Origin of the sequence: Streptococcus suis (assembly GCF_002960625.1) — a bacterium.
Taxonomy (GTDB): Bacteria; Bacillota; Bacilli; order Lactobacillales; family Streptococcaceae; genus Streptococcus; species Streptococcus suis_T.
In genome coordinates, this window is the sequence record NZ_POJH01000031.1 from 1 (window position 1) to 115,343 (window position 115,343).

Sequence of the window (115,343 nt, forward strand, 5' to 3'; positions counted from 1 at the left end):
ACAATTAGATTATAACAGGAAAAAGAAATGGAAGCTCAAAGCCTTGTCAGCCACCAGCATAGCTGGTGGTTTTCTTGTTTTTCTCTACGAGAAAAACTGGCTCGAAGCCATAATGAAAAACCCACTCTTAAGAGTGGGCAATGACTAATCTCTATTCATCATTCCAAAAATGCGAAGCAAGTTGAGGAAGAGGTTAACAAAGTCAAGGTAGAGTTGAAGAGCCATAGACACTACCCAACCATTCTGGACATTGCCACCCGTCTGCTCGAAAACGTCACGGATACGTTGGTTGTCATAGGCAATCAAACCTGAGAACACAAGGACAGAAACGATAGACATGGCAAAGCTGATACCTGAACTGCGAAGGAAGATGTTGATGACACTGGCAATCATAATTCCCCAGAGGGCAGCACGCAAGGCTTGGGCCATACCTGAAAGGTTTTTCTTAGTCGTCATACCAACCACTGCCATAATGGCAAACATCAGAGCAGCAGATAGGAAGGCCAAGGCAACTGTTTCAGTCGTATAGAACATCAAGACCATACTGATGGTCAAGCCGTTTGTTACCGAATAGGCTAAAAACATTGGTAGAGCCATTGGACTATTTTTAGCAGCCATGGTAGAAGCCGCAACCACCAAGGCAATTTGTCCCAACATGACCAACATCATAACAATAGAACCTGCGCTAAGCAAGGCATAAAGAAACTGCTGGAAAACAGTAACTGCTAGGAAGGAAACAAGGGCTGACAATCCAATTCCCATAGCAACTACAGCATAAATCTTCCCAAAGAAACGGTTAAGAGCGGTGTTATCCACCTGATTGATGATAAATGAATCGTTGTTCATATAGTTCTCCTTTTATATCCTACTCAAAGCGCAGGACCTTTCGATTTTTCCATTTGTATTGCAAGGGCAGGGTAAACTCACGAACTGCCCAATATTTATCTACACAGGTCACAATCCATGATTCCTTATAACGGGGCGGAGCCAAGGTTGCACCAAACATATGCTTAACAATAATATCTTCTTCCACCTTGTTGAGCTTGGTCAACTTCTGGGCATTGCGCTTGGCAATCCGCGGATGGACCCAGACATGGCTCCTGTTAAATTTAGTTTCACGCCAGTCATAGAAGAAGAGATCATGCAGAAGACCACCTCGTGCAGTCGACTTGGCATCCCAGCCAAATTTCTTAGCGATTTTGTAACTGGTATAGGAAACATTGATAGAATGTTCCAAGCGGGTCGAATGGTAGTGGTGGGGAATATCTGCTAACTTTTGCACCTTTTTAGTGTCAATTAAGTGACCGACATAGGCCATATATTCTTTATCTTTTTTATAAGCACCCATAGATGTAAACCTCGTTTTGTTATTATAACACAGTTTAGACTTCTTGGCTTAAATAAAGCTAAAGACTAAAATACCAGCTGCAATAGCCACATTCAAACTCTCTGCCTGACCAGGCATGGTGATATGAACCAATTGATCTGCCTCTGCGGATACAAAATCAGAAATGCCCTGACCTTCATTGCCCATAACAAGTGCAAAGCTCGCCTTTGGCAAGACCTGTCGATAATCCACCGACTGACTGGACAAGGTTGTCGCCAAGACTTCCACCTGATTATTTTTTAAAGTAGAGAAAACATCCTCAATTGGCAAGCGATAAATAGGCAGATGAAAATGACTACCCTGCATAGAACGAAGGACCTTCATATTGTAAATATCAGCCGACTTATCTGTCAAAAAGACGCCATCAAAACCAGCCGCATCAGCCGTACGTATGATGGTGCCAACATTCCCTGGGTCCTGAACATCTTCCAAGACTAGAAACCTACCATCCAGTCGCTCAGGCAAATCCTGACTAGGTAGAGCAAGTTGGGCAAGAACCCCTTGCGGTGACTTAGAATCAGTCAAATCTTGCATGATTTCTGGGCTGACCACTGTCACTTGCTCCATATGAGCAACCCTGTCCACATGCTCTTCCACCACCAAAATATGTTGAATAGTCGCTCCAGCCTTGACTGCTTCTTCTAACAAATGCCAGCCCTCAATCAAGTAAGATGAAGTACGGTATTTTTTCTGTTGTAATTTCTTAATTTGTTTGACCAGATTATTGGATTTCGAACGGATAATTTCCATAGTTTCCTCATTTTCTTTCTTACCCAACAATGATATAATAAAGTAAAGTTCTTGTCAAAAGGAGAAGCTTATGAGAAAGGTTAAAATGATTGCATCTGGTCGGGTGCAAGGAGTTGGTTTTCGTTGGGCTGTCCAATTTTTAGCAGTGGAAATTGGTGATATTTACGGCAGGGTCTGGAACAATGATGATGGAACAGTGACCATCTTGGCTCAGTCCGAAAACGCTGAGAAGCTCAGCCATTTTATCCATGAAATCCGAAAAGGCCCCTCTCGCATGGCAAAGGTTAGCTATCTGGATGTGACCCTTGCTAACTTTGACGACTACCATGATTTTCAGGTCAGTCATAGATAAAACTTGAAAATTGACCGTAAAAACAGTAAAATAGAATGTATCATGTAAAAAGGAATGTAGCAATTTGAAAAAGAATAAACGTCTACTCTTAGCCAGCATGGCTCTTGCCAGTCTTGTATTTTTGGCTGGATGTGTCAAAACTGATAAAAAAGGTGTTCCAACCGGTGAAGGCTGGGTTTATAACTATCTGGTAGAACCAATGGGAAACCTGATTACCTTCTTTGCTGAAAACCAAGGACTTGGTTTTGGTCTTGCCATTATCGTGGTAACCCTCATCGTTCGCTTCGTGATTATGCCGCTCGGTATCTATCAGTCTTGGAAAGCAACCTACCAATCGGAAAAGATGAACTACCTCAAGCCAATCTTGGGTCCTATCCAAGAACGGATGAAAAATGCAAGCTCTCAAGAGGAACAATTAGCTGCCCAGCAAGAATTCTTTGCGGCTCAAAAGCAGTATGGAGTAAGTGTATTTGGCGGCATGGGCTGTCTTCCACTCCTTATCCAAATGCCATTCTTCACGGCTCTCTTCTACGCAGCCCGTCACACACCTGGTATCTCTGAAGCCTCATTCTTAGGCATTCCTCTTGGTCAGCCAAGTATGATTCTGACTGCTGTAGCAGGTATTCTCTACTATGCCCAATCCATGTTAATGCAGGTTGGTATGGATGAGGAACAAAAAAAGCAAATGCAAACCGTGACCTACATGAACCCTATCATGATTGTCATTTTCTCTTGGACTTCACCAGCTGGTGTCACCCTCTACTGGGTAGTCGGCGGTATTGTCGGGCTCATTCAGCAAGCCTTAACCAACTTCATCCTCAAACCAAAAGTTCGCGCCAAGGTAGAGGAAGAATTTAAAAACAATCCACCAAAACCCTACAAATCTACCGTAAAAGATGTCACTCCCAAAGCATCTGCTATCATTGAAGAAAAGACTTCTAAAAAATCAAATCGCAACGCTGGTAAACAACGGTCTAGATAAAACATAACAACCATCTCCTAGGATGGTTGTTTTCTTTTGCAAAAAAATGCTAGGCTAAGCCCAGCATCTCCACATCTTATTTTGTTTTTTCTACTTTCAAGATTTTTACTTCGTAGCTTCCTGCAGGGGTTTCAATGGTCGCAACATCTCCTGTTTTCTTACCAATCAAAGCATGACCGATTGGACTTTCATTAGAAATCTTACTCGCAAAAGCATCCGCGCCTGCTGCACCAACGATATGGTAAATTTCCTCTTCCGTTTCGCCCACTTCTTGAACCGTTACAGTCTTACCAATTGCTACTTCATCTGCAGCTACTGCGTCGCTGTTAACAATCTCAGCATAACGAATTTTTGTTTCAATTGTTGAGATTTGACCTTCTACAAAGGCTTGTTCATCCTTTGCCGCCTCATACTCAGAGTTTTCTGAAAGGTCCCCGTAAGAGCGTGCAATCTTAATACGCTCTACAATTTCTGGACGACGGACTAGTTTTAACTCTTCCAATTCTCTTTCTAATTTTTCCTTCTCTTCCAAGGTCATTGGATAGGTTTTTTCTGCCATGATATTTCCTTTTCTTTCTATATTTTCATGAAAACAAAATTATGTGGAAAACCACATAATTTTGTTATAAATTACTAATTTACTAATTTACTCTAAGTGAGCATTGACATACTTGGCAACGTTTTGATCGTGTTCCTCAATAGTTTTAGCATAGTAAACCGTACCTGTTGTAACATCTGCTACAAAGTAGAGATAATCCGTTGTATTGGCATTGATGACGGCTTCAATCGCTGAAACACTTGGGCTATCCACTGGCCCAGGCATTAACCCTGGCGTCCAATAGATATTGTATGGTGACTCAATATTTGTATCAATTCCAGCATCCTCTGCCAAGGTTGTTTCTTGACCAAGCTTGCCTTGGGCATAAAGAATTGCGATATTAGACTGTAAAGGCATCCCACTATTGATACGATTGAAGAATACACTTGCAATATTACGACGGTCCTCATCTGTAGAACCTTCTTTTTCAACAAGTGAAGCCAAGGTCAGCACTTCGTTAACCGTCAAGTTTTTGCTAGCAATCGTTTCATAGTATGGTTGCAAGCGAGCATCCATGGCTGCAATCATTTGTTCAACCAACTCTTCCATGGTGGTTTCTTCTGTATATTCATAGACAGCTGGGAAGAGATAGCCTTCCAATTGGTAAATAACGCCACTATCTTTCGCTGGTAGGCTAGCAAATAACTGTGGATAAGCAGTAACCATACGATTGATGAAATCTGTATTGGTCACTGTAGCCATAAAGGCTTCCGATGTAAACGGAGTCTTGTCATTCTTATCTTCCGTCTGAGTATTGTTAGTGATTGCCTGAGAAATCTGAGTCAGTGTATAACCTTCTACAATGAGAACCTTACCTGCCGGTTCCTTTTGGGCAGTTGGAGTGCCACTCTCCTGAAGCGCCTTAGCAATATCATCTACTGACATGGTCTGCTTCAAATTATAAAAACCGCTTTGGAAGTTGTTATAACTCTTAATCTTAGAATAATAGTTAAAGACAGTTGCGTTTTTAATCAACTTATTCTCAACCAAAATCTTACCAATATCAAGGGTTGTTGAACCCTCAGGGATTTCGACGTGAACAGATTCGGTCGCCTTTGTATCAACTGGGGCCAAGCTAGATTTAATCCAAATAAAGCCGGTAATCCCTGTAATCAATACAGCCAAGACAACAATAGACATGATGACTGAAACAATTCGTTTCGCAGCCTTATCTTGTTCCTGACGGCGTTGCTTGCTTGTTTTCTGGAGTGAAGTCTTTCTAGATTGGACAGGTTGTACACTCTCTTCTTCCACAGCCTCAGCTGTAGTTGGCAGAGCCGCAGACGCAAGAACTGCTTCATCTAATGTAAGGATTTCTGTATCCCCAGTTACTGCTGATACATCTTCTGTCGGAAAATCTAGGAAAGTATCTTCCAAAGAAGTTGCTTCTTCCGTTGAGAATTGTTCCTCCTGGACGGTCCTAGTTGTTTCTTCTTTGAAATCCACCGTATTAGCGGCAACTAAGTTTCTCAGTTCTTCAAGATTACGTTCTACAGTATCTTGGGGAACGGTTGTCACAGTTTCTTCAACTTCTTCAACCAGGTTTGAAGTTACTTCCTCAACCTTTGTGTCCTCTTGCTGTTCAGTTTCTTCTACAAGATAGGAATTTGGAAAGACAACTCCACCAATCTTCACCGTTTCATGCTTATCATCCACGGTCTGACTATCTTGTACAAGAGTCTGAAGTTCCTCAACGACTTCTTCGTGCTTATCAAGCTCAACTTCTTCTGTTTGGGCTGCCAATCGCTTGGTCTTTAGCTCTTCGAGTTCCCGCAAAATCTGATCACGAAAACTTGAAGACTGCGTGTTATTTTCGTTCGTATCCTTTGTCACGCTATTGCTCCTTTCACACAGTTACTATACATTATATCTCAAAGAACTAGGAAATGCAAGAAATTCCCTTTATATCAAGCTTTCCAATACATGTCATACCACTCTTTTCCTCCAAACTGAGATTGGGAAGGGCCTGCATCCTCAAATTGATTGAGTTGGTAATACTTGATCAGGCTCTCCTTACAGGTCAGGGCAATTCCTTGATAGTTTCCTTGAACGGCTACTTCTTTTAGACCTGCAAGCAAGAGGGTGCCTACTCCCTGTCCTTGATAACTGGGAGCTACCGACAAACTAGCGATGGCTAGATAGTTACCTTCAGGGACTACTGGTTCTTCCAGATAAAAGATATCATCTGTAACCCTATTGGCTAGCGACGGACAAGCTAGTATAAAACCTGCCAGTTCACCTTCATTTCCCATCACTAAGCAAGTTTGTGAGAAAAGCTGCACATATCTTTCCAAAACAGTTCTTGCAATCTGTTCATCTTCAGAAAAATTTTCCCTCTCAAGAGCAGCTACAGCCTCCAAATCTTCCTGCCTGATATTGCGAATTTCCATAAAATCCCCCTATATAGCGGAAAAACAGGGGCCAAGGGCCTCCGTCTTTCTGCATTTATTGAACGTTATTTGTTAAATTAGATAGCAATCTCTCAAAGGAATACTCATAAGACTGAATATCTCCAGCCCCCATAAATACATAGACTGCATTGTCGTGATTTAAGAGCGGTGAAGTGTTTTCCACAGTAACCAGACCACCTTTTTTGTTGATTTTAGCAGCCAAGTCTTCCACCTTAACCTGACCATTGTCTGTTTCACGCGCAGAACCATAAATTTGCGCCAAGTAAACGGCATCTGCTCCATTCAAGGCTTCCGCAAACTCATCCAAAAGGGCAATTGTCCGCGTAAAGGTATGAGGTTGGAAAATAGCCACCAACTCCTTGCTTGGATACTTCTGACGAGCAGCATCAATCGTTGCAATGATTTCTGTTGGATGGTGGGCAAAATCGTCAATAATAACTGTATCATTGACAACCTTTTCTGTAAAGCGGCGTTTAACACCTGCAAAGGTCTTCAAATGTTCAGCAACCAAGCTCAAATCAAAGCCAGCAATGTAAAGATTTGCAATCACTGCTGTAGCATTCATGACATTGTGTTTACCAAAGGTTGGAATTTGGAATTCTCCCAATTCTTGTTCCTTGTAACGCACCTTGAACTGTGAACCAGTCGTCGATGGTTTCAAATCATAGGCTACAAAGTCATTATCTGAACCTGTACCATAGTAGTAGATTGGGGCATTGGCTGTAATCTGGTGTAGTTGTTCATCCTCACCATAGACGAAGAGGCCTTTTTTGACTTGTTTGGCATAATCATTGAAGGCGTTAAAAACATCTTCTAGGCTAGTAAAATAATCTGGATGATCAAAGTCAATGTTGGTGATAATGCTGTACTCAGGATAATAAGGAGCAAAATGGCGCTCATACTCATCAGACTCAAAGACAAAATACTGGGCATTGGCTGAGCCACGACCTGTTCCATCCCCAATCAAGAAAGAAGTGTCTGTAATATTACGCATCACATGAGCCAAAAGACCTGTCGTTGATGTCTTACCATGAGCTCCTGCTACACCAAGGCTAGTAAAACCTTTCATGAATTCACCCAAGAACTCATGGTAGCGTTTGTAGCTAAAGCCTTGTGTATCAGCAAATGCAATCTCCACATTATTATCTGGACGAAAGGCATTCCCTGCAATCAATTCCACATCAGCAGTAATATTTTTCTCATCGAAAGGCAAGATGTCAATACCAGCTTGCTCCAAGCCACGTTGGGTGAAGTAGTACTTCTCTACATCACTTCCTTGAACCTTATAGCCCATTTGGTGTAGCATGAGAGCCAATGCACTCATTCCTGACCCTTTAATTCCGATAAAATGATAGGTTTTTGTCATGTTATTCCTCTTCTATATTTGTTAAATTTAATTCCTGGGCAACCTGACGCTCTCGGTGTTGCTGGCGCTCAGGATAATTATAGACCTGACTTCTCTTCAAGAAGTCATACGAATTTTTCTTAATCGGTTGCTCTTGCTCCCTATCTTCTTTCTTCAAAGAATAGACAGCTGGAACATCGGCCAAAATATAGTCTGTCTGGCGCAGTCTGTCGGCCAACCGCGTGAGATTTCCCACTTTTTCCTCAGGACTTGGCGTGACTGGTGGCTTGACAAAAACTTTGGCTGGTGCAGGCTTATCATCTCTCAGGTAAGGCGCTGTCCGTTTCTTCTTCAAATCCTCACGGGCCTGTTCACGAGCTACTTGACCCTGAGTTTTATGAGAAGAAGGTTTGGTTTGAGCCAGGTGTTGATGACGTTCTCTACGAGAATAAGAGCTAGATTTAGCCTCAAAGAGAGGAGGCAAGAGGTCGTCGTCCATCACTACACGGCCGGTCCCGCTTACTGCTTGCTGACTAGCAGATGCCCCAGCAAATTCTTTTTCTTTATACGGCCCCTTGATATTGCTAATCAAGTCACTTTCGTCATATAAACTCATAATTGGATTTTCTCCTACTAGTACCTCATTATCAGCTACTAGCGGAAATCTTTTTTCTTGTCTAATCATAAGTCATCCTTTCGAACCCTTATTATACCATACTTGGCTTAGATTTGCCTAATACCACGCTAAGACCTTGTCTAGACTAACTATTCTATCCCCAAAATAGCACGAATATCTTCAACCGTCAAGTTTGCACGGCTTTCACTACCGTCAAGAACCGTTTTGACCAGATTCTTCTTATTTTCCTGAAGGGCTTGGATTTTTTCTTCAATGGTTCCTCTGGTAATCAGGCGGTAGCATTCTACTTTTTCAGTCTGCCCCATTCGGTGGGCACGACTAATGGCCTGGGCTTCCACAGCTGGATTCCACCAGAGGTCAACCAGAATAACCGTGTCTGCACCTGTCAAATTCAGACCAACCCCACCTGCTTTCAAGGAAATGAGAAAGGCATCCCGGCTACCCGCATTGAAGGCCTGGGTCATTTCCTGGCGTTGATTGGCAGGGGTTGAGCCTGTTAAGGTATAAGAAGTTAAACCAAGCTCTCTTAATTGCTCTTCAATCTGCTCCAGCATCTGTCTGAATTGGGAGAAAATCAAGACCCTATGCTCTCCTTCTTTCAGTTGCAGGAGCAGTTCTTTCAGGCTATTGAGCTTGCCACTCTCTCCCCTGAAATCATCCATGAACAAACTAGGTGTGTCACATATTTGGCGTAATCGCGTAATCCCTGATAGAATTTCAATCTTGCTTCGGTTGATCTGGGCATCATCAGCGCCGGCAATTTTAGACTGCATTTGTTGGAGCTGGGCCAGATAGATGGTTTTCTGCTCATCAGTCAATTCATTAAGAACATTGACTTCTGTCAAATCCGGCAGTTCCTGCAGAACATCTTCCTTATGGCGTCTGAGGACAAAGGGCTGGATGGTTCGAGCAACCTCTTTGGCACTTAACTTGCTAAAGGCCTGTTTACTGGGCAATAAACCTGGAAGTACAATCCAAAAAATAGACCACAATTCCGTCAAATGATTTTCAATCGGTGTACCTGAAAGAGCGAAACAGTTCCCAACCTCAAACTCCCGTAATAGTTGAGCAATTTTGGACTGGGCATTTTTCATGACCTGAGCCTCATCTAAAATCAGGTAGTCAAACTTTTCTTGTTTGTAGAGATCAATATCCTGTCTAAAGGAAGGATAGGAAGTCACCAAGATTTGTTGTCCCTGAGCGATCAGATTTTCCCTTTGTTCCTTGTTTCCGTGGACAACAGCTACATCCAAGTTTGGAGCAAAACGCTGGCATTCGTCTGACCAGTTATAGATTAAACTCGATGGTGCCAAAATCAAAACCCGGCTATCCTCGGTCATCCGACTGGATAGAAAGGCGATGGTTTGCAGGGTCTTTCCAAGTCCCATATCATCCGCCAAAATACCACCAAAACCATAATGGTCCAACATCGACAGCCATTTGATACCAGTCTGCTGGTAATCTCTCAATTCCGTTTTCACATCCAAAACAGGCAAGGGAAAGCGGTCAGGCTTGGCTAGATAGCCAGCCATTTCTTGAAAATCCTTTGAAAAACGAACTTGATCAAAACCAGACAGAGATTGGGCTAATTGAAAACCTGCCAAGGCATGAACCTGCACCTGTCCTCCCTTGCCATGCTTGGCTCTTAGTTGAAGCAAGGTCTGACTGATTTTCCGGGTTTCCTCATCGAAAACAAGGACTTTCCCGGTCGGGCTGGTATAATGGTCCTCTTGATTGAGCAAGGCTTCAATTGCCAGATCAATTTCAGACTGATCAATTCCAGATAAATCGAATGAAATATCCAAAAGCGAGCCATTTCGAATAATTTCCAGCTGTGGTTTGACTTCAACCAAGAGGGACCGAAGATTTTCTGTTAGATGAACTGGTCCCATTTTTTCTAGCAAGGGCAGCTGTTGACGGAAGAAGGAATAAACTTCCTGCTGGCTGAGGGCAGGTCTTTGAGCCAGGTATTTACCACGAAAACCAGCCAAACTGATTGCCTGAAAGACAGCTTCTAGGTGCTGAAAATGACTGGCAAATGGAAGGAGACTCAATTCTTCCTCACTTCTGACCCTGCGACCATCAAAATCTAAAACCAACTGCAAGGACAGACTTCCATTTTCCTCCATATCGATATGGAAATGTGGTGTGAAATCATGAATTTTAAATCGTTTGGGTGCCTTGACCCTTCCAATGGTCTGCAAATCTAGTAAACTCAAAGCCAAGCGGTCCTGGTCTTGAAAATCGACCTGGACTTTTCTCAGACCAGACTCAGTAGGCACTAGATTAGAAATATGACCAATCAGCTGTTCCTGCATCCGATTGACGCCATAAATGACCCCATCAAGCAAGAGATAACGACCCTGAAGTAGAGGACGAACAGCTTTTTCATGAATAACCATCTCAATCATATGCGTATGGACGGTCACATCAAAGTGATAAAGTCCAGTTTCCTCTGTCAAAGGCAGTACCATCAAGGACGAATAGGAGCGCTGTTCATAGGTAAAGACAAACTCATCCAGCTGGTTCAACAAGTCCAGACCTTCTTCAAAATAGGCTTGGGGCAAACGGAAATGCCTCCCAAAATGGATGAGAATATCCGAATCTAAACCTACCTTCTCCGGAATCAAGCTCCAAAGGAAATCCAAAAGTGCCTGACTGGCTCCATCAAAGTTTTCATAGGCTAGCTGCTCATAGTAATTTTTCCCGATTTGGTAATGCCCATTGGTCTTGAGTAAGCGCAAAAAAGCACCAATGTCCCTTACAATATAGGCGCGCGTGTCTGGTAGACGGCTAATTTTCAAGGTCCAGTCAATCTGACGATCATAAGGCAACAAGCTCCCCTCAACAGAGAGGCGATACTTGATGCCCATTTCTGGTTTGGGACGCAAAATCTCATCTAAAAAGAGGCCACCAAAATAGGTCCGACGGACCGTTTCCTTGTGTTGATTTCCCTCTTCTTTCCGCTCCTGCTCCAGGTTTTTACCAGCCCCATCATTTTTTAAATAATACTCCGTGGCTGCCAAATGCTGACAGTAGCCCTTGCTTTGAAACAAGTGACAACTACACTGCAGATCACTGTCCTCATCGCTGTAAACAAAACGTTCCCCAGCAATATCCAGCTCCAACTTCCCATTCTCGCTCTGAAGAACGGTCAGTTTCCCAGCCTCATACAAATCAATTCCTTCTTGGCGAACCCGCCCCGGCATCATGCGACCCATAGCAATACCTCTTTTGACCTAGCACAATCTCTAAAATATTATCTTTTCATTATAGCATATTTCAAGAGATAATTCCTTGCCTAGGCATCAAAAAAACACCAGTCAGTCACTGATGTTCCTTGAAATCATTTTATAATATATTGTCACTTGCCACATTTTCTTCACAAAACCAAGTGTTTTTAAGAGCCAAAATAGGAGAATTGGTATGAAAAGGATTGCTAAAATGAGGTTAACCCAGCCCTTTCCATCCAGAAACATTAGGAGAAATATTGTTGGTACAAAAGTAAGCAGACCAAGCATCAAGAAGTTGATTAGAAGCCCCAACCAGCCCAGCCAGTAGCGAAGTCCAAAAGGAGCATACTTTCTTTCATCGAAATCTGCCAAACCCGCCAAAAATTCAAATACTAGTTCGCCTAAAAATTCCATACTAGACTTCCTTTCTGACCTGTCGGTAATACTTGGTTCGTCGGACGAGGGTTTTCATCGCATGTAGGGATAGGAGGCTGAGTGCTATAGCACACACCAAAAAGAGGAGGAAAATCAAAACCGTAGGCTGTTCAAATCGATGATAGACCATGGTTGAACCACCTGTAAAAGCGATAAAATAGGATGCCAAAGTCACCAAATTGAGCCAAATGCAAGCCACCAGTCCCAGCCAATACCGAAGACCGAAAGGTTTGTACTGACTGTCTTCATAAAATACAAGAAAAAATGATGAAAAAGAAAGCAATATCAAAAAAGAACGCCAAATTGGAATCGCTACCATAAGAACCACCTCTTAATCCTATTCTAGCATATTTGTGAACGTCTGCAAAGAAAAAAGAGGTTTGACCTCTCTTTCTTATTTCCGTTTTCGTGCAATCAGATGAATCGGTGTTCCTTCAAAGACAAAGGCCTTACGGATTTGATTTTCCAAGAAACGCATATAGGAGAAGTGCATGAGCTCTTCTTCGTTGACAAAGACCACAAATGTTGGTGGCTTGGTCGCAACCTGGGTCGCGTAGAAAATTTTCAAGCGTTTGCCCTTGTCAGTCGGCGTCGGGTTGATAGCAATGGCATCCATGATGACATCGTTGAGCACAGCCGACGGAATGCGGGTATTCTGACTTTCACTGATGGCCTTAATCATCTCAGGCAACTTGTGCAAGCGTTGCTTGGTCAGAGCTGATACAAAGATAATCGGTGCGTATGACAAGTACTGGAATTGGTCGCGGATATCATCTTCCCATTTCTTCATGGTGTGGTTGTCTTTTTCAAGCGTGTCCCACTTGTTGACCACGATAATCATTCCCTTACCAGCTTCATGGGCAAAACCTGCGATGCGTTTGTCATACTCACGAATACCTTCTTCTGCATTGATGACCATGAGTATAACATCCGAGCGTTCAATGGCACGCATGGCACGCATAACAGAGTATTTCTCGGTATTTTCATAGACCTTACCAGACTTGCGCATGCCTGCGGTATCAATCATGGTAAATTCCTGACCCTCTGGGTCTGTAAAGTGCGTATCAATGGCATCTCGAGTCGTTCCAGCAACAGGCGACGCAATCACGCGCTCTTCACCCAAAATAGCGTTAATCAAACTTGATTTTCCAACGTTTGGACGACCAATCAAGCTGAACTTGATAATATCTGGATTTTCTTCTGCTTCTTGGACTGGCAGATTTTCAATGATCGCATCCAAGACATCCCCTGTACCGATACCATGCACAGATGATACTGGGTAGGGATCCCCAAGACCAAGCGAGTAGAAATCGTAGATGTCGTTCCGCATTTCAGGGTTATCGACTTTATTGACAACCAAAATAACTGGTTTATTTGTCTTATAAAGGATACGCGATACATACTCGTCAGCATCCGTCACACCTTCTTTGCCTGATACGACAAAGACAATAACGTCCGATTCATCCATGGCAATCTCAGCCTGATGCTTGATTTGTTCCATGAACGGTGCGTCCACATCATCAATTCCCCCTGTATCAATCAAGGAAAACTTACGGTTGAGCCACTCACCAGTAGCATAAATACGGTCACGGGTCACACCTTCAACGTCTTCTACGATAGAAATGCGTTCCCCCGCAATACGGTTAAATAGTGTTGATTTACCAACGTTGGGACGGCCAACGATGGCGATAGTTGGTTGAGCCATGGCTCCTCCTCTTCTAATATAGTCGTTTTCGTTTATCTTTTATTACGTCGTTAACTCGCTTTGCCGTACTCCAGTACTGTCTGCAGCTCGTTGCCTAGTACTAAAAGCAAACAAAAAGACTATAACTTACAATAGTTTATTTTTTTCTAATACAGCCCTCGTTTCAGGCTGCTCTGGCTGACCAAACTGGGCAACCATACGCTCCGACCAGGTTTCCGTTTGACGAGCACCTGCATAGTCTGTCTGAACTTGGTCGTAGGCTTCAATCACATCTACACCTTGCTCCACATATTCTTCCTGAAAGACAATGGCTTCGCTTGCCAAACGTGGTTTGACAGGATGGTTTTGGGCTGGTCTACCAAGTGCAATGCAGAAAATTGGATAGGTATAATCAGGCAAGTTGAACAGCTCTGCTATTGCCAAGGCCTTATGGCGAATCATACCGATAAAGACACCACCGTAACCCAAGCTTTCAGCTGCTAAAAGGGCATTTTGCCCTGCTAGGCTCGCATCAACAGAAGAAATCAGGAGATTCTCTGTTCCCTTGGCATCAAAGTCTGAACCATGGAGTTGAGCCGCCTTGCTGGCACGATTATGGTCGCCCACAAAAACCAGAATGGCCTGAGCCTGTAAAATAGCTGGCTGGGGCACCAAATCATAGAGAGCCTGTTTTTTCTCCTCTGACTGCACCACAATGATGGAATAGGACTGGAAATTCTTCCAGCTAGACGCTGCCCGCCCCGCTGTGATAATGGCTTCTAAATGCTCCGCCTCAATGGGCTCTTCCGTAAAACGACGGACGGAAGTATGGCTCAGCATCAAATCAATGGTTTCATTCGGCGGTTCTTTCCTTTCAAATGCAAATCACGAGCCAGATAGCGAATCCGCTCCATAACCCGTTTGGCCTGCCAGGTTTCATCACCAGACTTACCAGATGCAAAATGCCGCTCCAAATCATCAAAGGAGAAATTGGAGGTAAAGAAGGTCGGCAGATTTTCCTGCATACGGTATTGAAGAATGACCTGTAAAACATCGTCGCGCACCCACGGACTATGTTGCTCCGCTCCAATGTCATCTAGTACCAAGACCTGAGCCATCTTGATTTCATCAATCCGCTCCTTGACAGAGCCATCTTTGATAGCATTTTTTATGTCTACCACAAAGGTTGGATAATGGAGCATGGTGGTAGAGAGGTGGCGATTAGTTGATAAGCGATGGGCCATATAAGCCATCAAAAAACTCTTCCCAATTCCAAAATCACCATATAGATACAAGCCTTTGTAGTATTCGCCCACCTGTTCTACAAATGCATCAATAGCCTCATACACCTCAACACGATTGCTGTCTGTGAAATCCAAATCTGCAATAGTAACTTTTTTGAGTGCTTGGGGCATATTGATAAGCTGGATACGGTTCTTGATAGCTTCCAGACGACGGTATTCGACCAATTCCTCTGTTTCAAGATAAGAAACATCCGCATACCCCTCATTCATAACCAAAACAGGTTGATACCCCTTAGCAATATAGGCTTCATCCTGTTTGACAAAGAGGTCACGCTGACTGATATATTCCAAAAACTTAGAAATGGACAAAGTGATTTCCTGCTGGGTCAAACCTTCTTTTTTGATAAAAGCAGCAACTTCAGTATCGCTGACAATCTCTTGAAAGAGTTGCTGATAAGATTTAGGGCTTGGGTTGGTTGCCTGCGACAACCTGTCTTGGACTGATTTCATCAGCTACCTCCCTTGCTTTCGTTTTCTAACATTCGTTTTCTGAGCGCTTCCATTCTAGCCTGAGCTTCTGGGCTTGTGTCCATAACCACCTCTTCCTTACTCCACTCAGGTACATTGGTCTTAGGTGTTTGACTTGATTTGATAGGAGCCGAACCTGCCTTCAAATCTCTTAGGTAAAGAACAGCTGCTTCTGCACTGCCAATTCCCTTGTAGGAAAAATCATTACCCAGCTTCATGGCATATTTTTCATTTAGATTGGCCGAATCCACCTTGTTAAAAGTGTAGAGGACCAAGACATTGATGACTTCGTCAAGCAGGCCTAGATTAGCCAAATCCGTCAAACACTTTTTCTCTGCCGCAGTGACAACCGCCTTGAGGCGATCCTTGATAAACTGCAAATAATCCTTACTGGATAGAGCCTTGGCTTCACGAACAATTGCCTCTTCCTGAGGAGTTAAATTTCCTGAAGCTAATGGTCTTGCCTGGCGTGACTGCTGCAAGCGCTTGGTTGAAATTGTCTGTCCAATGGCTGTTGCTTTGGCCTGACGATAGGTTTCCAACCAGGTCCAACCTGCCTGCTCTGCTATGTGACTAAGGGCAATAATATCCTCAGCTTCATCTTGAAAAAGAAGCTTGTCCTTAGCCATCAAGGCTTTAAAGGCCGACCAATCAAAATCATGCTTGGGTTCAAAAGCTATTGGAACTTGACCATCAATGGTAAAGACTTGGGAGAAGGTTTTGGATACCTTCTTCTCCTTATTTGGTCCAGATACTTGTAAACTTTCTACACTGGCTTCGCCAATCCTTTGGGCCAATAAATTCTTATAAAGCGGTTTGCCCAAAAATTGTTTGACCGTCAGTGGTGGCAACAAGACCAAGCCTGTCAACTCATCTGCCCGATAGACTTGTAGCAATTCCATGGCAGATAAGAGATCCAAGGCCTGCTCCAAGCGCTTCATACCGAAATCCATATGATTGAGGATTGTCGCCCACTTGTAACGCCCCTGCCCCTGATCCGAGAAACTATAGAGGTAGTAGTAAAGGGCTAGGGCATCAAAACTAATGATAGGTTGATAGCACTGGCTTAAACTGATAATGTCTGGTGTAAAAGGACTGGTCTTGATGTAGGTAAATAAATCACTTGGTTTCATTGGCAGCACCTGACTTTACTTTACTACCCTTAGAAATCATCTGCTTGAGCAGATTTTCCAACTCTTCCACATCCTTAAAGGAACGATAGACAGAGGCAAAACGCACATAGGTGATTTCATCCAACTCCACCAATTCATCCATGACAAAGTTACCAATGACATCACTTTCGACCTCGCCATCACTCTGAGAACGAACCTTCTGCTCAATCCGGTTGACAACTTCGTCTATATCACTAGTTGAAACTGGACGTTTTTGTGCTGAACGAATGATGCCATTGAAAATCTTTTCACGGGAAAATTGCTCCCTAGTCCCGTCCTTCTTCACAACGACGAGGGTTTTTTCTTCAACACGTTCATAGGTGGTAAAACGTTGACCACATTGATCGCAAGAACGACGGCGACGGATGGTGTTGCCATCTTCAGCCTGACGACTATCAATAACACTTGATTTCAAACTTTGACATTTTGGACAACGCATACTCTCACTCCTACAACTTCTTTATCACTTCAGTATAGCATAAAAACAGCAAAAATAAAAGAAAGCGAGAAAACCCACTTTCTATTTTTAACCATTGTTAACCGACTGTTGCATCCTCTTGCTTCTTCAAGCGACTATCCACCCATTCACGAACCAGACGGTAAATAACCGCAAAGATAGGTGTAAAGAAGACCATACCAAGCAAGCCAAACAAATTTCCACCAATCAAGGCTGCAGCAAGGGTAAAGAGAGTCGGAAGTCCAACCGATTGTCCAACCACGCGTGGATAGATAACATTCCCCTCAATCAACTGAATAATCTGGAAGAGTGCAATGGACCAGAGCGCCAAGAGGGGATTTTGCACCGCCACAAAGAGGGCACTAATCAGACAGGCGGTAAAGGGACCAATGTAAGGCACAAAGGATAAAACACCTGCCAAAATTCCTGCCATGCTGGCATAAGGAATTCCTGAGAGAGAATAACTCACAAATACGAGAGTACCGATAATACAGGCTTCTACGATTTGGCTCATTAGGAATTTATCATAAGTATCAACAATGACCTCTCCAATATAACTAATCACTCGAACAGTTTTTGTCGGCAGTATCGCTTGTAGGAATTTACCTGTCATAGCTTGCAGATGTTCCTTGCTTCCAAGTATTGCCAAGGTAAAGAAGAAGGCCATCACAAGCGTCATGGTATTGGAAAAAATACCAGTGACATTTGATACTAAACCTGATAAGACTGGCGTTACCAAATTGGAAATAAAGGTTAGATTTTTCAATTGGTCCAGCATACCTGCAATTTGCTCACCCAACTGACCAGCCAAAAGTCCATTTTTTTCCAGGAAGCTTGTGAGGGCATTGACCGATTTAGGAATGGCTGTGCTACTCACCGTCACTAATTGCGACACCGTTGACATCAAGGTAGGAAGTACAATCAACACCAACCCAGTAACAATTAAAGCAAAACCAATCAACACTCCAACAATAGCCAAGGAACGTTTGGATTTATTCAAAAAAGAAATCTTCTCTATCTGATCCTCTATTTTTTTCATAGGCACATTTAAAATAAAGGCAATGATACTCCCTATAAAGAGAGAATTCATGCTTCCCAACAAAATCTGAACTGCCTTGTATATCGTATCCCAATTCAATACAGCTAAGAGGGTAGCTCCAGCCAACAAAATCAATAAAGCTTTTTCTTTAAACGACGAATTCATAATATCTCCAATTTTGTATGATTAGCATTCAGTTTATCATAGGAAGCAAAAAAAAGAAAGAGTTTCCCCTTCCTTAATCTCGCATGGCATAGCCAACACCACGAACAGTCTTGATGTAAGATGGTTTACCAGTAACATCTAATTTTCCACGTAAATAACGAATATATACATCTACTACATTAGTTTCCGATGTCGTTTCATATTTCCAAACTCGCTCTAGCAATTGTTCTCGGCTGACAGGTTCGGGGCTGTTCATCAGAGTTGCAAGCAAATCATATTCGCGTCTGGTCAGGTTAATCAACTCATCCCCACGAGTAACGGTTCGATTTTGAAAATCGACCTTTAGGTCACGATAGGCTGCTTGCAAAGGAACGTGCTTACAATTCTTATCAATAAAATCTCGCCCACGGAAGATGGCTGCAATTTGCTCAACCAAATCACTGATGACAAAGGGCTTGACGACATAAGAAACTGCGTATGAAAGCACTTCTTCTCCATATTTGGCAACATCAGCTGAATCAATAGCCACAATCAAGACACTAGCAGGCTTGATTGCGAGCAACTCTCTGGACAAGTCTTTACTGGACATGTCCGACAGCTGAAAACTCATCAAAATCAAGTCAAAATCTGTTTCATGAGCTAAAGATAGGGCTTCTTTCCCTGTTGAAGCGTAGTCTACCAAATACTCTTTCTTCTGTAATTCCATGGAAACAAAGTGCGATAGATTGCGCTCTCTTCCTGCAATTAAAATTTTCTTAGCCATTATCTCTTTCATTGTTCTCTCTATCAATCAAATCAGCTAGCGATAAATTAGAAAGAAGAGGCTGGGCATAAAGTCCAAAGACACTTCTCAGAGTTCGTGTCAACATCTCAGCGCAGTGGTTGATTGGCAGATTTATTCGTGTTTCACCCTCCAAATCTGACCTAATCAACTGTGCGGGGGTGGGAAGACGAACTCTTTTTTGACTAGTCGAGTTCTTTCCCACTCCCATTCTTTTTATTTTGTTTCGCTATACCAATCGTAGTGGAAGACACCTTCTTTGTCTTTACGGTTGTAAGTGTGAGCACCGAAGTAGTCACGCTGGGCTTGGATCAAGTTAGCTGGCAAGTTTTCTGCACGGTAGCTGTCAAAGTAAGTAATGGCAGCTGAGAAGGTTGGCACAGGCACTCCTGCTTGAACAGCCAAGGTTACCACATCGCGAACAGCCTGTTGGTATTTAGCTGTTACATCAAGGAAGTACTCATCCAAGAGCAAGTTTGCCAAATCTTCATCACGTCCGTATGCATCTGTAATCTTTTGCAAGAAACGAGCACGGATGATACAACCTGCACGCCAGATTTTTGCAATTTCCCCAAATGGCAGGTTCCAGTTGTTTTCTTTTGATGCTACGCGCAACTGTGCAAAACCTTGTGCATAAGACATGATTTTTGAGAAGTAAAGAGCTTGACGGATCTTTTCAACCAATTCAGCCTTGTCACCTTCGTAGGCAAATGGAGCTGGTTTTGGAAGAACTTTGCTTGCTGCCACGCGCTCATCCTTGTAAGTTGAGATATAACGAGCAAAAACGGATTCTGTAATCAATGACAATGGGACACCCAAATCAAGAGATGATTGGCTAGTCCATTTACCAGTACCCTTGTTACCAGCAGCGTCCATGATATAGTCAACGATTGGACCATCTTGACCTTGGTCATCCTTACGCTTCAAGATGTCAGCCGTGATTTCAATCAAGTAGCTGTCTAGTTCACCCTTGTTCCACTCAGTAAAGATATCAGCCATTTCATCTACTGACAAACCGAGCAAGTGTTGCATGAGGTCATAAGATTCCGCAATCAACTGCATGTCGCCATACTCGATACCGTTGTGGACCATTTTTACGTAGTGACCAGCTCCATCTGGACCGATATAAGTCACACATGGTGCTCCATCTTCTGGTGCTTTTGCTGAAATTTCTTCCAAGACATCTGCTACCAATTCATAGGCTTCTTTTTGACCACCAGGCATGATAGATGGACCTTCAAGGGCGCCTTTTTCACCACCAGATACACCTGTACCGATGAAGTTGATACCTGAGTTAGCCAATTCTTTGGAACGACGGATGGTGTCTTCATAGAAGGTATTACCACCGTCAATCAAGATGTCGCCTTCATCCAAGTGTGGCAAGAGGGCTTGAATAGTTGCATCTGTACCCGGACCAGCTTGAACCATAAGCATGATACGACGTGGCTTTTCGATAGATGCTACAAAGCTTTCCACATCGTAACTTGGTACCAAATTTTTCCCTGGGTTGCTTGCAACAACGTCTTCTGTCTTGTCAGCAGAACGGTTGTAAATGGCTACTGAATAACCTCGTGATTCTACGTTAAGTGCCAGGTTGCGGCCCATAACGGCCATTCCTACAACACCAAAATTTGCTTTTGTCATTTGTTTACTCCTCTAATTTCTATCTCTTTTATTATACACTGAAAGCTTAAAATTGACAAGAATTTTCAGATAATTTAACCATCCAAACTATTCTTCGCTATCAAACAAGCCCTGTAATTGTGCAAAAGGACTGTTGGCTTCTTTTTTCTCTTGAGTTTTTTGTTGAAAATCTTCCTCGGTCATCAAAGCCCAAGCTTGACCAGATGGTAAGTCTGTTCCCGCCTCTTCCTCAGGTGTCAAGACCTTGATTGGAATGGCTAAAAGAATATTATCCGCCACGCTTTCCTCTAGGACAATGTGGTCGTCTTCTACTACCAGAACCATATCCTCGTCAATCAAGTCCTGCTCCTTAAGAACAGCCTCATTGGCAACAAAGAGTTCATTGACTTCTTGCACTTCATGTAAAAGGACAGGTTGCAGGGAACGGCTGGAAGCCAGGGTAATGTCGTAAGTCATCTGATAGTCCAAGAAAAAGAAACCTGATTCAAAGCGAACATTTCCACTTACTTGTACAGGCGACAAACCTAAAACTTCACTATTGCGAACCTGCAAATCTTCCTGCAAGTCCAAGGTCTTCTCAAAGGAAATTCCATCTGGATTTTTCTGAATATCGTAAATATGAAACATTGTATTCCCCTATTCAGCTAGTTCTGTGATGTAATTATAGACTTCCTGACCGGCAACTGCACCATTTCCAACAGCAGTCGCAATCTGGCGCAGCTGATTTTGGCGGATGTCACCGATGGCGTAAATACCAGATTTGCTGGTTGCCATCTTTTCATCCGTGATAATCCAGCCAGCCTCGTCTGTAATACCCAAATCGACAACCGAATCCGTCATCGGATCCAAACCGACATAGATAAAGACACCACCGAAGTCCAGCTCGCTGACTTCCTCTGTTTTCACATTTTTGATAACAACGCTTTGTACACGTAAGTCGTCGCCCTTGATTTCTTCCACGACACTATCCCAGATGAAGTTAATTTTTTCATTGGCAAAGGCGCGGTCTTGAATGACCTTTTGAGCGCGCAGTTGGTCACGGCGGTGAACAATGGTCACAGATTCCGCAAATTGTGTCAAGAAGAGGGCTTCTTCGACCGCAGAATCACCACCGCCGACTACCAAGAGTTTCTGACCACGGAAGAAGGCACCGTCACAGACCGCACAGTAGGAAACGCCGCGACTATTGTAGGTATCCTCACCCGGAACACCTAGTAAGCGGTGTTTAGCCCCCATAGCTAGAATGACAGTTTTGGTTTCCAAAACACCGTCTTCTGTAATAACTTTCTTGATTGGTCCATCTTCTTCGATACGCACCAAGGTGCCAAAAATGTGATCTACTCCGAATTTTTCCAGAGGTTCAAACATTTTCTCTGCCAAGGCTGGACCAGAAATATGGTCATAGCCTGGATAGTTTTCGATTTCAGCCGTATTGTTCATCTGGCCACCGTAAATACCACGTTCCAGAAGAGCTACCTTTAGATTGCTTCGTCCTGCGTAGAGAGCAGCAGTCATCCCTGCAGGACCTGCTCCAACAACAATTGTATCGTACATATCTTTTCCTTCTATGCTTTAAACATTAACAAAATCCCCATGACCCCAAAAGCAAGAATTGGGATGGTCATGACGTTGATCATCAACAAATCAAATATAAAATCCTGGCGCTCTTGCGGCGTTCGATCAACTTTTTTACCTGCTCTTACAGCAAAATAAATCAAGCTAGATAGAATGACCAGCAGGGCTGCAACCAAAAGCCCCTGCAAATAAAAACTGAGAATATTTTGTAACATGGTCTTTTCCAACCCTCCTAGAAGGTTTGGCGTTTGGCCTTGCGCTCTGCACGTCCCTTGGCACGCGCTTCCACACGTTTGGTCTTGCGGCGCTTCTCATCAACAGCCCATTGGATTTTCTTCTTATAGCCTGGTTTGACTTTTTTCTTTTTCTTCTTCACCAAGCCAATCATTTCCAAGTCCAGTTTTTCACGAGATTTTTCTCGGTTGACACGGCGGTCACGGTCGTAGGTATCGACAAACTCCCCATTCTTCATTTCTTTTGGCAAGAATTTGATGTTGAGTTTTTCTAACTCGCGAATGTCCGCATCATCACTCGGCTGATAGAGGGTAATGGCAATACCCGACAAGCCATTTCGACCTGTACGACCCACACGGTGGACAAAGAAGGAAAGGTCCTGAGGAATGGCATCGTTGATGACATGGCTAACACCTTCGATATCAATCCCACGCGCTGCCAAGTCTGTTGCTACGATGTACTGATAATCCAAATTTTTCACCTGGTTCATGATCCGCTTGCGTTCACGCGGTGGAATGTCCCCGTGAATTTTTGCAACCCGCAAACCATTAGCAGTTAAGTAACTGTGCAATTCATCTGCACGGGTCTTTGTATTGACAAAAATCATAGCCAAATATGGCTGCATGAGCTTGGTCGCTTCCAAAATCTGCGCATTGCGATCACGGCCCTTGGTTGAAATCAGCCAATTTTCAATGGTATCTGAAATGACCGTCTGGGTCTTGATTTGTTCCATGACTGGATTAGACAAATACTTTTTCAAAAACGGTTGCAGTTTCTGCGGAATGGTCGCTGAAAAGACCATAAATTGCAAGTCTTTTGGCAGACTTCCGGCAATCTTATCTACCGTTTCCAAAAAGCCCATGTCCAAGGTCATATCTGCTTCATCCACCACAAAGGTTTTAGCTTTATGGATCGCAAGGTCACCTGATTTAACCAAGTCATAAATACGACCTGGTGTCCCAACAACAATATGTGGCTGACCAGTTTGAAGTTTGTCAATCTGACGGTTTTTATCTGTACCACCAACATAATTGGTCACACGAACTTCCATGTCCGAATGACTAGCCAACTGGCGTGCTGCTTGATAAATCTGGGTCGCCAATTCACGTGATGGAGCTGTAATAACTGCTTGAACCTGGTCTAATTCCTCATTTAGCTTTTGGAAGATGGGAATTAAGAAGGTATGGGTCTTTCCTGAGCCTGTTTTTGACTCTCCAATCAAGTCACGACCAGACAAGACGATTGGGATTAGTTTTTCCTGAACCTCTGTCGGCTGAACAAAGTTAATTTCTTTCAAGGCCTCCTGAATGTAAGGCTTGAGTTTCATATCTGTAAATTTCATAGTTTCCTCTTTAGAACCCGTATTCACAAGGCAAGTATAGTCTTTTAGTACTAGTCAACGAACCGCAGGCATAACTGGAGTTAGGCAAGGCGAGTTAAAAAGAAAAACTAAATGACGATACCAACAATGGATACTGGTTCTTCATTATACTGCCTTCTATTATAGCATGATTTAGGTTGACAAGCAAAAAGGACGGATGCCCGCCCTCATTAGCTCTCACTTACTTCCGTAAATTCTGCCTCGATAATCCCTAGTTCTTTTTCCTCTGCCAAACTAGCCTTGAAGGCTTCGCTGAGTTCTAGTTCGCTATCGAAATCACCCTTTAATTTTTTTACAAAGGTATCAGCTAGCAAACCACCCATTGGTTGGAAAGTAAAATAGGTCAAACCACCTGAAATCAGTCCACCCAAAATAGGGACCGCATTGGCAATGGTTTTCTCCACAGTCTTTTTGGTAATCTTAACACCAATCACTGCAGCAACCTTTCTCACCAAGGGATACCAAGTCGTTTTGGTCAGAGCCTGCATGGCTACTTTCTTACCAACATTTGCCCCAACTGTTTTGGATACTTTATTTAGAAGCACTGCTGAACCACCTGCTCCAAACATGACACCGATGTAGGCAATAATACGGATTTGAACCTCTTCTGGAATTTCCTTTCCTTGACCAACAAACAACTCATCTTCTCCAAAAAGATAAGCAATTTGCTGCGATAAATTCAAGGCAAAGCCAAAATACTGAGCAATATCTGCTGTCCCAGCTGCTATGGCAGTAAAAGGATTGCCCGGCAAGCCTGCTGCAAAGGATAAAAGCGAGGTCTTGGTTGTCATATCATTGATGATTTTATCGGCCTCTTTGCGTAGGGCTTCGAGGCTATAAACCGCTGTTGGCCCATCCGCTAAAATCTTGTCCAAATAGGGACTATCCTTAAACCGAGTTTTCAAAAATTCTTCCCTGTTGACTTTAACCATCGGAAGCTGACTAGCTGCCGTCATGGTCTGGAGCACGACCCCATAAAGCTGTTCTTGATTTAACTGTTCCATAATTATCCTCCGCCTATTCCACTTCTCTTTATTCTACATCTCATCGACCATTTTTGTCAAGGTAAAAATAAAACAGCATTTCTGCTGTTTCTAAAATTCTATAGATAAAGAATAGCCAGTGTAAGCAGGCTCATGACAAGTCCGACTGACCAAAGGAAGAAGTCAACCTGCCACTCGCTCCATTTTTCAGACTTACCTGTCAAACCACCTAATTCTAAATGGTGGTGGAAAGGAGTCATTCGGAAGATACGACGACCTTCTCCAAAGCGTTTTTTGGTGTATTTGAAATATGAAACCTGCAACATAACAGATGATGTTTCAATAACATAGACCAGACCGATTAGAAGAAGAGTCCATTCTTGACGAAGCGCAATGGAAATGGTTGCCAGCATTCCACCAAGAGCCAAACTACCCACATCTCCCATGAAGATCTTGGCTGGTTTACGGTTGTAGACAAAGAAACCAAGCAAGCCACCGATCATGGTCACACAGACCAAGAGAATATCAAACTTCTGCTCCTGGTAAGCAATAACAGAATAGGCCAGCAAACTAATAACAACCGAAATGGAGGCCAAACCATCAATACCATCGGTCAGGTTGACCGCGTTTGAAAAACCAACCAACCAGAATAGAACAAATGGTAAATAGAGTACCCCAAGATTGATAATGTGGCCAAAGACATTGAGCTCACCACCACCAGCACCTTTGACATGGACAAAATAGAAAACAAGACCACCCAGGATTTGTAGGGCTAGCTTTTGCTTAGGATTAAGTCCTTCATTGATTTTGCGGAAGATTTTCAAGAAATCATCCAAAAATCCGACCAAGCCATAGAGAGCCAAAATGAAAAGAATAGCCAAGACACCACCTGTCAGCATTTTCAGGCTAGCTGCAAAAATAAAACTAACAAGGACAGCAACAACTAGGAAGACTGTACCCCCCATGGTAGGAGTTCCGGCCTTGAACTGGTGTTGCTTGACATCTTCGTGCATCTGTTGCCCTTCGATGCGCTTGGCTTGATAAAAGGTAATAAATCGTGGTATCAGGATTACCGTTGCTAAAAATGCAACCAATCCCGACATAAGTGCAAACTGCATATTATTCTCCTAACGTAACTGTTAATTTCTTGGTTTTATTCAACTTGGTCCCCACTTCTACGCTCTGCTTCACAACCTTGGAACCAGACCCCTCATAGGTCACTTCAATACCTGTCCATTCAGCTAGTAGATCCATATTCTCCTTGGTCACCGCATACAAGTCTGGCATTTCTTCCAATTTATTCGTCAATAAGAGAACCTGTTGATTAGGGGCTACTAAGCTACCTTTTTCCAAAGAAACCTTCTTAATCTCAGCACCTTTGCCTAAAATAACTGGTTGAACCAGATAGCGACGAAGCTCCTCAGCCGACTCACCAGGTGCCTTACCAATTAGATCTGGCAATGTGTAGTCCGTTTCTTTTCCAACAGAAGCTAGGGACGGAGCTGGAGCATCTATGTTCAAGCTATCCTTCAATAACATTGCTTCTTTCAAAGTCGGGCTTACAATAGTATCCCAAGAGAGAACACTCAAGACTTCTGGCTGACGAATGGTCACATACATAATGAACTCTGGATCCTCAGCAGGAATCATGGCGACAACCGAGTTGGTATAAGCGCCCTTGATATAACCCTGACCGTCTTCACTGGCAATCTCGGCAGAACCAGACTTCATCGCAATATCATAGCCTTCAACCTGAATAGCTGGCCCTTGTAAATCTGAAGAATAAAGAGTCCCAAACACAGGGTCCGTACCAACATTTATCATATATTTCAATGTCTCATCTGCCGCCTGTTCAGAAACTGGATTCCCGACTTCTTCTTTAGATGAAAGCCTTGCAGTATCAGTATTCGGATTATACAGGGCTGAAATAAATTTTGGCTCTAACATGATACCATTATTTGCAATCGCAGAGAAACTTCGAAGCATTTGCACTTGGTTAGCTGAAATACCCTGACCAAATGTAGACATGGCAATCGTTACAATATTATCCTCAGGAACAAGACCTGGTGCCTCATCCCCCATACCAAATCGTGTTGGGTAACCATAGCGAAATTTAGCAAGATAATTTAGCCATTTTTCATCCCCCATTTCTTGTTGTAACAAAGTCATTCCGACGTTACTTGAGAGTGAAAAACCCTGAGCAAAATTTAACGTAACAGCTGATTGGCCAGCGTTTAAAGTCCAGTCATTGATTTTTGCGTCTGCAATCACATACTCGTTATTGGTATAGTAGGCATTTGGGTCAAAGGTTCCATTGTCAATAGCTGATGCGACAGTCAAAACCTTCATGGTAGAACCTGGTTCAAAGGCCTCTTGGTAGAGGAGGGAACGCTCTAGAACCCCCTCTTGTCCCAAGCCTTCCTTGGTATCTGAGTCATAACTTGGACGTTGTGTCGTTGCTAAAATCTCTCCTGTCTTAGCCGAAACTAAAGTAGCATTGGCATAGCGACCTCTGGCGGTATCAAAGAAAGTATTCATATTGGTTTCCAAGGACCGCTGCAGGTCTGCAGAAATCGTCGTATAGACATCCTGACCATTGATAGTTTCTTCTTTAACTGTTTCTGTTCCTGGCAGCACACGTCCCTGACTGTCCTTTTCATAGACAACCTTACCATCCTGACCAGCTAGAATATCGTTGAGGTAGTACTCCATACCACTCATACCTTGCAGGCTATGACTACCATCCTTGTTTTCAATCAAGTTGGCTAGTCCGACAAAGATGGAAGCAAAGTTTCCATTTGGATACATCCGACCTGGGCTGGCATTAAAGGCTATCCCTTCAATCCCCGCCGCCTTCATCTCCTCCTGAATAGTGCTCATGGTATTATAAGAAATATTTTTCCCTAAGGTTCCAAAATAAACCTGCTTCAGTTCTGGCTGTCGTAACTGTTGAAGAACGTAATCTGTTTCCATTCCAAGGTGTTTTTTGAATACATCTGCAACTTTACTAAATTGACTGTCCTGAACATAAAGAATTTTCTTCAATTCGGAAACATATTCCTTATCAATAATAGCATAAACGGTATAGGTGGTAGAATCTTCTGCAATAGGTATACCTGTTCGGTCATAGATAGTTCCCCGTTTAGCCTGAACTGTCACTTCTTGCTGGTGGACAGCCTCTGCTCTCTCCGACAATTTCACACCTGCCTTGCTATCTGTACCAATAATGTAGGCAAAATTAAAGAGAAAGATAGAAAAGATTAAAATCGTCAAAAACAGCAGACCTTGGCCTACTCTTCGACGATTTTGGGACGGAAGATACCTTGTTTTCAGGACATACTGCAAGAGTTTATTGTTTCTTCTGGGCATTATTCAGCTACTCCAATATTATCGTTATTAAATGTTAATCCAGCCTTCTCCGCTATCTCCATCAGACGTGCCGAACGTGTGAGTTCGTTAACAGCCTGTTTGGCATCATTGATTTCAATCTGTTTTTGGTTGATGTTTTGATTGACCTTGGCCATTTCAGACTGGACTTGAATCAAACGGGTCTGCAAGAAAATAATCCCTATCGCCAAGGCCAGACCGGATAGGATAATACTTGTATAAAAGGCTTTTTCTACACGGGTGAAGGTTTTAAACTTATCACCAATCACTCGCATGGTAGCTTCTCTACGTTTTTCTTGTAACATAGATGTTTCTCCTACTTATGTACTCTCTTGGCTACGCGCAACTTGGCTGAATGGGCACGATTGTTGGCTTCCAATTCTTCCTGACTAGGTAAGATAGGCTTACGATTGACCAATTCAAGCGGTGCTTTCAAATCATCTGGAATAAACGGCAGACCTTTTGGCACATCAATCGTACTCGCTTCCTTAAAGAGTTGTTTGGTCAAGCGGTCTTCCAAGGAATGAAAGGTGATGACGGAAATGCGTCCATTCAAGGCTAATAAGTCAATAGCCTGCTGAATAGACTCGTCTGCCGCTCCCAATTCATCGTTGACCTCAATCCGAATAGCCTGGAAAATCTGCTTAGCAGGATGGCCCTTCTTCTTGAGTTCCTTGGCAGGCTTGGCAGACTTGATTAGCTCTGCCAACTCAGTTGTGGTTTCAATGGGCTTGATGTCCCTAGCCTGTTCAATCTTACGAGCAATCTGTTTGGAAAATTTGTCCTCACCGTACTTGAAGAAAATCCGTACCAAGTCGTGATAGTCATAGGTATTGACCACATCATAGGCTGTCAACCGACCATCACGGTTCATGCGCATGTCAAGCGGAGCATCCTGTTTGTAAGAAAAGCCACGCTCCCGCTCATCCAACTGCGGACTGGACACACCCAAATCGTAACAAATCCCATCAATCTCTGTCACACCCAGCTCTGCCAAGCGGGCCTTGAGGTTGCGGAAATTATCCTTGATAAAGGTAACTTGTCCCTTTTCAATGTAGGCTGCCAAGCGGATTTGGGCGTGGTCAATGGCCGTCTGATCCTGGTCGAAGGCATAAAGATGCCCACCATCTGTCAACTGACTGAGCAGGTACTCACTATGCCCTGCTCCACCCAGCGTTGCATCTACATAAATTCCATTTGGTTTGATGTCTAACATATCGACTGTCTCATGCAAGAGAACAGTTGTGTGATTAAATTCCTTGGTCATATCTTTTCTATTGTACCACAAATTAAAATAAAAAGTTGTTGCAAACTTTTTACAAAAAATATGTCAAATATAGTTGACAAGATTTCTGGATAGGTATATAATAACATTACAGAAAGATGTCAGATATAGTTGACATAACCAGGGAGGCCTCCCACATTTTTTTACACTTATATGTCGGATATAATTGACAACATTTTAAAAGGATAGCCAACCTATCCTCTCATTTTTAGTCAAATGTGTCAGATATAATTGACATAGAAAGGAGGGCACATGAACCGTGTCAAAGACTACCGCCTACTGCTAGGTATTTCCCAGCTGGATTTGGCCAAGGCCATCGGCGTATCCAGGCAGACCATCAACATGATTGAAAACAACAAGTACAACCCCTCGCTAGACCTCTGTATCAACCTAGCCAAAGCTTTACAGACTGACCTCAACAGCCTCTTTTGGAATGAATAGAAAGGAAAAATTACCATGAAAAAGAACACACGCAAAGCCCTTATCTCTACTCTCATTTTTATCCCGCTCTTTGTCCTCTTTCAGCTTTGGGGCAATAGCGGAGCTGACATCTTGCATATCATCAGCCAAGCCAAATTCTGGCTACAACTTCTGATTACCGGGGCAATCTACTTCTTAGGACTAGCCTACCTACCTCTCATTTTTCGTCGTAAGTAAATAGGAGTATCGTATGAAAAAAGAAAACTTTCAAGATAAATTGATCAAACGATTTTACGGTATCGCAGGGCCCTTGGATGAATTTCGCCAAAAAGAAGCCTTCCGACTAGGCAATACCTGCTTTATCCTGCTCTTTTGGGGCACCATGGTTCTTACCCTGCTGGCACTTGCCCTATCCAAACGCTACCCAGAAGTCGTTGCCTATGGCTACCCAACTGCTCTACTCCTATCCACTCTTTCCGCCAGTATGTATATGGCATCCAAGATGCGCCACAGCCAAGTGGACAGTTTAGATGTAGAAGAATTGACTAGCAAGGAACAGAAGCAGCTCAAGGGAGCAAGTTTCAAATTCACCCTCTATTTCACAACCGTTATGTACATTTGGACTGTTGTTTTTGGTGCCTGGATGGATGGGCTCAATCCTTTCGACCACCTATTTGACCTCCGAAAATTCCTTGCAGCCTGTCTAGGTGGTATTTTCACAGGCATTGCTATCGAAATCATGTTACGCAAGCGCATGAAAAAAGCAGAACAACTGACTGTCAGCTCTGCTATTTCCAAAAAAGAACCTAAGTGGATCCAAAACATGATACGGCACGTTTATGGTATTCGCGGGCCTTTAGACGAGTACCGACGGACTAAGGCAGATGAGATTGGGGGAATAGCCTTTATCTACCACTTCTACTTCCTAGCTCTCGGAAATGCCATCGCCTACTTCCTAGCCTACCGCTATTCTCTGGAGGTGGCTACCTACTATCCAATGATCATTGGCTTCTTCAGTATTATCCTAATTGGTATCGTTAATATGCGCACCCTCCATGCTGACCTGCCTCAATATGACGTGGATGAACTAAGCCCTGAGGAAAGACAAGGCCAGACCCTCAATCCACTGGTTTGGGGACTGGGGGTTGCCCTGCTATCTAGCCTCTTTGCTGGGCTGGCAGACCTCTTTAGCCTCCAGCTTCCCCTACTGGATTCCATCTTCCATGTAAAATCCCTCCTCTTCGGTGGCATGATGGGCCTCTTTGCCAGTCTAGCCCTGTCTGCCCTTGCCTATCTGCAAAAGCTGGAGGCAGACACGACTAAGAAAAAATAAGGAGTAACCCATGAACACCCCCTTTTCCCATAAACAATCCTTTCAATTCTTTGTGCTATTTTATAGTCTGTTCTCTGCCTTTCTTATCTATTCCTACATAGTCAAGGAGCCCATTCACGATAGCTTCCTATTCGTTTTTCCCATCGTCCAGATGCTCAAACCTCTTAAATCTGCAGAAGAAAGGCATTACTTTATTCTCTCAAGTGTCTTTACAGTTATTGTCATGACCTTGACCTATTCCGTGGGCATTTGGCTAGGACATGTCAAACCACTTATCCTCATCCTTCCTGCTGGATTTGCTCTGGCTATTCTTTATCGATTGTATTTCAAAAAGGAGAAAACAGATGAACGTTAACAAACCGAAACTTATACTCACTTTGATTGTTCTCTCCTATACAACAATTTGTAGCCTGTATATACATAGCTACCTGACTGGGGACAATCCACCACTCTTTATCTTACCGTTCACTATACTTCCAATCTTTAATAGTGACTGGCAAACTACCAGTCCAGAATCAAATGCGTTCCAAAAAGCTATCCATCTTTATCGTAAACCACTGCTCTGGTTTCTCATTGCAGGTCTTGTCCTAACCTTATCCATTGGATTTTTCACTGGTCAAATCAAACCACTCTTAGCTGGAACTTGGGGAATATTTGCTCTCTTGGTCTTTATTGGACAATTGAAAAAGTAAGACTATATCAATTCTCTACGAATAGGTAACTTCCTAAAAAAAAAATGAAAAATCTGGATAATATAGGGTTGGCTCAAATCCAGCCCTTTTTGGCTAGCAAATAATCTACTTTCTGGCTTACTTTTTTTCCTATTTATGCTACAATATGCTCATCTTTATTTTTTGAAAAGGTAGCTTTATGAAAGCATTTAAGATACACCTTACTCCCAGCCAACGAATTATTCTCAGCTTTCTGCTGGTCATTCTCCTTGGCTCCCTCTTACTTAGTCTGCCCATTTCGCAAGTCCCTACATCTAATGCCCGTTACTGGGACCATCTCTTCACCTCTGTGTCCATGGTCTGCGTGACTGGATTGTTTACAAAAGCTGTTGCCGATACCTATTCTACATTTGGTCAAATCATCTGTATGCTACTCATTCAGATTGGTGGACTGAGCCTGGTTGGTTTTATTGGCCTCTTTGCCCTACGAGGTGGTCGGAAAATCAATTTTATGAGCATGGCAACTCTCCAAGAAGCCCTCAATCGCTCTGACACAAAACATTTTAGAAATTTTCTCAAGTCTGTTTTCGGCTTCACCCTAGCCATTGAAACACTGGGAGCTATTCTCTTATCTCTGCACTTCGTACCAGAATTCGGTTGGGCTAGGGGGCTATTTACTTCCATGTTCCTAGCCGTTTCAGCCTTCTGTAATGCTGGTTTTGATAATTTCGGCGCCACCAGTATTGTCCGCTATGTTGACAATCCATTGATTAACCTAACCTTAGCCAGCCTAATCATCATGGGAGGACTGGGCTTCTCTGTCTGGTTTGATTTGCAAACCCAGCTTGGGCAAAAATTCCATCTTCGTAAACTGGGATTTCATACCAAGGTGGTTCTAGGTTTGACTGCCACGATTTTGAGCTTTGGGACCCTATTAACCTTACTTACAGAATGGAACAACCCTGCTACCATCGGTCATCTATCCTTTGGTCACAAACTACTAGCAAGCTTTTTCCAGACTGTGACCATGCGAACTGCTGGATTTGCTAGTATTGACTACACCACCGCGGCTCCTATCACCCTGCTGATCTATATCTTTCAGATGATGCTGGGGGGAGCACCAGGAGGAACGGCGGGAGGAATTAAAATTACTGCCTTCCTCACCCTGGTCCTCTATGCCCGTAGCGAAATCTTGGGACTGCCCCATACCAACTTCCTTGGTCGAACCATTGATAGCCTGACCATCCGCAAGGCTTTTGCGACCTTTTCTGTCTTTCTTTTGGTCTTTTTGACAGGCTTATTTGCCCTAGCTATTACAGACAAGCAGCAACCCCTGCTCTTCTTGGTCTTTGAGGTCATGTCTGCCCTAGCAACCGTTGGCGTGACTGCCAACCTGACCCCATCACTAACCATGGCAGGACAGGCCGTTATCATGGCTCTCATGTTTTTCGGCCGCATAGGGCCTCTATCTATTCTAGCTAGCCTTTCCCTCCGTAAAGCATCTAAACAGGAAAGCCTACAATACGCCAAATCATCTATGTTAGTTTAAGAACCTGTATGCGCAGTTCAGCACTGCACTTGTGAATATAGCTTCTAAAAAGGAGAAATCATGCCAAACTATACTATCGGAATCCTGGGCTTAGGAGTATTTGGTACCACCATTGCTAAGACCCTACACAATTATGACTGTAATATCATTGCCATTGATAACCATGAACAACAGATTAACCACCTCGAACCCATTCTCACTCGAGGAATTGTCGGTGATATAACCGACCGTTCTCTCTTGCGAGCTGCGGGCATTGAAAACTGTGATGCAGTCGTCGTTGCAACTGGAGATAATTTGGAATCCAGTGTGCTCGCTGTTATGCACAGTAAGATTCTCGGAGTACCAATGGTCGTTGCCAAGGTCAAGGGAACCACAGCCAAAGAAGTTCTCCTCCGTGTCGGTGCTGACAAAGTCATCTCTCCAGAACGTGAAACAGGTATTTCACTGGCCAAGCAACTTCTTCATAGAGATACAACTAGCCTCCTGGAACTAGAAGGCAATGTGTCTATCGTAGAATTCCATCCACCTGCAAAATGGATTGGTAAGACCTTGGGTGAACTCAAACTCCGTCAGCACTACAAAATGAATATCATCGGTTACCGTAGCGGAGAAAATCAGGAATTGAACATCCAGCTGACCCCAGACTATGTCTTCAAGAGCCACGAACTCATCATGGCTGTTACAGACCATAATACCGTAGACCACTTTGAAGATTTAACCCATTAAAATAAGGAAAAAGCCTATTAGAAATGATGCATTCTAGTAGGCTTATCCTCTGTTATCAAGGAGATTTTATGAGCGACTTAACCAAGGGCAAACCCATTCTAGTCATCTTACAGTTTGCCATTCCCCTGCTGATTGGTTCCTTCTTCCAATTAGCCTATAACTTTGCCGATTCCATGATTGTTGGTCATACCTTAGGCAAGGATGCCTTTGCCAGTGTTGGCTCGACTGCCAGCTTGATTTTTCTCATCATCGGCTTTGCCCAAGGTGTGACAAATGGACTGACCATTCTTTCTGCCCAACGATTCGGAGCCGAGGACTTTGAAGGACTGAAAAAATCCTTTGTTCATGGTCTTTTCTACTCTTTCCTTATCAGCCTGATACTGACAATCCTTGCATTGACTTTTTTACAACCTATCTTGGTCTTAATGAAGACACCTGCTAGTATCATCCAGCATTCCCATGCTTTTCTGACAGCTATGTTTGGTGGATTGACCTTTACCATTTTCTATAATTTCCTGTCCTCAGCCCTGCGCAGTCTTGGAAATTCTAAAACACCTTTAGTGGCTCTTATCATTGCCTGTTTTATCAATATCGGTTTGGACTTTTTCTTCATCCTGGTCATGAAATGGGGTGTCTTCGGGGCTGGGTTTGCAACCATCACCGCCCAGGCTTGCTCCGTTATCTTTCTGATTTTCTACATCGTCAAAAAGGTTCCCCAGTACCATATTAGCTTTTCTGACTTACGATTGGACAAGGACAATCTCAAGAAACATGCCCAACTCGGTTTTCCTATGGGATTTCAAGCTAGTATCATTGCTATCGGAGCCATGACCCTACAGTTTATGGTCAACCAGCTAGGAACAGATGCTATCGCTGCCCAGGCTATTGCTCTCCGCACTGACCAACTGGTTATGCTACCAATGGTCAATCTGGGGCTGGCTATTGCAACCTTTACAGCCCAGAACTACGGAGCTAAACTCTATGATCGAATTCGAGAAGGGGTTCGCAAGGCACTCTACCTCAATATCGCTTGGGCTCTGATTTTTGCCCTCATTCTCGTTCTAGGCAACCGGTTCTTCTCTGGCCTCTTTCTTCCAAATGCCAGTCAAACCGTGCTTGACTTGGCCCTGGTTTACTACATCATCAACGGCTCTTGCTACTGGATCGTTGCCTCTCTCTTTATTCTTCGCAGCTTTATTCAGGGGCTGGGCAAGGGCTTTATCCCAACACTAGCAGGCTTTGGAGAATTGATTTTCCGAGCAGCAGTCGCCGTCATTGGCATGCAGTATTTCGGATTTTATGGAACAGCAGCCGCCAACCCTGCTGCTTGGATTGGCAGTATCTTGGTCCTCATTCCAAGTTCTATCATTTTTATGAAAAAATTAAAAACTGGCCAAAGTATATAAACAAGAAAAACGCATGAAATAAGCTCATGCGTTTTTAAAATAATATTTCCGTAAAAATTGGATATGCAAGATATTCCAAAGCGCACCATAGCTAAGCCCAACCAAGAAAGCAAAGACGACTTGTACATTGGATACTGGTAGCAGATGAACAAAAAGAATGAGTCCCAAAACAAGCGCTAATAGAATAGCTGTCGTCGTCTTATCCAACTTAAAATAGGCTGAAAAAGGTTTGTCAGGACAGGCTTGCACTTCCTTGAATTGTTTAAAACTAGCTCCAAGATTGGCCCCAGCTGCCCCCATAATCGCACCAAAATAATAGTGAGGAAGGACGTAGACCGACAAATATGCAACTGCAACATAGGCTAGCACCAAGAAGACATATACCAGTTTTTTCATGACCAACCTCCTGGACTATTTTTAAAATCATTTTAACATATTATTTATATTGAGCAAAATATTTTAATATGATAGTTGACTTTCTAACTCGATTTCCGATAAGAGTTTGCTATAATAATCTTGCTCATCAGCCAATAGTGGACTATTAGGCAACATTTTTTTAGCCTGAGCCAGAGATTTTTTCAAGGCTTTGCTATCTTGAGTAATACGTTGGTGGTAGAGAGCCGCAATGACTTGGTAATTTCCCATAGGGTACTTGAGCAGAGCCTTGACCTGCTTGTCCTGCCCTAATGCTCTAGCCTCTTCCTCCCTGCCTTGCAAGAGATAGACTTCCAACAGTACAAGTTTTGCCAGCTTCACCATATAATCATTGTCCGATGCCGCTATCAGTTTTTCCAAGCGTTCTTGGGCTTCTTGATACTCCCCTTTGAAAATCAGCAACTCCGTCCAGTTTAGATAGTGGGTTTGTGGTAAATGCCCTGGCAAGATTGGCAGATCCAAGACAAAATCACTTAAATTCGCTGCAGTTGGGTCCACCATGACTTGAGAGGTATGTCTAAGTGCTTGATAGACCAAGCGGCTATAGTCTGGATGAGCACGCAACTCTTGTATCTTAGCACCATCCACCATTCCTGAAGGATTGGCGTTGAGGATAAACAGGGATAGATTGAGGAGAATTTGCGAGAGAGGCAGACCCCAATACCCTGTCAAGAATCCAATCAAAACAGAAATAAGGATGAGACTGAGATGGACAATCAAGCCACCTGCAAACATCAGAATCGCCCGAGGGTCATCCTCATCTTTTTTGACTCCGATATACTGAGCTGCTGCCCCCTGCACAATCACGGTTTTCTTCCATTTCCAGCCTTGGTCAGTTTTGACCAACAAGCGATTGCCCAAGCCAAGCGCCACCAAGTCAAAGCCTGTCAGCCAACCAAAGAAGGCATGACCTAGTTCGTGGAGAATAATGGTCAGGTAAAAACTACCCATAAACCAGAGGTAACCTAGACCAACAACCCAAAAAATTCGCTCATCCGATTGAATAGACAGCACTTCCTCTATACCGATAAAGGAACAACTTGCCCCCCATATAGCTAACAATGTTGACAGCGTTATAACCAACCAATTCCATACTTTCTTCATAGCAAACCTCCTTTTTATATAGTATAACAGAAAAAGACTAGAAAACCTAGTCTTTTACTTGTTTTTTTTAGCAATATAATCTTAGGAATTTGGGTCATCCAAACTACGCCCATGCAAGCCCTTTTCACGTTGGACTTGGCGGAGTTTCTCTGGCGTCACATCGTTACCGTCTTCATCAACCAGTTTAATCCCCTCAATATGATGACGGATTGCTCGACGATACCCCTCAATATATTCTTCCCTTAGCTGAGCCTGTTCAACTTTTTCCTCTGGTGTCAAGGTACCAGCTTTTTTCTTTTTAGCCAATTCATTGATACGATCGATTTTTGCTTGTTCCATGTCTGCCTCCTTTTATCTCTTAAAACAAGGTCCACTTCCCTTGATTGTCCGGTAAATACGCTTCCTGTGGTATCAGAGGATTATAGGCAATCCTCACCACATCAACATTCTCTAATTGTCTTTTGCCTGTATAACTAACCGGAATTGGACCTAACTTAATAACTTCACCTATCTTATAAATTATAACATCATAAATTTCATAGGTTTTTCCATCCACATCATAAGCATAAACATAGACATAATTCTTCTTAAAACGTAGTTGCCTCATAAAACGCCCTTGCGTTTCAGCAGTACAAAGTTTCTGTTTGGATTTTTTGCGAATAGCAGGTTTAGCATTACCCTTTTCTATCTTAGATGTTCGCCACATCCAACGAAAAAGGAATACTATAAAAACAATCATCGCCAAAGCTTGCAAAGGAATGATAACATACAACTCTATAATTCTGAAAAGAGACATACTACCTACTTGCTGTTCAAGAGATTGAAGACCGCCACGGCACTTGCCTTATCCGCCAAGGATTTCAGTAGAGCCAAACGGTTGGCTTTGACTGCTGCGTCATCTGCCATGACCATGGTGTTGTCGAAGAAGGCCGCGATGATTGGGCTGAGAGCAAAGAGCTTGTCTAGGTTGCCCGCCATGTCTTCCGTCAACTCCAAGCCTGCCACTGTAGCAGCAAGGGCTTTCTCCTGGTCGTTTTCGAAGAGTGCCTCGTCAATGACAGTCGCCTCTGCCTTTTCAGCCAAGTTGAAGACCCGTGACAAGTTTTCCACGGCTTCCTTGTAGTCAGCCTCTTTTGATTTTTGGAAAATAGCAGAGCTGGCTGCCAGTTGTAGTCTGACCACAAAGGTTGAGCTGGCAAGTACAGCCTCGCGGATGTCTTTCGGAATGGCCTTGTCCATCATCTTCTCTACACGGGCACGGATAAAGTCCATAACAGCTGGCTGGTTGTCATAAGTCAAGCTAGTAAAATTCAAGCTGTAGAGCTCCGCAATCAACTGATCCAATGGAATTTCCCAACCAAATGCTTCCAAGATTCGAACGATCCCCTGTGTCGCACGACGAAGAGCATAAGGGTCGTTTGATCCAGAAGGAATCAAGCCAACTGAGAAGAAGGATAGGAGGGTGTCAAACTTGTCAGCCAGTGCCAAGACCGCCCCGACCTTGCTTTCAGGCAATTCGCCTTCTGCTGAGTTTGGCAGGTAATGCTCACGGATTGCCGCTGCCACCGCAGGTTTTTCCCCTGCAAGAAGGGCATACTTCTCACCCATAATCCCTTGCAATTCATCAAACTCGCCGACCATGCCTGTCAAGAGGTCAAACTTGTAGATGTCCGCCGCACGTGCCACATCTGCTTTTTCATCCGCAGACAAGCCTGCCAAGTCAGCAAGTTTTTCTGCGATGACCTTGGTGCGTTCCATGTGCTCGTAAAGTGAGCCGATTTTCTCATGGAAGGTCACGACTTTGAGGCGTTCCACCAAGTCAGCAATCTTGAGTTTTTGGTCTTCACGCCAGAAGAATTCGCCATCTTCCAAACGGGCCACCAAGACTTTTTCATTCCCTTTGATGACATTGTCAAGGTGTTGGTCGTTTCCGTTACGGACGGAGATGAAGTTTGGCAAGAGTTTTCCTGCTTTATCACGCACCACGAAGTAACGTTGGTGATTTTTCATGGAAGTGACCAAAACCTCTTCTGGTACTTCCAAATATTTGGTGTCAAATGAACCCATGAAGGCAGTTGGGTACTCAACCAGGTTGAGAACTTCATTGAGCAAATCTTCATCAATTTCGACTGTCACGTTGTGTTTGTCCTCGATAGCCTTGATTTGCTCGACGATCATATTTTGACGCTCTGCGGGGTCTGTAATGACAAACTGTGCACGCAAGTCTGCCTCGTAAGAATCTGCACTTGCAATCTCAGTTTCATTTCCAAGGAAACGATGACCACGGCTGATACGACCAGATGTAATGTCCAAGAAGTCCATATCCAATGCTTCATCGTCCAAGAGAACGGTCAAGGTGTGGACAGGGCGGATGTAGGCGAATTTGTTGGACGCCCAGTTCATGCTGACAGGGAAGGTCATAGCCTTCAAGACCTCTGGAATGCCCGCCAAAACTGCCTTAGCTGGCTGACCAGCTTCATGTTTGGTCACATAGACATACTCTTCGCCCTTGATCTCGCGGAACTCAATGTCAGCTGTCGTCAAGCCTTTGCCACGGACAAAGCCTTCTGCAGCTTTAGTGAAGTTTCCATCTGCATCCAGGGCAATTTTCTTAGCAGGACCCTTGAAATCTTCTGTAAGATCAGTCTGCTGGTCTGCTAAACCACGGACACGAACAGCCAAACGGCGTGGTGTTGAAAAAACATCGATGCTATCAAAAGCCAAGCGATTGTCTGTCAAAAAGGTTGACATGCGGTCACGCAACTGGTGCATGGCTGGGGTTACGATGTAGGCAGGGATTTCTTCCAAGCCAAGTTCAACAAGTAAATTCTTTGTCATTATTCTGCGTCCTCCTTCAACAATTCTGCTCGTGTTGCTTCGTCTAAAAGTGGGAAACCGAGTTTCTTCCGCTCTGCCACAAAGGTCTTGGCAACGACACGGGCAAGGTTACGGATACGGGCAATGTAGCCTGCACGCTCGGTTACAGACACAGCTCCACGGGCATCCAGCAGGTTAAAGGTATGAGAACATTTGAGCACATAGTCAAAGGCTGGGTGAACCAAGCCTTCTTCCAAAGCCCGCTCTGCTTCTTTTTCAAACTTAGTGAAGTTTTCAAGGAGCATGTCTTGGTCGGATACTTCAAAGGAATATTTTGAATGCTCGTACTCTGGCTGGATAAAAATTTCACCGTATTTAACACCGTCAGCCCACTCAATATCGTAAACGGAGTCAACCTCTTGAATGTAGGAAGCCAAGCGCTCCAAACCATAAGTTACTTCGGCTGTGACAGGGCCTGTCGCCAAACCACCAACCTGTTGGAAATAGGTAAACTGCGTGATTTCCATACCGTCCAACCAAACTTCCCAGCCCAGACCAGCTGAGCCTGTTGACGGGTTTTCCCAGTTATCCTCAACAAAACGAATATCATGCTCCAAAGGATTGATGCCCAAACGCTCCAAAGACTCCAAGTAGAGTTCTTGGATATTAGATGGAGATGGTTTCATCACCACTTGGAATTGGTGGTGCTGATACAAACGGTTTGGGTTTTCTCCGTAACGACCGTCAGCAGGACGACGAGAAGGCTCAACATAAGCCGCATTCCATGGCTCAGGACCGATAGCACGCAAGAAAGTGTAGGGACTCATGGTACCCGCACCTTTTTCCGTATCATAAGCCTGCATGAGCAAACAACCCTGCTCATTCCAAAATTGTTGTAAGGTCAAGATAATCTCTTGAAATGTAAGTTTCTTTGACATATTCTTCCTTCTTTCTTTAATTATAAGTCTTTTAGTTTACTTTTAGTACTAGGCAACGAGCTGCAGGCTGTACTGGAGTACGGCAAAGCGAGTTAACGACGTAATAAAAGATAAACTAAATGACGATGATTTTGTGACGTGAACCTTCCTAGCCTAAACCGCTAGGAAAGGCGAACTAGTACAGCGTCTAGCTCAGTCGCCATAGCGATGAGCGTGTGGCAATTCGACTGAAAGGAGATTTTGCCACTGACGCTGTGAAAGGTAAGTTTTTTAGACATATATTTTCTCCGTTTTTGTTAGACAGACAAAAAGAACCACATTCTCTTCCCCTGTCAGCAGACATAGGGGCGTTGAGAACGCGGTTCCACCCTAATTTATTACTTCATTTATATGATTGATAAGTAGTCGGATGAGGTCACGACTGGGAAAGCGCCAATTATTTCAAGACTGGCTTGGCTTCCACTCTCCCAAGCTCGCTAGACAGGCTTTTGAAACAACCTTCTTTCATGCTTAGTATTGTAGCAGAAAAAGAATATTTTGTCCAGAAAGAGCACTATTTATCCGATTATAAACCCATAGTAGGACTGTTGTAATCCAATAGATATTTTTCTGGTACTACTCCCAAGAATTTTTCTACCTGTTGACTGATAAAATCTAGGGCATTTTCCAAATCCTCTACTCTATCAGAATTGACCAGTTCCATAACCAAGAAAGCATTCTTCGTGCTATCTGTAATCATGGTCCGCTCACCATCGCGCCAGTTGAAACAGCGACAAACCGCCCCCTTATCATCCTTATAGCAAACTTCCCCTGGTAGAGTTGGATTATTGGTTTCATCACCAATGAGATAGAATTCATCCCCACCCTCAGTGACCGTTAGTTGAAGATCGCCTACAAATGTATCTAAATCTTCAGCACCACATGGAAGACCAAAACGCAAACTTGCCGCATTATAGATATCCACTAGCGGAGAGATAGTTGAAACTGGACGGTCACTAGCAGAACGCTTCAAAAGTGCTTCAATACTAGAACGTGCGCCTTTTTTTTGTTTTAAATTTTTGATAGGCTTGACGATATGTACGAATGACCTCATTCTCACTAAAGGTATCTTCCGTAAGAAATTTCTGGGCAATTCCGTTGCTTTCTTCCAGTAATTTCACTAATTCATCAGGTGATTGCGCCGGCGTTTTATACCCTTTCAATAATAGCACTCCGATTTTTGCATCTGGAAATAAATTCCAAAACGATGTATCAACTATAAATTGCGACATATCCCTACTCCTTTATAGAAAAATCAGCACCCTATGAACATCTTCTAAGACCTAACGATGTTCATAAAATGCTGTTGCATGACTACCCGGTGGCAGTGTTTATTTAATTAAATTTATTGTATAAAATCCCAGAGAGAATGTCAAACATTATCTCAGAATATGGGGAAACATAACTTGATTAGCCACAAGAAAATTAAAATTTATCCACAAAATTATCTTTATTGATGCGAACGTTTAAGAACATATAAAATGCCGATAGGAGCGTACACAAAATCAAAACAATTCCAACTGGTTTCAATTCTGGGACATCATAATTTGCCAGAGCTAGTACAGGAATACTCAAAACAATATAGGGAAGTAACATGGTTGACCCTGCAGCAACATCTACTAAATCTTTGTCAGGGTCCTCAACAAACCAAAGGAATGGTAAGAATAAACGAAGCCATTTTGCTCTCTCTGTAAATTCTAAAATTGGTCGAATAAATAGTGTCAGCAACTTGTATCCAACAAAAGCAAGTAAACGATACCACCATAGAAAAACAAAGGCAAGAAGGATACCGATTAGCCAGGTCCAAATATCAAAACTATCCTCCTTACGACTTTTTGGCGCAAACAAATTCGCCAAGATAACTCCCACTCCTATTTGCGGAACAAGACTGACCCATATATCTAAATTAGGATTATCATATCCAATTTTTACATACTCTAAGCCATCGTGATAATAGACGTTATTGTTGGAATCAATATAAGTCCCTTCCTTATAGGGTTGAAGTTCACCCACATTTTTCTTAACATATTCATTTGCTGTTTTACGAAATACCATATTTGCCTACCTCAATTTCTATTTTTTTAATACATTGTAAATTGTATTAAATGTTGTCATCTGTTGAATTTGCTCCGCTCGCTGTAGTGTGGCAGCTTGTTGGCGCAACAGTTGGTCATATTGACTTTCTTGATGATACAGATTTAAAGCTTCCTGTAAGGTATTGACACGCCCCTCGTTGACATAACCAAGCATTGTTTCAAAAAAGAATGATGAACTATGTTGCCCCTGTTGCATAATCAATGGATGCTCCTGAGCTTTATGATAGTGCCAACTTTTACACTCTTTTACTTCCTCAAGCCTTTGTTTAATCACTGCAATATCTTCTTGCTTTTTCTGATGTTTTCTCTTTGCAAAAATACCGATAATAGCTGATAAGAAAAAGAATGTCAAACTCCTTTGAAAATAGCCAGCCCTATCATTACCGAAAACCAATTCACCAATAGCGAAGAAGAGGGTCAAGCCAAGAAGCCACCAAATCCAATTCCCCTTTTTTTCCCTGTTAGACCAGGCAATAAGCACCTCATTTTCCCAATGCAGAGCTGATTCCCATCTACTCATCAAAATCACTGCATCATAAAGATACCACCTCAATTCATTCACATTGAATTTTTCAAAGAAACCTATTCCATATACCGAACGGTACCATTCCTCAGAGGTCATCACTTGGCTAGTCAGATGCCGAACCCTTTCAAGAGTTCCTGCGCTCTCGCCTAATTTATCAACAGCTTTCTCATCTTCCGGAGAGAATACTATTTTATTCATTAAGTAATGCTCATAAGTTGGGGCATCTTTAGCTGCTTCACTCTTGTAGCCGTCGGGAATATCATAATAACGATACTCTTCAATAATTCTATTTTTCTTTTGTAAATTCTCTGCCTTAAATTGTTCGATTAGTTGCAAATCCTCTTGATCCAGAAACTTTGCCATTTTTACCTCCAAAATCTATCTCTTTTCAATCCATTTTATGAGAGCATTTTTTGCATTTATAGACATGCACAAGTTTGGACACCTCTTAAAAATAGCAAATCTGAATGATTATCACCAATTTTAATAACCTGATGACTTCCACATTTCGGACACATATATTTCTCCCTTTTTTGCTTTTTAGGAAGGCTTGGCTGTAAAGTCAAGCCTTGTTATACTAGTATAACAAGGCTTGGCTGTAAAGTCAAGCCTTGTTATACTAGTATAACAAGGAATTTGTCAAGTATTTTGCATCAAAAAAGAGGACCAACTGTCCTCTCAAAACATAACTTATCTATGACTAATCTTTCTGGTCAAGAAATCACCAATGAATTGAATGGCAAAGATGATAACCAAAATCAAAAAGGTCGCAAGGAAGGTCACATCATCATTGTAGCGCAAGTAACCGTAGGATAGTGCAACCTGCCCCAAACCTCCAGCACCGATAGCCCCAGCCATGGCTGTATAGCCTACCAAGGAAACCAGGGTCAAGGTTGTCACACGAATTAAGTCGGGCAGCCCCTCACGCAGATAGACAAGGACAATATCCCAGAAGGTCGCTCCTGACGCCTGAGCAGCCTCAATGACACCACGATCCAATTCTGACAAGACCACTTCAACCTGACGGGCAAAGAAGGGAAAGACTGACAGGGCTAGAGGCACCAAGGCAGCCTCTGTACCAATGGTTTTCCCAACAATAATTTTTGTTAAGGGAGAAATCGCCGCCAACAAGATAATGAAGGGAATGGCACGGAAAATCGACGCTACCTTATCCAAAATCCAGTAGGCAGTCTTATTAGCAATGACCCCACGTGGACCTGTCAGAACTAAGAACAAACCAGACACCAAGCCCATAAATCCACCGAAAGCAAAGGAAACAAAGGTCATATAGAGGGTCAAATTAAAATGTGTTAACCAACCTGTCTGACCATCCCAGCCCAATTTATAAATATCTGGAAAATTCGTTTGAATCCATTCTAACATCTAGTTTGCTCCTTTCAAAATCGTCACTTCCACACGCGCTTCCGTCACCGCCTCAATCGCACGGTGCAATTGACCAGGTTCTCCTGAGAGAATGACTACCATTTCACCGACTGGCGTATGATCCAATATCTCAATATTACCATAAAGAATATTGGCAGACACTTGATAGAATTTATATAAGTCATTGACAATCGCCGTATCCGTATTGGAACCAGCATACTTGAGTTGCACTAAAATGCTATTTTCAGGCAAATTCTGAACAATATCTTGCTGGTAAATTTTCACCAAAGCTTCATCAATTCCTGTTGCTGTTTTGATGAAATCCTGGGTCAATTCTTCTTTTGGATGAGAGAAGATTTCTAACACTGAACCCTCTTCAATCAAGCGACCATCCTGCATGACAGCCACACGGTTACAAATATCTTTTACAATCTGCATCTCATGGGTAATCATAACAATGGTCAAGCCCAATTTTTCATTCAATTCCTGTAAGAGTGCCAAAATCTGCTTAGTCGTTTTCGGATCCAGGGCAGAAGTTGACTCATCTGAGATCAAGATTTTTGGATCATTGGCTAAGGCACGGGCAATGGCAACACGTTGCTTTTGACCACCAGACAACTGAGCTGGATAGTTTTCAGCACGGTCAGAAAGCCCAACCAAGTCTAATAACTTAGCAACCTTTTCCTTCTTCTCTTCCTTGCTCAAACCCGAATGCTTAAGGGCAAAGGCCACGTTTTCTTCTGCTGTCATCTGCGCCATCAGATTGAAATGCTGGAAAATCATGCCAATCTCACGGCGTTTGCTCCGCAATTGAGCTGGGGTCAGAGTAACCTTGCCCCCCTCGTAAATCACATCCTCATCAATAGTAATCTTACCCGCAGACGGAACCTGCAATAAATTGATGACACGAACAAGGGTAGATTTACCAGCTCCAGAATACCCTACGATACCGTAAATATCCCTTTGATTGATATGAATGGTCACATCCTTGACCGCTTCAATGGTCCGTTTTTTCTGCTGAAAGGTTACATCAATATTATCTAGCTTAATCATTTCCTTACTCATAACTTGCAATTAACTCCTCTACTAATTCAACATGGCTATAGTAGTCAGCAATGCTGACATTTTCATCACCGGCATGGTCACGACTGTTGGCATTACCCAGACCAAAGCCCGCAATCGGCACTCCTAAAGCATGAAAGACGGTGTGCATGGGTCCAGTACCTGGCGAGGTAGGTAAAACTGCCACACCCTCTGGTGTCAACTTTTTAGCCAATTCAATCACATTGACAATGGCTGGAGCTGACATATCACTTCGGTAACTCTTTTCACCCAAGGTAAAAATAACTTCTACCTGTTCAAAACCATGCTTAGCTAAATGCTGGCGAATTTTGTCCAAAACATCATACGGATCTAACCCTGGCACCAAACGAACCTCCATCTTAGCAGAAGCCTGGGCAGGAATGATGGTCTTAACCCCCTGACCAAGATAGCCAGTTGACAAGCCTTCAATGGTAATCGATGGTTCAAAATACAAACGCTTGAGAAACTCGCGCCGTTCCTCTACCAAAGTAGGCAGTGTTAGACCATAAATCTCCTTCATAGACTGACTGGTCGCAAGAGCAAATTCCTCAACCAAGGCTAGTTCACGTTCATTTGGTTCTTGAACTTGTTCGTAAATACCATCTACCAAGATTCGTCCATCTACCGCCCTCATGGATTGAAGAGCTGACAACAAATACCAACTTGCCGAATCAATAACTCCTCCATAAGAAGAATGAATGTCTAAGTCAGCTGATTTAACCTGAAGATCGAAGGTCACAATTCCCTTATTGCCCCCAGCAATTTCTAGCTGATGTAAGCTATTACGATGCCCCTGCTCCCAGACCAGCAAATCAGCACCAATCAAGTGTTCTTTGTATTTTGAAAGATACTTATCCAAGTCGACAGAGGCTGACTCTTCTGCCCCCTCCATAATAAAGATAATATTAACAGGGAGCTGACCATCTTGTCTAGCCTGGTATTTTTTCAGGGCAGATAGACGAGCAGTGATATGCCCTTTGTCATCATCCACCCCACGACCATAAATATAGCCATCAGAAACAGTCAATTCAAAGGGTTTCCCCTTCTCCCAGACCTGATCGGCATCAGCAGGAACAGTGTCATAGTGATTGTAAAAAATCAAGGTCTTGGCATTTGGAACACTTGCCTCAAACTTAGCCATAACAAAGGGTGCTGCATAGCTGTCATCTAAAACAACAGTTGCCCCAGCCTCTTCAAACATATCTTTCAAGTAAGTCGCCACATCCAACAAACCAATCTGCTGAGCAAAAATGGATTTCTTTGAAATCAAGACCTTCAACTTTTCAAAATAGCTTTGAATAATCGCATCATTTTCAAATGCTTGAACTTTACTATCTGCCATACTTTCTCCTCATACTCAATGAAATCAATCAAATCTACTAACCAAAATCAAAAATACTATACTATTTCTAACTTTAGTTAAGAGATTGTCTTATCTCTATAAAAACAGATAGAGGGCTGAACAATTCTGTCCAGTCCTCGACCTATTTGCATTTTACCAAACTGGCTCATCCATACCGTCAGATGTTGTTTCAATGACTTCTTTCACTTCATCTGTGTGGTAGGCTTCGATAATTTTCTTAATCGCTGCTGCTTGCTCTGATTTTTCCCAATCGCTACGAGCTGCAATCAAGTTATACCATTGTTTTGAATTTTCATCTTTTTGTTCTTTGTAAAGAGCGTTCTTGTAATCCAAACCAGCTTCCAATACGAAGGTGTTGTTTACAACCGCTGCATCAACTGAGCTAAGTGAGCTTGCTGTTTGGCTCGCATCCAACTCAGTGATTTTCAAGTTTTTCTTGTTTTCAGTAATATCAGCAATAGTTGCCAATTCTGTACCGGATACACCAACCTTGATCAAACCAGCTGCTTGAAGAAGGTAAAGGGCACGGCTTTCGTTTGTTGGGTCATTTGGAACCGCAATTTCAGCACCATCTGGAATTTCTTCCACTTTCGTGTACTTGTTTTTGCCATCAGCTGTACCTGAGTAAAGACGGATTGGTGCGATATAAGTATCCGCAATAGCGACCAAGTCTTCACCGTTTTCTTCATTCCAGTTATTCAAGAAGTTATAGTGCTGGAATGCGTTGATGTCTACTTCATTTTCAGCTACTGCCTTGTTTGGCTGTGAATAGTCTGTAAATTGAGTGAACTCCAATTTCACTTCATCACCAAGAATTTCTTGAACTTTATTCCAACGAGCTTCTTCTGATTCGCTTAAACTCATCACACCAACACGAACAGTTGTCGCTGAACCAGCAGCCTCATTTGAAGTTGAGCTACCACACGCAGCAAGAACACCTACTGACAAGGCAGCTGCTGCTAAACTAAACAATTTTTTTAATTTCATAAGAATATCTCCTTAATTTTTGAACTGAATCTATCTTAACACAGAAAAGACTATCTGGCTAATTGGCTTTTCTTATAGAATGTTATAACTTTTACTTATAACAAATACCCTTGCAATTATAAGAATTGATAATAAAAAGAGGGAAGTCATTTCCCTCTTAAAACACATCCACCAAATACTGAAACAAATCTCTGTGCTGCTTACAATCCTTGTATAAAAACTCTGGGTGCCATTGAATACCAAACAAGGCCTGTTTCCCCTTGCTTTCATAGACCTCAATGGTCCCATCTCGTGGATCTAGTCCAGTTGCCACTAAGCCTGGCGCCAAATCCTTGATCCGTTGATGATGAAAGGAATTGATTTGACTGCCCTGTGCGAACAATTGACTGACACGACTTTTAGGTTTAACCTGCAAACGATGCGAAGTTCCTTCTATATCCTCTTGCCAATGGTCAGCCACTTCCTGTTCCAAACTTCCACCTAAAGCGACATTGAGCAACTGCATCCCTCGGCAGACTGCAAAAATTGGTTTTCCTTGCCGAATCGCTTCTTTAATCAAGGCCAATTCAAACTCATCCCGCTCCAAGAGGTAATCCTCACTATCTATCAAACGTTTTTGACCATACAAACTTGGATCCACATGCTGACCACCGGATAAAATCAACTTGTCAATCATATCGATATAATCCTTGGCTAAGTCCGGAGTTCCCATGGGAATAACCAGTGGCACACCACCAGCCTGACGGACACTATCTGCCAATTCACGCGCTACCGTTACATAAACGCGACCAGATTTTGTTGGAAATTCTTGCTCATTACCTGAAATACCAATAATCACCTTTCCCATAAAAAACTCCTTTCTGTGATTTTCTACATTGTAACACGACCAGCCAAGTCTGTCTAATATAGAAGTTTTATAGACCGATTAAAAAATATTTATCAAGGATACATATAAATCATGATTTCAATTCCTCTCTACCATCTCATAGATAAAACCTATCTCCCACATAAGAAAAAACTATACCAGTTCCAAGACCCAAAAATACGATAGGAATAAATAGCCGTATTTCAGGCTTTTATATAGAAGAAAGAGTGTCTAAACCCATCCCGTCCCAGCTTGTTATAGCCAAAACTTATAACATACCCTAATTTTTTCCAATTATACAAGTGGGATTTTTTCTGTTAGGATAAGAACATAGAAATATTTTTGGAGGAAATCCCATGACGACAACTATTATCGGCTTCCCACGTATCGGAGAAAACCGCGAATTAAAATTTATCACTGAAAAATACTTTAGAAATGAAATTCCACAAGAAGAACTCTTGACAGCAGCTAAAGACTTGCGTGCTAAGCACTGGACTATTGTTAAAGAAGCAGGCATTACTGAAATCCCAAGCAACGACTTCTCTCACTATGACAATGTTTTGGATGCAGCTGTTCTCTTCAACATCGTGCCAAAAGCTGTTCAGGACTTAGACTTGACTGACCTTGAAAAATACTTCGCTTTGGCGCGTGGCTATCAAGGAGATAAGGGTGATGTTCGTGCTAGACCAATGAAAAAATGGTTCAACACCAACTACCACTATATCGTTCCAGCTATTGAAAAAGACACTGACATCAAACTAGCTGGTCACAAGATTTTCGACGAATTCCAAGAAGCAAAAGACTTGGGTATCACTACTCGTCCAGTCCTTATTGGTCCATTCACGCTCTTACAATTAACTGACTTTGAAGAAGGTGTGAAAGCTGAAGATGTAGCAGATAGCTTGGTTGCTGCCTACGGACAAGTATTTGCAAAATTGGCAGAACTTGGCGCTGAAAAAATCCAGTTGGACGAGCCTAGCTTGGTCAAGGATTTGACTGATGAAGAAAAAGCCCTTTTCCTCAACATCTACCAAACTCTCTTGGCAGACAAGAAAGGCTTGCAAGTCCTTATCCAAACCTACTTCGGCGATGTGCGTGATATTTACACTGAATTGACAAACCTACCAGTCGATGCCATCGGTCTTGACTTTGTAGAAGGTAAGGAAACGGCTACACTTGTAGCGACAGGCTTCCCAGCTGATAAAACTCTCTATGCAGGTATCGTCAACGGTAAAAATATCTGGCGAAACAACTATGAAAAGAGCCTAACTATTTTGGAGGCTATCCCAGCTGAAAATATTGTTCTAACAACTTCATGTTCCCTTCTTCATGTACCATTTACAACAGCTAATGAAATCTTTGAGCCTGCCATCCTCAACCACTTCGCCTTTGCGGTTGAAAAATTGAGCGAGCTGCGTGACTTGGATGCTATCCGTAATGGTCAAGGGGAAGCGGCTCTCACAGCCAACAAGGAGCTCTTTGCCCTTGAGCGTGTTGGTCGTGATGCAGCCCTTGCAGACCGCTTGGCGGGTTTGACTGATGCAGACTACACTCGTCTTCCAGTCTTTGCGGAACGTGAAGCTATCCAACGCGAGAAATTGAACTTGCCACTACTTCCAACCACTACGATCGGTTCTTTCCCTCAAACCAAGGATGTCCGTAGCACACGTTTGGCTTTCCGCCGTGGAGAAATCACCGAAGCCGAATACGATGCCTTTGTAGAAGCTCGCACGGATGAGTGGATTAAGTGGCAGGAAGAAGTTGACTTCGATGTACTCGTTCACGGTGAATTTGAACGCAACGACATGGTTGAATACTTCGGTGAAAACCTATCTGGCTACCTCTTCAGTAAGAACGGTTGGGTTCAATCTTATGGACTTCGTGGCGTAAAACCACCAATCATCTGGGGTGATGTCACTCGCTTGAACCCAATTACTGTTAAATGGTCTAGCTATGCTCAAAGTCGTACCAATAAACCAGTCAAAGGGATGTTGACAGGTCCTGTAACCATCCTCAACTGGTCCTTCCCACGTGAAGACATTTCTATCAAGGAATCAACCCTTCAAATTGCCCTTGCTATCAAGGAAGAAGTTCTCGACCTTGAAGCAGCAGGTATCAAAATTATCCAAATTGACGAAGCAGCCCTTCGTGAAAAATTACCACTCCGTCGTAGCGACTGGTACAGCGAGTACCTTGACTGGGCAATCCCTGCCTTCCGTTTGGTACACTCAACTGTTGCACCAGATACTCAAATCCACACTCACATGTGCTATAGCGAATTTACAGACATCATTCCTGCCATCGACAACATGGATGCGGATGTGATTTCCTTTGAAGCTAGCCGTTCTAATCTCGTGATTCTAGATGAACTCAAAGCTAAGAATTTCCAAACTCAGGTTGGCCCTGGTGTCTATGACATCCACTCTCCACGAGTACCTGCAGTTGATGAAATTGCACACACTATTCAAGCCATCCTTGCCAAAGTACCGAAAGAAAAAGTTTGGATCAATCCAGACTGCGGACTGAAAACGCGTGGCGAATCAGAAACAAAAGCTAGCCTTATCCACTTGACCCAAGCAGCTAAGGCAGCCAGAAAGGAACTCTAATTTATGATCGGTCAAACCCCAAGTCTCTCATTTGAAATTTTTCCTCCAAAACCAGAAGTAGGCAATGAAAAGATTATCCAAACCCTTGATCAGATGCAGGGTTTGGCCCCTCATTTTATCAGCGTTACCTGTAGCAATAATAACCTCAATATTGAAGAAACGACTGTTCGCCTGGTCAACCATGTTCGCAATGAGTTGGGAATTCCAACCATTGCCCATCTACCAGCGGCCTACCTGACCAATGACAAGGTCAAATCTGTACTTCAATCTCTTGATGAAGTCGGTGTTCATCAAATTCTAGCACTTCGTGGTGACATTATTGATGGCCTGCCTCCAAAAGAAGATTTCCGCTATGCAACGGACCTCATCTCCTTTATCAAGCAAGAGGCCCCTCACTTTGACATCATCGGAGCTTGCTATCCTGAAGTTCACCCTGAGTCACCAAACTCTGTATCTGACATCAAGAATTTGAAAAAGAAAGTGGATGCTGGTTGCTCAAGCTTGGTAACCCAACTCTTCTTCGATAACGAAGCTTTCTATGAGTTTCAAGAGAAATGCCATCTAGCAGACATCGAAGTGCCGATTATTGCAGGCATCATGCCTATCATCAACAGGAATCAGGCACTTCGCCTCTTGAAAACCTGCGAAAATATTCGTCTTCCACGTAAGTTCAAGGCTATCTTAGAAAAATACGAGCACAATCCTGAATCCCTCCGTGCAGCAGGTCTAGCCTATGCCGTTGATCAGATTGTCGATTTGGTAACCAATGATGTCGCAGGTGTCCATCTTTACACCATGAACAACGCGGAAACTGCCCGTTATGTCCACAAGGCTACACACTCTCTCTTTAACCACTACCAAGGAAATTTATCAAGCGTAACTGGTAGATAGAACATCAAAAGACTTGAAAAGTGTTTTAGAAGACACCTTCCAAGTCTTTTTTCGATGGCAAGAAACCCAAATATGATTGAGATAAGTGATAGGCATTCAAATAAAATAGACAGGACAAATGCCATTTCCAGCAGTATCAGGAAGAAAAATTTGTCAACACTTCCTAAACCCTTCTCACTCCCCAAAATATAGATAATGTTTTTGAGGCCTCTTCATCAAATTCCACTGACATAAACCAATTCTTTCATATTTATAGGTGAACTTGAAACAGCCCACTAGATGTCTTGAACAGCCTCTATTTGACAGAGTGAAACAAGGCAAGTTCAAAATTCGGTAGGATAAGTGTCCAAGGATTGATTTTACCCGAGCCCAAAACTCGCAAACAAGGTTAAGAGATTAGAGATATAGAAACAAAATTACAAACTCCAATCTGATATCGACAGGTGATAGAATACAAGAAATATTATAGCAATAAATAGAAAACTAAATAGCGATAACTTTTACAAAAGTCTACCTAATCGAGAACAGTAACTGGAAGCCTTCGCTAACCGAAATGACTACTTCTTCTCGAACAAATAATAAGCAAATACAAAAGCTGACCACTCAACGCAGTCAGCTCAGATATATAAATGTTAGTTGTTTATCTTCTTACAAGAAGGCAAGAATGATAAAGTTAAGAATGAAGAGAGCAGTTGCTCCCCAAAGGATTGGGTGGATTTCTTTTGTTTTACCAGTTGAAATTTTTACCAAGCAATAGAAGATGAAAGCTGCTGCAATACCGTATGAGATAGAGAAGCAAAGGGCCATGAAGAAGGCTGCAAAGAAGGCTGGAAGAGCATCTTCGAAGTGGCTCCAATCAACATCAAGGAATGATGAAACCATCATAACACCGACGATGATCAAGGCTGGAGCTGTTGCAGCTGCTGGGACAATGCCGATAAATGGCAAGATAAGAATTGAAAGCAAGAAGAGAACGGCTGTCGTTACAGCTGTCAAACCAGTACGACCACCCGCAGAGATACCTGCTGCAGATTCAACGTAAGTTGTCGTATTTGATGTACCAAAGAGGGCACCGATTGATGTACCGATAGCGTCTGCAAAGAGAGCCTTGTCCATCTTAGAGTTAAATCCAGTACCGTTTTCAAGAGCTTTCTCATCTTCTTCTGAGAAAATACCAGTCTTGCGACCTGTACCGATAAAGGTACCAAGTGTATCAAAGGTGTCTGACAAGCTGAAAGCAAAGATAGTCATCAAAACAAGTGGCAGACGGCTTGAGTCAGCAAAGAGAGAAGACAAACCACCGAAAGCTGCTAGGAAAGTTGTACCCAACTCAGCAAAGGCAGTTCCAATATTGTTATTAGCCAAGTCAATTGTAGAAAGGTCTACTACACCTGCTGGAATTCCTGCCAAGGTTGTTGCGATAATACCAATCAAAATCGCACCACGAACATTTTTTATCACCAAGACAGCTGTCAAAAGAAGACCAAATACTGTCAAAAGAACACTTGGGTCAGTGAAAGTTGAAATGCCAGGTACGACACCACCACCAGCAAATACAGAGAAGACACCATTTGCGAAGGTTTCTGCTGTCGCATCTGCAGGAGCAACTCCGTTGACCGTAATAATATCAGAACCAGATGTCAAGAAGGTAATCAAGTTAGAGTTTTTGAAACCAAGGTAGGCAACGAATACACCGATACCACCACCGATAGCGTGTTGCAAGCTAATTGGAATAGCCTTGATGATACTCTTACGAACCTTGGTAACAGTAATAAAGATATTAAACAAACCACAAAGGAAAACCATAGCCAAAGCTTCTTGCCAGGTAAAGCCTAGACCGATAACAACGGTGTAGGTAAAGAAGGCGTTAAGTCCCATACCTGGTGCCAAGGCATAAGGAACATTGGCAAAGAGCCCCATGACAAGCGTTGAAACAGCACTAGCAATAATGGTTGCTAGGAAGACTGCTTGGGTTGGCATACCAGCAACACTAAGGATGCTTGGGTTAACAAACAAAATATAACTCATAGCAAAGAAAGTCGTAAGACCAGCCATGATTTCAGTCGAAACGGTCGTCCCATGTTCTTTTAGTTTAAAAAACTGTTCCATTTTTCAATTATTCTCCTTTTATTTACGAACGATATAGCTATTATATACAAATCGTTTTTATACTTCAAGTAATTTATGTATAAAAATGTTGTTTTCTAATTTATCGTACGTGAATAACGAACATTCATCCTCTTCCTCTCTACTTTCCTTAAAAATGGTTGGTTTTTTGCTTTTCTTTGAGCATTTTGATATACTGGAACTTATTAGTTTTGAAAAGGATCATTCAAGTATGAAGAAAAAAATTATTTCTATTGATCTAGACGGCACCTTACTAAATCAAGATAGCCAGCTGAGTGACTACACAATTTCTACTATTAAAAAGGTAAAAGAGGCTGGACATACTATTTTAATCGCGACAGGCCGTCCCTACCGTATGGCAGAACAGTTCTACCACCAGTTAGAATTGGATACCCCTATGATTAACTTCAACGGTTCCCTTATCCATCTTCCTGGAAAAAAATGGGCGTGGGAAAAAAATATTCTCATTGATAAAAAATACCTGCTCGAGTTTTTAAAAGAAGAAGAACATTTTGAAGCCGATTTTATCGCTGGAGAATACAAAAATAAATTCTTCATTACGCAAAAACATCTGGATAAAATCGACCCTGCCCTTATGGGAGTGGAGCAAATTACCCCAGAAACCCTCATTAAACCCGAACTGATTACCAGTGACCCCCACTCCATCCTCATGCAAACACGGGCTACAGATAAGTATCAACTTGCAAAGGAAATGAAATCTTACTTTAATGATGAGTTAGAGATCAATACTTGGGGTGGTCCCTTGAACATCCTAGAAACCTGTGCCAAAGGAGTCAACAAGGCTACCGCCCTTAGCTACGTCTTGGAACTCTTCCAGGCCAGTCCTAGCGATTTAGTTGCATTTGGCGATGAGCACAATGACGTCGAAATGCTAGAACTAGCAGGTACCAGTTTTGCCATGAAAAATTGTAGCGATACCCTCCGCCCTCATGCAGACTGCCTAACTGAATTTACCAATGTTGAAGATGGCGTGGCAAAGGAATTGGAGAAATTATTTCTATAGAAGAAAAAGCTGATTCTGTCAGTTTTTTTCTTTTATTTTGCACAGTTAGCAACATATTTCTGAAAAGAGTATGTAAACCTTTCGGAAATTTTTTCTGTTTTTAACACAAATTTGCTTGACAAATGATATGAAAACGTTTTATAATATACAAGTTCAAGAAAATGTAAGCCTATTCATTAGTTTTACATTTCAAAGGAACTAGAAAAAATTTAGGGGGAACAATAATGAGTATTGGAATCATTATTGCAAGTCATGGTGAATTTGCTGCTGGCATTCATCAGTCTGGTCAAATGATTTTTGGCGAACAAGAAAAAGTTCAAGTTGTAACTTTTATGCCAAGTGAAGGACCAGATGATTTATATGCTAAGCTCAATGCAGCTGTTGACTCATTCGATGCTGATGATGAAGTGTTGGTATTGGCGGACCTTTGGAGTGGTTCTCCATTTAACCAAGCAAGTCGCGTTGCTGGCGAACGTCCAGACCGTAAATTTGCCATCATCACTGGACTTAACTTGCCAATGCTAATTCAAGCCTACACAGAGCGTCTAATGGATGCATCTGCGGGGGTTGAAAAGGTTGCCGCAAACATTATCAAGGAAGCCAAAGATGGTATCAAGGTTCTTCCAGAAGAACTTCAACCAGCTGAGGCTGCTCCAGCTGCAAGTGCTGCTCAAGCACCTAAAGGAGCAATCCCACCAGGAACTGTTATCGGTGATGGTAAGTTGAAAATCAACTTGGCTCGTATCGATACTCGTCTCTTGCATGGTCAGGTCGCTACTGCTTGGACTCCAGCTTCTAAGGCTGACCGTATCATCGTCGCTTCAGATACAGTTGCACAAGACGACCTTCGTAAGCAATTGATCAAGCAAGCGGCTCCAGGAAACGTTAAAGCAAACGTTGTTCCTATCAAGAAACTGATTGAGGTTTCTAAAGATCCTCGCTTCGGTAACACACACGCTTTGATTCTCTTTGAAACACCTCAAGAAGCTCTTGAAGCAATCGAAGGTGGCGTAGAAATCAAGGAATTGAACGTTGGTTCTATGGCTCACTCAACAGGTAAAACAATGGTGAACACTGTTCTTTCTATGGATAAGGACGATGTTGCAACCTTTGAACGCTTGCGTGAACTTGGTGTCAAATTCGATGTCCGTAAAGTTCCAAACGATTCACCAAAAGATTTGTTTGACTTGATTAACAAGGCAGATGTTAAATAATAACTGATTAACACTGTGTGATTATCAGAAATATGAAAGGATTATAAATATGTCAGATATTTCAATTATTTCTGCAATTTTGGTCGTTTTTGTGGCCTTTCTTGCAGGTATGGAAGGTGTCCTTGACCAATTCCAATTCCATCAACCAATCGTTGCATGTACCCTCATCGGTCTTGTTACCGGTAACCTAACAGCTGGTGTTATGCTTGGAGGAACTCTCCAACTTGTTGCTCTTGGCTGGTCAAACATCGGTGCTGCGATTGCACCAGACGCTGCCCTTGCTTCTGTTGCTGCCGCTATCATCTTGATTAAGGGTGGTGACTTCTCAGCAACTGCTATCTCAGTTGCTCAAGGTCTTGCTATCCCTCTTGCTGTTGCAGGTCTTTTCCTTACAATGCTTGTGCGTACTGCATCTGTTGCCCTTGTACACGGTGCTGATGCTGCTGCAGAACGCGGTGATTTCGGTGCACTTGAGCGCTACCACTTGATCGCTCTTTCACTTCAAGGTCTTCGTATTGCTGTTCCTGCAGCCCTTCTTCTTGCTATCCCAACTGAGGCTGTTCAAGCTGCTCTTGAATCTATGCCAGCTTGGTTGTCAGGTGGTATGAACGTCGGTGGTGGTATGGTTGTTGCCGTAGGTTTCGCTATGGTTATCAACATGATGGCTACTCGCGAAGTATGGCCATTCTTCGCTATCGGTTTCGCTCTTGCTGCTGTTAGCCAATTGACACTTATCGCTCTTGGTGCTATCGGTGTATCTCTTGCCTTCATCTACCTTAACCTTTCTAAAAAAGGTGGAAACGGTGGCGGAGCTGGTTCTAACGATCCAATCGGCGACATCCTAGAAGACTACTAAGAAGAAAGGAAGAACACAATCATGACAGAAAAAATTCAACTTTCAGTAAAAGATCGTAAAGCGATTTGCTGGCGTTCAACCTTCCTTCAAGCATCATGGAACTTTGAGCGTATGCAAAACTTGGGTTGGGCTTACACAATGGTTCCAGCTATCAAAAAACTTTACACTAAGAAAGAAGATCAAATTGCGGCTCTTAAACGCCACATGGAATTCTTTAACACACACCCATACGTTGCTGCACCTATCGTCGGTGTAACACTTGCCCTTGAAGAAGAGCGTGCAAACGGTGCTGACATCGATGACGCTGCTATCCAAGGTGTGAAAATCGGTATGATGGGACCTCTCGCTGGTATCGGTGACCCAGTATTCTGGTTTACAGTACGTCCTATCCTCGGTGCCCTAGGTGCTTCACTTGCTGTATCAGGTAACATCCTTGGTCCAATCCTCTTCTTCGGTCTTTGGAATGCTATCCGTATGGGCTTCCTATGGTACACTCAAGAGTTTGGTTACAAATCAGGTAAAGAAATCACTAAAGATATGTCAGGTGGTATCCTCCAAGACATCACTAAAGGGGCTTCTATCCTCGGTATGTTCATCCTTGCCGTACTTGCTCAACGTTGGGTATCTATCGGCTTCAACTTCACGGTTTCTGAAGTTCCACTCTCAGAAGGTGCTTACATCGAGTGGGACAAATTGCCAGAAGGCTACGAAGGTATCCAAAAAGCCTTTGAATTGGTTGGTCAAGGTTTGTCACAAACTCCAACTAAAGTTACTACTTTCCAACAAAACTTGGACGGTCTTATCCCAGGCTTCATGCACTTGCTTCTTACCTTCCTATGTATGTGGTTGTTGAAGAAAAAAGTTTCTCCAATCACTATCATCGTTGGTTTGTTCGCATTCGGTATCGCAGCTCGCCTACTTGGAATTATGTAATCCATTAAGAAACCCCGCTCATGCGGGGTTTTATGGTATAATTAAACAAGAAATGAGGTAACTATGGCACAATCATTAAACAAACACGTCGAACTATCCACAACAGGCGTTTCCTATCTCAGTCTTGCAGGTGGAACGGTTGGCAAGTTCCTGCTAGGTGATCAAGCTCTGGAATTTTATGCTGATAACAACGTTGAAAATTACGTTCAAATTCCTTGGACATCTATCGATCAAATCGGTGCCAATGTTTCCAACAAGAAAATCAGTCGCCACTTCGAAGTCTATACTGATAGTGGCAAGTTCCTGTTTGCTTCTAAAGATTCTGGTAAAATCCTAAAAATTGCTCGTGAACATATTGGCAATGAGAAAGTTGTCAAACTGCCAACTCTCCTGCAAATTCTAGGACAGAAAATCTCAAATCTATTTGCAAAAAAATAAAAAATCAAGTATAATAAGACAAACGGATAAGTAGTATCAGGCGTTTTTCAGAAAGTCTGCGGTCGCTGTGAGCAGATAAACAAGGGATATGAAATTCTACCGTTGGCTAAAAATGACATACTTAAAGTGCACAGAATGTGAAGCTGGATGGAACCGCGGTAAATATCGCTCCAGCATCTCTCATTCTGTGTTTTTTTATTCAAAAGGAGACATCTATGCTAGATATCAAACGTATTCGTACAGATTTTGACGGAGTGGCTGCTAAACTTGCTACTCGTGATGTGGCTGCTGAAACCTTGGCAAACATCAAGGAATTGGATGCAAAACGCCGTGAAATCTTGGTTACTGTAGAAGAATTAAAAGCAGAGCGCAACACCGTTTCTGCGGAGATTGCCCAAGCAAAACGCAACAAGGAAAATGCAGACGAAAAGATTGCTGCCATGCAGAAATTGTCTGCAGACGTGAAAAACTTGGACGCTCAGCTTTTGGAAATCGACGAAAAACTAAATGCCATCCTTGCAGTTCTTCCAAATACGCCGCACGATTCTGTTCCTGTTGGTGCAGATGAAGAAGAAAACGTGGAGGTTCGTCGTTGGGGAACACCTCGTGAATTCACTTTCGAGCCAAAAGCTCACTGGGATTTGGGCGAAGACCTGGATATTTTGGACTGGGAACGTGGGGCAAAAGTAACCGGAGCCCGCTTCCTCTTCTACAAGAACTTAGGTGCTCGCTTAGAACGTGCCCTCTACAACTTCATGTTGGACGAGCATATCGCAGAAGGCTACCAGGAAATCATCACGCCTTACATGGTCAACCATGACTCTATGTTCGGTACTGGTCAATATCCTAAATTCAAGGAAGATACTTTTGAGTTGGCAGATACCAACTTCGTCCTCATCCCAACTGCGGAAGTGCCGTTGACCAACTACTACCGTAACGAGATTTTGGAAGAAAAAGACCTGCCAATCTACTTCACTGCTATGAGCCCGTCTTTCCGTTCTGAAGCTGGTTCTGCTGGTCGTGACACCCGTGGTCTTATCCGCCTTCACCAATTCCACAAGGTTGAAATGGTCAAATTTGCCACACCAGAACAGTCTTATGATGAATTAGAAAAAATGACCGCAAACGCAGAGAATATCCTTCAAAAACTAGGCTTGCCTTACCGTGTTTTGGCCCTCTGTACAGGCGATATGGGCTTCTCAGCAGCTAAGACCTATGACTTGGAAGTCTGGATTCCTGCCCAAAATGCCTACCGTGAAATCTCAAGCTGTTCTAACACAGAAGATTTCCAAGCTCGCCGCGCCCAAATCCGCTACCGCGATGCTGCTGACGGCAAGGTCAAATTGCTCCACACCCTCAACGGTTCTGGTCTAGCAGTTGGTCGTACCGTAGCTGCCATTCTTGAAAACTACCAAAACGAAGACGGCTCTGTCACTATTCCAGAAGTTCTCCGTCCATACATGGGTGGGGTTGACGTGATTAAACCTTAGGAGTAAGGAAGATGAACAAGAAATGGTATAAGGACAAAAGTCGTGGTGAACTGGCTGGCGTTATCGCAGGACTTTATGACTACTTTGACCTATATGAAAACTACGGTTGGAAATTAGAGAACGTTCGTTTAGTGGTCATTATATTAGCTATTGTGACCAACCTACCCTTTCTAACTGCCTACATCATTCTGGCTATACTTTTACCAGACAAGTCTGAACTCACCTAAAGCACACAAAAGACGACTCCGAACGGAATCGTCTTTTCGTTTCCCTTATTGAAAATAGTAGAAAGCCACCACCGACCAGCCATTATTGATAAAATGCACTGCCATGGGATAGATGAGGTAATCTGTCTTGTAGTAGAGATAAGCCATTAAAAATCCTGGGCTGGCATAAATGATCCAAGAACCCAAATCTGTCGGTCCATGTAAGACGGCAAAAATCAAACCAGATACTACAATTCCTAGTATCTTGTGCTTTTCAAATAACTTTTTGAATAGATAGCCTCTGACAATGATTTCCTCGGTAATGGCTGCCTGACAGGCTATTCTTACAAAGGCTAACCAAAAGGGTATCGTTTGTAACAGCTTTTCAATGCCAATCTGATTTGCAGTATCTTCAATCCCTTGAAGGTCCATGATAAACTGCCCGAGATACTTGAATAACTGGGCCACAATATAGGTTAAAAGAACAATACTCAGACCCTTCCAAGTTAAGATTTTTCTATCCCAAATGGTGAGCCCTTTCCTTTCTGCCAACCAACACATAAAGACCATAATTCCAATAGAAAATAGGCCTGCAGTCCATTGAGCGACTTGCGAGGTTGATTGTTCCAATATGGAAACTGGAATATGATCGAGAAGCAACAATAGAAAGGCCAGCAGTAAAATCCAGATTTTCCTACAAATCCATTCCAATCGTTGACTGAATGTTTCTAGCATTTCCAAACTCCTAACCACTTCTTCATATAGTCCATGTCTATACCTTCCTGTTCAAAAACTATAGATAATAGTAAGCCAAAAAGGCCCAAGCGTTATTGATAAAATGTACTGCAATGGGGTAGATAAGATAGTCAGTTTTGTAATAGAGGTAGCCCAATAAGAAACCCGGGCTTGCATAAATAATCCAAGAACCCAAATCTGTCGGTTCATGCAAGAAGGCAAAAATCAAGCCAGATACTACAATTCCCAAAACCTTGTACTTTTCAAATAACTTCTTGAACAGATAACCTCTAACAATTATTTCTTCTGAAATAGCAGGTAGACATACAAAATTTATGAAGGCTAGCCAAGCTGGAATCTTCTCCAAAATCATTTCAATATCCATCTGATTGGCAGTATCCTCAATCCCTTGGAGATCCATAATAAAATAACCTAGCTTTTTACTTAAATAAGCAATGGAAAATGTTAGTGCTACAATCCCAAAGCCCTTCCAGGTCAGGATTTTTTTATCCCAAATGGCAATTCCATTCCTTTCAGCCCTCCAGCACATAAACGCAAGCACAATCAGTGAGATCAGACCTGCAACATATTGAGCTACTGGCGAAGAAGACGCATCCAAAATCAAATCTGGAAGAACCGCAAGCATCATAAAACCAAAAACTCTCAATAATATCCAAAGTTTCCGACCAAGCCACTTCATGTTATACCTAAATTTTTCCACACCAATCTCCTTAACTACTACAGAACATTGACAATATAGAATATATCCTGACGCCTATATATTTTGTATCATTTATATAAAACAATTTTACAACAATACAAATATTTTGTCAATAAAAACCAAGAAAAAAATACTAGGTCTTCCTAGTATTTTCTAAAGCGTTGATAGCGATTTTCGAGTAGCTCATCAAGTGGCAAGGCTTGTAGTTGAGCCAAGTGGCTGACCAGATTTTCCTTGATGTCAGCCAAGACTTCCTTGGTCGCTCTGCCATTTTCCAAAACAACCCGATCGACCACTTGGAGTTTCTCCAACTCGTAAGAAGTGATCTTCATGAGTTCTGCCGCTTCCATGGCCCGACTGCCGTCTTTCCAGAGGATAGAGGCGAAACCTTCAGGGCTGAGGACGGCGTACATGGAGTTTTCCAGCATCCAGACCTGGTCTGCGACTGCTAGGGCAAGGGCTCCACCAGATCCTCCCTCGCCGATGATAATGGCGATAATGGGCACCTTGAGGTCGCTCATCTCCATGAGGTTGCGAGCAATGGCCTCTCCCTGTCCACGCTCCTCGGCACCGACACCTGGATAGGCTCCAGCGGTATTGATAAAGGTGACAACGGGACGGCCGAACTTTTCCGCCTGTTTCATGAGACGAAGAGCCTTGCGGTAGCCTTCTGGGTGAGGCTGACCAAAGTTGCGTTTAAGGTTGTCCTGAAGGTTCTTCCCTTTTTGGATACCGATAACTGTCACTGGCTGACCTGCTAGAAAGCCGATGCCACCCACTACAGCACCGTCATCGCGGAAATTCCGATCGCCGTGCAGTTCGATAAAGTCATCAAAGAGTTGTGTGGCATAGTCCAAGGTCGTCAGGCGAGCCTGGTCACGTGCCAAACGGATCATACGTGCTACATCACTGGTCATCTGACACCTCCATGCATTCTCAACAAGCGACTAATGGTCGCTGGCAAGTCCTGGCGTTTGACAATGGCATCGACAAAACCATGTTCCTGTAAAAATTCCGCCTTCTGGAAATCGTCAGGTAGATTTTCCCGAACGGTTGACTCAATAACCCGCCGTCCTGCAAAACCAACCAAGGTCTGCGGTTCTGCTAGGATAATATCGCCTTCCATAGCAAAACTAGCCGTCACACCTCCTGTTGTGGGGTCTGTCAAGACCGTCAGGTAAAAGAGGCCAGCGTTGGAATGGCGTTTTACAGCTGCCGAGATCTTGGCCATTTGCATCAGGCTCATAATGCCTTCCTGCATGCGAGCACCACCAGATGCGGTAAAGAGGACGACTGGCAGTTTCTCTTCAGTAGCCAACTCAAAGAGGCGGGTAATTTTCTCACCAACTACCGTTCCCATAGAAGCCATGATAAAGTGCGAATCCATGATGCCAAGGGCAACTGGCTGACCGCCGATGGTCGCCTTGCCTGTCAGAACAGCCTCGTCCAAACCTGTCTTTTGACGGGTGGCTGCCAATTTCTCTAAATAATTGGGGAAGTCCAGCGGATTTGTGGTTTCAATCCCTGTAAACAATTCCTCGAACGAGCCTTTATCGACTGTCAAAGCCAGGCGTTCCTGGGCTGTAATCCGAAAATTATAGGAACAGTGTTGACAGGTTTTCTCTAATCCCAAATCATTCTTGTAAAGGATGACCTTACAAGCTGGACATTTAGAAAATAGTTCATCTGGCACCTCTGGCTTTGCTTGAGGTGCTGACTCTATCCGCGAACGATTGGGATTGATGCGGATATATTTGTCCTTTTTGCGAAACAAAGCCATAGCATTCTCCTAGTTTACTTTTTTATCGTCATTTAGTTGACTTTTATTACTTCAACGAATGAGGAAACTTCGTTTCCCTATTTCCAACTTCAAACACTCCACAGGAGTATTTGAACTCGCCTTGCCTGATTGAAACAGTCTGGGGGATACGAATAGTCCGGTGGACTATTCGTACCTGAGCCTGAAAACAAAAAAGCGAAGTACATCAGCTGGTCACCTAGAAACAAGAAAGCATTGAGTTATGCCTGTGGCTCGTTGCCTAGTACTAAAAGTAAACTAAAAGACTATAATTCTGCTTGATAGCGGGGTAAAAATTCTTCCATGAGGTAGGCAGTGTCGTAATCACCTGCCACCACACGCTTGTCGGAAATCAAGTCCAGCTGGAAGTCTGTATTGGTCACCACTCCGTCAATTTCCAATTCATAGAGGGCTCGCTGCATCTTCATCAGGGCTTCAAAACGATTTTCCCCATGCACGATGACCTTGGCTATCATCGAATCATAGTAGGGCGGAATGGTGTAGCCAGGGTAAACTGCCGAATCCACACGCAAACCAACACCACCGCTTGGCAGGTAGAGATTGGAAATCTTACCTGGACTTGGGGCAAAATTGAAGGCTGGATTTTCAGCATTGATGCGGCATTCAATGGCATGACCAGTAATCTTCACTTCTTCTTGGCGGACACTGAGTTCCTGCCCAGCCGCGATCTTGATTTGCTCCTTGACAATATCCACACCAGTGACAAATTCGGTAACAGGATGTTCCACCTGCACCCGTGTGTTCATTTCCATGAAGTAAAATTCGCCTTTGGCTTCGTCCAAGAGGAACTCAATAGTTCCCGCATTTTCATAGCCAACTGACTGGGCTGCACGGACTGCAGCCTGACCGATGCGAGCCCGCATGGTCTGACCAATGGCGATGGATGGAGCTTCTTCTAAGACTTTCTGGTTGTTGCGTTGAAGGGAACAATCCCGTTCTCCCAGATGGATGACATGACCGTGTTGGTCCGCTAAAATCTGCACCTCGATATGCCGAGCTGGATAAACAACACGCTCCATGTACATGGCTCCGTTGCCAAAGGCAGCCTTGGCCTCGCTGGAAGCTGATTCAAAGGCTGGTACTAGGTCTTCGGCTTTTTCAACCTTACGAATCCCCTTGCCGCCACCACCTGCCGACGCTTTAAGCATGACGGGGTAACCAATCTTTTCAGCAATTTCAAGGGCTTCTTGGCTGGTCAAAACTTCGCCGTCTGATCCTGGAATGACAGGGACTTGGGCCTTAATCATCTCTGCCCGTGCATTGATTTTATCTCCCATGGTATCCATGACTGTCCCCGAAGGTCCGATGAACTTGATACCAACCTCTTCACAGAGGGTGGCGAATTTGGAGTTTTCACTCAAAAATCCAAAGCCAGGATGAATGGCCTGGGCACCTGTCACAACAGCCGCCGAGATGACTGCCTGCATATTGAGATAGGAGTCTGTCGAACGGGCTGGGCCGATACAGACAGCCTCATCTGCCAACATGGTGTGGAGAGCTTCCCTGTCCGCCTCTGAATAGACAGCCACCGTTGCAATCCCTAACTCTCTGGCCGCACGAATAATCCGCACCGCAATCTCACCACGATTGGCAATCAAAATCTTCTCAAACATGATGAATCCTATCTCCTTTTTAACATAGAATAATTATTTATCACAAGCTCAGCCCTTAACTAGTTTGCAAAATAATGGACCGATTCATACTCAATGAAAATCAAAATCAGGCTAGCTCCAAAGGTTTGGGAAACCCTTGGAGGTTGGAGATAGAGCGAACGAAGTTCGTTTCTCCAAGAGCAGATATACTCCTGCTACTTTCTTATCTTATGGTAGCAGGCTGTCAAGCTCCACTGGAGCTTGACACTCATCAAATCAAGTCAACAACGGCTGAGTTTGATTTTCGAAGAGTATTATTTTCCAATAGCAAAAGTCAACACCCCAGACGCAGCCAATTTTCCGTCCACCTCTGCCTTTGCCTCAACGACCGCAATGGTTCCACGGCGTTTGACAAATGTAGCGGTCATAATCAACTGGTCACCAGGTACAACTTGCTTCTTAAATTTAACCTTATCCATGCCGGCATAAAAGACCAGCTTGCCCTTGTTTTCTTCCTTGGACAATTCCAAGACACCTGCGGTTTGTGCCAAAGCCTCCATGATGAGAACACCTGGCATGACAGGATAGTCTGGGAAATGCCCGTTGAAGAAGGGCTCGTTAATGGTCACATTTTTGAGGGCCACAATCTCATCTTCCGAAACTTCAAGGACACGATCGACCAAGAGCATAGGATAGCGATGAGGAAGAGCCTCTTTAATTTTTACAATATCAATCATTTGATGCGTACCAGTCCTTGTCCAAATTCTACAACATCTTGGTTGGCCACTAAAATCTCTGTGACTATACCATCACGATCAGCAGGCACTTCATTCATGACCTTCATGGCTTCGATAATCATGAGGGTCTGCCCCTTTTTGACCGTATCACCAACTGCTACAAAGGCTGGCTTGTCTGGGGCTGGTGACAAATAGGCCACACCAACAAGTGGACTTTCCACTACCGCACCCTCTGCCGCAAGGGCTGAGCTGGCTTCTACTGGAGCTGGCTCACTGGTTTCAACTGCTAGCACAGGGGCTGGGCTTGCAGGAGCTACTGGAGCAAGCGGAGCTTCTACGATTGGACTTGGAGCCACTGTCGCCTGCTGGTTTTTACTGAAATGCAAGGTTTCCCCAGCATTGCTATATGAAAATTCTCGCAAACTTGACTGGTCAAACTGACTCATCAGGTCCTTAATTTCTGTAATATTCACTTAGACCTCCCAACGTTTGAAAGCGATGACTGAATTATGCCCACCAAAGCCAAATGTATTTGAAATGGCATGACGGATTTCCATGTCACGACCTTGACCGTAGATGACATCCGCCTCAATGTAGTCAGACAACTCCGTCGTACCTGCTGTCTTAGGTGCATGAGAATGACGCATAGCCTCAATAACAGCCGCCGCTTCAACGGCACCCGCCGCACCCAACAAGTGACCTGTGAAGGACTTGGTGGAAGAAACTGGCGTGTTCTTGCCGAAGACGGATACGATAGCTTGACTTTCCCCTTTTTCATTAGCCGGTGTCGAAGTTCCATGGGCATTGATGTAGTCAATATCAGCTGGCTCCAAACCTGCTTCTGAAATGGCCAACTTCATGGCCTTGATAGCACCCAAACCTTCTGGGTGTGGAGAGGTCATGTGGTGGGCATCGCAGGTATTTCCATAGCCGACGATTTCAGCCAAGATGGTTGCCCCACGCGCCTCTGCATGCTCCAAACTTTCCAAGACCAAGACCGCAGCCCCTTCTCCCATGACAAAACCATTACGGTCCTTGTCAAAAGGAATGGAAGCACGACTTGGATCCTCAGTTGTCGACATAGCTGTCAAAGCCTGGAAACCACCGATGGCAAAAGGCGTAATAGCCGCTTCTGAACCACCTGCCAACATAACGTCTTGGAAGCCAAACTTGATTTCACGGAAGGCTTCACCCAAGGCATCATTTGACGAAGCACAGGCTGTGATGACACACTTGCAGACACCATTGGCACCGACCTGCATAGCAATATTTCCAGCAGCCATGTTTGGCAAGGCCTTTGGAAGAGCCATCGGACGAATCCGTTTGGGACCTTTTTCATTCATCCGAGCCACTTGCTCTTCAATTTCCAAAATACCACCGATACCAGTCGACAAGATAACACCAAAACGGTCACTGTCGACAGCTTCTGTATCAAGATTAGCATTAGCTACTGCCTCACGAGCTGCATAGAGAGCATAGAGGGAATAGTTGTCGTAGCGGTTGGTATCTTTCTTAACGAAGTATTTGTCAAATGGAAAATCCTTGATTTCCGCTGCATTATGGACAGTGTACTGGCTAGTGTCAAACTTGGTAATCTTTCCGATACCAATCTTGCCATTGACCAAGCTATCCCAGAATTCCTCTGGCGTATTGCCAATTGGAGATGTCAGACCGTAGCCTGTCACCACTACACGATTTAGTTTTGTCATTTTCAAACCTCTCTTACTGCATGGTCAAACCGCCATCAATGGCAATGACCTGACCTGTCAGATACTCTTGCTTGGCCAAGAACACAGCTACATCCGCTACTTCTTCCGTTAAACCGAAACGTTTCATAGGAATTTGCCCCAACATGGCATCCTTGATTTTATCAGACAGAACATCTGTCATATCTGACTGGATAAAGCCTGGTGCGATGGCATTGACACGAACATTGCGACTAGCGACTTCACGAGCAATGGATTTTGTAAAACCGATCACACCCGCCTTAGAAGCGGCATAGTTAGCCTGACCAGCATTTCCAGTCAAACCGACCACACTGGAAAGGTTGATAATCGCCCCTTCACGTGCCTTGGTCATGGGCTTCAAAACAGCCTGGGTCATGTTGAAAGTCCCAGTTAGGTTGATACTCAAAACGTTTTCGAAATCTTCTTCCGTCATTCGCAAGGCCATACCGTCCTTGGTAATCCCTGCATTGTTGACCAAGATATCGACGCTACCGAGAGCTTCAACTGCCTCAGCCACCATTCGTTTGGCATCCGTCGAGCTAGAAATATCTCCTGAAATAGCCACGACTTTGACACCGTAGCTTGAAAAGCTGTCCAGCAAGTCCTGCCCCAGCTGACCACGACCGTTCAGCACCACATTGGCCCCAAAACTAGCAAACTTATGGGCAATGGCCAAGCCAATTCCACGGCTCGAACCCGTTACAAACACATTCTTATTGGTAAGTTCCATGATTTCTCCTTATTGGCTACTCAACAAACCCTCTAGGCTTGCTGCATCTTCTACCGTCACAACCTCAGCTGCCTTATCAATCTTCTTGATAAAACCTGCCAAGACCTTGCCTGGACCGATTTCGATAAATTTGGTCACGCCAGCCGCCTGCATAGTTGCGATTGATTCATAAAAACGAACCGGCTCCATGACCTGACGGGTCAAGAGAGACTGGATGTCCTCTTTTTTCATGACCTTGGCTTCTGTATTGCCAACTAGCTCTACTTGGAAATCCGCAAATTCCACTTCTTCCAAGGCCTGAGCCAATTGCTCCGATGCTGGACGCAAGAGAGCCGTGTGAAAAGGTCCTGACACATTGAGGGGAATCATGCGTTTGACACCCGCTACCTTCAAGGCTTCCACCGCCTCATCCACAGCTGCCACCTCGCCACCGATAACGATTTGGGCTGGTGTATTGTAGTTGGCTGGGGAAACAATCCCAGAGGTAACTGATGAACAGACTTCTTCTATCAAGTTGACATCTGCATTGAGGACAGCGACCATCTTACCAGTCCCTGCTGGCGCAGCCGTTTCCATGTACTCACCCCGTTTGGCAATCAGAGCAATAGCATCTTCAAAGGCCAAAGCACCTGAAGCAACCAAGGCTGCATATTCTCCCAAGGACAGACCAGCCACCATGTCGGGCTTAATCCCCTTTTCTGCCAACAAACGATAGATAGCTAGGGAGGTGGTCAAAATCGCAGGCTGGGTATAGCGGGTCTGGTTGAGCTTGTCTTCCTGGTGGTCAATCAAGTCCCGCACATCATAGCCCAAAATCTGACTAGCTTGATCATAGGTTTCCTTGACAATAGGATAAGTGTCATAGAGGTCACGAGCCATACCAAGTGTCTGAGCCCCTTGACCTGCAAATAGAAAGGCTGTTTTTGTCATCTTATTCTCCAACAGATGCCCAGCGACTCGCCTCTTGACGAATCACCTTGGCAGCTCCAAAATATAAATCCTTCAAAATTTCTTCACAGGTTTCTTCCTTGGTCACCAAGCCAGCAATCTGACCAGCCATGACCGAACCATTGACCACATCACCGCCCACAACGGCATTGCGAAGGGCACCTGCCCCAAGTTCTTCAATGGATTCTGCAGAAATTTTCCCTGCTAGGAAGTCTTTTTCCGCAGCAGCATAGGCTGTGGAAAGTTTGTTCTTAATGGCACGCACCGAATGTCCGACAACGGAGGCAGAAACAGTCGTGTCAATATCCTTGGCCTTGAGAACCTTTTCCTTGTAGGCTGGGTGGGCATTTGACTCCTTGGCAACGACAAAACGCGTCCCCACTTGAATAGCCTCTGCACCCAACATAAAGGCTGCGGCAGCACCTGCACCATCTGCAATACCGCCCGCTGCGATAACAGGAATCGATACGGCTTCAACAACCTGGCGGACCAGAGTCATGGTGGTCAATTTACCGATGTGACCACCTGCTTCCATTCCTTCAGCGATGACGGCATCCACACCCAGTTTTTCCATACGTTTGGCAAGAGCCACACTAGGAACTACTGGAATCACAATAATACCAGCTGCATGCAAGCGTTCCATGTATTTACCAGGATTGCCCGCACCTGTCGTCACCACCTTGACCCCTTCTTCGATGACCAAGTCAACGATATCGTCCGCAAAAGGAGACAAAAGCATGATATTGACCCCGAAAGGCTTGTCTGTGATAGACTTCACCTTATCAATATTTGCCTTGACGACCTCTTTGGGAGCATTTCCCCCACCGATGATGCCCAGACCACCAGCATTTGAAACCGCACCAGCCAAGTCACCGTCTGAAACCCAGGCCATCCCACCTTGGAAAATTGGATAATCAATGTTTAGTAATTCTGTAATCTTTGTTTTCATACTTCCCTCATTCTTTCTTTGCTTAGCTAATCATTTGAATATCAAACAATTAGCTAAACAAGCGAGGGCAAAGCCCTCACTCAATAATTAGTTTGATGTTTCAATGTTTTGAATATCAAACTATCTATCCAAAGAAAAATGCTCACCAGCACTTTTCTATCGAAATCTTATTTAGTTTTTTCTTCAACATAAGCAACCAAGTCACCTACAGTTGTCAAACCTTCTTCAGTATCGATTTGGATGTCGAATGCATCTTCGATTTCAGAGATAACTTGGAAAAGATCCAATGAATCTGCATCCAAATCTTCAAATGTTGTTGTAAGGGTTACTTCTTCAGCATCCTTACCCAATTCTTCAACGATGATTTCTTGTACTTTTTCAAATACTGCCATGATAGTGCTCCTTTTTGATAAAAAAATTTTTAAAATCTTGCCTAAGGCAAGGAATTAACTAAAGTTTCAGTAGTAGCGTTCCCCAAGTCAGGCCGCCACCAAAGCCTGCCAACACAACCGTTTGGCTACCATCCAAGCGCAAGCTCCCTGCTTCCACACATTCTGATAAAAGAATGGGAATGCTGGCTGCACTGGTATTGCCATAGTGCATCATATTGGCTGGAAATTTCTCAATGCCAAGGCCCAGCTTGCGTGCCATCTTGTCCAAAATCCGACTATTGGCCTGATGAAGCAGGAAGTAATCCACCTCATCACCAGTCAAACCCTGACTGTCTAGTAGCTCTGCGATGGTCTTGGTCACATCGCGAACAGCAAACTCGAAAATCGCTCTGCCGTCCATCTGCAAATAAGGCTGGTGGCTTCCTTCTTTTGAAAAGGGAGAATGCAGACCCGTCTGACCAGAAGTTAAACTAAGGCCACGACTGCCATCTGTTCGATTGATTTCTGCTAGAAAATGCTGCTCAGGACTAGCTTCAAGCAAAACCCCACCAGCACCATCTCCAAACAAGACTGCAGTTCCACGATCTGTCCAGTCAACTGTCTTGGACAAGACCTCCGCTCCAATCACAATTCCCTTTTGGTAAATCCCAGAGGAAATTAGTTTGTCTGCGGTGGATAGTGCAAACACAAACCCCGAACAAGCTGCGACTAGGTCATAGGCAAATGCCTTCTTAGCACCGATTGCCGCCTGAACCCGTGCTGCCGTTGACGGCATAGCTGAATCTGGTGTAATGGTAGCAACAATGATAAAGTCAATGGCTTCAGCAGCCAGCCCCGACTTGTCTAGCAGGTCTTGGGCAACCTGACTAGCTAAATCGCTGGTATTTTCATCTACAACAATCCGTCTTTGACGAATACCCGTCCGCGAAGCAATCCAGTCGTCGCTGGTATCCATGATCTGTGCTAAATCATCATTGCTCACGACCTGTTCAGGAACATAGTGGGCAACCTGACTGATTTTAGCGAAGGTTCTCATTTCAAATCCTCCAAGAAATTATAGAGTTTGAAGAGCCCTTTTTTCATCACTTGGAACTCAGCCTCATCCATTCCGTCTGTAATTTGCTTGACCATTTCATTATGAAAACGTTGGTGCAAGCGATAAACCAGGCGTCCTTTCTTAGTCAAATAAAGATGAACTACCCGTCTATCTTTAGTAGAACGAATCCGCTCAACGTATCCTTTTCGTTCTAAATTATTTAGACTGGTCGTCACCGTACCAAGTGTGACCATCAAAGTACGAGCCACATCGCTCGGCGTCGCTCCATCCATACCACCAATGACATCGATTGTGTGCATCTCCTTAATGGAAATATCATTGAAGCGACTGCCACGAAGACTTGTTTCTTCAATTACCAACACATTATTAAATATAGCGGTCAGGTATTCATTTATTTTTGAATCTTCCAAAACAGGTCTCCTTTACTTTGATAATCAAAGTATAAGCTAAAATAATTTGATTGTCAAATATTTTTTCTAAAAAATTAAATTATTTTCCTGTAAATGCTGGTCTTCTCCGCTCAGCGTGGGCGCGAACACCTTCTTTAAAATCTTCTTTAAAAGCCAAACTTTCTTGCAAGTTCAACTCTAAGCGGCGATAGGATTGCCAGTCCTTGAATTGACTTTCCCAGACCAGTTGCTTGATCGCCACGTAGGAATTGATGGAGCCACGCATGAGTTTCTTGATAACCTGTTGGACAGTCTTTTCCAACTTTTCTGGCTCGACCAATTTGTAAACAATGCCGTAGTCCAGAGCTTTCTCCGCAGACAAGCCTTCTCCTGTCATGGCCAAGTGACTGGCACGATTGGCCCCAATAGCACGACTGAGTAGGAAAATACCACCCGCGTCTGGCGCCAACCCGACGCCAACAAAGGCCTGAATGAATTTTGTCTTGGTTGAGGCGATGACAAAATCCGCAGCTACAGCCATATTGGCTGCTGCGCCTGCTACTGCTCCATCGGTGACCATAATGACAACCTTTGGTAGTTGCTTGAGGGCGAAGGAGATGTCATTAACCAGCTCTGCTATGCGCACAAGAGAAGGAATATCGTCCTCATCCACTGCTCGCTTCATCTCTACCAGATCACCACCAACAGAGAATATAGGTCCAGCAGCAGCTATTTGTAAGAATTGAACTTGGTCATTCTGATCCGTTTCTTCGATAGCCGCAAGAATTTCTTCACACATAGGGATGTTAAAACCATTAGCCACATGGGGACGATTAAAGGTTAGAACGGCAAGACTTCCTGTTACCTGATAGGAAATTGTTTGGTAGGTCATCTCTTCTCCTTTGAAAATAATTTGATTATTAAAACATTTGAATATCAAATTTCAAACTCTTGTATCCCATTCTAGCATAGATTTTCAATTTGTCACTATTTTTCCCAAAATATAGTGTGACATCCGAAAAAAAGCTGGCAAAACCAACTTTTTCTATTAAACATCTAAATCATTCATTGCCTGTCCTAAGCTATCTACTAACCTATCAGCTTGGGACTGGTCGATACCGTAATGCCGATCCCGAATAGCCCAGACAGTCAGATTTGCCGCTTTTGCTGCAGCTATCCCTTTGGAACTGTCTTCAAAGACCAAAATATCCTTTTTATCCAGTCCTAAAGCTTGGACCGCCTGTTCATACACTGCTGGATGTGGCTTTGGTGCTTGACAATCCATACCCGAAAAGGTTTGATCAAAGTATGTTGCAATTCCCGCCTCAGACAAGGCACGTTCAATCTCTGCTCCATCTGTATTGGAGGCCAATACCAAAGGGAGGCCCTTGTTTTTTAACCGCTCCAGACTATCTCTTACATCTGGAAACAGGCGCTCAGCATAAGGAGTAGGACGATTTTCCTTGTAAATACGATACTCTTCCTCCAAGGCAGGTACATCCCAACTTTCATAATCATCTGCCAGGATACGTTTCCACATTTGACTAGCTCTACCACCAACAAAAATAGATGGTTCCAAGTGCTCTACTGATAAGCCCTTAGTAGCTAGAAAATCAATTCGACGTTGAAAATAAAACGTTTCCGTATCAAACAGAACACCATCCATATCAAAAATAATAGCTTTTACCATGTTTTTACTCCTATTCCTGTTCTATTGTAACATAGGCAGAAGTTTTTTGTTTTCAGAAAATTTTCGAAAGAGCAATTGTTCGTTTTAAAGACCAGTAGCCATAAGATTTGTTTATATGTACTGACAATCCCTTACTATTCTGCTATAATAGAAAAAAATATCCTAGGAGTTACAAATGAAAGTGATTAAGTTTGGCGGAAGCTCTCTCGCTTCTGCTAGTCAATTAGAAAAAGTATTCAATATTGTCCAATCCGATCCTGAGCGTCGCTTTGTCGTTGTTTCAGCACCTGGAAAACGAAACGCTGAAGATACCAAGGTTACCGATGCTTTAATTAAATATTATAAAAACTACATCAATGGAAAAGATGTTACTGCTAGTCAAGAATGGATTATCAACCGCTATCAGGCAATGGTCGACGAACTTGGTTTTACTGCCAAGAGCATGAAGAAAATTACCGAGAGCATTAAAGCCCTAGCTAGCCTACCAATCGAAAACAACGAGTTTCTCTATGATGCTTTCCTAGCTGCTGGTGAAGATAACAATGCAAAATTGATTGCCGAATACTTCACCTTTAAAGGCTTACCAGCTCGCTATGTTCATCCTAAAAAAGCTGGTATCATCGTCAGCTCGGAACCAGGTAACGCTCGTATTCTTCCATCAAGCTATGATAAAATTGAAGAGCTACGCGATGCTGATGAAATCCTCATTATTCCTGGTTTCTTTGGTGTTACGATTGACAATCAAATTTGCACTTTCTCACGTGGAGGGTCAGACATCACTGGTTCTATCGTAGCAGCAGGGGTAAAGGCTGATCTTTACGAAAACTTTACCGATGTAGATGGCATCTTTGCAGCTCATCCTGGCATTATCAAGAACCCTCATTCTATCAAGGAATTGACCTATCGTGAGATGCGCGAGTTGGCCTATGCTGGATTCTCTGTTCTTCATGATGAGGCTCTTCTTCCAGCCTATCGCGGTCGCATTCCATTGGTTATTAAAAATACCAATAATCCTGGTCATCCTGGCACTCGCATTGTTCACAAACACACTGAAGAAACCGTTCCTGTTGTTGGTATCGCAGCAGATGACGACTTCGTAAGTATCAATATGTCTAAGTACCTGATGAACCGTGAAGTTGGTTTTGGTCGCAAGGTTCTGCAAATTCTTGAAGATCTCAATATACGGTTTGAACATATGCCGACTGGTATTGATGACCTATCTATCGTTCTCCGCGAGCGTGAGTTAACACCTATCAAGGAAGAAGAAATCCTTCGTCAACTCAAGACCAAACTAGAAGTTGATAAGGCAGAAATTGAACATGGGCTTTCTACCATCATGATTGTTGGTGAAAATATGAAGAGCCATGTCGGTGTAACTGCTACTGCAACGGCTGCACTTTCTCAACAAAATGTCAACCTGGCCATGATTTCGCAAGGTGCCAGCGAAGTTTCCGTTATGTTCGTTGTCAAAACAGAAGAAAAAGAGAAGGCTCTCAAGGCCCTCTACGATGCATTTTTTGAGGAGAAATAAGTAAAAACCATGCTAGATTACTTCCTAGCATGGTTTTTTTATTCGAAAAAGCGTGGCAAACGGTCAGTTAATAGGCAGACAACCTCATAATTGATAGTACCAATATAGTCTGCCCAATCTTGAACGCTAATGCTATTTTCTTTATCCTGCCCGATCAAGGTAACCCTTTCACCGATTGGATAGTAGTCTGGTAAGCGAATGGTAATTTGGTCCATAGAAATCCGCCCTACTATTTCACAAGTTTTGCCATCGACTAAAACATGAAAACCTTGCAAACTTCTCACCATTCCATCCGCATAGCCAATCGGAACGGTGGCAATCCACTCTGTTTCTGGGCTAGTATAAGTAGCTCCATAACCAATGACAGTTCCAGCCTGAACCTGCTTGACATGGACAATTTCCGAAACCAGGGACAAGGCTGGTTCCACCGAAAATGGTAATTCTAAGGTCCTCCCACTTGGGTTCATTCCGTAGATAATATTGCCCAGACGAACCAGATTAAAGACAGTATCTGTATGCCAAATGCTGGTCGCAGAATTGCTGGCATGAACCCAGCGTGGCAAACGTGGCAAGAGAGCCAAATAAGCTTTAAAGCTAGACAACTGTTCTTGGAATTGCCTTTCATCTATCTCGTCTGCTGTTGCAAAATGGGTAAAAATACCTTCTAGCTCAAACTCTAAATCATCTAACAAATCCAGAGCCTGTTGCAATTCCTCTTCACTTCGAAAACCAATTCGCCCCATACCCGTATCAATTTTTAAATGAACTGCAAGTCCAGCCAAATCCAAATCTAGCTTAGCTACTTGGTTCAGCCATTCTAAGCTAGCAACTGTCACGCTAATATTTAACTGATGAGCTAGGGCTAAAAAGTTCGGAGGCACAATACCTAAAATCAAAATAGGATCTTCAATACCTGCCCTACGCAATTCTAAAGCCTCGTCCAAGTTAGATACGCAAAAACCAGTTACCTTACTGGATAATTTCCTTGCTACTGCAACTGCCCCATGGCCATAAGCATTAGCCTTAACAACCGCGAAGGCCGCGGTCTTATTTGGCAAACCACCCATCACTTTTTCCAGATTGGTGACGATAGCATCTAAATGAATACCTACTTGCGTGGGACGATGTTCACTCTCAATCATCTTTCTCCTCCAAAATAACACTAGCCTGGGCAAAATTCCCTGAATGACTAATGCTCAACCATACTTTCCCTGAAAAATGTCTAGAAACTAAGCAAGGGGCACCGTTACTAGCATTTGAAATGTCAATATCTTGAAAAGTAACCTTGCCAATCCCAGTACCTAAAGCCTTAACGAAAGCTTCTTTAGCGGCCCAACGGCCCGCCAGATATTCCAGCTGGCGACGACCTTGTAACCCTTGATAGCGTTCAAATTCTCTTTCTGTTAAAATCCGTTTGGGAAAATCATTATGTTTCTTTCTAGCACGCTCAATCGCCTCTATTTCTTGAAGGTCAATACCATGCCCAACTATCATTGAAACCTCGCCTCATTTTCACATTTCATCCTTTGGAACAATTGAAAAGGGACTGGACAGCCGTCCAGTCCCTTGTTCTTTGCTATTTACGGCCGTGACAATTTTTAAATTTCTTACCAGACTGACATGGGCATGGTGCATTTCGATCTACGCCTTCGAAAGATACTTGTTCTTTCACCATGGCAGACTGCGCCGGAATAATATTTTTCACTGCTGTCGTATGAGATTCTTGTCTTGCACGCTCACGCTCAATATTATCGTGGATTTGAGCCTTCATCATTAAACGAGTGACCTCAAACTCAATAGCACCAATCATATCATTAAACATGGTAAAAGCTTCTGATTGGTATTCAACAATTGGATTGTTTTGAGCATAACCACGCAAGCTAACAGCATTACGCAATTGATCCAAGGAATCAATATGATCTGTCCATTTGCTATCTACTACACGGAGAATAAGGACCTTTTGGAACTCACGAACCCGCTCTTCATCACGCAATTTTTCAACCTGAGAATTGTAAACAGACAAGGCACGTTCATAGAGTTCATCAATGATTTCCTGCTTACTCAAATCCTCCAGATAAGCCAGACTTAAACTACCTTCCTCAACCAAGTTAGCATGTGCAAACTGGACAATCGCTGCCACTGCTTCTTCTTTAGAACTTAGAAAATGACCTTCAACCTGGCGCTCGATGGTTCGCTTGATCATGGCCTTAATTTCCGGAGCTAAATCTCGGTCTGCTGTAATGACATCATGACGCTGGCGATAGATGATTTCACGTTGCTCACGCATGACATCATCATATTGAAGGACCTGCTTACGAGAATCGTAGTTATTTCCCTCAACACGCTTTTGAGCTGCTTCCACTTGACGTGTCAGCATCTTAGACTTAATAACAGACTCTTCTTCTGTCAGGTTCATGCGTTCCATAAAGGCCTTAATCCGTTCTGAACCGAAGCGTTTCATCAAATCATCTTCTAATGAGAGGTAAAATTGAGACTCACCCTTGTCACCTTGACGACCAGCACGTCCACGAAGCTGATTGTCAATACGGCGGCTTTCATGGCGTTCTGTACCAATGACACATAGGCCACCTAACTCTAAGACGCCAGGACCCAACTTGATATCTGTACCACGTCCCGCCATGTTGGTCGCAATGGTAACAGCTCCACGCTGTCCAGCATTCATGATAATTTGAGCTTCACGGTAATGGTTTTTAGCATTCAAGACCTCGTGAGGAACGCCTGCAGCAACCAATTTTTTTGAAATCAAATCAGATGTTTCTACCGCAACGGTACCTACTAGAACTGGTTGCCCTTTTTCATAACGTCGCTTAACATCCGCAACAACTGCATTGAACTTGTATTCCAAGCTTGGGTAAAGCAAGTCTTCATGGTCAATACGTTGAATTGGACGGTTGGTAGGGATTGGAATAATGCGAATGTTATAAATTTCGCGGAATTCTTCTTCTTCTGTCTTACCAGTACCTGTCATTCCTGCCAATTTTTTATACATCCGGAAAAGGTTTTGATAGGTGATGGAGGCACTTGTCTTGGATTCATTCTGAACTGGCACACCCTCTTTGGCCTCAATAGCTTGGTGCAGTCCATCAGAATAGCGACGACCTTCCATAGTACGACCTGTAAATGGATCAATGATCATGACTTCTTGTTCGTCATTCACAAGGTAGTCCACATCGTAGATCATGATATAGTTGGCACGAAGGGCATTGTCCAAGAAGTGAGTAATAGCTACATTTTCAATATCATACAAGTTGTCCAGCTTGAAGAATTTTTCAGCCTTATCAATTCCTGAATCGGATAGACCAATCGTTTTAGAAGGGACATCAATGATGTAATCTTCGCTATTTAAAGATTTGACCAGCTTATCTGCCAAGAAGTAGAGCTGGTTGGTTTCTGACCCCTGAGGACCAGAAACAATCAGAGGGGTACGTGCTTCGTCAATCAAGATAGAATCGACCTCATCGACCAAGGCATAGTTGAGTGGACGCTGAACCATATCTTCCGCACGAACCACCATGTTATCACGAAGGTAGTCAAAACCAATTTCAGAGTTGGTCGAATAAGTAATATCACAGTTATAGGCTTCTCGTTTTTCGAAAGGCGATTTCGCCGCTAGGTTAATCCCGACAGACAAGCCCAACCAAGAATAGAGTTCTCCCATCTCAGTTGCATCACGGGTTGACAAGTATTCGTTTACCGTAACAACGTGCACACCTTCTCCAGAAAGTGCGTTTAAGTAAACAGGCATGGTCGCAGTAAGGGTTTTTCCTTCCCCTGTACGCATCTCTGGCACGTCACCATTATGGAGAACGATCCCCCCCATAACCTGAACTTTATATGGGTACAGACCTAGAACCCGTTTTGCCGCCTCACGCACAACCGCGTAGGCTTCGTACAACAAATCATCCAATGATTCGCCGTTCGCATAACGCTCCTTAAATTCAGCCGTTTTTGCCTGTAATTGTTCATCCGTTAAAGCGGCCATCTCATCTGCATAAGAGAAGACCTTGTCCGCCATTCTTTCAAGTTTTCTTTGTTCTCCCTTGTCATTTTCGATAAGAGAACGAAGTTTGTTTGCTAACATATATTTCATCCTATTTCAAGTTTTAATCAATAATCTATTGTAGCAAAAAAATAGTTAATTTTCAAGATTTCCCCTCTTGTATCCAAGAAAGGCACACAAAAAAATCCGAACAAGTCGGATTTTTCATTATTTTTCAGATACTTGTTTGGCCAAGGCAAAGTTACCAAGTGTCGCTGAACCATTTTCTGCAACTGCAGGCGTTACAATGTATTCTTTGACATCTGGTGTTGGAAGATAATCGTTCATCAAACCAACAAATTTCTCGCGTACACGATTAAGCATGTGCTCTTGAGCCATGACACCTCCACCAAATACAATAACTTGTGGACGATATAGCAGAGTCGCCTGAACAGCTGCTTGAGCAATGTAGTAAGCCTGAACATCCCAAACATCAGAATTAAGTTCAATTAACTCACCACGGATACCAGTACGACCCTCGAGAGATGGACCAGCTGCCAAGCCTTCCAAACAACCATTGTGGAAGGGACAAGTTCCGTTGAACTCATGTTTGACATCATAAGGATGCAAAGCTACGTAAGTATGACCAGCCTCAGTATGCCCAAGTCCTCCAATAAATTCTCCATTTTGGATAGCTCCAGCGCCAATTCCAGTACCAATTGTGTAGTAAACCAGGCTCTTCACACCCTTGCGAACCAAAGTTTCACCATAGGCAGATGAGTTGACATCCGTCGTAAAGTAGAATGGAATGTTAAATTCTTTAGCAATCAAACCAAGCAAATCAATGTTTGACCAGTGTGGTTTTGGTGTTGAAGTAATGTAGCCATAGGTCTGTGAGTTTTGGTCAATATCAATCGGACCAAATGAACCAATGGCAATACCTGCCAAACGGTCTTCATAGCGTTTGAAGAATTCTACAGTACGTTCAATGGTTTCATAAGGTGTTGTTGTTGGAAATTGTGTTTTTTCAATTACTTGGAAATTCTCATCACCAACAGCACAAACAAATTTTGTACCACCAGCTTCCAAGCTTCCGTATAATTTTGTCATGAATTTTCTCCCTTTTTGTTTTTTTCATTATACCATAGATAGAAATAGAAGAAAAAGGCTTACCGCCTTTTCCTAGATATATTATTTCTAGGCTCTCACCTTACTTTCAGTACTAGGCAACGAGCCGCAGGCATAACTGAAGTTAGGCAAGGCGAGTTAACGAAGTAATGAAAGCAAAGAGGAGGTATAGAATTATTTTGCAACTTTCAAGAAGTCCACACCATGAGAGATTGTTCCCTCAGCAAGTGGTGAAACTTCTGTGAAGTCTGCTGTGTTTGTCACGATGATCATAGTTGTATCATCAAGACCTGCTTCAGCAATCTTAGCTGCATCGAATTTTGCAATCGGTTTACCTGCGGCAACTTTGTCACCAGCTGCAACCAATTTTTCAAATCCGTTGCCGTTCATTGATACTGTGTCAATACCGATGTGGATCAAGATTTCTGCACCTGAAGCTGTTTTCAAGCCATAGGCATGACCTGTTTCAAAAGCAATGGTTACTTCTGCATCTGCTGGTGCGTAAACAACACCTTCAGTTGGCTTAACTGCCAAACCTTTACCCATAGCTCCAGAAGAGAAGACTGGATCATTCACATTTTCAAGAGCAACTACATCACCTGAAAGTGGAGATACAAGCGTTTCTTCAGCCACTTCTGCAACAGGTGCTGTTGGAGCTGCTGCTACAGAGGAATTAGGCTTTTTTACGTCTTTCTCCTCATCTTCATAGCCGAAGAGGTAAGTCAAAGCGAAACCTGCTGCGAATGATACAGCTACCATGAGCAAGTATTGTGGCAATTGACCGTCTACGTAAAGAAGTGTACCTGGAATGATCGTGATACCAAAACCGTTACCAGCAAGACCAAGAAGTGAAGCTACCATACCGCCAAGAGCACCCGCTGCCAATGACAAGAAGAATGGCTTACGGAAACGCAAGTTAACACCGAAGATAGCTGGCTCAGTAATACCAAGGAAGGCTGCAAGAGCTGCTGGGAAAGCAAGAGCTTTCAATTTAGGGTTCTTCGTTTTCACACCAACCGCTACTGTAGCAGCACCTTGCGCTGTCATCGCTGCAGTGATGATAGCGTTGAATGGGTTAGCACCAGTATTTGCTACCAATTGTGACTCAAGCAAGTTGAAGATATGGTGAACACCTGATACCACGATGATTTGGTGAACACCACCAATAAGGAGACCTCCAAGACCCATTGGCAAGCCCAAGATTGCTTGTGTACCTAGCAAGATGTAGTTCTCAACTACGTGGAAGACTGGACCAATTACGAAGAGACCAAGAATAGACATCACCAAGAGGGTAATGAATGGCGTTACCAAGAGGTCAAGTACTTCTGGAACAACCTTACGGACTGCTTTTTCAAATTGAGCACCAACGATACCGATGATGAAGGCTGGCAAGACAGAACCTTGCAAACCAACAACGGGAATGAATCCAAAGAAGATTTGTGGTGTCACATCGCCACCTGAAGCAACTGCCCAAGCGTTTGGCAAGGAGCCAGAAATCAACATCATACCAAGAACAAGACCGATTGTTTGGTTGCCACCGAATACACGGAAAGTTGACCATACAACCAAGGCTGGCAAGATGATGAAGGCTGTATCTGTTAAGATTTGAGTATAAGTGATGAAGTCAGCGTTCCATTCTGTAACACCAAGAGCTCCCATGATTGCTTCTTGTGTCAAAAGACCACGAAGACCCATGAAAAGACCTGTTGCTACGATAGCAGGAATGATTGGAACGAATACGTCACCGAAGGTACGGATAGCACGTTGGAAAGCATTGCCTTGTTTAGCAGCTTCTGCCTTCTGCTCACCAGTAGTCGCTGTTGGCAAACCAAGAGCAACGACTTCATCGTAGATTTTGTTAACTGTACCAGTACCAAAGATGATTTGGTATTGACCAGAGTTGAAGAAAGCACCTTGTACTTTTTCGATATCTTCGACTGTATCCTTGTCGATTTTTCCTTCATCAACAACCATGACACGAAGACGAGTCGCACAGTGGGCAACACTGCGTACGTTCTCACGTCCGCCAAGGGCGTCAATGACTTTTTTTGCAATTTCAGTATTGTTCATCTTGCAAAAATCTCCTTAAATTATTTTTTGTTTTTTGAAAGTGTTTTCACGCTTTCGATGGTTTAATTATATCACTTTTACAAAATATGTCAAACGTTTTGCAGAATTTTTTAAAAAATTCCAATAATCACTGTAAAAAGCTTGATTTTTCACAAGAAAACGTTTACTATATTAATTGAAATATTAGATAAAATTGGAGATAGTATGGCCTTTACTACTGAAGAACGTTACAGAGCTTATGCTGACTGGACGCCAGAATACATTGAAAAAATCAAAAAGAATACGGAGAGTTCTCCTTGGAGAACCAACTTCCACATTGAAACGCCTCACGGTCTTTTGAATGACCCGAATGGATTTTCTTATTTTAATGGAAAATGGACCCTCTTTTACCAATACTTCCCATTTGGTGCTGCACATGGCTTAAAATCATGGGTTCATACAGAATCCACTGACCTTGTTCACTTTGAAGAAACGGGAACAGTTGTTTATCCGGATACGCCATTGGATAGCCACGGTGCCTACTCTGGTTCGGCTATGGAATTCGGTGACAAGCTCTTCCTCTTCTATACAGGAAATGTCCGTGATGAAAATTGGGTCCGCCATCCTTATCAAATTGGTGCCTTGATGGACAAGGACGGCAAGATTGAAAAAATTGATAAGATTTTGATTGACCAACCAGAGGATACAACCGACCACTTCCGTGATCCGCAAATCTTCAACTACAAAGGTCAATATTACGCCATCGTCGGCGGACAAAATCTAGATAAAAAAGGTATTGTTAAGCTCTATAAGGCTGAGAACAATGACTACCTCAACTGGACCTTGGTTGGTGACCTGGATTTTGCCAATGATATGACTGCCTACATGATGGAGTGTCCAAATATTGCTTTCGTTGGTGAGCAACCAATCCTTCTTTATTGCCCTCAAGGTTTGGACAAGGACGTTTTGGACTACGGCAACATTTATCCAAACATGTACAAGATTGGTCAAGGTTTTGATCCTGAATCAGCAACTATTGTAGAGCCAAGTGAGCTTATCAATCTAGATTATGGTTTCGAGTGCTACGCAACCCAGGCCTTCAATGCTCCAGATGGTCGCACCTTGTCCGTCAGCTGGTTGGCCCTTCCCGATGTAGAATACCCAACAGATACCTATGATTACCAAGGTTGCTTGTCCTTGGTCAAAGAATTGTCTATCAAGGACGGTAAACTTTACCAATACCCTGTTGTAGCCATCACATGCCTTCGTCAAGAAGCTCAGCCATTTTCAAACCAAAAAGAAACCAACAATGTTTATGAATTGGAACTTGATTTTTCAGCAGATACTAAGCATGAAATCGTACTATTTGCAAACCAAGACAATAAAGGTCTAGTCTTGACTGTTGATACAGAAAATGGACAGATTACATTGGATCGCGAACATTGTGGTCAGCCATTTGCTCTTGAATTTGGCACAAGTCGTGCTTGTGATATTGAGCCTGGAGCGCTTACTGCCAATATCTTCATCGACAAGTCTGTCTTTGAAATTTTCATTAATAAAGGAGAAAAAGTATTTTCTGGTCGCGTTTTCCCTGATGCAGATCAAAATGGTATTGCTGTCACTGCTGGAAACCCAACTGGAACCTACTACCATTTAGATTATGGTCGCAAAACTAACTGATGTCGCACAGTTAGCCGGAGTTAGTCCGACAACGGTTTCTCGTGTCATCAATAAAAAAGGCTATTTATCGGAAAAAACGGTCCGCAAGGTTGAGGAAGCTATGCGAGAATTAGGCTACAAACCTAATAACTTAGCTCGTAGCTTGCAAGGAAAGTCAGCTAAACTGGTTGGCTTGATTTTCCCTAACATTAGTAATGTCTTCTATGCAGAATTGATCAGTCACTTAGAAAGCCAACTCTTCAATCGGGGCTACAAGACGATTATTTGCAATAGCCAACACGAATCTGAGAAGGAAAGAGAATATCTGGAAATGTTGGCAGCCAACCAGGTAGATGGCATTATCTCTGGTAGTCATAACTTGGGTATCAAGGATTATGATCGAGTGTCTGCTCCCATCATAGCCTTCGACCGCAACCTGTCACCGTCAATCCCTGTCGTTTCATCTGACAACCATGCTGGCGGTGTACTTGCTGCCAAAACATTGAAAAAGGCTGGTTGCCAGCGACCTATTATGATTTCTGGTAATGACGATTCAAATTCACCAACTGGACTTCGTCAATTAGGATTTCTCTCCATCCTACCAGATGCCATAGTCTACCACGTTTCCAGTGATTTCTCTCCCGTTAGAAAAGAAATGGAAATCCGTACGATTATTGAAAAACATCAACCAGATGGTATTTTCGTGTCTGGTGATGCTACTGCTATGCTGGTCTGGAATGTGGCACGTTCACTCAACCTGTCCATTCCACAAGAACTCAAACTGATTGGTTATGATGGAACCCACTTTATTGAAAACTACTATCCTCAACTGACAACGATTAAGCAACCCCTAAATGATATTGCAAAACTAATGGTTGACTTATTGATTGAGAAAATTGAGGGTAAGGAATTAAGCAAACATAATTATATCTTGCCAGTTTCCCTACTTGCAGGGGCCAGCATATAAACAAAACTGTACTTGATATCAATCAGGTACAGTTTTTTGTTGGTCAAACATAAAAAAAGAAACCACTTAGGCTTCTTCTTTTATAAATTTGCTCAAAACACCATTGATAAATTTGGCCGAGGATTCATCTGAGAATTCTTTGGCTAGTTCGATGGCCTCATTGACAGCTACACGGTCTGGCGTTTCTTCAAAATGCAAGATTTCAAATAGACCTAAACGCATGATATTCTTATCAATCAAGGTCAATCGGTCCAAGGTCCAACCTGCTTTTAGTCGGCTAGATAATTCCTTGTCCAAATCCTCACGATAATCTGCCACACCATTGATAAGATTTAAAAGGAAAAGCGGAATTTCAACACCTTCTTGCTCTTCTTCTTGGTCGTAAAGATAGGAGAATTGGGCTGCCTGTACAGGTTCTTGACCGAATTCCAGTGATACGATTGCCTGCAAAGCACACTTACGCAGGGCGTGTCTATTATTCTTCATCAAGGAAATCCTCTCCGAACAAATCTTTCAAGGCTGGTTTTGGTGTTTTATCTGGAACAATGCCATTGACATGAATATTGACAGCAGTCACTTCAACTTCTGCATAGTTATAAATAGCGGTTTTAACTGCACGTTGAATATCCATGGATACAGCTGGAACATTGACACCGTACTCTAGGTAAACATAGATGTCTGCTGTTACTTTTCCTTCGTCGTCAGTTTGAAGGTACACACCTTTATTTAAGGAAGATTTTGACCAAGTATCTGCCACACGTTTGTTGTGAAGAGAATGTACCCCTTCCACTTTGGCTGCCGCAATACCTGTAATCACTTCAAGAACGCGTGGTGCAATAACAATTTCACCTTGGTATTCTGTTGTCATAAGCTCTCCTTTCTAGGAGGAAACGATTAAGCGCGTGATACGTAAGTTCCCTCTGCTGTGTTGATAACCAGTTTTTGACCTGCTTCGATAAAGTCTGGCACGTTGACCACCAAACCTGTTTCCATGGTAGCTGGCTTACCTGAACCAGTTACAGTTGCACCTTTGATAGATGGCTGTGTTTCTGCTACAACCAATTCAACAGTTGTTGGTACAGTCACACCGATTACTTCAGTTCCGTAGAACTGGATTTTCACATCTGAGTTTTCCAAGATGTAAAGCAATTCTTCTTTGATAGTCGCTACTGGAATTTCATACTGGTCGTATGTTTCAGTATTCATGAAGAAGGCAGTGTCGTCCATTTGATATAGGTATTGTGCTGGAACTGTTTCGATAATAGCTTGTTCAAATTTTTCATCTGGACGGTAAGTTGTATCAAAAGTTGAACCCGTACGCACGTCACGCAATTTCATACGCATGATGGTGTTACCTTTACCTGGCTTGTGGTGGCTAGCTTCCAAAACCTTAATCAATTTACCTTCTGCTTCGAAGGTCATACCTGCTCTAAGTTTACTTGCTTCAATCATTGTATTGAATACCTCTTCAAAATTTTATTTATTCGTTTTATTTTACCATAAACTGTCAAATTTCTCAAATCTTCTAATGCTACATTAGAAAATACTCCTAGTTTATAGTTTATCAGTTTACTTTTAGTACTAGGCAACGAGCTGAAGGCTGTACTAAGGTACGGCGAGGCGAGTTCAAATACTCCAGTGGAGTATTTGAAGTTGGAAATATCGAAACGAAGTTTCCTCATTTGCCGACGTAATAAAAGATAAACTGAAAACTATAGAACAATCAATTCTTTTGGAGCCACCGTCAAGACTTCACAACCATTTTCCGTAATCAATAGGTCATCTTCTATACGAACACCGTACTTATCATCCAAATAGATGCCAGGCTCATCCGTCAAGACCATACCAGCCTTGATTGGCTCGTCAGATTTTCCAAAGTAAGGATATTCATGAATGTCCAAACCAATCCCGTGCCCAATCCCGTGTGTAAAGTTGGCTCCATAACCCGCCGCATTGATAATCTCACGAGGAATAGCGTCAAACTCGCGGTAGGTAACACCTTCCTTGGCCTGGTCAATCAAGGCCTTGTTGGCACGCAAAACCACATCGTAAATCTCACGTTCTTGGTCGGTCACATGACCGATATGGATGGTCCGTGTCATATCGCTGACATAATGCTGGTAGTAGCAACCAAAGTCCAAGGTCAGCGTTTCACCCGTTTGGATAACTTTTTCTGAGGCTCTTCCGTGGGGCATGGCAGAGCGATAGCCTGATGCCACGATGAACTCAAACGAAGCCCCTTCGGCACCTAGTTGGCGCATGCGATGGTCAAGGAAATGATTGACATCCATTTCAGTCGTCTGACCTGGCTTGATAAAATCAAGAACATCAATAAAAGCCTGATCTGAAATCTGACAAGCACGGCGAATAGTCGCAATTTCTTTCTCATCCTTAATCATACGCAAGTCTTCGATAAAGTTTGACATAGCAACCAACTGATACCCCTCAAAAATGCTGGTCAGACTTTGGTAGAAACCATAGGTCACCTCGCTATCAAAACCAATTTTTTCAAGTCCATCTTCCTTAATCACCTCAGCAATTTCTGCAAGAGCAAAACGGCTGTCAATAATATCAAAGCCCTGCACTGTCGCCTTGGCAATCAAGGTATAGCGTGCATCCGTCACAAACAAGCGGCGTTTGCCACTGATAAAGACAGTTGCCTCTGTTCCCCAAAAACCTGTCAGGTAATAAATATTATTCTGTCCTGTTACCAAAATCCCATCCACTTCTGATTGGGCTAATTTTGCTTCAAATTTTTCCAAACGCGCTTGCATAGAATACCTCCAAATATTTTGTAACCATTATAGCAGAAAATTATCAATAAGAAAAACTACTGCCAAAAGACAGTAGTCCTATTTTTAACGAGAACGCAACTCAACAGGTTCTAAATAGATTAATTGACCTTTTTTCTCAGCATTGATTATTCTAGCTTTAATGTGCAAATTCGTACCTGTAGAAACCGTATCAGTTTCATCTACAAACTTCAATTCATGGAAAGCAAGATTCTCAAATGCCATCATTCCTACATAATTCCCTTCTTCCCAATCACCCACATTGAGCAGAAAATCAAATCTAGTCTTATAGTTTTCATGAGAATTCATGTAAGCAACATGTCCATCAAATTCTACAATTTGTCCTTTATATTTTTCAACAAACTCTTGAGTTTTTGACTCGTCAAAATTATTTAAAATATAGGCAAAATCTGGATTATCTGGTGTGATTACCTGTTCTTGTGAATCTGACTGGCTGGTGCTAGTTTCAGTGCTTACTTCTTGCTCAGAACTAGACGATGAATTCTCTAAGTTTGAACTACTCTCTTCACTACTACTTGCTGAACTCTCCTCAGAACTATCATAATTTTTAAACGTATGATAATGAATGGTTATAGGCGTATCCTTTTCAAACAAGTCCCCCTCCGAAAAACTATCCGTCCCTTTTACTGTAATCTTTTCAATTTCCCCATCTTTAGTAAAAATTCCAAAGGTCAAATCTTCAATTTTCTGTGTTGATACATTTTCAAAACCAGCATCCTCTAATTGCTTTTGAACAGACTGATAGTCAGCCTCCTCTGGACTAGAACCAACTGGTATGGCAATTTTATTTGTATTTGTTGGTTCGCTACTGCTGCCACATGCTACTAAACTAAAGCTTGCAAAAAAGGCTAGACATAAAAACAAGAATTTCTTCAACATAAATGCTCCTTTATCTGTTGCTAGCTATATTTTACTATACTCTATTTATTTTTGCAATACATAATGTATTACAAATTGTGATATTTAATATTGCTTTATTTCCCTATACACTTGTAACAAGGAGCAAATAAATGGCATTTAAATTAAAATCAGATAAAAAAGAAACAGAAATCAAAACCATTCGATTTCCGTCAGAGTTGGTAGATAGGATTGAAGAAGCAATCGTCAAAAAGGACGTTAGTTTTTCAAGCTTTGTCATTCAGGCTTGTGACTATGCCTTGAATAATATGGATAAGGAACAGTAAAAAAGAGCCGATGGCTCTTTTTTTACTTGCTTATTTCAACTTCATTTTCAAATACTGGCCTGTAAAGCTGGCTGGGTTCTCTGCCACTTCTTCTGGCGTTCCTGTCGCAACAACGGTACCACCGCCGACACCACCTTCTGGTCCCATGTCGATAATGTGGTCGGCTGTCTTGATGACATCCAGATTGTGCTCGATGACCAGCACGGTATTGCCATCATCAACAAAGCGAGCCAAGACCTTGAGCAACTGGGCAATGTCCTCTGTATGCAAGCCTGTCGTCGGCTCATCCAAGATATACAAGGATTTCCCTGTTGACCGCTTGTGAAGTTCAGAAGCCAACTTCATCCGCTGGGCTTCCCCACCTGATAGAGTGGTTGCTGGCTGACCTAGAGTAACATAGCCCAAGCCCACATCTTGAATGGTACGGAGTTTGCGCTCAATTTTCGGAATGTGTTTGAAGAACTCGACCGCGTCATTGACCGTCATATCAAGGACTTGGGCGATATTTTTCTCCTTGTAATGTACTTCCAAGGTTTCAGAGTTATAACGGTGACCATGGCAGACTTCGCAAGGAACAAAGACATCTGGCAGGAAGTGCATTTCAATCTTGATAATCCCGTCACCAGAACAAGCCTCACACCGTCCACCTTTGACGTTAAAAGAGAACCGTCCCTTCTTGTAGCCACGGATTTTGGCTTCATTGGTTTGGGCAAAGAGGTCACGAATATCGTCAAAGACACCTGTGTAGGTAGCTGGGTTGGAACGCGGTGTTCGTCCAATCGGGCTTTGGTCAATATCAATCAGGCGGTCCAAGTGTTCAATTCCTGAAATGGATTTGAACTTGCCTGGCTTGTCCGAATTGCGATTGAGTTTCTGAGCAATAGCTTTTTTCAAAATGGAGTTGACCAGAGTTGATTTACCTGAGCCAGACACCCCTGTCACCGCCACAAATTTCCCAAGCGGGAACCGAACAGTCACATCTTGCAGGTTGTTTTCCTTGGCACCTGTTACCTCTAGGAAACGACCATTGCCAACACGACGTTCCAAAGGAACTGGAATTTCACGTTTGCCAGACAGGTACTGACCTGTAATGGATTTCTTGTTTTTGGCTACTTGGGCAGGCGTTCCAGAGGCCACGATTTCTCCGCCAAACACACCCGCACCTGGGCCGATGTCAATCAACCAGTCCGCCTCACGCATGGTATCCTCATCGTGTTCCACCACAATCAAGGTATTGCCCAAATCCCGCATCTTCTTAAGACTAGCAATAAGGCGGTCATTGTCCCGCTGGTGCAGACCAATCGACGGCTCATCCAGAATATAGAGAACACCAGACAGGTTTGAGCCGATCTGGGTCGCCAGACGAATCCGCTGGCTCTCACCACCAGACAATGTCCCCGCTGCTCGTGAAAGCGTTAGGTAATTTAGACCAACGTTGTTAAGGAAGGACAGGCGATCCTTGATTTCCTTGACAATGGGCGTCGCAATCGTCGCTTCATTTTCAGACAAGGTCAGATTTTCAATGACTTGCAAATGATCCGCTACAGACAAGTCAGATAACTGCCCAATATGAAGTCCCTGCTCGCCACCAACTTTAACAGACAGGGCTTGGTCATTGAGGCGATAGCCGTGGCAGGTTCCACAGGTCAGCTCATTCATGTAAGCCTTCATAACCGTCCGCGTATAGTCACTGTTGGTTTCACGGTAGCGACGATTAATGTTAGTAATCAAACCTTCAAAGGGAATATCGATATCACGTACCCCACCGAATTCATTTTCATAGTGGAAATGAAATTCTTTGCCGTCCGACCCGTTGAAAATCAGGTTCTTCTCCTCATCCGTCAATTCCTCGAAAGGCTTGTCCATATCCACACCAAAGTGGTTCATAGCCTGCTCCAACATCTGAGGATAGTAGTTAGAAGAGATGGGATTCCACGGAGCCAAGGCACCGTCACGCAAGGTCTTGCTGGCATCTGGGACAATCAAATCCGTATCCACTTCCAGCTTCATCCCCAAACCGTCACAGTCGCTACAAGACCCAAAAGGAGCATTGAAAGAGAAGAGGCGAGGCTCCAACTCTGGCACTGTAAAACCACAAACTGGGCAGGCATAGTACTCAGAGAAGAGCAGTTCCTTCTCATCCATTGTATCGATGATGACATAGCCGTCCGCAATCCGTAAAGCTGCTTCGATAGAGTCGAAAAGCCGCGAACGAATACCCTCTTTGATCACAATCCGATCGACCACAACCTCAATGTTATGAGCCTTACTCTTGGACAATTCAGGCACTTCCGACACATCATAGACATCCCCATTGACACGGACCCGAACATAGCCGTCCTTCTGCACCTTCTCAAAAACGGTCTTGTGTTGCCCCTTTTTCTTCCGTACAATCGGTGCTAGAATCTGCAAACGTTGGCGTTCTGGTAATTCCAAAACCTCATCAACGATTTGCTCCACCGAAGAAGCCGCAATTGCTCCGTGGCCATTGATACAGTAAGGTACCCCGACCCGAGCATAGAGTAGGCGGAGATAGTCATTGATTTCCGTTGCCGTCCCGACTGTCGAACGCGGGTTCCGCGAGGTTGTTTTTTGGTCTATGGAAATAGCAGGGCTAAGACCTTCGATGGAATCCACATCTGGCTTGTCCATGTTGCCCAAGAACTGACGAGCATAGGCTGAAAGACTTTCCACATACCGACGTTGGCCTTCGGCATATAGGGTATCAAAAGCCAAACTCGACTTACCAGACCCCGACAAACCAGTCACTACTACCAGTTTCTCACGCGGAATAGTCACATCAATATTTTTCAAATTATGGGCACGCGCCCCATGGATTACAATATTTTCTTGCATAATTTAAGATACAAAACACGTAAAACCTACGGTGAAAATAGGTGGTAAGTCCGAAATCTTTGATTTCTTAGACACAAAAACTCTCATCCGTATACACGGAAATGACCATTTTTCACACAGTGGTTAAGGCGTATTCAATTCCTTTCTTAAGAGGCTCTAAGTTGTAACATGAGAGATAAGAAAAAGTCCGTACAACTCATTCGCTTAAATGTCTACATATTATAACACATTTCTGCATAAAACCTTTCCGAAATAGTACATTTTTTGGTATAATAGAGGTTGCGTTAACAAAACAATTGTAAAAGGAGGGCGTCATATGAAACAGATTTTTCTATCAACCATGACTGATTTAGAAGAGATCCAAACCTTTGAACCTGGGGCTTGGATTAATTTGGTTAACCCCTCCCAGAGCGAGTCAATGGAAGTGGCTGAACACTATAAGATTGACATCGCTGACCTACGAGCACCTCTCGATGCGGAAGAGTCTTCTCGTATTACGGTCGAAGATGATTACACACTAATCCTGGTGGACGTTCCTATTCTTGAGGAGCGAAATAACAAGACCTACTATATCACCATTCCGCTTGGTATTGTCTTGACCGAGGATGCCATTATTACAACTTGTTTAGAGCCTTTACCACTCTTTGACCAATTTATCCATCGTCGTTTGCGGAATTTCTTCACCTTTATGAAATCTCGCTTCGTTTTCCAAATCCTCTACCGCAATGCCCAACTCTACTTGTCTGCCCTACGGACCATTGACAGAAAGAGCGAGGAGATTGAGAAACAACTCCACGAAGCCACTCGTAACGAAGAATTGATTGTTCTCATGGAATTGGAAAAAACCATCGTCTACTTCAAGGCCTCCCTCAAAACCAACGAACGTTTGGTCAAAAAGCTGGCTTCTTCTTCTCGCCTATTACGAAAATACGAAGAAGACGAAGATTTGTTGGAAGACACCCTGGTCGAAACCCAGCAGGCTATTGAGATGGCAGACATCTATGGTTCCATCCTAAACTCCATGACCCACGCCTTTGCCTCAATCATTTCCAACAACCAGAATACCATCATGAAAACCTTGGCACTCATGACCATTGTCATGTCCATTCCAACCATGGTCTTCTCTGCCTATGGTATGAACTTTAAGGATAACATCATTCCCTTTAACGATATTCCCTATGCATTTTGGTGGATTATCCTCTTCGCCTTTGCCATCAGCTTATCATTAACCTTCTACTTCATTCGTAAGAGATGGTTCTAACATTAGGAGATTACAATGTCATTTACAGAATTTAAAGAATTAACCAAGAAAAACCAGGAATTCATCCACATCGCAACCAACCAGCTTATCAAAGATGGTAAGTCTGATAGCGAAATTAAGGAACTGCTGGAAGAAATCTTGCCGACTATTATCGAGAAACAAAAAACTGGCGTAACAGCTCGCAATCTCTATGGAGCACCGAGTGAATGGGCGGCCAGCAAAACTATTTCTGAACAAGAGAAAAAAGACCAGGTAGAATACAACGAAAATCCTTGGTTGATGTGGCTGGATTCTAGTCTCTTCATGCTTGCTATTATTGCAGGTATCAATGGATTGATGAACTTATTGGGACAAGGTGCCCAGTATGGCTTGTTCACTCTATTGGTCATTGGCTTTGGTGTCGGAGCAGGTATGTACTTCATGTACCACTTCGTTTACAGAGAACAAATCAAAACTGGTCAACGTCCTAAATTACTGAAAGCAGTCCTCTTCCTTGGTCTTGCTACGCTGGCGTGGTCACTTGTCTTCCTCTTGGCAGCACTAATCCCTACTAGCCTAAACCCTGTCTTGCCTCCACTTGTTACCATTCTTATTGGAGCTGCAGCTTTCGGAGCTCGCTACTTCTTGAAAAAGAAATACAATATCCGCAATGCCATGTCACCAGTTCAATAATAAAACAAAGCGATTGGAATATTCCAGTCGCTTTTATCCATCTATACAGTCCAGCTATCAAGACACCTGGAAATGCTATTCATTGACATAAGCCTGTATAATCAGCTGAAACAGACTGGATAGATAATATTCTTCACTTGCTTCTTTTCAAGTTCGTGAAAAACAGTCCATACTGTTATTGCGCTTTTCACATTTCTAGAGCGCAAGAAAAAATGGTCCACTCTCGCCGTTACGCCTTTCCAGTTTCTAGGGTGCAAGCTAAAAAGACCCGTCAGGGTCTTGATGCGCTTTCTCATTTTCAAGTTCGTGAAAAAACAGTCCATTCAAGGACTTAATTCGCCTTCTAATTTCCGAGCTCATGAAAAAACAGTCCATACTGTTATTGCGCTTTTTGCATTTCTAGAGCGCAAGAAAAAATCGCCACACAGGGCGATTTTTTTAATCTTCGTTTACGAATGGTAGCAATGCCATTACGCGAGCACGTTTGATAGCTGTTGTTACTTTACGTTGGTTTTTAGCTGAAGTTCCAGTTACACGGCGTGGAAGGATTTTTCCACGTTCAGAAATGAAACGGCTAAGAAGCTCAGTATCTTTGTAATCAACATATTCAATTTTGTTAGCTGCGATATAGTCAACTTTTTTACGGCGTTTGAAACCGCCACGACGTTGTTGAGCCATGTGTGTTCTCCTTTATATTATTATTTCAGACCTAGAATGGTAGGTCATCGTCTGATATATCCATTGGATTACTAGCTCCAAATGGACTTTCTTCTCTAGCGAAGTTAGGTGTAGATTGTGCAGGTGCTTGATAAGGTGAGTTATAGTCATTCCCAGCGGCAAATGAATTACCTGCTGAATAAGCACCACCTTGACCTTCACGAGCAGTACGGCTTTCCAAGAGTTGGAAACTATCCGCAAGCACCTCAGTCACGTAGACACGCTGTCCCTGCTGGTTATCATAGCTACGAGTCTGAATACGACCAGTAACACCAATCAGAGCACCTTTCTTAGCCCAATTCGCCAAATTCTCAGCTTGTTGACGCCAAATGACTACGTTGATAAAATCCGTTTCACGCTCACCGTTTTGATTTTTAAAATTGCGGTTAACTGCCAGAGTAAAAGTCGCAACAGCCTGGTTAGACGGAGTATAACGAAGTTCTGCATCACGGGTCATACGACCAACCAATACTACATTATTTATCATAATCTACCTTCTTACGCGTCAAGTTTGACAATCATGTGACGAAGAATGTCGCCGTTGATTTTTGACAAACGGTCAAACTCTTTAAGAGCTTCATCGTTGTTTGCTTCAACGTTAACGATGTGGTACAAACCTTCGCGGAAATCTTTGATTTCGTATGCAAGGCGACGTTTTTCCCATGCTTTTGATTCAACGATTGTTGCACCGTTGTCAGTCAAGATAGAGTCAAAGCGTGCTACCAAAGCGTTTTTAGCTTCTTCTTCAATGTTTGGACGAATAATATAAAGAATTTCGTATTTAGCCATTGATATGTTCCTCCTTTTGGTCTAATGACTCATGGTCTAGCCACGAGTAAGTGAGGGATACTCACAGAAAATAATTATACCATAATATAGAAAATGTGCAAGTGAAAAGGGCTTACTGAAAACAATTTCACAAAAGAAAAGACTATCCAAGTTCATGGACAGCCAAATAGATTATGCCACAATCGCTTTTGCTACTTCTTCTGTTGTCATGCGAGAGAAATAGTGAGCTGTGTCGATTTCTTGCAATTTTGCAAGCACATCTGCATACTCGTAACGAGTACCGACCAACAAGTCTTCGATGTCCGATACATCACCAATTCCGAAGAAATCTCCGTAAATCTTGATAGATTCGATGACTGATTTTTCAGCCTTGATGTAGGTTGTGATTTTACCAGCCGGGTAACGAACGCTACGCTCCACTGTGTATTCTGGTGTTTGACCGTAGGTCCAATCCCAAGTCGCAAACTGGCTGTCACGGATTTCTTGGATACGAGCCAAGTCATCTTCTGACAAGACATACTCATCCATGTCTGGGTATTCTTGCTTCATTTGGTTGAGGATGGCGTCCTTGAACTCCAGAACGGTCATCTTCTCTGGTAATTCGTTGTTGATATTGGTCACGCGGGCACGGACTGACTTGACGCCTTTAGACTCAATCTTATCTTTGCTGACCTTGAGGGCACTTGCCAAGACCGACATATCCACATCAAAGAGCAAGCAACCGTGGTGCATCATACGACCTTTTGCGTAGGCTTGCGCATTACCACAGATTTTCTTGCCGTCGATTTCCAGGTCATTACGACCAGTGAAGTTAGCTTCTACACCCAGTGTTGCAAGGGTATCAATGACAGGCTTGGAGAAGGTTTTGAAATCAAAAGCTCCCTCATCTGCCTTATTGGAGATAATGGTGTAATTGAGGTTGTTGAGGTCATGGTAAACTGCGCCACCACCTGACAGACGGCGAACCACATGGATGCCTTTTTCGTCTGTGAATTCCTTGTTGATTTCTTCAATGGCATTCTGGTGCTTACCGATAATGATGGCAGGCTCATTGATCCAGAGAATAAAAATCTCGTCGATATCTGTTAATTCCTTGAATGCATAAGCTTCAAGCGCAATGTTATAAGCTGGGTCATTGCTGTTGTTTACAATGTATTTCATGCAAAACTCCTTTATTGTTAACTAATTTTTATTATAGTGGAAACGATAACAAAAGACAAGTCCGAAGACCTGTCTTTCAAACATTATTCCACATCAGCTCCGTTTGTAGCGATAGCTGTTTTATAACAAAGGAATGAGGTTCTTGGCGTAGTTTATATACATACGCCTGCTCTGTTCTTTTTTCACTCAAAGGAGAATCGACCCTCCCTTGTACTCGTTTTTGAGTATCAAAGAAGGCTTCACCGTGAAACAATAAGTAAATTGTTTCGCTATCCTATCTCCCTGTTTCACACTGTTAATTCAATTTGGATATCCTCAAAACCTAGAATACAAGATTCATAGTAACCATCTCCAGTAACTCGTGGGCCACTGAGAAGCTGATAACCCGCTGCGACCAATTGCTCAGTCAATTCATTCACCGCTTCTTCACTTCCCAAACTAAAGGCTAGATGAATCAGCCCCAAGTGATTGAGCTGGCTAGGCTTGTCCACCACATCATCTCTAGTCATAATTTCAAGACGAGCTCCATCTTCAAAAGTCAGGAAATAGGATTTAAAACTTGTTTTTGTATTGTGATAGAGTTGATTGGACTTTGCACCGAAATAAGTTTCAAAGAAATTCCGCATTCCTTCTAGGTCTTGAGCATAGATAGCAAGATGTTCAATTTTCATTCGATTTTATCCTCCCTTAAAGAAAAACGGCACACTGCCGTTTTTCTTATTCTACGTCTTTACCATTGCTGGCGATGACTGTTTTATTCATCCGATTATTTCCGCTTTGGTGGGTTGTGGATCGCAACACCAAGCACATCAAGGAAGGCTTCGTACATCACTTCTGAGAAGGTTGGGTGACCGTGGATTGATGCTGCCACGTCGTCAACTGTCAACTCAGATTCCATGATGGTTGCTGCTTCGTTGATCATTTCAGCCGCAACTGGACCGATGATGTGAACACCAAGGATTTCATGGTATTTCTTATCAGCGATAACTTTTACGAAACCATGTGCTTCGTTAGAAGCGATGGCACGACCATTACCAGTAAAGCTGTTGCGACCGATAAGGATGTTTTCTTTACCATATTTCTCGATAGCTTGGTCTTCTGTCAAACCAACCATAGCGATTTCTGGGTGTGTGTAAACCGCTGCTGGTGTGAAGTCCAATTTAGCCTTGTGGTGGTTGCCATGGATGGCATTTTCAGCTGCCACTTCACCCATACGGTAAGCAGCGTGAGCCAACATCTTAGTACCGTTGACATCACCTGGTGCGTAGATACCTGGGATAGATGTTTCTTGGTATTCGTTAACCTTGATACGACCGCGGTCTAGTTCAAGGTTAAGATTTTCAAGACCAGCCAATTGTGGTACACGACCGATTGAAAGAAGGGCTTTTTCAGAAACGATTTCTGAGCCGTCGTTCAACTTGATGGTCAATTGGTTATTAGCTTCAACGATTTCAGATACCCCAACTGAGGTCAAGAATTTCATACCTTTCTTAGAAAGGACTTTTTGCAATTCGACAGACACTTCGCGGTCCATACCTGGAATGATACGGTCAGCCATCTCAACAACTGTTACTTCTGTGCCGTATGATGCGTAAACCAAACCAAGTTCCACACCGACTACGCCACCACCCATAACAGTGAGTGACTTTGGAATTTCACGCAAGTCAAGGATATCATCAGAAGTCAATACCAGCTTAGAATCAATACCTGGGATGTTGATGCGTGATACTTTCGAACCTGTTGCAAGAACGATGCTACGACCTTTGATGACCTTGTCGCCGATAACAACAGTCTTGTCAGGGTTTACTTGACCAAGGCCGTTGAAGATCGTTACCTTGTTAGCTTTCAAGAGACCTTGAACGCCACCAGTCAGTGTCTTCACAACCTTGTTCTTGAAGTCAACTGTCTTATCCATATCAACGGTGTAGTTTGTTGAAGCAAGGTTGATACCACGCTCAGCAGCAATCTTCAAGCCGTCAAGGATTTCAGCATTTTTGAGGTAGGTCTTCGTTGGGATACATCCCTTGTTCAAGCAGGTACCACCAAATTCTGATTTCTCAACGATAGCGATTTTACCGCCTAATTGAGCACCGCGAATGGCAGCGTAGTAACCAGCAGGACCACCACCGACAACAACCATGTCATACTCGTCAGCTGCCAATTCAGCCTTAGGAGCTTGTGGAGCTGCTGCAGGAGCTGCAGGTACTTCCAAACCAGCTGCTTTCAAGTCAGCAGTTGCTTGAGCAACCTCAGCTGGAGCAGGTGCAGCACCAACTTCTACTGATTCGCCTTCTGCACCAAGGTAAGCAATGACTTCTGTTACAGGAACAGTTGCACCGTTACCGTGAACGATTTTCAAAAGAACACCTGACTCTTCTGCTTCCAATTCCATGCTTGTCTTGTCTGACATCATCTCCAAGATAACATCGCCTTCGTTGACAAAATCACCTTCTTGTTTTTTCCACTCGATGATTTCGCCTTCTTGCATATCTACACCAAGTTTAGGCATAATAATTTCAATTGCCATAGTTATGATACAAAGAACGTCAAATGCGACAGAATTTTAGGAGTCCAACGTAGGATGCTTGCATCCGAGGCGGACTATCTAAATTCCGAAGCATTTAGTTCGTGTTCAAATGTCACGAACTCGTTCTACATCCTTTCTTTATTTTTTCTCTTTACCAAATTGAGCACAGGCTAAAAACCTATTGAAAAAGATAAATCGCCTCGTGCCTCAAGGCACATCGTTGATTTCCTATTTTCATACGGTTTTCTTAACGCCTTTTGCATCTTATCTCAGATCAACAATTCCAATGGGTTTTCCAACAAGTTCTTCAAGTCAACCATGAACTTAGCACCATTCATACCATCAACAATACGGTGGTCAATGGTCAAGCAGAGCGCCATGATTGGACGGATCTTGATCTCACCGTCAATAACAACTGGTGTTTGAACAGTAGCTGCAACACCAAGGATGGCTGAGTTTGGTTGGTTGATGATAGGGTTGAAGGTCTTAGTACCGAACATACCCAAGTTGGTGATAGAGAAGGTAGAACCTGACATTTCCGCACCCTTCAACTTACCAGATTGAGCCTTCTTGATGACATCTTTTGAAGCCACCACGAAGTCAGACAAGCTCATCTTATCTGCACCATGAACAACTGGCACCACCAAGCCTTCATCCAAACCTACCGCGATACCGAGGTTGACAAACTTGTGCAACTCGATTTCTTGAGCATCGTTAATCAAAGATGCATTCATATAGCGGTGTTCTTCCTTCATCAATGTACGAACCACTGCAAGACCGATCAAGTCAGTAAATGTTACTTTCAAACCAGTCTTGTTCATGATTGGCTCAAGGACTTGCTTACGAAGTGCCATGAGGTTGGTCATGTCGATATCGTAGTTAAGCGTAAAGGTTGGAGCTGTCAAGTAAGAGTTGACCATACCTTTTGAAATAGCCTTACGCATTGGGCTCATCTTGATGATTTCAACGCCTTCTGGCAATTCTTTAGCTGGTTTCTCTTCAGCTTTCGGTGCTGGAGCAGCAGTTTCTACAGCTGCAGGAGCAAGTACTGCAAGAACGTCGTCCTTGACAATCTTACCATTGACACCTGAACCAGTAAGGGTTGACAGGTCAACACCTTGGTCTGCTGCAATACGGGCTGCAAGCGGAGTTGCTTTTGGAGCTGCTCCCTTGAAGTCTTCAACGTCAGCCTTGTGGACACGGCCATTTGCACCAGTTCCTGGTACAAGACCCAAGTCAATTCCAAGCTCACGCGCCAATTTACGCGCTGCTGGAGTAGCACGAACCTTGCCACCACCTTGTGGTTTGGCAGCAGCTGCAGGAGCAACAATAACAGGCGTGCGACCTGCAGGTACTTCTTCAATAGCCGCTGCTGGTTCAACAGCAGGTGCAGATGAAGCTCCTGCTTCAACCGTTTCGCCTTCAGCACCCAAGTAAGCAATGACTTCGGTAACAGGGACGGTAGCACCGTTTCCATGAACAATTTTCAATAGGACGCCTGACTCTTCTGCTTCCAGCTCCATGCTGGTCTTGTCAGACATCATTTCCAAGATGACATCGCCTTCGTTGACGAAATCGCCCTCTTGTTTTTTCCACTCGATGATTTCACCTTCTTGCATGTCCACACCGAGCTTAGGCATAATGATTTCAATAGCCATTTTTAAGATACCAAGTCCGAACAGAAAACGATTGAAAAATAGAAAATCCTCATTTTCGTAGCGAATTATCTTTTTTCCGAGTTTTCCGGACGGGTTCAATTCCTTTCTTTCAGTTTCTTACGTAACCAATAAATCAGACCGTTTCATCAAGTCAGGTCAAATGCTGGCTACACTCTTTCAAACAGGGCTAGGACGGTTGCCCGTCCTTTCATGATTCTTAACCCTTGTTTACTTGCTTATAGATTGCCGTTTTGATTTTCTCTACGTTTGGCAATACTGCGTTTTCAAGAATGTTTGCGTAAGGAACTGGTACATCGTCTGAAGCGATACGGATGATTGGTGCATCCAAGTAGTCAAAGGCTTCGCTTTCTGTGATGATTGATGCGATTTCACCGATGAAACCACCTGTTTTGTAAGCATCGTTAACCAAGATAACCTTACCAGTTTTCTTCACAGATTCGATGATCAATTCTTTATCCAATGGGATAAGGGTACGTGGGTCAACTACTTCTACGCTGATGCCTTCTGCAGCTACTTCTTCAGCAGCTTTCAAGGCACGTTCCAACATACGACCGTATGAAATAATGGTTACATCAGTACCTTCACGTTTGATTTCACCCTTACCAAGTGGAATGTAGAAATCTGGGTCCAAGTTAACTTCTTCTTTTTTACCGTAAAGAGCTTTTGGCTCCAAGAAGATAACTGGGTTGTTGTCAAGGATAGATGATTTCAAAAGACCTTTTGCATCGTTAGCTGTACCTGGTGCAACCACCTTGATACCTGGAATATGCGTCAACCAAGCTTCAAGAGATTGTGAGTGCTGGGCAGCAGAACCGATACCAGAACCTGAAGCCACACGGAAGGTTACAGGTGTCTTCAAACCACCACCAAACATGTAGTTAGTTTTGGCAGCTTGGTTAACAATGGCATCAAGGGCAATTGTCACGAAGTCCATGAAAGTCAAGTCAACGATTGGACGAAGGCCGGTTTGAGCCGCACCAACCGCAGAACCAGCGATTGCAGCCTCAGAGATAGGTGTGTCGCGAACGCGTTTTGGACCAAATTCGTCCAACATACCAACAGATGTACCGAAGTCTCCGCCGTAGATACCGACGTCTTCACCCATCAAGAATACTTTTTCATCCTTACGCATTTCTTCGCTTTGAGCCAAGTTAATCGCTTCACGCAAGGCCATTACTTTTGTTTCAGCCATTTTTTACTCCTAATTTATATCAATTTATCTTTACTGTAACAAGTAAAATATAGAAAACAATCAATTACTTCATTGTAATCAAACGTCATAGCTACTCGAGCTACCCTAGAGTTTGACTTGCTCTTTAGAACTTAGTCAAACTGATCACGTCACTTACGACACGAAGACTATTCAGCCGATATTGCTGAATAGGCGAAGTTAGTGAGGTAAGTAGGTAGTCCACCTTGGTGAGCTACCCTAGTTTGACTTGCTCTTTAGAGCTTAGTCAAACTTCTTACGTTACAATCGTGTTCGGTCTAAAAACTCGGAAAAAAGAGACGCAACCGTTTCAGCTGAATTACGGATGTGGCTACCTTTAGGTGCGAACTTCCTTGTGTGCAAGCACACTGTGTCAGTTCCCTATTTTCAGTCGTTTTTTAGACGACCTCACAACTTAGAATTGTACTCGAACTAAGGACTGTGCGAAAAAGATAAATCAGCAGGAAATCCCAATTTCCTTGGCTGATTTCCTATTTTCGCTGTGTCCTTTTAACGTTCTCGTTACTTAATCTACAAACACGTCTTCGTAAGCTACTGAGATGTCTGGATCTGGGCTTTCTTGTGCGAATTTCACAGATGCTTCTACTTGTTCTGCAACTTGTGCTTCGATGGCATCCAATTCTTCGTCAGTCGCAATCTTGTTCTCTGTCAAGTATTTGCGGTATTTCTTAAGTGGGTCTTTTGCTTTCCACTCGTTTACTTCTTCTTTTGTACGGTAAACACCTGCGTCAGCAGTTGAGTGACCAAACCAGCGGTATGATTCAACTTCGACCATGGCTGGACCGTTACCTGCACGAACGTATTCGATAACTTCTTGCATTTTCTCATAAACGGCAATCACGTCGTTTCCATCTTCCACATAGTGACCTGGCATTCCGTATGCAGCAGCACGTTGGTAGAGGTGAGGAATCTTAGTAGAATAAGAAATGTCAGTTGAAATACCGTAACGGTTGTTGGTGATAAAGAAGATAACTGGCAAATTCCAAACAGCTGCCAAGTTCATTGATTCGTGGAATGAACCTTCGTTTGTCGCTGAGTCACCTGAGAAGGCAATAACGATATTATCTGTACCAAGGTATTGTTGAGTAAGGGCCGCACCTACTGCAAGGGCATAACCACCACCTACGATACCGTTTGAACCAAAGTTTCCTTTTTCAACGTTAGCCAAGTGCATAGAACCACCACGGCCTTTTGATGTACCTGTTGCTTTACCAGCAAGCTCTGCCATCATACCGTTGATATCAATACCTTTTGCAATAACGTGACCATGACCACGGTGGTGTGAGAAGATGATGTCTTGCTCTGTCAAACCAGCGATTGGTCCAACGGCCGCAGCTTCTTCACCAACTGAGAAGTGAGTCATACCTTGTACGAAGCCACGACGCACCAATTTGTTCAATTTCATGTCAACATCACGGATTTGTTGCATTTTTAGGAACATATCCAAGTGTTGTTCTTTTGAGATAGATACCATAATTTCCTCCAAAGGTTTTTTCTCTTTCTGTACTATGATAGACCAATATTTCACAAATGGCAAGTATTTGAACCGTTTTCTTATTTACTGAAAATTTCGTGAAAACACTGATTTTCCTGCTATTTTTTACTACTGCTTCACTTTTTGTTTTTTCGTTTGTTTTTTATTTCACAAACTTTTGGACAGACTTGTCAGCCCTTTTTCTTTTTGTTATTATATAGATGGAGGTGCCTATGGAATTTGATTTATTTCTTATCATTTGCAACTATATCGGTACAATCGCTTTCGCTGTTTCAGGTGCTGTTAAGGGATTCAATAAGAAACTAGATATTTTTGGTATCTGTCTACTCAGTATCATCACAGCTGTGGGCGGTGGTATCATTCGTGATACCATGGCCAATCATATCCCAGCTGCCTTAACAGACCCCAAGGCTATCTACCTTTCTATCGGTGTAGCCATTATCATGTATGTGATTGTCATCAATATGAAGCAAGACCAGCCACTGGATAAAAAAATGATTATTTTACTTTCCCAGACCAATCTGGTCTTTGATGCCATCGGACTAGCCATCTTTGCCCTTATCGGTGCCAATACTGGAGTTGACCTTCAACTAAACGCCATGACAACTGGCATCTTGGCCGCTCTAACAGGTGTTGGTGGCGGTATTGCCCGCGATTTACTGGTTAATGAAACGCCCATCGTTCTGAAGGAAGATGTTTATGCTGTGCTAGCCTTCTTTTCCGGTCTTCTCTACCACCTTTGTATTGTCGATTGGCAATTACCGCAAATTCCCGTTTTCATTAGTATTTTTTCCATCAGTCTGATTATTCGACTCTTGGTCATCAAATATAAGATTAACCTCCCAAATATGGATAGAAAACGAAAGGTCTGAGTTGCTCAACTCAGACCTTTTTCTTATCCTACATTCAGTTTTTTACCAGCCACCGCCAGGACCAGTTGCTACAATCTGGCTAATTTGTTGGCCATTAACAGTTACTGTACCACCTGTCAATTCAGCAGTTCCATCAAAGTCAAAGGCTGAGGTTGGAGCTGTCACATCAATAGTACCACCTGATACATAGATATCACCATTGGCATCAAAAGCATCAGTATCTCCACTACCTACTGCAACTTTCAAATCACCACCAGTCACTTTGATAAAGATGTCTGATGAAATTGTACTTGCCGCGTTGATAGCATCATCTGAACCGTAGACATCTAATGTACCACCATTGATGGTAATATTCGTTCCTTCCATAGCTTCTGCTGATTCTGGAACAGTAATCGTGCCTCCATCAATTGTCAGTGCGGTTTCTGCTTTGATGGCATCATCACCTGCCTTCACAGTGATAGCACCACCAGTAATCGTTGTATAACCTTTTGTTGTATCCGTGTCATTTGTTGACTTGATACCATCACCACCTGCAGTTACATCAATGACACCACCATTGACAGTCATCGAATCTTTCCCTCGAATACCGTCATCGACTGCTGTTACTTTGATATTGCCAGCATTAACAACCATGTCATCCGTTGAAACAATACCGTCTTGGAAGTTTGCTTCAACTGTTAGATTTCCATTACCAGTAATAGTCAAATCTGCTTCAACATGGATAGCACCTTCAATGTTTGTATCTGAGTGGTTGCTAGTATCTTTTACAGTATTACTAGTTCCGTCTTTGATTTCCAATTCAACATTACCAGCCTGAATGACATTGATAGCAGCAGTATCTGAACTTGAGATTTCTGCACCTGCTAAAACGATACGGACATTGGCATCTGTTTCAACTGTCACACCTGCGGTAGTTGACCCGGTCAGGATATATGTACCACCTTCTGTAATGTTCAAACCATCATTTGAGAGTGTTACTTCTTTTGTTGGAAGGGCTGACCAGTCAATTGAAGAAGTACTCGAAGTCGATGAGTTTCCGTTGCTTGTGGTTGAAGCGACATTTGTTTGACTAGTCGTTGCTGAACTTGATGTTGTTGTCGAACTGGAAGCTGTCGAACAAGCAGCCAAGACACCTAAACTCATAAGAGTTACGCCAGAGTAAAGAAGTTTTTTAAGATTTGTTTTCATAATGTAAATTCCTTTTCTTTCTTTAGGAAGTTCGCTTGCCTTCCTGATATGCTCTTAGTTTACTCCACATTCCTAAAAGAAAGATTAAAGATAGCCAAAAGAAAACTTAAAGTATTTTTTCAGAAAATCAGCAAAAAGGACTGGTAATCCAGCCCTGAATGCTATTATTTTTCCAATTTGGTCCAAGTTAAGCTTGTCAAATCAAGCAAAGCAGCAGTTTCCGGCCTGCTAGTATCCTCTGAAATTCTCTTCAATCCTGGAATCATAGCCTGATACTGATAGATTCGGAAAACACCCTCTGCTTCAAAAAGATAAGTCCCATCCTGCAAGGGATAGAGGCGAGCATCTGGACCAATCTCAAACCCAATGTTTCGGAAATTGTCCACCAAGCGCAAGTCTTCACCAGCAAGCTGAGTATAAAGATCAATTAAGACATACTCTCCTGACTTGTCAAAAGCCAAGAGCAGCTCCTCTGCTCCATCATGATTGATATCATACAAACTATAAAATAGTCCGCTATAGTCATAAGTTTGATTTGTCAACAAAGTTAGATGACTGCTAACTTCATCTTGAGAAAGAGCTTCAGCGGTCTGGCCTAGACTATCCTTGTAGCGCTCGAGAATAGATTGGTAGGCAATTGGCACGCTTATCTCAGTCGTCGAAATCTCTTGCTCACTTGAACTAGAGGAAGTGGCTATAGAAGATGATGGGCTAGAACTGGTCGCAATCTGATTAGAGGAAGTAGAGCTAGGACTACTCACTTTTGGCACCTGACCGCCTTGACATGCTACCAGCAAACATACAGTAGAAAGAAGCAACAACCTAGTCAAATATGTTTTCATGATATTCTCCTTTTGAAATTCGGTTACAGCAAATAAAAAATTTTTAGCATAACAGACATCGATACGATATCATTATACCATATTTGTAGTCCTGCCGTTCATTTTTATTAAGGTCTTTTACTACTAGGCAACGATAGCAGACACAACTGGTTAGACAAGGAAATAGTATATGAAAAAACTAAGGGAAGATACTTAGATGTATGAATAACTCCATTTCCCTATTTCCAAAATAGTTTGAGCAGGCTACACAAAAACTTTCAAACATAAAAAGCCGAATGTTGCCATCCGACTTTCCTATCTTAATCTTTTTGCTCAAGGGCACGCAACATTTGGTCAATTTTGTTGCCATACTCAATGGATTGGTCTTTTTCAAAGACCAAATCAGGAATTTTATAGAGGGTCAGCTTGCGACCTAGTTCTCTCTTAATGGTTCCTGTTGCTTTTTCAAGACCCGTTTGGGCTTTCTGATTGTCAGAAGCCAGGTTACTCATAATGGTATAGTAAACCTTGGCCATGGACAAATCGCCGACCATCTGCACATCAGTGATGGTCACTCCTTGTACACGGGGATCGCGAACTTTCTTTTGCAAAATCTCATTGACTTCGCGCTTGATTTCCATACCCACACGGTCTGTTCGAAAATGGTTTGCCATAGTCATTCCTTTCTTAGATGATAGAAAAGCTGAGTTTCCTCAGCTTAACATTGTTTCATAAGAGGACTTCGGTAGAACAAATATCTCAGTTCCCTTGACACCCTTACTTTTGCTTTTTAAAAAGCACTTATTTCTTAATTTCTTCCATGATGTAGGCTTCGATGGTATCATCTACACGGATGTCGTTGTAGTTTTCAATCATCAAACCACCTTCTTGGGCATTGCCGACTTCTTTCACATCATCCTTGTAACGCTTCAAGCTGCCCAATTTACCGTCGAAGATAACAACACCGTCACGGATAACACGGACACTTGAGTCACGGGTAACCTTACCACGTACGACCATGAAACCACCGATCGTGCCGACTTTAGATACCTTGAAGGTTTCACGGATAATCGCTTCCCCGATGATTTTTTCTTCAAACTCAGGATCCAACATCCCTTTCATGGCATCTTCCATCTCTTCAATGACCTTATAGATGATACTGTGGAGGCGAACTTCTACATCATCTGCTTCTGCTTGACTACGAGCCTCAGCAGTTGGACGTACGTTGAAACCAATTACGAGGGCATTGGATGCTTCTGCAAGTGTAATATCAGACTCGTTGATGGCACCTACTGCAGAGTGAACGATATTGACGCGCACGCCTTCCACTTCGATTTTCTGAAGAGAGGTTGCAAGGGCCTCTACAGAACCTTGTACATCGGCCTTGATAATGACGTTGACAGACTTAACTTCACCTGCTTTAAGGGTATCAAAGAGGTTTTCAAGGCTGACACGTTGGGTTGCTTGACGTTGTTTGAGAAGGGCACGCTTGGCACGCTCTTCACCAGCTGCACGCGCAGATTTCTCATCTTCATAGACAGCGAAATGATCGCCAGCCATTGGCGTTTCGTTCAAACCAGTGATCGAAACCGGTGTAGATGGTCCAGCCACCTTGACACGACGACCAAGGTCATTGGTCATAGCACGAACACGACCGAAGGTATTTCCTACAACGATTGGGTCTTGAACATTCAAGGTACCTTGTTGAACAAGAAGGGTCGCAACAGCACCTTTTCCTTTGTCCAAATGCGCTTCGATAACCGTACCAATAGCACGTACAGTTGGGTCTGCCTTCAGTTCTTGGATTTCAGCAACCAAAAGAACAGTTTCCAACAATTCATCAATGTTTTGGTTAAACTTAGCTGAGATTTCTACAAATTCAGACTCACCGCCCCAGGCAGTTGAGATAACGCCGTGCTCAGCCAATTCACCGATGACACGTTCTGGGTTGGCACCTGGCTTGTCAATCTTGTTGATGGCAACGATGATTGGAACATTGGCAGCTTTGGAGTGGTTGATTGCCTCAATGGTCTGTGGCATAACACCATCATCTGCTGCAACGACCAAGATGGTCAAGTCGGTAACAGAGGCACCACGAGCACGCATAGATGTAAAGGCCGCGTGTCCAGGCGTATCCAAGAAGGTAATTTTCTTGCCGTTTTCTTCGATTTGATAGGCACCGATATGCTGAGTGATACCTCCCGCTTCGCCTGTTGCAACACGAGAATTACGAAGGGTATCCAAAAGGGTTGTCTTACCGTGGTCAACGTGTCCCATGATCGTCACAACAGGTGGACGCTCTACCATTTCCTCTTCATTGAGGTAGCCCTCTTCTACAAAGAAACGTTCGATATCTGCGTTATCAACCTCAACCTTTTCCTTGGCCTCAATTCCATAATCAACCATAAGGAGTTCGATGGTGTCGCCATCTAGAGATTGGTTCTGAGTTGCCATGACACCCATGAGGAAGAGTTTCTTCACGATTTCAGCAGGCTCACGTTTGATCCGTTTTGCAATTTCCGCAACGGTCATGCCAGCTGTGTATTCAAATTCTGTTGGCAATTCATGGAACTTGCGTTCAGTTGCTGGCTTGACAGGTTGGTTACTCTTGCCTTTTTTGTTTTTCTTGTTGTTATTCCAGTTACTATTTCTTTGATTTCTCACTTGATTTTGACTATTTCGATTTCTTTGTTGTTTCCGTGGACCATCTTCTTCGTCACTATTGAAGTCACGTTTCTTATCTGGTCGAGCTTGTTTTTTACGACGGGTATCTAGAGCACTTTCTGCAACCTTCTCAGGCACCGCTGCGACTGGTGTTGGTTTGACAAATGGCTTGCTTTCAATCACCGGTTCTTCGAACTTGATTTCCTTAGGCTTTTTCGGTTGCTTTTTAGCCTCCTGAGCCTGACGGAACCGTTCTTCGCTGGTACGAGCATATTCTGCATTTTGCTCTGCTTTTAAGGCTGCTGCACGCGCTTTGAAGTCAATCTTCGGTGTTGCTGGTTTTGCAACTTCTTTTTGCTCAAAGCGTGCTGATTGAGTAGAACGGTTGTCTTGACGACGGTTGTCACGATTGTCACGGCGGTCACCAAAACGATTGTCCTTACGCTTGTCTGAACCCTGCTCACGTCTGTTATCACGACGCTCATTGCGTTCATTACTTGGACGGCCTTGGCCTTGCTGACGGTTGTCACGACGGTCTTGACCTTGTTTATTTTGTCCACCTTTACCCTGAGCTCGCTTAGCTGCTTGTTCCTTGGCACGCGCTTCACGTTCTGCCTTAAAGTTACGGCTCTGAGGGCGGTGAGGTGCTGCTGGAGCAACTGCCTTCGGTTCTTCCTTGGTAGCTGGAGCAGGTGCTTCTTGCTTTGCTACTGGAGCCTTGCTTTCAGTCGGTTTCTCAACAGACTGGACTTTCTCTACTGGTTTTTGAGCTTCTGCTTTCTTAGTAAAGCTGTCAGCCAAACGTTTAGCACTTGCTTCATCTACGCTTGAAGCATGACTTTTGACTTCAAAACCCAATTCCTGCGCCTTAGCAACAACTTCCTTGCTGCTTACGCCTAATTCTCGGGCAATTTCATTCAATCTCTTCTTAGACAATGCCTTGTCCTCCTGTTCTATTCCATAATAGACCTCATCTTCTTTGTAAATCCAGCGTCTGTCACTGCAAGAACTTTCCTAGCCTTGCCGACAGCTGCACTCAATTCCAGTGTTGAAAACACTGTTACAACTTCTACTTGATAGGTATGACTTTTATCTGTTACTTTTTTACTTAAATTTCCAGCAGCATCATTAGCTAAATAAACCAATTTTGCCTGTCCTTTTTGAATAGCTTCAACAACCAGGTCCTCACCTGAAACCAAGCGACCTGCTCGCTGGGCTAATCCCAATAAATTTAAGATTTTCTGTTTCTTATTCCAGTCCAAGTTCTCTCCTCTTGACCTTGTGATCAACATAGGCAATCAATTCATCGTAGAACTCTTCAGCCACTTCCATACTAAAGGAACGATCGAAGACACGACGTTTTTTAGCTTGAGTAGCTTCAGCATTATCTAGCTTGATATAGGCTCCTCGCCCATTGGCCTTGCCTGTTGGATCGATAAATACTTGACCTTCTTTATTTTTTACAATACGGAGCAAATCCCGTTTGTCGATGATTTCACCGGACACCACAGACTTGCGCAAGGGTATTTTTCTAGCTTTTGCCATGGTTGCTCCTTTTGTTCTATTCTTGTTCTTCTGTAAATTCTTCCGCGACTTCTTCTACAAGCTCTTCTGTTGCATATTGAGCCGCCTCAAATGCCTCATATTCGGAAGCAGACTTGATGTCGATACGGAAGCCTGTCAAATGGGCTGCTAAACGAACGTTTTGACCACGACGACCGATTGCCAAGGACAATTTATCATCTGGCACAACAACAGTAGCATGCTTGCCATCTTCTGTATCAAACAATACTTGGTCAACTTCTGCAGGAGCAAGAGCATTGTAGATAAATTCCGCTTCATCTGCTACCCACTCGATGACATCAATATTTTCCTCAGTCGGAATCATGCGGTCATTTTTAGCATCGTAACGAGCTGGATGGAACTTGCTGGTGATTTTCTTGATATTTGAACCACCACGACCAACAATAGTACCAATAGCATCCACGTTCGGATTGTGACTACGAACAGCCACTTTCGTACGGTCTCCAGCTTCACGGGCCACGCTCATGATTTCAACCGTTCCATCATAAACTTCAGGAATTTCCTGTTCCATGAGGCGTTTGATCATCTCTGGATGGCTACGGCTGACAAATACATTCACCCCACGGCCGTTGTCTTCAACCTTGTAAACATAGACTTCGATACGGTCATGTGATTGGAAAACCTCGCCAGGAATTTGATCCTGTTTGGACAGCTGAGCTTCAATGGTCCCAAGATTGACATAGATGAAACGATTGTCAAAACGCTCAACCGTACCAGACATGATTTCATTCTCATGTTGCTTGTAGGTATTAAAGGTAATGGCACGCTTTTGCTTGCGCATTTTTTCCATGATGGTTTGCTTAGCTGATTGGGCAGCTACGCGACCAAATTCTGCCGGATCTTCTGGGAATTTGATTTTATCACCCATTTCATAAGCAGTTGAGATGGCCAAGGCATCCTTGAGGCTGATTTCCAAACGGCTATCAAAGACCTCATCCACTACTTCACGGACAGTATATACGTGGAAATCAGCCTTCTTCTCGTCAAACTCGATAACTGCTGACTCAGCTTGTCCATAGCGGCGCTTATAAGCAGAACGAAGTGATTCTGTCACTGCATCAATAATATCCGCCTTGTTAATACCCATGTCTTCCTCTAAAATACGGAAGGCTTCTAGCATTTCTCTACTCATTTTGATTTCCTTTTGATGTCAAAAGGTCCTTTCTTACACTTAAATTTTAACGGCCAAACGTGCCTTAGCTACTGTCGAATATGGAATGGTCACTTCTTTTTTACGGGTCTTGTCCATGTACTCCATGACCAAATCTGTACCATCGAAAGACAGAAGAGTTCCTTCAAAAACCTTAACCTTGTCAATAGCCTGATAGAGCTTGACATGGATGTACTTCCCAACAGCCTGGGCAACTGCATCTGCTGTCTTCAAGGGACGTTCCAGACCTGGACTGGTTACCTCAAGCATATACTGCTCTGGGAAAGGATCCGGATGAATGGTGTCCAAGAGTGGACTAATGACTTCTGATAAATCTGCCGTATCTTGAAGGGAAATCCCCCCTTCCTTATCAATGAAAATAGACAGGACATAGTCACCACCCATTTTGCCATATTCTACATCTACCAACTCATAGGGAGCCTGGATAGCTGGTGCAATGGTAGCCGTGACTAAATCAACAATTGATGACATAGGCACCTCCTTTTACAATTCTAATCTGCAACAATTTGCATACAGGGAAAGGGTTGACTGACGTCAACCCCCTTTTCTCTTTATTTCTACTCTGTATTCTACCACAATTTCGAACACCTGTAAAGGAAAACGATAAGGATCGAAATTGTAAACGTTACCTGGTTCTTTATATAAAAATAAGGAGCCCAAATGGATTCCTTATTTACTATTCTCACTAAAATCTTGCTTCCACACGATAGATGACCTGACCCTTGTTTGAGAATTTCTCCTCGTACTCCGTCATGACATTACCTTCCAAGCCATCTGCATGAAGGTCTAACCAGACCTGCTTCAAGACCATACCATATTGGGAAAAACTAGCCAAACTGTATTCAAACAAACCACGGTTATCCGTTTTAAAATGAATTTCCCCATTCTCAGGCAAAATTTCCTTGTAGGTATCCAAGAAAGACTTATAAGTCAACCGGCGTTTTTCATGGCGTTTCTTTGGCCATGGATCAGAAAAATTTAGATAGAGCTGATCAATTTCCGCTGGGGCAAAATAGTTGGTCAAGCTAGATCCATCAACCTGCAAGAGTTTAATGTTTGGTAGACCTGCTTCAAGCACTCGGTCCAAGGCATAACTCAAAACCGTCATCTGAATATCAATACCGATGTAGTTAATATCCGGATTTTGTGCTGCCATGCCTGTCACAAATCGACCTTTACCAGACCCAACCTCAATATGAATGGGATTATCATTCCCGAAAATTTCAGCCCATTTCCCCTTACACTCCTCTGGATTGGAGATGACATACTGGGGATTATTTGCTAGGAGCTCACTGGCTCCCTTACGATTTCTAACTCTCATACTTCCCTATAAAAACTCTGACGGAATTGACGCAGAGCGTAAATTTCTCTATTAGCTGCCAAGGTGTTGTAACTTTCAACATGCTTGGCAATTTGATTGAGGTAGGCCAATTGACCATACCAATAAATCTTATTCAAAACGGTTTGATTATACTTGTAGCCATAAGCACGAAGCCACTCTTCCCAAGCCTGACGTGGAATATAGTGGGTCAAAATATAGGCCACATCGACCATACGATCGGTCACACAGGCTGTTTCCCAGTCCGTCAAATAAATGAAACCTGAAGTTGTTTCAACCCAGTTGCTATGGTGCAAATCACCATGCACAAAGGTTGCTAGCTCCTGACGAAATCTTGGAAGAGTATTTAATAAATCCTGACAGACCGATTGTAAGTAAGAATTTTGAAGTAAAATAGGTGGTACTTCATCCTGCCAACGACGGACCAAATCCTTAGGCTCTAGATAGGTATAATTCATTTGCAAGGCCTGATTGAGCAAGATGCGCGAAAAATGCATCCGCACTAAAATTTGGCGAACCTGCTTACTGGTCATATCCTGACGCTCCAAGGTACGACCATTGAGCCATTCCTGCTCCACACGGTGACCCATTCCTACCTCCCGATTTGCCGACAAAACAGGCGGTGTAATTTGTTCGCGAGCCAGTGCAGACACGATAGGAGGCATTTCATACTTTACAAAGACTTGCGTTCCGTCTGACCGTAGGCCCTTAAACGCTTTGCCACTATTTCCTGCAATAGACTGTAACTGTAGCCCACTGGTATCAAACTGCATGCCTTACCTCCTTTAAAAATTCCCTACTATTTTACTAATTTTCAGCTATTTAGTCAATCAATTTTTTTCAATTTTATCGGCAAATAAACTTCATGTAGAAAAATAGATACGATTGGTAAAATGACTACCATGATTTTTTCTTGGATAAATAGCAGAGCGACTACCGTTTCCACGACTAAGAGCCCATATAAAATAACCCGAAGCAAGTGCTGAAAATCTTTCACTTTAGCTTTTATATCCAAAGGATAAAGCTGAGTTAGGTACTGGTAATCATAGTGCTTATAGAGCCCCAACAGCTGAAAGAGGAGCAGATAATGAAAGACCAATACCAAACCAAGAGAGAGCCAAGCCTCTTCAATAGCAATCAAGGATAAAAGGGCCAAAAAGACTAAACGCAGGGTCAGACCCAAATAATCTCCTGCCCGTAAAAAAGCCCTCAAGTAGAGATAGAACCAGGTTTGGCGAGAATGAAGCAAACGCAAGATGCCATCCAAATACCTTCTTGGCTTGA

115 protein-coding genes and 3 pseudogenes (1 of these 118 running past the window's edge) are annotated in these 115,343 nt (G+C 43.2%); 26 read left to right on the forward strand and 92 right to left on the reverse strand.

Features of this window, described 5'->3' with window-relative positions:
- Nucleotides 1-144: 144 nt before the first annotated feature.
- The 3 genes from C1G49_RS06845 to C1G49_RS06855 are packed head-to-tail and all read right to left on the reverse strand — an operon-like array spanning nucleotide 145 to nucleotide 2,137.
- Nucleotides 145-846, reverse strand: a complete 702-nt coding sequence (locus C1G49_RS06845) for a Bax inhibitor-1/YccA family protein (RefSeq protein ID WP_105125102.1) — start codon at nucleotides 844-846, stop codon at nucleotides 145-147.
- Between the two features lie 19 nt (nucleotides 847-865).
- Nucleotides 866-1,348: an HD domain-containing protein gene (locus C1G49_RS06850; protein ID WP_105125103.1), complete on the reverse strand. Its 483-nt coding sequence runs from the start codon at nucleotides 1,346-1,348 to the stop codon at nucleotides 866-868.
- 48 nt (nucleotides 1,349-1,396) lie between these two features.
- The gene (locus tag C1G49_RS06855; protein WP_105125104.1) at nucleotides 1,397-2,137 is read right to left on the reverse strand and encodes a TrmH family RNA methyltransferase; all 741 of its coding nucleotides are present in this window, start codon (nucleotides 2,135-2,137) and stop codon (nucleotides 1,397-1,399) included.
- A gap of 70 nt (nucleotides 2,138-2,207) precedes the next feature.
- On the opposite strand from C1G49_RS06855, the gene C1G49_RS06860 reads away from it, so the two are divergent.
- Together C1G49_RS06860 and yidC are read left to right on the forward strand one after the other, a co-directional pair.
- Nucleotides 2,208-2,489, forward strand: coding sequence for an acylphosphatase (locus C1G49_RS06860; RefSeq protein WP_105125105.1), 282 nt, complete (start codon nucleotides 2,208-2,210; stop codon nucleotides 2,487-2,489).
- Between the two features lie 64 nt (nucleotides 2,490-2,553).
- Nucleotides 2,554-3,471, forward strand: coding sequence for a membrane protein insertase YidC (gene yidC, locus C1G49_RS06865; RefSeq protein WP_105125106.1), 918 nt, complete (start codon nucleotides 2,554-2,556; stop codon nucleotides 3,469-3,471).
- 76 nt (nucleotides 3,472-3,547) lie between these two features.
- On the opposite strand, the gene greA is transcribed toward yidC, so the two are convergent.
- From greA to rsmH, 25 genes are all read right to left on the reverse strand, one after another.
- Nucleotides 3,548-4,030, reverse strand: coding sequence for a transcription elongation factor GreA (greA, locus tag C1G49_RS06870; protein ID WP_105125107.1), 483 nt, complete (start codon nucleotides 4,028-4,030; stop codon nucleotides 3,548-3,550).
- A gap of 87 nt (nucleotides 4,031-4,117) precedes the next feature.
- Nucleotides 4,118-5,902, reverse strand: coding sequence for an endolytic transglycosylase MltG (gene mltG, locus C1G49_RS06875; RefSeq protein WP_105125108.1), 1,785 nt, complete (start codon nucleotides 5,900-5,902; stop codon nucleotides 4,118-4,120).
- A gap of 74 nt (nucleotides 5,903-5,976) precedes the next feature.
- Nucleotides 5,977-6,459: a GNAT family N-acetyltransferase gene (locus C1G49_RS06880; RefSeq protein ID WP_105125109.1), complete on the reverse strand. Its 483-nt coding sequence runs from the start codon at nucleotides 6,457-6,459 to the stop codon at nucleotides 5,977-5,979.
- A gap of 55 nt (nucleotides 6,460-6,514) precedes the next feature.
- Nucleotides 6,515-7,846, reverse strand: a complete 1,332-nt coding sequence (murC, locus tag C1G49_RS06885) for a UDP-N-acetylmuramate--L-alanine ligase (protein WP_105125110.1) — start codon at nucleotides 7,844-7,846, stop codon at nucleotides 6,515-6,517.
- 1 nt (nucleotide 7,847) lies between these two features.
- The gene (locus C1G49_RS06890; protein WP_105125111.1) at nucleotides 7,848-8,510 is read right to left on the reverse strand and encodes a hypothetical protein; all 663 of its coding nucleotides are present in this window, start codon (nucleotides 8,508-8,510) and stop codon (nucleotides 7,848-7,850) included.
- An 80-nt stretch (nucleotides 8,511-8,590) separates the two neighbouring features.
- On the reverse strand, nucleotides 8,591-11,683 hold the full coding sequence (locus C1G49_RS06895) for an SNF2-related protein (protein ID WP_105125112.1): 3,093 nt from the start codon (nucleotides 11,681-11,683) through the stop codon (nucleotides 8,591-8,593).
- 102 nt (nucleotides 11,684-11,785) lie between these two features.
- Nucleotides 11,786-12,109, reverse strand: coding sequence for a hypothetical protein (locus C1G49_RS06900; RefSeq protein ID WP_105125113.1), 324 nt, complete (start codon nucleotides 12,107-12,109; stop codon nucleotides 11,786-11,788).
- Between the two features lies 1 nt (nucleotide 12,110).
- Nucleotides 12,111-12,449 (reverse strand): MFS transporter, encoded by a 339-nt coding sequence (locus C1G49_RS06905; RefSeq protein WP_105125114.1) that lies wholly within the window; start codon nucleotides 12,447-12,449, stop codon nucleotides 12,111-12,113.
- 75 nt (nucleotides 12,450-12,524) lie between these two features.
- Nucleotides 12,525-13,835: a ribosome biogenesis GTPase Der gene (der, locus tag C1G49_RS06910; RefSeq protein WP_105125115.1), complete on the reverse strand. Its 1,311-nt coding sequence runs from the start codon at nucleotides 13,833-13,835 to the stop codon at nucleotides 12,525-12,527.
- A gap of 126 nt (nucleotides 13,836-13,961) precedes the next feature.
- Nucleotides 13,962-14,654: a nitroreductase family protein gene (locus C1G49_RS06915; protein WP_105125116.1), complete on the reverse strand. Its 693-nt coding sequence runs from the start codon at nucleotides 14,652-14,654 to the stop codon at nucleotides 13,962-13,964.
- Nucleotides 14,654-15,568, reverse strand: coding sequence for a primosomal protein DnaI (gene dnaI, locus C1G49_RS06920; RefSeq protein ID WP_105125117.1), 915 nt, complete (start codon nucleotides 15,566-15,568; stop codon nucleotides 14,654-14,656). Before dnaI ends, C1G49_RS06915 begins: the two co-directional genes overlap by 1 nt.
- Entirely contained in the window at nucleotides 15,568-16,719 is a 1,152-nt protein-coding gene (locus C1G49_RS06925) for a replication initiation/membrane attachment protein (RefSeq protein WP_105125118.1), read from the reverse strand. Before C1G49_RS06925 ends, dnaI begins: the two co-directional genes overlap by 1 nt.
- Complete coding sequence (gene nrdR / locus C1G49_RS06930) at nucleotides 16,706-17,197, reverse strand: transcriptional regulator NrdR (RefSeq protein WP_105117716.1); 492 nt, start codon at nucleotides 17,195-17,197, stop codon at nucleotides 16,706-16,708. Before nrdR ends, C1G49_RS06925 begins: the two co-directional genes overlap by 14 nt.
- Nucleotides 17,198-17,294: 97 nt before the next feature.
- Entirely contained in the window at nucleotides 17,295-18,419 is a 1,125-nt protein-coding gene (locus C1G49_RS06935) for an AI-2E family transporter (RefSeq protein WP_105125119.1), read from the reverse strand.
- Nucleotides 18,420-18,492: 73 nt separating this feature from the next.
- The gene (locus C1G49_RS06940) at nucleotides 18,493-19,182 is read right to left on the reverse strand and encodes a response regulator transcription factor (RefSeq protein ID WP_105125223.1); all 690 of its coding nucleotides are present in this window, start codon (nucleotides 19,180-19,182) and stop codon (nucleotides 18,493-18,495) included.
- A gap of 234 nt (nucleotides 19,183-19,416) precedes the next feature.
- Nucleotides 19,417-20,844 (reverse strand): NADP-dependent phosphogluconate dehydrogenase, encoded by a 1,428-nt coding sequence (gene gndA / locus C1G49_RS06950; protein WP_044682074.1) that lies wholly within the window; start codon nucleotides 20,842-20,844, stop codon nucleotides 19,417-19,419.
- A gap of 87 nt (nucleotides 20,845-20,931) precedes the next feature.
- Nucleotides 20,932-21,471 carry a YceD family protein gene (locus C1G49_RS06955; RefSeq protein WP_105125120.1) on the reverse strand — a complete coding sequence of 180 codons (540 nt, stop codon included), beginning with the start codon at nucleotides 21,469-21,471 and terminating at the stop codon, nucleotides 20,932-20,934.
- A 9-nt stretch (nucleotides 21,472-21,480) separates the two neighbouring features.
- Entirely contained in the window at nucleotides 21,481-22,398 is a 918-nt protein-coding gene (gene trxB / locus C1G49_RS06960; protein ID WP_105125121.1) for a thioredoxin-disulfide reductase, read from the reverse strand.
- Between the two features lie 11 nt (nucleotides 22,399-22,409).
- A complete protein-coding gene (locus tag C1G49_RS06965) occupies nucleotides 22,410-22,634 on the reverse strand; it encodes a DUF4059 family protein (RefSeq protein ID WP_105125122.1) in 225 nt (74 codons plus the stop codon).
- Between the two features lie 17 nt (nucleotides 22,635-22,651).
- A complete protein-coding gene (locus C1G49_RS06970) occupies nucleotides 22,652-23,995 on the reverse strand; it encodes a DEAD/DEAH box helicase (protein WP_105125123.1) in 1,344 nt (447 codons plus the stop codon).
- 209 nt (nucleotides 23,996-24,204) lie between these two features.
- On the reverse strand, nucleotides 24,205-25,038 hold the full coding sequence (locus C1G49_RS06975; protein ID WP_105125124.1) for a hypothetical protein: 834 nt from the start codon (nucleotides 25,036-25,038) through the stop codon (nucleotides 24,205-24,207).
- A 98-nt stretch (nucleotides 25,039-25,136) separates the two neighbouring features.
- The gene (gene mraY, locus C1G49_RS06980; protein ID WP_105125125.1) at nucleotides 25,137-26,135 is read right to left on the reverse strand and encodes a phospho-N-acetylmuramoyl-pentapeptide-transferase; all 999 of its coding nucleotides are present in this window, start codon (nucleotides 26,133-26,135) and stop codon (nucleotides 25,137-25,139) included.
- A 1-nt stretch (nucleotide 26,136) separates the two neighbouring features.
- Nucleotides 26,137-28,386 carry a penicillin-binding protein PBP2X gene (gene pbp2X / locus C1G49_RS06985; protein WP_105125126.1) on the reverse strand — a complete coding sequence of 750 codons (2,250 nt, stop codon included), beginning with the start codon at nucleotides 28,384-28,386 and terminating at the stop codon, nucleotides 26,137-26,139.
- The gene (ftsL, locus tag C1G49_RS06990) at nucleotides 28,386-28,709 is read right to left on the reverse strand and encodes a cell division protein FtsL (RefSeq protein WP_024412194.1); all 324 of its coding nucleotides are present in this window, start codon (nucleotides 28,707-28,709) and stop codon (nucleotides 28,386-28,388) included. Before ftsL ends, pbp2X begins: the two co-directional genes overlap by 1 nt.
- A gap of 11 nt (nucleotides 28,710-28,720) precedes the next feature.
- Nucleotides 28,721-29,671: a 16S rRNA (cytosine(1402)-N(4))-methyltransferase RsmH gene (rsmH, locus tag C1G49_RS06995; RefSeq protein WP_105125127.1), complete on the reverse strand. Its 951-nt coding sequence runs from the start codon at nucleotides 29,669-29,671 to the stop codon at nucleotides 28,721-28,723.
- Nucleotides 29,672-29,941: 270 nt separating this feature from the next.
- On the opposite strand from rsmH, the gene C1G49_RS07000 reads away from it, so the two are divergent.
- From C1G49_RS07000 to C1G49_RS07035, 8 genes are all read left to right on the forward strand, one after another.
- Nucleotides 29,942-30,130 (forward strand): helix-turn-helix transcriptional regulator, encoded by a 189-nt coding sequence (locus C1G49_RS07000; RefSeq protein ID WP_002942681.1) that lies wholly within the window; start codon nucleotides 29,942-29,944, stop codon nucleotides 30,128-30,130.
- A gap of 15 nt (nucleotides 30,131-30,145) precedes the next feature.
- Nucleotides 30,146-30,346, forward strand: coding sequence for a hypothetical protein (locus C1G49_RS07005; protein ID WP_105125128.1), 201 nt, complete (start codon nucleotides 30,146-30,148; stop codon nucleotides 30,344-30,346).
- Between the two features lie 13 nt (nucleotides 30,347-30,359).
- Entirely contained in the window at nucleotides 30,360-31,442 is a 1,083-nt protein-coding gene (locus tag C1G49_RS07010) for a DUF3278 domain-containing protein (protein ID WP_105125129.1), read from the forward strand.
- Between the two features lie 10 nt (nucleotides 31,443-31,452).
- Entirely contained in the window at nucleotides 31,453-31,797 is a 345-nt protein-coding gene (locus tag C1G49_RS07015; protein ID WP_105125130.1) for an MFS transporter, read from the forward strand.
- Entirely contained in the window at nucleotides 31,787-32,134 is a 348-nt protein-coding gene (locus C1G49_RS07020; protein WP_105125131.1) for a hypothetical protein, read from the forward strand. Before C1G49_RS07015 ends, C1G49_RS07020 begins: the two co-directional genes overlap by 11 nt.
- Nucleotides 32,135-32,312: 178 nt before the next feature.
- Nucleotides 32,313-33,662, forward strand: a complete 1,350-nt coding sequence (locus C1G49_RS07025) for a TrkH family potassium uptake protein (RefSeq protein WP_105125132.1) — start codon at nucleotides 32,313-32,315, stop codon at nucleotides 33,660-33,662.
- Nucleotides 33,663-33,722: 60 nt separating this feature from the next.
- Nucleotides 33,723-34,388, forward strand: coding sequence for a potassium channel family protein (locus C1G49_RS07030; protein WP_105125133.1), 666 nt, complete (start codon nucleotides 33,723-33,725; stop codon nucleotides 34,386-34,388).
- Between the two features lie 68 nt (nucleotides 34,389-34,456).
- Nucleotides 34,457-35,794, forward strand: a complete 1,338-nt coding sequence (locus C1G49_RS07035; protein ID WP_105125134.1) for an MATE family efflux transporter — start codon at nucleotides 34,457-34,459, stop codon at nucleotides 35,792-35,794.
- A gap of 24 nt (nucleotides 35,795-35,818) precedes the next feature.
- Here the strand turns inward: C1G49_RS07035 and C1G49_RS07040 are convergent, their stop codons facing one another.
- The 14 genes and pseudogenes from C1G49_RS07040 to C1G49_RS07105 form a co-directional block, all read right to left on the reverse strand.
- Nucleotides 35,819-36,190 (reverse strand): hypothetical protein, encoded by a 372-nt coding sequence (locus C1G49_RS07040; protein ID WP_105125135.1) that lies wholly within the window; start codon nucleotides 36,188-36,190, stop codon nucleotides 35,819-35,821.
- Between the two features lie 63 nt (nucleotides 36,191-36,253).
- Nucleotides 36,254-37,333, reverse strand: coding sequence for a site-2 protease family protein (locus C1G49_RS07045; RefSeq protein ID WP_105125136.1), 1,080 nt, complete (start codon nucleotides 37,331-37,333; stop codon nucleotides 36,254-36,256).
- 81 nt (nucleotides 37,334-37,414) lie between these two features.
- Nucleotides 37,415-37,672 carry a DUF896 family protein gene (locus C1G49_RS07050; protein WP_002942632.1) on the reverse strand — a complete coding sequence of 86 codons (258 nt, stop codon included), beginning with the start codon at nucleotides 37,670-37,672 and terminating at the stop codon, nucleotides 37,415-37,417.
- Nucleotides 37,673-37,691: 19 nt separating this feature from the next.
- Nucleotides 37,692-38,129: a hypothetical protein gene (locus tag C1G49_RS07055; RefSeq protein WP_105125137.1), complete on the reverse strand. Its 438-nt coding sequence runs from the start codon at nucleotides 38,127-38,129 to the stop codon at nucleotides 37,692-37,694.
- Between the two features lie 5 nt (nucleotides 38,130-38,134).
- On the reverse strand, nucleotides 38,135-40,171 hold the full coding sequence (gene glyS / locus C1G49_RS07060; protein ID WP_105125138.1) for a glycine--tRNA ligase subunit beta: 2,037 nt from the start codon (nucleotides 40,169-40,171) through the stop codon (nucleotides 38,135-38,137).
- Entirely contained in the window at nucleotides 40,171-41,088 is a 918-nt protein-coding gene (gene glyQ, locus C1G49_RS07065; protein ID WP_002939388.1) for a glycine--tRNA ligase subunit alpha, read from the reverse strand. Before glyQ ends, glyS begins: the two co-directional genes overlap by 1 nt.
- Before the next feature lie 565 nt (nucleotides 41,089-41,653).
- A pseudogene (locus C1G49_RS07070) lies at nucleotides 41,654-42,359 on the reverse strand (B3/4 domain-containing protein).
- 193 nt (nucleotides 42,360-42,552) lie between these two features.
- Nucleotides 42,553-43,182, reverse strand: a complete 630-nt coding sequence (locus tag C1G49_RS07075) for a hypothetical protein (protein WP_105125139.1) — start codon at nucleotides 43,180-43,182, stop codon at nucleotides 42,553-42,555.
- 18 nt (nucleotides 43,183-43,200) lie between these two features.
- Nucleotides 43,201-44,112, reverse strand: coding sequence for a hypothetical protein (locus C1G49_RS07080; protein ID WP_105125140.1), 912 nt, complete (start codon nucleotides 44,110-44,112; stop codon nucleotides 43,201-43,203).
- 327 nt (nucleotides 44,113-44,439) lie between these two features.
- Nucleotides 44,440-45,132, reverse strand: a complete 693-nt coding sequence (locus C1G49_RS07085) for a methionine ABC transporter permease (RefSeq protein ID WP_105125141.1) — start codon at nucleotides 45,130-45,132, stop codon at nucleotides 44,440-44,442.
- Entirely contained in the window at nucleotides 45,133-46,197 is a 1,065-nt protein-coding gene (locus tag C1G49_RS07090; protein WP_105125142.1) for a methionine ABC transporter ATP-binding protein, read from the reverse strand.
- Complete coding sequence (locus tag C1G49_RS07095; protein ID WP_105125143.1) at nucleotides 46,190-47,557, reverse strand: M20/M25/M40 family metallo-hydrolase; 1,368 nt, start codon at nucleotides 47,555-47,557, stop codon at nucleotides 46,190-46,192. The genes C1G49_RS07090 and C1G49_RS07095 overlap by 8 nt, the downstream gene beginning before the upstream one ends.
- A 153-nt stretch (nucleotides 47,558-47,710) precedes the next feature.
- Nucleotides 47,711-48,565: a MetQ/NlpA family ABC transporter substrate-binding protein gene (locus C1G49_RS07100; RefSeq protein WP_105125144.1), complete on the reverse strand. Its 855-nt coding sequence runs from the start codon at nucleotides 48,563-48,565 to the stop codon at nucleotides 47,711-47,713.
- Nucleotides 48,566-48,722: 157 nt separating this feature from the next.
- On the reverse strand, nucleotides 48,723-49,412 hold the full coding sequence (locus tag C1G49_RS07105; protein WP_105118517.1) for a gamma-glutamyl-gamma-aminobutyrate hydrolase family protein: 690 nt from the start codon (nucleotides 49,410-49,412) through the stop codon (nucleotides 48,723-48,725).
- A gap of 374 nt (nucleotides 49,413-49,786) precedes the next feature.
- Here C1G49_RS07105 and metE point away from each other — a divergent pair, with 374 nt between their 5' ends.
- Nucleotides 49,787-52,036, forward strand: coding sequence for a 5-methyltetrahydropteroyltriglutamate--homocysteine S-methyltransferase (gene metE / locus C1G49_RS07110; RefSeq protein WP_105125145.1), 2,250 nt, complete (start codon nucleotides 49,787-49,789; stop codon nucleotides 52,034-52,036).
- Nucleotides 52,037-52,039: 3 nt separating this feature from the next.
- Nucleotides 52,040-52,927 carry a methylenetetrahydrofolate reductase [NAD(P)H] gene (metF, locus tag C1G49_RS07115; RefSeq protein ID WP_105125146.1) on the forward strand — a complete coding sequence of 296 codons (888 nt, stop codon included), beginning with the start codon at nucleotides 52,040-52,042 and terminating at the stop codon, nucleotides 52,925-52,927.
- 648 nt (nucleotides 52,928-53,575) lie between these two features.
- On the opposite strand, the gene C1G49_RS07120 is transcribed toward metF, so the two are convergent.
- Nucleotides 53,576-55,036, reverse strand: a complete 1,461-nt coding sequence (locus tag C1G49_RS07120; RefSeq protein ID WP_105114015.1) for an NCS2 family permease — start codon at nucleotides 55,034-55,036, stop codon at nucleotides 53,576-53,578.
- A 229-nt stretch (nucleotides 55,037-55,265) separates the two neighbouring features.
- On the opposite strand from C1G49_RS07120, the gene C1G49_RS07125 reads away from it, so the two are divergent.
- The 7 genes from C1G49_RS07125 to C1G49_RS07155 all read left to right on the forward strand — a co-directional run bounded on the left by C1G49_RS07125 (nucleotide 55,266) and on the right by C1G49_RS07155 (nucleotide 61,236).
- Nucleotides 55,266-56,078 (forward strand): Cof-type HAD-IIB family hydrolase, encoded by an 813-nt coding sequence (locus tag C1G49_RS07125; protein ID WP_105125224.1) that lies wholly within the window; start codon nucleotides 55,266-55,268, stop codon nucleotides 56,076-56,078.
- 224 nt (nucleotides 56,079-56,302) lie between these two features.
- Nucleotides 56,303-57,292 carry a PTS sugar transporter subunit IIB gene (locus C1G49_RS07130; RefSeq protein ID WP_105118522.1) on the forward strand — a complete coding sequence of 330 codons (990 nt, stop codon included), beginning with the start codon at nucleotides 56,303-56,305 and terminating at the stop codon, nucleotides 57,290-57,292.
- A 49-nt stretch (nucleotides 57,293-57,341) separates the two neighbouring features.
- Complete coding sequence (locus C1G49_RS07135) at nucleotides 57,342-58,148, forward strand: PTS mannose/fructose/sorbose transporter subunit IIC (RefSeq protein ID WP_105118523.1); 807 nt, start codon at nucleotides 57,342-57,344, stop codon at nucleotides 58,146-58,148.
- A 21-nt stretch (nucleotides 58,149-58,169) separates the two neighbouring features.
- Complete coding sequence (locus C1G49_RS07140) at nucleotides 58,170-59,081, forward strand: PTS system mannose/fructose/sorbose family transporter subunit IID (RefSeq protein ID WP_105125147.1); 912 nt, start codon at nucleotides 58,170-58,172, stop codon at nucleotides 59,079-59,081.
- Between the two features lie 63 nt (nucleotides 59,082-59,144).
- Nucleotides 59,145-59,519, forward strand: coding sequence for a DUF956 family protein (locus C1G49_RS07145; RefSeq protein WP_105118525.1), 375 nt, complete (start codon nucleotides 59,145-59,147; stop codon nucleotides 59,517-59,519).
- 215 nt (nucleotides 59,520-59,734) lie between these two features.
- The gene (gene serS / locus C1G49_RS07150; protein WP_105125148.1) at nucleotides 59,735-61,009 is read left to right on the forward strand and encodes a serine--tRNA ligase; all 1,275 of its coding nucleotides are present in this window, start codon (nucleotides 59,735-59,737) and stop codon (nucleotides 61,007-61,009) included.
- A gap of 11 nt (nucleotides 61,010-61,020) precedes the next feature.
- A complete protein-coding gene (locus tag C1G49_RS07155) occupies nucleotides 61,021-61,236 on the forward strand; it encodes a PspC domain-containing protein (protein ID WP_105118527.1) in 216 nt (71 codons plus the stop codon).
- A gap of 45 nt (nucleotides 61,237-61,281) precedes the next feature.
- On the opposite strand, the gene C1G49_RS07160 is transcribed toward C1G49_RS07155, so the two are convergent.
- The 16 genes from C1G49_RS07160 to C1G49_RS07235 all read right to left on the reverse strand — a co-directional run bounded on the left by C1G49_RS07160 (nucleotide 61,282) and on the right by C1G49_RS07235 (nucleotide 74,701).
- Nucleotides 61,282-61,950 carry a CPBP family intramembrane glutamic endopeptidase gene (locus C1G49_RS07160; protein WP_105125149.1) on the reverse strand — a complete coding sequence of 223 codons (669 nt, stop codon included), beginning with the start codon at nucleotides 61,948-61,950 and terminating at the stop codon, nucleotides 61,282-61,284.
- Nucleotides 61,951-62,008: 58 nt separating this feature from the next.
- Nucleotides 62,009-62,671: a CPBP family intramembrane glutamic endopeptidase gene (locus C1G49_RS07165; protein WP_238595858.1), complete on the reverse strand. Its 663-nt coding sequence runs from the start codon at nucleotides 62,669-62,671 to the stop codon at nucleotides 62,009-62,011.
- A 143-nt stretch (nucleotides 62,672-62,814) separates the two neighbouring features.
- A complete protein-coding gene (locus tag C1G49_RS07170) occupies nucleotides 62,815-63,588 on the reverse strand; it encodes an acetyl-CoA carboxylase carboxyl transferase subunit alpha (RefSeq protein WP_105118530.1) in 774 nt (257 codons plus the stop codon).
- On the reverse strand, nucleotides 63,585-64,451 hold the full coding sequence (gene accD / locus C1G49_RS07175) for an acetyl-CoA carboxylase, carboxyltransferase subunit beta (protein ID WP_105125151.1): 867 nt from the start codon (nucleotides 64,449-64,451) through the stop codon (nucleotides 63,585-63,587). Before accD ends, C1G49_RS07170 begins: the two co-directional genes overlap by 4 nt.
- A 284-nt stretch (nucleotides 64,452-64,735) precedes the next feature.
- Nucleotides 64,736-66,103 (reverse strand): acetyl-CoA carboxylase biotin carboxylase subunit, encoded by a 1,368-nt coding sequence (locus tag C1G49_RS07180; protein ID WP_105125152.1) that lies wholly within the window; start codon nucleotides 66,101-66,103, stop codon nucleotides 64,736-64,738.
- A 293-nt stretch (nucleotides 66,104-66,396) separates the two neighbouring features.
- The gene (gene fabZ / locus C1G49_RS07185; protein WP_009910704.1) at nucleotides 66,397-66,819 is read right to left on the reverse strand and encodes a 3-hydroxyacyl-ACP dehydratase FabZ; all 423 of its coding nucleotides are present in this window, start codon (nucleotides 66,817-66,819) and stop codon (nucleotides 66,397-66,399) included.
- Nucleotides 66,816-67,292, reverse strand: coding sequence for an acetyl-CoA carboxylase biotin carboxyl carrier protein (gene accB, locus C1G49_RS07190; RefSeq protein ID WP_105125153.1), 477 nt, complete (start codon nucleotides 67,290-67,292; stop codon nucleotides 66,816-66,818). Before accB ends, fabZ begins: the two co-directional genes overlap by 4 nt.
- Entirely contained in the window at nucleotides 67,293-68,528 is a 1,236-nt protein-coding gene (gene fabF, locus C1G49_RS07195) for a beta-ketoacyl-ACP synthase II (protein ID WP_105125154.1), read from the reverse strand. It lies immediately after the preceding gene.
- A gap of 13 nt (nucleotides 68,529-68,541) precedes the next feature.
- Nucleotides 68,542-69,276 carry a 3-oxoacyl-[acyl-carrier-protein] reductase gene (gene fabG / locus C1G49_RS07200; RefSeq protein ID WP_105125155.1) on the reverse strand — a complete coding sequence of 245 codons (735 nt, stop codon included), beginning with the start codon at nucleotides 69,274-69,276 and terminating at the stop codon, nucleotides 68,542-68,544.
- Nucleotides 69,277-69,285: 9 nt separating this feature from the next.
- Nucleotides 69,286-70,206 carry an ACP S-malonyltransferase gene (gene fabD, locus C1G49_RS07205; RefSeq protein WP_105125156.1) on the reverse strand — a complete coding sequence of 307 codons (921 nt, stop codon included), beginning with the start codon at nucleotides 70,204-70,206 and terminating at the stop codon, nucleotides 69,286-69,288.
- Nucleotide 70,207: 1 nt separating this feature from the next.
- Nucleotides 70,208-71,173: an enoyl-[acyl-carrier-protein] reductase FabK gene (gene fabK / locus C1G49_RS07210; RefSeq protein WP_105125157.1), complete on the reverse strand. Its 966-nt coding sequence runs from the start codon at nucleotides 71,171-71,173 to the stop codon at nucleotides 70,208-70,210.
- A 167-nt stretch (nucleotides 71,174-71,340) separates the two neighbouring features.
- Complete coding sequence (locus C1G49_RS07215) at nucleotides 71,341-71,565, reverse strand: acyl carrier protein (protein ID WP_002938891.1); 225 nt, start codon at nucleotides 71,563-71,565, stop codon at nucleotides 71,341-71,343.
- A 58-nt stretch (nucleotides 71,566-71,623) separates the two neighbouring features.
- A complete protein-coding gene (locus C1G49_RS07220) occupies nucleotides 71,624-72,601 on the reverse strand; it encodes a beta-ketoacyl-ACP synthase III (protein WP_105125158.1) in 978 nt (325 codons plus the stop codon).
- Nucleotides 72,598-73,032, reverse strand: a complete 435-nt coding sequence (locus C1G49_RS07225) for a MarR family winged helix-turn-helix transcriptional regulator (RefSeq protein ID WP_105125159.1) — start codon at nucleotides 73,030-73,032, stop codon at nucleotides 72,598-72,600. Before C1G49_RS07225 ends, C1G49_RS07220 begins: the two co-directional genes overlap by 4 nt.
- A gap of 79 nt (nucleotides 73,033-73,111) precedes the next feature.
- Complete coding sequence (locus C1G49_RS07230) at nucleotides 73,112-73,903, reverse strand: enoyl-CoA hydratase (protein WP_105125160.1); 792 nt, start codon at nucleotides 73,901-73,903, stop codon at nucleotides 73,112-73,114.
- Between the two features lie 156 nt (nucleotides 73,904-74,059).
- Nucleotides 74,060-74,701 carry an HAD family hydrolase gene (locus C1G49_RS07235; RefSeq protein ID WP_105125161.1) on the reverse strand — a complete coding sequence of 214 codons (642 nt, stop codon included), beginning with the start codon at nucleotides 74,699-74,701 and terminating at the stop codon, nucleotides 74,060-74,062.
- 175 nt (nucleotides 74,702-74,876) lie between these two features.
- Here C1G49_RS07235 and C1G49_RS07240 point away from each other — a divergent pair, with 175 nt between their 5' ends.
- The gene (locus tag C1G49_RS07240; protein ID WP_105125162.1) at nucleotides 74,877-76,232 is read left to right on the forward strand and encodes an aspartate kinase; all 1,356 of its coding nucleotides are present in this window, start codon (nucleotides 74,877-74,879) and stop codon (nucleotides 76,230-76,232) included.
- A gap of 38 nt (nucleotides 76,233-76,270) precedes the next feature.
- Here the strand turns inward: C1G49_RS07240 and alr are convergent, their stop codons facing one another.
- The 5 genes from alr to C1G49_RS07265 all read right to left on the reverse strand — a co-directional run bounded on the left by alr (nucleotide 76,271) and on the right by C1G49_RS07265 (nucleotide 83,430).
- Entirely contained in the window at nucleotides 76,271-77,374 is a 1,104-nt protein-coding gene (gene alr, locus C1G49_RS07245) for an alanine racemase (protein ID WP_105125163.1), read from the reverse strand.
- Nucleotides 77,367-77,726, reverse strand: coding sequence for a holo-ACP synthase (gene acpS / locus C1G49_RS07250; protein ID WP_105125164.1), 360 nt, complete (start codon nucleotides 77,724-77,726; stop codon nucleotides 77,367-77,369). The genes alr and acpS overlap by 8 nt, the downstream gene beginning before the upstream one ends.
- 82 nt (nucleotides 77,727-77,808) lie before the next feature.
- Nucleotides 77,809-80,334 carry a preprotein translocase subunit SecA gene (gene secA, locus C1G49_RS07255; RefSeq protein WP_105125165.1) on the reverse strand — a complete coding sequence of 842 codons (2,526 nt, stop codon included), beginning with the start codon at nucleotides 80,332-80,334 and terminating at the stop codon, nucleotides 77,809-77,811.
- A 126-nt stretch (nucleotides 80,335-80,460) separates the two neighbouring features.
- Nucleotides 80,461-81,342, reverse strand: coding sequence for a fructokinase ScrK (gene scrK, locus C1G49_RS07260; protein ID WP_105125166.1), 882 nt, complete (start codon nucleotides 81,340-81,342; stop codon nucleotides 80,461-80,463).
- A 192-nt stretch (nucleotides 81,343-81,534) separates the two neighbouring features.
- The gene (locus C1G49_RS07265) at nucleotides 81,535-83,430 is read right to left on the reverse strand and encodes a sucrose-specific PTS transporter subunit IIBC (protein WP_105125167.1); all 1,896 of its coding nucleotides are present in this window, start codon (nucleotides 83,428-83,430) and stop codon (nucleotides 81,535-81,537) included.
- Nucleotides 83,431-83,634: 204 nt separating this feature from the next.
- On the opposite strand from C1G49_RS07265, the gene C1G49_RS07270 reads away from it, so the two are divergent.
- Entirely contained in the window at nucleotides 83,635-85,089 is a 1,455-nt protein-coding gene (locus tag C1G49_RS07270) for a sucrose-6-phosphate hydrolase (protein WP_105125168.1), read from the forward strand.
- Nucleotides 85,070-86,035 (forward strand): LacI family DNA-binding transcriptional regulator, encoded by a 966-nt coding sequence (locus C1G49_RS07275; RefSeq protein WP_105125169.1) that lies wholly within the window; start codon nucleotides 85,070-85,072, stop codon nucleotides 86,033-86,035. The genes C1G49_RS07270 and C1G49_RS07275 overlap by 20 nt, the downstream gene beginning before the upstream one ends.
- Nucleotides 86,036-86,101: 66 nt before the next feature.
- Here the strand turns inward: C1G49_RS07275 and nusB are convergent, their stop codons facing one another.
- The 5 genes from nusB to C1G49_RS07300 all read right to left on the reverse strand — a co-directional run bounded on the left by nusB (nucleotide 86,102) and on the right by C1G49_RS07300 (nucleotide 89,727).
- Nucleotides 86,102-86,521: a transcription antitermination factor NusB gene (gene nusB / locus C1G49_RS07280; RefSeq protein WP_105125170.1), complete on the reverse strand. Its 420-nt coding sequence runs from the start codon at nucleotides 86,519-86,521 to the stop codon at nucleotides 86,102-86,104.
- On the reverse strand, nucleotides 86,511-86,903 hold the full coding sequence (locus tag C1G49_RS07285) for an Asp23/Gls24 family envelope stress response protein (RefSeq protein WP_029174634.1): 393 nt from the start codon (nucleotides 86,901-86,903) through the stop codon (nucleotides 86,511-86,513). The genes nusB and C1G49_RS07285 overlap by 11 nt, the downstream gene beginning before the upstream one ends.
- Before the next feature lie 26 nt (nucleotides 86,904-86,929).
- Nucleotides 86,930-87,487: an elongation factor P gene (gene efp / locus C1G49_RS07290; protein ID WP_029998462.1), complete on the reverse strand. Its 558-nt coding sequence runs from the start codon at nucleotides 87,485-87,487 to the stop codon at nucleotides 86,930-86,932.
- A 260-nt stretch (nucleotides 87,488-87,747) separates the two neighbouring features.
- Nucleotides 87,748-88,809 (reverse strand): M24 family metallopeptidase, encoded by a 1,062-nt coding sequence (locus tag C1G49_RS07295; protein WP_105125171.1) that lies wholly within the window; start codon nucleotides 88,807-88,809, stop codon nucleotides 87,748-87,750.
- Nucleotides 88,810-88,893: 84 nt separating this feature from the next.
- On the reverse strand, nucleotides 88,894-89,727 hold the full coding sequence (locus C1G49_RS07300) for a DUF4839 domain-containing protein (RefSeq protein ID WP_105125172.1): 834 nt from the start codon (nucleotides 89,725-89,727) through the stop codon (nucleotides 88,894-88,896).
- Between the two features lie 131 nt (nucleotides 89,728-89,858).
- Between C1G49_RS07300 and C1G49_RS11180 the strand changes: the two genes are divergently transcribed.
- Nucleotides 89,859-90,032: a YlcI/YnfO family protein gene (locus C1G49_RS11180; protein ID WP_002942417.1), complete on the forward strand. Its 174-nt coding sequence runs from the start codon at nucleotides 89,859-89,861 to the stop codon at nucleotides 90,030-90,032.
- Between the two features lie 30 nt (nucleotides 90,033-90,062).
- Here C1G49_RS11180 and uvrA read toward each other — a convergent pair whose 3' ends face one another.
- Complete coding sequence (gene uvrA / locus C1G49_RS07305; protein WP_105125173.1) at nucleotides 90,063-92,888, reverse strand: excinuclease ABC subunit UvrA; 2,826 nt, start codon at nucleotides 92,886-92,888, stop codon at nucleotides 90,063-90,065.
- Nucleotides 92,889-93,204: 316 nt separating this feature from the next.
- Between uvrA and C1G49_RS07310 the strand changes: the two genes are divergently transcribed.
- Together C1G49_RS07310 and C1G49_RS07315 are read left to right on the forward strand one after the other, a co-directional pair.
- The gene (locus C1G49_RS07310) at nucleotides 93,205-94,149 is read left to right on the forward strand and encodes a magnesium transporter CorA family protein (RefSeq protein WP_105118273.1); all 945 of its coding nucleotides are present in this window, start codon (nucleotides 93,205-93,207) and stop codon (nucleotides 94,147-94,149) included.
- Between the two features lie 15 nt (nucleotides 94,150-94,164).
- The gene (locus C1G49_RS07315; protein ID WP_105125174.1) at nucleotides 94,165-94,821 is read left to right on the forward strand and encodes a DUF1129 domain-containing protein; all 657 of its coding nucleotides are present in this window, start codon (nucleotides 94,165-94,167) and stop codon (nucleotides 94,819-94,821) included.
- A 438-nt stretch (nucleotides 94,822-95,259) separates the two neighbouring features.
- Here C1G49_RS07315 and rpsR read toward each other — a convergent pair whose 3' ends face one another.
- The 10 genes from rpsR to C1G49_RS07360 all read right to left on the reverse strand — a co-directional run bounded on the left by rpsR (nucleotide 95,260) and on the right by C1G49_RS07360 (nucleotide 104,399).
- Nucleotides 95,260-95,499, reverse strand: a complete 240-nt coding sequence (gene rpsR / locus C1G49_RS07320) for a 30S ribosomal protein S18 (protein ID WP_002939250.1) — start codon at nucleotides 95,497-95,499, stop codon at nucleotides 95,260-95,262.
- Between the two features lie 31 nt (nucleotides 95,500-95,530).
- Nucleotides 95,531-96,025 (reverse strand): single-stranded DNA-binding protein, encoded by a 495-nt coding sequence (locus C1G49_RS07325; RefSeq protein ID WP_105125175.1) that lies wholly within the window; start codon nucleotides 96,023-96,025, stop codon nucleotides 95,531-95,533.
- Nucleotides 96,026-96,036: 11 nt separating this feature from the next.
- The gene (gene rpsF / locus C1G49_RS07330; RefSeq protein ID WP_002942403.1) at nucleotides 96,037-96,327 is read right to left on the reverse strand and encodes a 30S ribosomal protein S6; all 291 of its coding nucleotides are present in this window, start codon (nucleotides 96,325-96,327) and stop codon (nucleotides 96,037-96,039) included.
- A gap of 171 nt (nucleotides 96,328-96,498) precedes the next feature.
- Nucleotides 96,499-97,488, reverse strand: coding sequence for a lipoate--protein ligase (locus tag C1G49_RS07335; protein WP_044754143.1), 990 nt, complete (start codon nucleotides 97,486-97,488; stop codon nucleotides 96,499-96,501).
- A 76-nt stretch (nucleotides 97,489-97,564) separates the two neighbouring features.
- Nucleotides 97,565-97,741 (reverse strand): hypothetical protein, encoded by a 177-nt coding sequence (locus tag C1G49_RS11515; protein ID WP_419579754.1) that lies wholly within the window; start codon nucleotides 97,739-97,741, stop codon nucleotides 97,565-97,567.
- A 34-nt stretch (nucleotides 97,742-97,775) separates the two neighbouring features.
- Nucleotides 97,776-98,159: a VOC family protein gene (locus C1G49_RS07340; protein ID WP_105095601.1), complete on the reverse strand. Its 384-nt coding sequence runs from the start codon at nucleotides 98,157-98,159 to the stop codon at nucleotides 97,776-97,778.
- Nucleotides 98,160-98,254: 95 nt separating this feature from the next.
- Nucleotides 98,255-100,015, reverse strand: coding sequence for a dihydrolipoyl dehydrogenase (gene lpdA / locus C1G49_RS07345; RefSeq protein WP_099831571.1), 1,761 nt, complete (start codon nucleotides 100,013-100,015; stop codon nucleotides 98,255-98,257).
- Between the two features lie 269 nt (nucleotides 100,016-100,284).
- Entirely contained in the window at nucleotides 100,285-101,673 is a 1,389-nt protein-coding gene (locus C1G49_RS07350; RefSeq protein ID WP_105125225.1) for a dihydrolipoamide acetyltransferase, read from the reverse strand.
- Nucleotides 101,674-101,890: 217 nt separating this feature from the next.
- Complete coding sequence (locus C1G49_RS07355) at nucleotides 101,891-102,886, reverse strand: alpha-ketoacid dehydrogenase subunit beta (protein ID WP_105125176.1); 996 nt, start codon at nucleotides 102,884-102,886, stop codon at nucleotides 101,891-101,893.
- A 544-nt stretch (nucleotides 102,887-103,430) separates the two neighbouring features.
- Complete coding sequence (locus C1G49_RS07360; RefSeq protein WP_002942391.1) at nucleotides 103,431-104,399, reverse strand: thiamine pyrophosphate-dependent dehydrogenase E1 component subunit alpha; 969 nt, start codon at nucleotides 104,397-104,399, stop codon at nucleotides 103,431-103,433.
- Nucleotides 104,400-104,632: 233 nt separating this feature from the next.
- On the opposite strand from C1G49_RS07360, the gene C1G49_RS07365 reads away from it, so the two are divergent.
- Nucleotides 104,633-105,292 (forward strand): trimeric intracellular cation channel family protein, encoded by a 660-nt coding sequence (locus C1G49_RS07365; RefSeq protein WP_105125177.1) that lies wholly within the window; start codon nucleotides 104,633-104,635, stop codon nucleotides 105,290-105,292.
- 42 nt (nucleotides 105,293-105,334) lie between these two features.
- Here C1G49_RS07365 and C1G49_RS07370 read toward each other — a convergent pair whose 3' ends face one another.
- The 12 genes and pseudogenes from C1G49_RS07370 to C1G49_RS07420 form a co-directional block, all read right to left on the reverse strand.
- Complete coding sequence (locus tag C1G49_RS07370) at nucleotides 105,335-106,480, reverse strand: carbohydrate-binding domain-containing protein (RefSeq protein ID WP_105125178.1); 1,146 nt, start codon at nucleotides 106,478-106,480, stop codon at nucleotides 105,335-105,337.
- Nucleotides 106,481-106,644: 164 nt separating this feature from the next.
- Nucleotides 106,645-107,322 (reverse strand): colicin lysis protein, encoded by a 678-nt coding sequence (locus C1G49_RS07375; protein WP_105125179.1) that lies wholly within the window; start codon nucleotides 107,320-107,322, stop codon nucleotides 106,645-106,647.
- 299 nt (nucleotides 107,323-107,621) lie between these two features.
- On the reverse strand, nucleotides 107,622-107,975 hold the full coding sequence (gene rbfA / locus C1G49_RS07380; protein ID WP_024379497.1) for a 30S ribosome-binding factor RbfA: 354 nt from the start codon (nucleotides 107,973-107,975) through the stop codon (nucleotides 107,622-107,624).
- 127 nt (nucleotides 107,976-108,102) lie between these two features.
- Nucleotides 108,103-110,304, reverse strand: a pseudogene (infB, locus tag C1G49_RS07385) (translation initiation factor IF-2); the annotation flags it as partial.
- 504 nt (nucleotides 110,305-110,808) lie between these two features.
- Nucleotides 110,809-110,901, reverse strand: a pseudogene (locus C1G49_RS11520) (translation initiation factor IF-2 N-terminal domain-containing protein); the annotation flags it as partial.
- 17 nt (nucleotides 110,902-110,918) lie between these two features.
- Nucleotides 110,919-111,227: a YlxQ-related RNA-binding protein gene (locus C1G49_RS07390; RefSeq protein ID WP_238594771.1), complete on the reverse strand. Its 309-nt coding sequence runs from the start codon at nucleotides 111,225-111,227 to the stop codon at nucleotides 110,919-110,921.
- Nucleotides 111,214-111,510 carry an RNase P modulator RnpM gene (gene rnpM, locus C1G49_RS07395; RefSeq protein ID WP_105125181.1) on the reverse strand — a complete coding sequence of 99 codons (297 nt, stop codon included), beginning with the start codon at nucleotides 111,508-111,510 and terminating at the stop codon, nucleotides 111,214-111,216. The genes C1G49_RS07390 and rnpM overlap by 14 nt, the downstream gene beginning before the upstream one ends.
- A 16-nt stretch (nucleotides 111,511-111,526) precedes the next feature.
- Nucleotides 111,527-112,681 carry a transcription termination factor NusA gene (nusA, locus tag C1G49_RS07400; protein WP_105125182.1) on the reverse strand — a complete coding sequence of 385 codons (1,155 nt, stop codon included), beginning with the start codon at nucleotides 112,679-112,681 and terminating at the stop codon, nucleotides 111,527-111,529.
- A gap of 39 nt (nucleotides 112,682-112,720) precedes the next feature.
- A complete protein-coding gene (gene rimP, locus C1G49_RS07405) occupies nucleotides 112,721-113,191 on the reverse strand; it encodes a ribosome maturation factor RimP (protein WP_105125183.1) in 471 nt (156 codons plus the stop codon).
- A 214-nt stretch (nucleotides 113,192-113,405) separates the two neighbouring features.
- Nucleotides 113,406-114,041, reverse strand: coding sequence for a tRNA (guanosine(46)-N7)-methyltransferase TrmB (gene trmB / locus C1G49_RS07410; protein ID WP_105125184.1), 636 nt, complete (start codon nucleotides 114,039-114,041; stop codon nucleotides 113,406-113,408).
- Entirely contained in the window at nucleotides 114,038-114,832 is a 795-nt protein-coding gene (gene ccrZ / locus C1G49_RS07415; RefSeq protein ID WP_105125185.1) for a cell cycle regulator CcrZ, read from the reverse strand. Before ccrZ ends, trmB begins: the two co-directional genes overlap by 4 nt.
- A gap of 53 nt (nucleotides 114,833-114,885) precedes the next feature.
- Nucleotides 114,886-115,343, reverse strand: partial view of an ABC transporter permease gene (locus C1G49_RS07420; RefSeq protein ID WP_105125186.1) — the final stretch only. The gene runs 580 nt beyond the window's last position; only the last 458 of its 1,038 coding nucleotides appear in the window; the start codon falls outside the window, past its right edge; its stop codon occupies nucleotides 114,886-114,888.

Bases quoted from the DNA above. Each gene is read 5' to 3' on its own strand.
- rsmH (WP_105125127.1), bottom strand. From the start codon at position 29,671: ATGACCAAGGAATTTAATCACACAACTGTTCTCTTGCATGAGACAGTC.
- C1G49_RS07350 (WP_105125225.1), bottom strand. From the start codon at position 101,673: ATGGCTATTGAAATCATTATGCCTAAGCTCGGTGTGGACATGCAAGAA.
- der (WP_105125115.1), bottom strand. From the start codon at position 13,835: ATGGCTCAACCAACTATCGCCATCGTTGGCCGTCCCAACGTTGGTAAA.
- C1G49_RS07160 (WP_105125149.1), bottom strand. From the start codon at position 61,950: ATGCTAGAAACATTCAGTCAACGATTGGAATGGATTTGTAGGAAAATC.
- C1G49_RS06850 (WP_105125103.1), bottom strand. From the start codon at position 1,348: ATGGGTGCTTATAAAAAAGATAAAGAATATATGGCCTATGTCGGTCAC.
- C1G49_RS07105 (WP_105118517.1), bottom strand. From the start codon at position 49,412: ATGGGAAAGGTGATTATTGGTATTTCAGGTAATGAGCAAGAATTTCCA.
- C1G49_RS06940 (WP_105125223.1), bottom strand. From the start codon at position 19,182: ATGGCTAAGAAAATTTTAATTGCAGGAAGAGAGCGCAATCTATCGCAC.
- C1G49_RS07325 (WP_105125175.1), bottom strand. From the start codon at position 96,025: ATGATAAATAATGTAGTATTGGTTGGTCGTATGACCCGTGATGCAGAA.
- C1G49_RS07265 (WP_105125167.1), bottom strand. From the start codon at position 83,430: ATGAACAATACTGAAATTGCAAAAAAAGTCATTGACGCCCTTGGCGGA.
- C1G49_RS07135 (WP_105118523.1), top strand. From the start codon at position 57,342: ATGTCAGATATTTCAATTATTTCTGCAATTTTGGTCGTTTTTGTGGCC.
- C1G49_RS07040 (WP_105125135.1), bottom strand. From the start codon at position 36,190: ATGAAAAAACTGGTATATGTCTTCTTGGTGCTAGCCTATGTTGCAGTT.
- C1G49_RS07130 (WP_105118522.1), top strand. From the start codon at position 56,303: ATGAGTATTGGAATCATTATTGCAAGTCATGGTGAATTTGCTGCTGGC.
- fabD (WP_105125156.1), bottom strand. From the start codon at position 70,206: ATGACAAAAACAGCCTTTCTATTTGCAGGTCAAGGGGCTCAGACACTT.
- dnaI (WP_105125117.1), bottom strand. From the start codon at position 15,568: ATGAAATCAGTCCAAGACAGGTTGTCGCAGGCAACCAACCCAAGCCCT.
- C1G49_RS06860 (WP_105125105.1), top strand. From the start codon at position 2,208: ATGAGAAAGGTTAAAATGATTGCATCTGGTCGGGTGCAAGGAGTTGGT.
- C1G49_RS06975 (WP_105125124.1), bottom strand. From the start codon at position 25,038: ATGGAACAGTTAAATCAAGAACAGCTTTATGGGGTCGTGCTCCAGACC.
- ftsL (WP_024412194.1), bottom strand. From the start codon at position 28,709: ATGTTACAAGAAAAACGTAGAGAAGCTACCATGCGAGTGATTGGTGAT.
- C1G49_RS07355 (WP_105125176.1), bottom strand. From the start codon at position 102,886: ATGGCTGAAACAAAAGTAATGGCCTTGCGTGAAGCGATTAACTTGGCT.
- C1G49_RS07080 (WP_105125140.1), bottom strand. From the start codon at position 44,112: ATGGCAAAGTTTCTGGATCAAGAGGATTTGCAACTAATCGAACAATTT.
- C1G49_RS06880 (WP_105125109.1), bottom strand. From the start codon at position 6,459: ATGGAAATTCGCAATATCAGGCAGGAAGATTTGGAGGCTGTAGCTGCT.
- C1G49_RS07275 (WP_105125169.1), top strand. From the start codon at position 85,070: ATGGTCGCAAAACTAACTGATGTCGCACAGTTAGCCGGAGTTAGTCCG.
- glyQ (WP_002939388.1), bottom strand. From the start codon at position 41,088: ATGTCAAAGAAACTTACATTTCAAGAGATTATCTTGACCTTACAACAA.
- C1G49_RS07170 (WP_105118530.1), bottom strand. From the start codon at position 63,588: ATGACCAGTGATGTAGCACGTATGATCCGTTTGGCACGTGACCAGGCT.
- C1G49_RS07050 (WP_002942632.1), bottom strand. From the start codon at position 37,672: ATGGAACAAGCAAAAATCGATCGTATCAATGAATTGGCTAAAAAGAAA.
- C1G49_RS07145 (WP_105118525.1), top strand. From the start codon at position 59,145: ATGGCACAATCATTAAACAAACACGTCGAACTATCCACAACAGGCGTT.
- C1G49_RS07020 (WP_105125131.1), top strand. From the start codon at position 31,787: ATGAACGTTAACAAACCGAAACTTATACTCACTTTGATTGTTCTCTCC.
- C1G49_RS07030 (WP_105125133.1), top strand. From the start codon at position 33,723: ATGCCAAACTATACTATCGGAATCCTGGGCTTAGGAGTATTTGGTACC.
- C1G49_RS07155 (WP_105118527.1), top strand. From the start codon at position 61,021: ATGAACAAGAAATGGTATAAGGACAAAAGTCGTGGTGAACTGGCTGGC.
- C1G49_RS07300 (WP_105125172.1), bottom strand. From the start codon at position 89,727: ATGTTGAAGAAATTCTTGTTTTTATGTCTAGCCTTTTTTGCAAGCTTT.
- fabF (WP_105125154.1), bottom strand. From the start codon at position 68,528: ATGACAAAACTAAATCGTGTAGTGGTGACAGGCTACGGTCTGACATCT.
- C1G49_RS07180 (WP_105125152.1), bottom strand. From the start codon at position 66,103: ATGTTTGAGAAGATTTTGATTGCCAATCGTGGTGAGATTGCGGTGCGG.
- C1G49_RS07240 (WP_105125162.1), top strand. From the start codon at position 74,877: ATGAAAGTGATTAAGTTTGGCGGAAGCTCTCTCGCTTCTGCTAGTCAA.
- C1G49_RS07360 (WP_002942391.1), bottom strand. From the start codon at position 104,399: ATGGTATCTATCTCAAAAGAACAACACTTGGATATGTTCCTAAAAATG.
- C1G49_RS06900 (WP_105125113.1), bottom strand. From the start codon at position 12,109: ATGGAATTTTTAGGCGAACTAGTATTTGAATTTTTGGCGGGTTTGGCA.
- fabZ (WP_009910704.1), bottom strand. From the start codon at position 66,819: ATGATTGATATTGTAAAAATTAAAGAGGCTCTTCCTCATCGCTATCCT.
- uvrA (WP_105125173.1), bottom strand. From the start codon at position 92,888: ATGCAAGAAAATATTGTAATCCATGGGGCGCGTGCCCATAATTTGAAA.
- murC (WP_105125110.1), bottom strand. From the start codon at position 7,846: ATGACAAAAACCTATCATTTTATCGGAATTAAAGGGTCAGGAATGAGT.
- C1G49_RS06965 (WP_105125122.1), bottom strand. From the start codon at position 22,634: ATGTTACAAAATATTCTCAGTTTTTATTTGCAGGGGCTTTTGGTTGCA.
- C1G49_RS06955 (WP_105125120.1), bottom strand. From the start codon at position 21,471: ATGTTTCATATTTACGATATTCAGAAAAATCCAGATGGAATTTCCTTT.
- C1G49_RS06845 (WP_105125102.1), bottom strand. From the start codon at position 846: ATGAACAACGATTCATTTATCATCAATCAGGTGGATAACACCGCTCTT.
- C1G49_RS06895 (WP_105125112.1), bottom strand. From the start codon at position 11,683: ATGGGTCGCATGATGCCGGGGCGGGTTCGCCAAGAAGGAATTGATTTG.
- C1G49_RS11180 (WP_002942417.1), top strand. From the start codon at position 89,859: ATGGCATTTAAATTAAAATCAGATAAAAAAGAAACAGAAATCAAAACC.
- gndA (WP_044682074.1), bottom strand. From the start codon at position 20,844: ATGACAAAAGCAAATTTTGGTGTTGTAGGAATGGCCGTTATGGGCCGC.
- C1G49_RS06890 (WP_105125111.1), bottom strand. From the start codon at position 8,510: ATGATTAGACAAGAAAAAAGATTTCCGCTAGTAGCTGATAATGAGGTA.
- C1G49_RS07095 (WP_105125143.1), bottom strand. From the start codon at position 47,557: ATGGCAGATAGTAAAGTTCAAGCATTTGAAAATGATGCGATTATTCAA.
- C1G49_RS07120 (WP_105114015.1), bottom strand. From the start codon at position 55,036: ATGGAACAGTTTTTTAAACTAAAAGAACATGGGACGACCGTTTCGACT.
- metE (WP_105125145.1), top strand. From the start codon at position 49,787: ATGACGACAACTATTATCGGCTTCCCACGTATCGGAGAAAACCGCGAA.
- C1G49_RS07010 (WP_105125129.1), top strand. From the start codon at position 30,360: ATGAAAAAAGAAAACTTTCAAGATAAATTGATCAAACGATTTTACGGT.
- C1G49_RS07295 (WP_105125171.1), bottom strand. From the start codon at position 88,809: ATGCAAGCGCGTTTGGAAAAATTTGAAGCAAAATTAGCCCAATCAGAA.
- lpdA (WP_099831571.1), bottom strand. From the start codon at position 100,015: ATGGCAATTGAAATTATTATGCCTAAACTTGGTGTAGATATGCAAGAA.
- C1G49_RS06855 (WP_105125104.1), bottom strand. From the start codon at position 2,137: ATGGAAATTATCCGTTCGAAATCCAATAATCTGGTCAAACAAATTAAG.
- C1G49_RS07340 (WP_105095601.1), bottom strand. From the start codon at position 98,159: ATGAAAATTGAACATCTTGCTATCTATGCTCAAGACCTAGAAGGAATG.
- C1G49_RS07090 (WP_105125142.1), bottom strand. From the start codon at position 46,197: ATGAGTAAGGAAATGATTAAGCTAGATAATATTGATGTAACCTTTCAG.
- C1G49_RS06905 (WP_105125114.1), bottom strand. From the start codon at position 12,449: ATGGTAGCGATTCCAATTTGGCGTTCTTTTTTGATATTGCTTTCTTTT.
- C1G49_RS07235 (WP_105125161.1), bottom strand. From the start codon at position 74,701: ATGGTAAAAGCTATTATTTTTGATATGGATGGTGTTCTGTTTGATACG.
- rpsR (WP_002939250.1), bottom strand. From the start codon at position 95,499: ATGGCTCAACAACGTCGTGGCGGTTTCAAACGCCGTAAAAAAGTTGAC.
- C1G49_RS07335 (WP_044754143.1), bottom strand. From the start codon at position 97,488: ATGAAATACATTGTAAACAACAGCAATGACCCAGCTTATAACATTGCG.
- C1G49_RS06935 (WP_105125119.1), bottom strand. From the start codon at position 18,419: ATGAATTCGTCGTTTAAAGAAAAAGCTTTATTGATTTTGTTGGCTGGA.
- C1G49_RS07370 (WP_105125178.1), bottom strand. From the start codon at position 106,480: ATGAAAACAAATCTTAAAAAACTTCTTTACTCTGGCGTAACTCTTATG.
- C1G49_RS07365 (WP_105125177.1), top strand. From the start codon at position 104,633: ATGGAATTTGATTTATTTCTTATCATTTGCAACTATATCGGTACAATC.
- alr (WP_105125163.1), bottom strand. From the start codon at position 77,374: ATGATTGAGAGTGAACATCGTCCCACGCAAGTAGGTATTCATTTAGAT.
- C1G49_RS07220 (WP_105125158.1), bottom strand. From the start codon at position 72,601: ATGAGAACCTTCGCTAAAATCAGTCAGGTTGCCCACTATGTTCCTGAA.
- C1G49_RS06925 (WP_105125118.1), bottom strand. From the start codon at position 16,719: ATGAAACCAAGTGATTTATTTACCTACATCAAGACCAGTCCTTTTACA.
- trxB (WP_105125121.1), bottom strand. From the start codon at position 22,398: ATGTACGATACAATTGTTGTTGGAGCAGGTCCTGCAGGGATGACTGCT.
- C1G49_RS07005 (WP_105125128.1), top strand. From the start codon at position 30,146: ATGAAAAAGAACACACGCAAAGCCCTTATCTCTACTCTCATTTTTATC.
- C1G49_RS07035 (WP_105125134.1), top strand. From the start codon at position 34,457: ATGAGCGACTTAACCAAGGGCAAACCCATTCTAGTCATCTTACAGTTT.
- C1G49_RS07045 (WP_105125136.1), bottom strand. From the start codon at position 37,333: ATGAAGAAAGTATGGAATTGGTTGGTTATAACGCTGTCAACATTGTTA.
- acpS (WP_105125164.1), bottom strand. From the start codon at position 77,726: ATGATAGTTGGGCATGGTATTGACCTTCAAGAAATAGAGGCGATTGAG.
- accD (WP_105125151.1), bottom strand. From the start codon at position 64,451: ATGGCTTTGTTTCGCAAAAAGGACAAATATATCCGCATCAATCCCAAT.
- rbfA (WP_024379497.1), bottom strand. From the start codon at position 107,975: ATGGCAAACCATTTTCGAACAGACCGTGTGGGTATGGAAATCAAGCGC.
- C1G49_RS07000 (WP_002942681.1), top strand. From the start codon at position 29,942: ATGAACCGTGTCAAAGACTACCGCCTACTGCTAGGTATTTCCCAGCTG.
- metF (WP_105125146.1), top strand. From the start codon at position 52,040: ATGATCGGTCAAACCCCAAGTCTCTCATTTGAAATTTTTCCTCCAAAA.
- efp (WP_029998462.1), bottom strand. From the start codon at position 87,487: ATGATTGAAGCAAGTAAACTTAGAGCAGGTATGACCTTCGAAGCAGAA.
- nusB (WP_105125170.1), bottom strand. From the start codon at position 86,521: ATGAAGAATAATAGACACGCCCTGCGTAAGTGTGCTTTGCAGGCAATC.
- C1G49_RS07140 (WP_105125147.1), top strand. From the start codon at position 58,170: ATGACAGAAAAAATTCAACTTTCAGTAAAAGATCGTAAAGCGATTTGC.
- C1G49_RS07315 (WP_105125174.1), top strand. From the start codon at position 94,165: ATGTCATTTACAGAATTTAAAGAATTAACCAAGAAAAACCAGGAATTC.
- mraY (WP_105125125.1), bottom strand. From the start codon at position 26,135: ATGCAGTTTGCACTTATGTCGGGATTGGTTGCATTTTTAGCAACGGTA.
- rpsF (WP_002942403.1), bottom strand. From the start codon at position 96,327: ATGGCTAAATACGAAATTCTTTATATTATTCGTCCAAACATTGAAGAA.
- C1G49_RS07285 (WP_029174634.1), bottom strand. From the start codon at position 86,903: ATGACAACAGAATACCAAGGTGAAATTGTTATTGCACCACGCGTTCTT.
- C1G49_RS07270 (WP_105125168.1), top strand. From the start codon at position 83,635: ATGGCCTTTACTACTGAAGAACGTTACAGAGCTTATGCTGACTGGACG.
- fabK (WP_105125157.1), bottom strand. From the start codon at position 71,173: ATGAAAACAAAGATTACAGAATTACTAAACATTGATTATCCAATTTTC.
- serS (WP_105125148.1), top strand. From the start codon at position 59,735: ATGCTAGATATCAAACGTATTCGTACAGATTTTGACGGAGTGGCTGCT.
- nrdR (WP_105117716.1), bottom strand. From the start codon at position 17,197: ATGCGTTGTCCAAAATGTCAAAGTTTGAAATCAAGTGTTATTGATAGT.
- C1G49_RS07230 (WP_105125160.1), bottom strand. From the start codon at position 73,903: ATGACCTACCAAACAATTTCCTATCAGGTAACAGGAAGTCTTGCCGTT.
- C1G49_RS07100 (WP_105125144.1), bottom strand. From the start codon at position 48,565: ATGAAATTAAAAAAATTGTTTAGTTTAGCAGCAGCTGCCTTGTCAGTA.
- trmB (WP_105125184.1), bottom strand. From the start codon at position 114,041: ATGAGAGTTAGAAATCGTAAGGGAGCCAGTGAGCTCCTAGCAAATAAT.
- pbp2X (WP_105125126.1), bottom strand. From the start codon at position 28,386: ATGCCCAGAAGAAACAATAAACTCTTGCAGTATGTCCTGAAAACAAGG.
- greA (WP_105125107.1), bottom strand. From the start codon at position 4,030: ATGGCAGAAAAAACCTATCCAATGACCTTGGAAGAGAAGGAAAAATTA.
- fabG (WP_105125155.1), bottom strand. From the start codon at position 69,276: ATGGAACTTACCAATAAGAATGTGTTTGTAACGGGTTCGAGCCGTGGA.
- C1G49_RS07025 (WP_105125132.1), top strand. From the start codon at position 32,313: ATGAAAGCATTTAAGATACACCTTACTCCCAGCCAACGAATTATTCTC.
- C1G49_RS07055 (WP_105125137.1), bottom strand. From the start codon at position 38,129: ATGTCTCTTTTCAGAATTATAGAGTTGTATGTTATCATTCCTTTGCAA.
- ccrZ (WP_105125185.1), bottom strand. From the start codon at position 114,832: ATGCAGTTTGATACCAGTGGGCTACAGTTACAGTCTATTGCAGGAAAT.
- glyS (WP_105125138.1), bottom strand. From the start codon at position 40,171: ATGACAAAGAATTTACTTGTTGAACTTGGCTTGGAAGAAATCCCTGCC.
- nusA (WP_105125182.1), bottom strand. From the start codon at position 112,681: ATGAGTAGAGAAATGCTAGAAGCCTTCCGTATTTTAGAGGAAGACATG.
- C1G49_RS07015 (WP_105125130.1), top strand. From the start codon at position 31,453: ATGAACACCCCCTTTTCCCATAAACAATCCTTTCAATTCTTTGTGCTA.
- C1G49_RS07125 (WP_105125224.1), top strand. From the start codon at position 55,266: ATGAAGAAAAAAATTATTTCTATTGATCTAGACGGCACCTTACTAAAT.
- C1G49_RS06915 (WP_105125116.1), bottom strand. From the start codon at position 14,654: ATGCTGAGCCATACTTCCGTCCGTCGTTTTACGGAAGAGCCCATTGAG.
- C1G49_RS07085 (WP_105125141.1), bottom strand. From the start codon at position 45,132: ATGTTAGAATGGATTCAAACGAATTTTCCAGATATTTATAAATTGGGC.
- C1G49_RS06970 (WP_105125123.1), bottom strand. From the start codon at position 23,995: ATGAAATTTACAGATATGAAACTCAAGCCTTACATTCAGGAGGCCTTG.
- secA (WP_105125165.1), bottom strand. From the start codon at position 80,334: ATGTTAGCAAACAAACTTCGTTCTCTTATCGAAAATGACAAGGGAGAA.
- rnpM (WP_105125181.1), bottom strand. From the start codon at position 111,510: ATGGCAAAAGCTAGAAAAATACCCTTGCGCAAGTCTGTGGTGTCCGGT.
- C1G49_RS07215 (WP_002938891.1), bottom strand. From the start codon at position 71,565: ATGGCAGTATTTGAAAAAGTACAAGAAATCATCGTTGAAGAATTGGGT.
- scrK (WP_105125166.1), bottom strand. From the start codon at position 81,342: ATGACAAAATTATACGGAAGCTTGGAAGCTGGTGGTACAAAATTTGTT.
- rimP (WP_105125183.1), bottom strand. From the start codon at position 113,191: ATGTCATCAATTGTTGATTTAGTCACGGCTACCATTGCACCAGCTATC.
- C1G49_RS07075 (WP_105125139.1), bottom strand. From the start codon at position 43,182: ATGGTATTTCGTAAAACAGCAAATGAATATGTTAAGAAAAATGTGGGT.
- C1G49_RS07375 (WP_105125179.1), bottom strand. From the start codon at position 107,322: ATGAAAACATATTTGACTAGGTTGTTGCTTCTTTCTACTGTATGTTTG.
- C1G49_RS07310 (WP_105118273.1), top strand. From the start codon at position 93,205: ATGAAACAGATTTTTCTATCAACCATGACTGATTTAGAAGAGATCCAA.